The organism is Streptomyces sp. CB02058, from assembly GCF_001905505.1.
Lineage (GTDB): Bacteria > Actinomycetota > Actinomycetes > Streptomycetales > Streptomycetaceae > Streptomyces.
Window position 1 is genome coordinate 461,373 of the sequence record NZ_LIPG01000003.1, and the last position, 114,459, is coordinate 575,831.

Sequence of the window (114,459 nt, forward strand, 5' to 3'; positions counted from 1 at the left end):
CGGCCGCTGCCGCCCGTCCGGGCGGGTTCCACCAGGCGTCGCCCGGTCAGCCGCCGGTCGCCGGGGACTTCTTCGCCGACTCGGGGATCGTGCCGTCCGTCCGGATCGCCTTCCAGAGGGCCCCGGCCTGCGGCTCGGCCGCGACCACGCGGTTCGGGTCCTGCTTGTCGTAGGCGACCGGCAGCATGATCGTCTCCATCGAGGAGGGGTCGACGCCGTTCATCGAGCGGGCGAACTCCGCGAGCGAGGTGAGCGAGGCGAGCCCCTCGTCGGTCGTGAGCGACTTGGTCGCGGAGTTTGCGATCTTGTACGTGCTCGTCGGACTGCCCAGCAGGTCCTGCGACTTGATCTCCGTCAGCAGGGCCATCAGGAACTGCTGCTGGAGCCCGATGCGTCCCAGGTCGCTTCCGTCGCCGACGCCGTGGCGGGTACGGACGTAGGCGAGGGACTCGGTGCCGTCGAGCTTGTGGGTACCGGCGGTCAGGTCGAGCCCCGAGGCGGAGTCCTTGATCGGCTCGTCGACCTCGACGGTGACCCCGCCGATCGCGTCGACCAGATCCTTGAACCCGGCGAAGTTGATCTCCAGGTAGTGGTCGATCCGGACCCCGGACATCTTCTCCACGGTCTTCACGACGCAGGCCGGACCGACCTGGGAGTAGACGGAGTTGAACATGACCCGCTCGGCGGACGCCATCTTCGAACCGTCGCTCTTGACGCACTCGGGCCTGGTCACGAGGGTGTCGCGCGGGATGGAGACCGCGGTGGCCTCGGTGCGGCCCTCGGGTATGTGCACCACCAGCGCCGTGTCCGAACGCGCCCCGCTGACACCGCCGCCCCCGCCCAGCTCCTTGTTCTCCGCCCCGGCGCGCGAGTCGGAGCCGAGGACGAGCAGGTTCTGCCCGGTGGTGGGGAGCTTCTCGGGACGGTCCTCGCCGAGCGCCTTGTCGATGTCGACGCCCTTGATGTTGCCGTCGAGGTCCTGGTACATCCAGTACGCGGTGCCGCCGCCCGCGAGGAGGAGCACGAGGAGGACCCCGAGGGTGATCTTGAGGCCGCGGCGGCGCTTGCGAGGCCCCTGTCTGCGCTTCCGTCCACCGCCATGAGACGCCGAACGGCCTTCGTGCGTGTCCTGGGAGATGGCGTCGTGACTCATCCGAGTCCTCAAATCTCGAGGCCCTGGCGGGCTGTGGATTGCGTGGGACTCGGGTGGGGGGTGTGGCCGGTCCGTGTGTGCATGGCTGAGCGTGCACTATAGAACAGAGGATCGCGCGTACGGGTGTTTGGTCTCGGAAACGTAACTCGCACCACCCGGACTGCCGTTCGCCCGGCGCCATGGTCGATCACCGGTGATCAGGGTTGGCGTGCCGCGGGCGCGGCGCCCGACGGAGGGCCTCGATCGCGGCCCGACCGGCTGGATCGGGCAAATTGACGCTGAGCATATGATGTTGTCGGCCCTGTGTGGGCAGGATGAAGAACCGGTGAAGCGGAGAGGGTGTTACTGGTCATGCGGAGAAGAGGACCCGACTCCGCGAGCAGTGCTCCCGTCCTCGCGCCGTCGGCCGGGCGCCCCGAAGTCCGCGGAACGCCCCGGGGGCGTTGGGTGCTGCTCGGCAAGGACGGCAGGCTCACTCTCTACGCTCGTACGGACGGCGGTCTGTTGCGCTGGACGCAGCGGAGCCCGGGTGGGGACCGCTGGGACGGCCCGGACCTCGTCTCCGTCGCGGACCTGACCGACATCACAGTCGTCCAGGGCGCCGACTCGTACGTGCACTTCCTCGGGCGGCGCGAGCGCCGTGGTTCCGGTGGGCCGAGCGTGGACTTCGTGCACGCCGTCCAGTACCAGACCGGCCGGCCGGTCACCGAATGGCGTTCCCTCGGCAATTTCTACCGCGACCAGGAGACGGGTCTGAAGGTCGGAGCGCCGGCCGGCGCGGTCGATACCCAGGGGACGGTCTACGTCTTCGTGCGCAACGCGGGTGGGGGCCTGCAGATGCGCCGGGAGGGGAAGGGCGGCAAGTGGAGCGCGTGGCAGGACCTGAAAGGCTCCGGGCTTGCCGCCGACCTCGTGCCGTCGGTGACCGCGAGCGGCCTCGTCGAGGTCTTCGCGACCAGTGATCGCGGGGCCCAGCAGTGGCGTCAGGACGATCCGGACGGTCCCCTGCGGAACACCCGGACCCCCTTGCAGTTCTACGCCGTGGAGGGTTCCGTGGCGGCACTGGAGACGGCACCGGACCGCTTCACCTACTACTGGACCGACGCGAACACCGCGGGTGTCGTCGCCTACCGGGCGGGCGGCTGGCCCGTGCCGGTGGGCGGGTACCCCGGAGACGGTGCCATCGTGGCGCTGCGCACCCAGCTCGACGGCTACGACTGCACGGTTCTCGCGCAGCGCGGGGCGGGCGGAACCCTGCTGATCGGTGTCTGCGGCACCGAGGGGGAGCAGGGCGGTGTCTGGTGGACGGACACCACCGAGGAGTGTGTCGGCGATCCGGCGCTGGTGCTCGATGGGCACGGTCGTGTCGTCGTGGCGGTCCGAGGGCGGGACGGATCGGTGTCCGTCGCCCGCCAGGAGTCAGGTCCTGGGCTCACGCTCTCGCCTCACTGGCACCGGCTGTGACCTGAGAGCGCTCCTCGGAGCGTGGAGTACACCGTCGCTTCACCTCGATTCCATGTTTCGTTCTCGTTTAGTTGTAAAAGGTTGTACGAGTTCCCGGTGGGATTCATCACGAGCGTGCGCCGGATATGTCCACTTTTTTGGCTGGACACTGATCGGCTCTTTATGTGAAGGTTCTGTGACCTGCTCGTGAGTGAGCGGATGTGACTGTTCTGTGAGCGGTCGCAATGGGGGATGACAGGTTTCGGTCTCGGACCGTCCGTCGCCCGGGCACGAGGGGGTGCGCGGGCGCGAGACGCTGGACCGCAGTGGCGTGGGTGGTGGATGCCTCGTGGTCGGTTCCGGAAATCCGGAGGCGGGATCGCTGGTTTCGGCGTATCGGTCTGTGATGCCCGCCGGGGCTCGGAGGGGCATCGTCCGCAAGGTGCCGGCCCCGCTGCGCTCGGCCGTGAAGTCCTCGTTCACCTCCGTCGACGCCATCCGGTCGGCGACGGTCGTGTGGGCGATGGGCGGCCGCCGCAACTCGCCCCGCCACAGTGTCGCCTCCATGCACCGGGTGGTGCGTGTCAAGGGCAGGCACATGCGGGCTCTGCGTGTGGAGGGCGCCACGGCCTGGGCGGCCCGGGCGCGCAATCTGCACATCCTCATCGCCGCACTCGAGGCGGGCGGCATCGAATACTTCTGCATCCGCGGCGCCACCAACAACGTTCCGACGGTCGCGGTGCCCGTCGCCCTGCGCGAGTCGGCGGAGGAGATGCTCCAGATCGCCTTCGAGCAGACCCCGGGTTACGTGGGCGCGGCCACCGGCACGGAGTCGGGCATGCGGCCCGGCGAGGACGGCAGGTCCTGGCGCCAGCTGCGCAGACACGAGGCCCTCCGGATCGCGTGGTACGTCACCGACCCCACGGAGGAACTCGTCTTCGGCGCTGACCAGGGCTGTGACCTGGAGTTCTGGGCCGAACGCCAGGGCCGGTTGCACGCCCCGCGTCCCAACCGTGTGGTCGAGGACGTGCCGGTCGGCGCGCCGAGCCACACCGTGCCGCAGGCCCTGTTCGCCCTGGTGCCCGGCGCCTACACCACCGGCAGCGCGCGAACCGTGGCCGAGTTCACCCAACCGCTGGCGGAGGACCACCTCTTCCCCATCGACGTCGTCTACACCTGGGTCGACGACTCCGACCCCAGGTGGAGTGCCGAGCGCGACGCCGTCCGCTCGGGACGGCTGGGCACCCCGCCTCGGGCGATGCACGCCCAGGCGGCCAACGACGCGCGCTTCACCAGCCGTGACGAACTGCGCTACTCCCTGCGCTCGCTGCACCAGTACGCCCCCTGGGTCCGTACCGTCTATCTGGTCACCGCCGGGCAGGTGCCCCGCTGGCTGGACACCGATGTCCCGGGCCTCCGGGTCGTCGACCACCGCGAGATCTTCTCGGACCCCTCCGCCCTGCCCACCTTCAACTCGCACGCCATCGAGAGCCAGCTGCACCACATCGACGGCCTGTCCGAGCACTTCCTCTACCTCAACGACGATGTGTTCTTCGGGCGCCCGCTCGGTGCCGACCGCTTCTTCCACACCAACGGCCTGACCAAGTTCTTCCAGTCCAAGGCGCTCATACCGGGCGGTCCCACGGACACGGACGACCTGCCGGTGAACGCGGCGGGCAAGAACAGCCGTGCCCTGATCGAGCGGTCCTTCGGCACTCGTATCGCGCAGAAGATGAAGCACACCCCGCATCCGCTGCGGCGCAGCATCCTCGCCGACATCGAGCTGGTCTACGGCGAGGAGCACCACCGCACCCAGCACTCCCGCTTCCGGTCGCCCGAGGACGTCCCGATCGCGTCGTCCCTGCACCACTACTACGGCTTCCACACCGGCCGTACGACCCCCGGGAACATCCGCTACCAGTACATCGATCTTGCCGCCGACCAGGCCCGGCGCCGTCTGGACAGCTTGCTCGCCCACCGGAACTTCGACACGTTCTGCCTGAACGACACCGTCGAGCATCCCGACCCGGAAGCTCAGGAGCGCATGGTCAGGGACTTCCTCGACGCGTACTTCCCCGTGCCCAGCCGCTTCGAGCGCGAGGACTCGGACGAGTACCGCAACGTGAGCCGGTCGCGGAAGGCCGAGATCAGACGGTGAGTGAACCGTTCCCTGTCGCAGTACCTGTCCCCCGTAACGAAAGTGAACCGCGTGTTTGACACCTCCAGCCGCGAATCGGCTGGCGAGACCTTCATGGGCGCCGGCCCTCGCCAGGCGCCCGCGCCTGCTCAGCTGCGCAGGAGCCGTACGGAGCGGCAGGTCGTCGTGGACATGCACACGCGTGTCGCTCTCGTCCATGACCGCCTCACCCCGCTGGCCGCGCGTGAGCTGAACAACCTGGAAGTCCGTCGCGCCCTGGAGGCCGAGGGCATCGACTGGTTCGCGGTGCCGGGTCTCGACGACACCGCCTCCGCGGTCGGAGTCGACGCGCGTCAACGCCCCCAGGCCCTCGCGGCGCTGCGCGCCCGGCTGTCCGGCAGCCGCGGATACCTCGCCCGCCCCAAGTCCGGGATGGCCCCCGGCGACGGCGCGTGGGAGGGCTCGTCGGACAAGACCTGGGAGCGGGCGAACGGCCTGTCCGTCGTGCGCGCCTTCTGGTTCCGCACCACGGAGGAAGGGCACCTGACGCACGGTGCCGACACGGGCTGTGACATCGAGTTCTGGGAGCCCGCGGAGAGCGTGCCCGGCCAGGGAGCCGACCGTCTCGTCGCCCCGCGCCGCAACCGCGCGAGCGAGTACGTCGCCCTCGGCCACCAGCAGCTCGTCGTCCCCGGAGAGCAGATGACCCGGCTCGTGGGCCGGGTGCACGGGTCCGAGGTGCCGGCGCTGCGCCCGACGCGAACCCGCCCCGAACTGGACATCCCCTTCCCCGACGAGCACCCCTTCCCCATCGATGTCGTGTACACCTGGGTGGACGGCGACGACCCGGCCTGGCAGCGTCGCCGCGCCGAGAGCCGCGGTGAGGTCTTCCACGCGGAGGCGGCCAGCCTGGCCCGTTATGTCTCCCGCGACGAACTGAAGTACAGCCTTCGCTCGGTGCGGATGTTCATGCCGTGGGTGCGGAACATCTACATCGTCACCGACCAGCAGACCCCGCACTGGTGGGCTCCCGGCGACGGCAGGGCCCGGGTGGTGGACCACCGGGAGATCTTCGACGACCCCTCGCACCTGCCCACCTTCAACAGCCACGCGATCGAGTCCCGGCTGCACCACATACCCGGACTCTCCCGCCACTTCGTCTACTTCAACGACGACATGTTCATCGGGCGGACCCTCACACCCTCCGCGTTCTTCCACCCGAACGGCATCGCGAAGTTCTTCCCGTCCCCGGCCCAGGTTCCCTACGGCCCTCCGGAGCCCGACGAGGTGCCCACCTCGGTCGCGGCGAAGAACAACCGTCGCCTCATCCAGGAGCGGTTCGGCCGCACGCTCGTGCAGAAGATGAAGCACGTGCCGTACGCGCTGAACCGGGACATCCTCGCCGCCATCGAACGGGACTTCCCCGAGGAGCACCGGGCCACCTCCGCCAGCCCCGTGCGGAGCATCTCCGACCTGTCCATCGCCTCCTCGCTGCACCACTACTACAGCTACTACTCCGGGTGCAGCCTGCCCGGTGACCTCCGGTACGGCTACTTCGCGCTGGACGACCCCGAGCTGGAACACAAGCTGGAACTGCTGCTCCTGCGCCGGGACCGGGACACCTTCTGCCTCAACGACTCCGCGAGCGACCCCGCCGAGATCGAGCACCAGAGCCATCTGCTCCACCGATTCCTCGAGGCCTTCTACCCGGTGCCGAGCCCGTACGAGAAGGCGGCGGCCTGAGCATGCACATCGAGATCCTGGCCCACACCATGGCCACCGACTCCGTCGGCGCGCGGACGGCCGCCCGGCTCGCCCAGACCCTCCTCGCCAGGCACCGGGTGACCGTCGTGACGGTACGGGGTGTCGCAGCGCCGCACCCGTCCGTGCGGCTCCCGGGGAACGTCGACGTCGTGGCCCTGGCCCCGTCGGTCGGGGCCGGCGACCGTGACGACGAGAACACCTCGCAGCTCGTCATCGCCGGCGACCCCGAGTTCCGCCGCTACAACCGCGCCGACGACGCGAGACTGCAGAAGCACCTGTCCGCGAGCGGCGCCGACGTGGTGATCGCCCTCAGCTCCGCGCTCGGTGCGGTCCTGGCGCAGTGCCGTGTACCCCACGCGCGGCGTATCGCGCGCCAGCCGGCGCCTGTCGAGCGGCTCCCCGAGTCGTCGCGCGCCCGCTGGGCGGAGCTCTACCGGGAACTGGACGCGGTCGTCCCGCTCACCCAGGGCGACGCCGCCGCCCCTGAGTACCGGGCGCTGCGTTCCGCCGGTGTCGAGGTGCGTCGCATCGCCGAGCCGGTGCTGCTCGCCGAGCGCCCGGACAAGGCGACCACGGGTGTGGTGATCAACGCCGGGAGGCTGGTGTCGAGCAGGCGTGTGGACCTGGCGCTGCATGCCTTCGCCCAGACTCGTGCGGCCCAACCGGGCTGGGAACTCAGGGTGTTCGGCACCGGGCCTCTGCGCCGTGAGACGCGCGACCTGGTCACCGCGCTGGGACTCCACGATCATGTGCTGCTCTTCGACCGGGAAGCCCGCGAGGAGGACTACTACGACGCCGACATCGCTCTGGTGACCGCGGAACGCCTGGACAGCGCCCGGCCGGTGGTGGAGGCACTGGCGCAGGCCACACCCGTGGTCGCCGCGGAAGTGCCTTTCGGAGCCACCGAGGTGCTGGCCGAGGGCCAGGGCGGGCTCCTGGTACCGGTCGGTGACGTGCACGCCACGGCGCACGCGCTGGAGCGCTACATGGCGGACGAGCTGCTGCGCTCCGCACACCGGGTCCAGGCCCTGCGGACCGCGCAGTCCGCAGGCCCTGAGCAGGTCGGCGACGCGTACGAGGAACTGTTCGGGACGGTCAAGGCCGGGGTACGCGGCCGGTGGGGCCAGCGCCGGCGCACGGGCGGCGGCGCACCTGCCGAGGACCGGGCTCTCCCGACCGCCGACTGCCGGGTACTCCCGAACGGCATGTGGGACGTCACTCTGCGTGGCGTGTCCGGCACCCGCATCGTGCGCGTCAAGGAGCAGGGCAAAGGCCGCAAGGAAGTGGTCGACTTCGCCGTCGGGAGCGGTGGCGCCCAGGCGCGGATCGACACCCGTCTGCTCGCGGGGCTGGGGGAGGGCCGTGCCGATCTCTACGCGGTGGACGGCAGGGGCAAGGAGAGACGCCTGCGCTACGGGCGGTGCACGCTCGGCGGCGCGCGGGACGTCGGCCACCTGAGCGACATCGGTCACTTCCACTGGGTGCTGCCGTACGCGACCGAGGGCGGCTATCTGCGCCTGCGTGTCTGGTCCCGGCCGAACCACGCCGAACTGGTGACCGTGGACTACAGCGACACCAGCCTCTGGCTGACGGGCTGGCTGCAGGGGGAGTGGCAGCTCGGGGGCGAGCTGTCGGTACTGCTGCGTCGCCGTCAGGAGCCCGCGCGCACGCTGACGGCCGGGCGGGTGCGCTACGAGGGCGGCTGGTTCGGCGCGGAGCTGAACATGGACGAGGCCATGAGGGCCCGGCTGCTCATGCGCGAGAACTGGGATGTGCTGCTCACCGACGGCAGCGGCAGCGAGCCGGTCAGGGTGGCCCGCATCGCCGACGACCAGGTGGTGCGGCGCGACGTACAGCGCTTCCCGGAGCTGGTGAGGGAGGAGCCGGCAGGCCTGTTCGGCCCCGATGCCGGCCGTGCCGTCGTCGGACTCCGGCCCTACTTCACCGCCGACAACGAACTCTCGCTCGTGGTGACCGAGCATCACTGACATCGGCCCTCACGGACCTCGACACTCCTGAAGGACACTTGTGCGGATCTCCTTCCTGCTCCACAGCATCGACAACTTCGGCGGAGTGCCGAGGGCGACCAGCAGCCTGGCCTCCGCGCTGGCGGTCCACCACGAGGTGGAGATCGTCTCCATCTTCCGTACGGCGGACCGGCCGTCCTTCCCGCCGTCCGGTGGCGTGGCCGTGCGCTATCTGGCCGACCGGCGTGAGGGGGCGCCGCAGACCAAGGGCGGCAAGCGGTCCCGGATCATGCCCCGGGAGGACGGCTGGGCCGACAACTACTCCCCGGACGTGGACGACCTGATCCTCGGACACCTCGGCCGGTGCGAGGCCGATGTCGTGATCGCCGCCCGTCCGGCGCTCGCCGCGTATCTCATAGCCCACGGACGGCACGGCTACGGGCGCGTGGTCATCGACCACGAGGGTTCGATGGTGCCCTCCCAGGAGCTGCGCGACCGCACGCTGGAGCTGTACCGCGAGATGGACGGCGTCGTCTGCCTCACCCAGGCCGACGTGAACAACTACCAGCAGCAGCTCGGCGACCAGGCACCCCCGCTCGCCGCCATCGGGAACATCGTCCCACCACCGGCCCGGCACGCCCCCGTGCGTGGCCTGCCGCTGATCGTGGCCGCGGGGCAGCTCGTGCCGCGCAAGGCCTTCGACACGCTGATCAACTCGTTCGCCAGGGTCGCCCCCGACCACCCGCACTGGCGGCTGCGGATTTTCGGCCGGGGACCCGAGCACGCACGGCTTCAGGAGCTGGTGCACGCGCACGGGCTGAGTGACGCCGTCCGCCTCATGGGCGCACTGCCCGACCTCACCGCGGAGTGGGACAAGGCCGCGTTCGCGGTGAGCGCGGCCCGCCGCGAGTCCTTCGGCCTGACCATGGTGGAGGCCATGCACCACGGGCTGCCGGTCCTGGCGGCCGACGCGCCCTTCGGTCCGGGCGAGATCGTCGTCCCGGGCCGCAACGGCATCCTGGTACCGGTCGGTGACGAGGAGGCCATGGCCCAGGCGATGCGCTACCTGATCGAGCAGCCGGCCGAGCGGGAGAAGCTCTCCCAGGGCGCCTACGCCTCGGCTCCGCTCTACAGCGCCGAGCGCATCGCCTTCCGCTACGACGCGTTCCTGCGGGACGTGGCGGCCTCCGTACCCAGGGCCGCGGGAACCGTCGGCGTGCCCGCCGTCGTCCCGGCGGACGTCCTGGTGCGCGGTGACGGTTCCATCGAGATCCGCGCCGTGCTGCCCCCCGGCGCGGAGCCCCCCGCGCTCTGTGTCACCCTGCGGAAGTCCGAGACACCACTGGCCCGGCTGGCCCCTCTGGGGACATCGGTGGACGAGTCGACCGGCACGCACCGGACGGTGTACCTGGTGCCCGCCGAACCGCCTGTCCTCGCCGAGGGCCGTTACGACATCGATCTGGAGCTTCCGGACGGCAGCCGCCAGCCGCTCTCCGTCGAAGGCATCCACACGGGTGGTCTGCTGATCCGCCGGATCGCGGCGGAAGGCCCCGCGTACTGGCCCGTGCCCTACCGCACCGCGGACGGTCATCTGTCGGTCTTCGTGCGGCATCGCGTGGAACACGCCGAGGTGCACTCGGTACTGGTCGGGCAGGACGGCTGGCTCGTGCGCGGCAGTCTGGTCGCTCCGCCCGGCACCGACCTCTTCGGGCTGCAGTTGAGGGCCGTTCCCCGTCGGGGGAGTGCCGGGTCCACCGTGTCGGGCCAGGTTCTCGTGGGACACGACGCCGTCTTCGAGGCGCATCTGCCGTTCGCCGGGGTGGTTGCCGCCTCGTCGGGAGGCCATGACGACTGGGACCTGTGGCTGGAGCGTGAACCCGGCCAGCCGCGGATCAGGCTGGCGCGCTTCTTCGACGACATCCTGGAGCGCAAACGGATCGATGTCTATCCCACCCAGCGCTGGCACCACCCGACGCAGGGCGCGGCGCGCGGAAGGGTCTTCTTCACGCCCGGCAACGAACTGTCCTTCACCGTCAGCCCCGACAAGGACTGACACCCTCCTGCCGGTCTGCCCGTGCCGGTCCGGAGCCCGCACCCGGACCCGGCCTCGGGTCCGGTTTCCCCTGCCGTCACACCGTCATATCTCGCTGCCCGCTGTGGAGTACACGTTCATGCCTACGCATTCCCGCCGCACCCGCAAGGCCGTCATCCCGGCCGCGGGTCTCGGCACCCGATTCCTTCCCGCGACCAAGGCGACTCCCAAGGAGATGCTCCCGGTCGTGGACCGCCCCGCCATCGAATACGTCGTGGCGGAGGCCGTACGCAGCGGGCTCGACGACGTCCTCATGGTCACCGGCCGCAACAAGCGTGCCCTGGAGGACCACTTCGACCGGGCCTACGAACTGGAGCACCTGCTGGAGCTGAAGGGCGATACCGGCAAACTGCGCCAGGTCCGTGAGTCGAGCGAGCTGGCCGACGTCCACTACGTGCGCCAGGGCAACCCACTCGGCCTCGGTCATGCAGTCCTCTGCGCGGAACCGCACGTCGGCGACGCTCCGTTCGCGGTACTGCTCGGCGACGACCTCATCGACGAGCGCGACGCGCTGCTCGCCCGGATGCTGGAGGTTCAAGAGCGCCACGGCGGGAGCGTCGTGGCCCTCATGGAGGTCGAGGACGACCGTACACACCTGTACGGATGCGCGGCCGTCGCCCCCGCGGACGACGAGGCGGGTGACGTTCTGGCCGTCACCGACCTGGTGGAGAAGCCCGAACCCGGCACCGCCCCGAGCAATTTCGCCGTGATCGGCCGCTACGTCCTCGCCCCGGAGATCTTCGGCATTCTCCGCAAGACCGGGCCGGGGCGCGGCGGTGAAATCCAACTGACCGACGCTCTGCGCCAGTTGGCCCTCGATCCGACCCTCGGTGGCCCCGTGCACGCGGTGGTGTTCGGCGGCCGCCGCTACGACACCGGGGACCGCGGAGACTACTTGCGTGCCGTTGTCCGGCTGGCCTGCGAGAGGGAGGACCTCGGCCCTGAATTCCGTTCCTGGCTGGGCGAGTTCGTAAGGGAAGAGGGGATCCGCTAGCAGGACGGCCGACACCGCGAGGAGTGCGGTGAGACGTGCAACCACAGGCCCTTCACCGGCACCTGGTGACCGGATCCGGCGCACGCGAACGGGCCGTACGGGATCACTCCCGTACGGCCCGTTCGCGGTGAACGCCGCGGTTACGCCGGAACGCTCGCCACGCCCGGTGCCAGGAACGGCTTGCCGTTGACCCGCTGGGAGACGCCCTCACGGTCCAGGTACGGCGTGATGCCGCCCAGGTGGAAGGGCCAGCCCGCGCCCGTGATCAGGCAGAGGTCGATGTCCTGGGGCTCGGCGACGACGCCCTCGGAGAGCATCAGGCCGATCTCCTGCGCCACCGCGTCCAGGACGCGGTCGCGGACCTGCTCCTCCGTCAGGACGGTGTCGCCCTGCTTGAGGAGCGCGGCGACCTCGGGGTCCAGCTCCGGCTTGCCGGAGTCGTAGACGTAGAAGCCGCGCTTGCCGGCCTTCACGACCGCCGCGAGGTTCTCGGAGACCGTGAAGCGCTCCGGGAAGGCGCGGTTCAGGGTCTCGGAGACGTGCAGGCCGATGGCCGGGCCGACCAGCTCCAGCAGCACCAGCGGGGACATCGGCAGGCCGAGCGGCTCGATGGCCTTCTCCGCCGTCTCGACCGGGGTGCCCTCGTCGATGATGTTCTGGATCTCGCCCATGAAGCGGGTGAGGATGCGGTTGACGACGAACGCCGGGGCGTCCTTCACCAGGACCGCGGTCTTCTTCAGCTTGCGGGCGACGCCGAAGGCCGTGGCCAGCGAGGCGTCGTCCGTCTGCTCGCCGCGGACGATCTCCAGGAGCGGGAGGATCGCGACCGGGTTGAAGAAGTGGAAGCCGACGACCCGCTCGGGGTGCTTCAGCTTCGACGCCATCTCGGTGACCGAGAGGGACGAGGTGTTCGTGGCGAGGATCGCGTGCGCCGGGGCGACCGCCTCGACCTCCGCGAACACCTTCTGCTTGACGCCGATCTCCTCGAAGACGGCCTCGATGATGAAGTCGGCGTCGGAGAAGCCCTCCGCCTTGTCCAGCACACCGGAGACCAGGGCCTTCAGGCGGTTGGCCTTGTCCTGGTTGATACGTCCCTTGCCGAGCAGCTTCTCGATCTCGGCGTGGACGTAGCCCACACCCTTGTCGACACGCTCCTGGTCGATGTCCGTGAGGACGACCGGGACCTCCAGGCGGCGGAGGAAGAGCAGGGCGAGCTGGCTGGCCATCAGGCCCGCGCCCACCACGCCGACCTTGGTGACCGGACGGGCCAGGGCCTTGTCCGGGGCGCCGGCCGGGCGCTTGGCGCGCTTCTGGACCAGGTTGAAGGAGTAGATCCCGGAGCGCAGCTCGCCGCCCATGATCAGGTCCGCGAGAGCCTGGTCCTCGGCGTCGAAGCCGGCGCCCAGGTCACCGCTCTTGGCAGCCGCGATGATCTCCAGCGCGCGGTACGCGGCGGGGGCCGCCCCGTGCACCTTGGAGTCGGCGATCGCCTTGCCGCGTGCGACGGCCTGGTCCCAGGCGTCACCGCGGTCGACCTCGGGACGCTCGACCGCGATCTCGCCCTTGAGGACGGACGCGGTCCAGATCAGCGACTGCTCCAGGAAGTCCGCGCCCTCGAAGATCGCGTCGGCGATCCCGAGCTCGAAGACCTGCTTGCCCTTGAGCTGGCGGTTCTGGTTGAGCGAGTTCTCGATGATCACCGAGACGGCGCGGTCGGCGCCGATCAGGTTGGGGAGCAGCGCGCAACCGCCCCAGCCGGGGACCAGGCCGAGGAAGACCTCGGGCAGCGAGAACGCGGGCAGCGCGCTGGAGACGGTGCGGTAGGAGCAGTGCAGACCGATCTCCACACCGCCGCCCATGGCCGCGCCGTTGTAGTACGCGAAGGTCGGGACCGCGAGGCCGGAGAGGCGGCGGAAGACGTCGTGGCCGCCCTTGCCGATGGCCAGCGCGTCCTTGTGCTCCTTGAGGAGCTCGACGCCCTTGAGGTCCGCGCCGACGGCGAAGATGAACGGCTTGCCGGTCACACCGACGCCGGTGATCGTGCCCTCGGCCGCCTCCTTCTCGACCTGGTCGACGGCGGCGTTCAGGTTCGCCAGCGACTGCGGGCCGATGGTGGTCGGCTTGGTGTGGTCGAAGCCGTTGTCCAGCGTGATGAGCGCGAAGCGCCCCGCGCCGCCGGGCAGGTCGAGGTGGCGTACGTGCGCCTGCGTGACGACCTCACCCGGGAACAGCTCGGCCGCACCCTTCAGAAGCTCAGTGGTGGAGCTCACTTGCTGCCTCCGGCGTTCTCGAAGTGCGGGTTCTCCCAGACGACCGTCGCGCCCATGCCGAAGCCGACGCACATGGTCGTCAGGCCGTAGCGGACCTCCGGCTGCTCCTCGAACTGGCGGGCCAGCTGGGTCATCAGGCGGACGCCGGAGGAGGCGAGCGGGTGGCCGTAGGCGATCGCGCCGCCGTACTGGTTGACGCGCTGGTCGTCGTCGGCGATGCCGTAGTGCTCCAGGAAGGCGAGCACCTGCACGGCGAAGGCCTCGTTGATCTCGAAGAGACCGATGTCCTCGATGGAGAGACCGGCCTTGGCCAGGGCCTTCTCCGTCGCCGGGATCGGGCCGTAGCCCATGACCTCGGGCTCGACACCCGCGAAGGCGTAGGACACGAGGCGCATCTTGACCGGGAGGCCCAGCTCGCGGGCGGTCTCCTCGGAGGCGAGCAGCGAGGCGGTGGCGCCGTCGTTGAGACCCGCGGCGTTACCGGCCGTCACGCGGCCGTGGGCGCGGAACGGGGTCTTCAGACCGGCCAGCGACTCCAGGGTGGTGCCCGGGCGCATCGGCTCGTCGGCGGTGACCAGACCCCAGCCCGTCTCGCCCGCCTCGGCGTTGGTGCGGCGCACGGAGACCGGCACCAGGTCCTGCTGGATCTTGCCGTTGGCGTACGCCTTGGCGGCCTTCTCCTGCGAGCGGACCGCGTACTCGTCGGCGCGCTGCTTGGTGATCGAGGGGTACCTGTCGTGCAGGTTCTCCGCGGTCATGCCCATGAAGAGGGCGGACTCGTCGACCAGCTTCTCCGAGACGAGGCGCGGGTTCGGGTCCACGCTCTCGCCCATCGGGTGGCGGCCCATGTGCTCGACACCGCCGGCGATGACGACGTCGTACGCGCCGAAGGCGATGGAGCCGGCCGTCGAGGTGACGGCGGTCAGGGCGCCCGCACACATGCGGTCGATGGAGTAACCGGGCACCGACTGCGGCAGACCGGCCAGGATTCCGGCGGTACGCCCGAGGGTCAGGCCCTGGTCGCCGATCTGCGTGGTCGCGGCGATGGCGACCTCGTCGATCTTCGCGGGGTCCAGGTCCGGGTTGCGGCGCAGCAGCTCCCGGATGGCCTTCACGACGAGATCGTCGGCGCGGGTCTCGTGGTAGATGCCCTTCGGGCCCGCTTTGCCGAACGGGGTGCGGACGCCGTCGACGAAGACGACGTCCCGGATGGTACGAGGCACGGTGGCTCTCCTCCAGGGTGCGGGATGGCACTGCTGCGGGCGCACGCATCGGCGCGCCACGCCCCTCATGCTACTTGCGGGTAACCAGACTGCCCACCCCCCACCACCGGAGCGGCGAACGTCACACGGGACGGGGCCGCCGCGGGTGCCCGGGAGCGGGCGGGGAACTGGCGTGAATTCGATCCTCGCCGATGGGTGGGGGAGCGGCACGGTCCCGACACGCGTGTGCCCCTCTGCCGGACCGGCAGAGGGGCACACGCGGTGGGACGGGGAGGTCAGGCGCTCGTGTCCAGGGCACGCAGCAGCAGCGGGCCGACCTGCTCGATCTGCCAGCGCCGCGCGCCGTACCCGGCGAGCGCGGTCTCGACCGCGCCCGGGGTCAGGACCTTGGGCGGCTCCCAGCAGACCCGGCGCACGGTGTCCGGGGTGATCAGGTTCTCCTGCGGCATGTGCAGCCGCTCGGCGAGCTCCGAGACGGAGGCGCGGGCGGCGGAGAGGCGGGCGGCGGCGGCCGGGTCCTTGTCCGCCCACGAGCGGGGCGGCGGCGGGCCGGCCGGCTGCTGGCCGGGCTGCGGCAGCTCCGACTCGGGCAGCTCCTTGGCCCGGTCGACGGCCGCCTGCCACTGTTCCAGCTGACGGCGGCCCATGCGGTGGCCGAAGCCGGGCAGCGTGGTCAGGGCCTGCACGTTCACCGGCAGCGCCAGGGCCGCCTCGATGATCGCGGCGTCGCCGAGCACCTTGCCGGGCGAGATGTCACGGCGCTGCGCCACCTGGTCGCGGGCGGTCCACAGCTCCCGTACGACGGCGATCTGGCGGCGGCGGCGCACCTTGTGCATGCCGGAGGTCCGGCGCCACGGGTCCTTGCGCGGGGGCGCGGGCGGCGCCGAGGCGATCGCGGCGAACTCCTCCAGCGCCCACTCCAGCTTGCCCTGCCGGTCGAGCTCCTCCTCCAGGGCGTTGCGCAGGTCGACCAGCAGCTCGACGTCGAGCGCTGCGTAGCGCAGCCAGGGGTCGGGCAGCGGGCGGGTGGACCAGTCGACGGCGGAGTGGCCCTTCTCCAGGGCGTAACCGAGGACGTTCTCCACGATGGCGCCGAGCCCGACGCGCGGGAATCCCGCCAGCCGCCCGGCGAGCTCCGTGTCGAAGAGCGACGTCGGGGTCATGCCTATGTCGCGCAGACAGGGCAGGTCCTGGGTGGCCGCGTGCAGGATCCACTCGCTGCCGGTGAGCGCCGTGCCGAGGCCGGAGAGGTCGGGGCAGCCGACCGGGTCGATCAGAGCGCTGCCGGCGCCCTCGCGGCGCAGCTGCACGAGATAGGCGCGCTGGCCGTAGCGATAGCCGGACGCGCGCTCGGCATCGACGGCGACGGGGCCGGTGCCCGCGGCGAAGTCCGCGATCACCCGGGCCAGCGCGTCGTCGGTCGCCACCACCGGGGGGATGCCCTCGCGCGGTTCGAGCAAGGGGATCGGCGCCGGGGCGACGTCGTCCGGGGGAGCGCCCCCGGTGGTTCGCAGTGAACTGTCTTCTGCGGTCTCTTGGGCGTCGGTCACATGCCAAGGGTATCTGTGTATGCGCGTCGCCCGTCGACGGAACGTTCCGCCGACGGGCGCCCATGCGCGTAAACCGGCCGGTCGCGCATACACGCAGGTGCCGGTGGGGTAGGGGGGTCAGTGGATGATGCCCGTCCGCAGGGCGACGGCGACCATTCCGGCGCGGTCTCCGGTGCCGAGCTTGCGGGCGATGCGGGCGAGGTGGCTCTTGACGGTGAGTGCGGAGAGGCCCATCGAGACGCCGATGGCCTTGTTGGACTGGCCTTCGGCGACCAGGCGGAGCACCTCCACCTCGCGGCCGGAGAGCTCGCGGTAGCCGCCCGGGTGGCTCGGGGAGCCGGGAGGCCTGCGGTGCATACGGGCGGCGTTGGCCCCGATGGGGGCGACGCCGGGACGGGTGGGGTGGCCGATGTTGGTACGGGTGCCGGTGACGACGTAGCCCTTCACTCCGCCCGCGAGGGCGTTGCGCACCGCGCCGATGTCATCGGCGGCGGAGAGGGCGAGGCCGTTCGGCCAGCCGGCGGCTCGGGTCTCGGACAGCAGGGTCAGCCCGGAACCGTCGGGCAGGTGGACGTCGGCAACGCAGATGTCGCGCGGGTTGCCGACGCGGGGACGGGCCTCCGCGATGGACGACGCCTCGATGACGTCACGAACTCCGAGGGCCCACAGATGGCGGGTGACGGTGGAACGGACGCGCGGGTCGGCCACGACGACCATGGCCGTCGGCTTGTTCGGGCGGTAGGCGACCAGGCTTGCGGGCTGCTCGAGGAGAACGGACACCAGGCCTCCTGGGGAGTGGCGGGACGGGCCGGCTCGGGGATGAAGCCGGGGCGAACCGTGCTTGAAGGGTCATTGACCTCTTCGGCAGCAGGCGCGTCCTCCTTTAGAGGAAGATCGCGGATTAGTGAGTAACAATTCGGGCAAATAGGACGCGCGATCGATTGTACGAAAAGAGAGCCGGTCCCTGTGCGACCGGCTCTCCCGAAAGGTCACGCTGCGTCATGGGGCCTGGGGGCCGCGCCGCTGGGGCAGTGTCACCACCGCCGCGTCGGTGGTGCCCGACGGCGGCAGACCGGCCAGCTGGCAGAGCAGATCACCCCACGCGACCAGATGGGCCGCCGTGTCCGGCACCCCGCCGCGCCCCTCGCGCGGCGTCCATGAGGCCCGGATCTCGATCTGCGTCGCCGGACGGCGCGCGCCGAGCGCGCCGAAGTAGTGCGAACCGGCGCGCGTGACGGTGCCGCCGGCCTCCCCGTACGACAGGCCGCGGGCGTCCAGCGCACCCGTCAGCCAGGACCAGCACACCTCGGGCAGCAGCGGGTCCGCCGCCATCTCCGGTTCCAGCTCCGCCCGCACGAGCGTCACCAGACGGAAGGTGCCCTGCCAGGCGTCGTGCCCGGACGGGTCGTGCAGGAGCACCAGGCGCCCGTCGGCCAGATCGTCCTCGCCGTCCACCACGGCTGCTTCCAGGGCGTACGCGTGTGGGGCGAGCCGTTGCGGCGGGCGTGTGGGCTCGACCTCCAGTTCGGGGCGGAGGCGGGCGGACCGCAGCGCGTCGACCGCCGACCGGAACGCCGGCGGGACTGTTTCGCCCTCCGCACTCTCCTCGCTGTCAGTGCCATCGGAATGATCGGAATATTGTCCCTGAGCCGGAGCCATGCGGGGAAGAGTAGGCGGAACCGGAGCCCCGTGCAGGGAGGGACACCCATGCGGGGTCCGGCTCGTTGCCGCTCCGTGCGAAGATTCTGTGCGTGAGTGCCAACGACCTTCCCCAAGAGCTCAGCTCCGTCCGATCGGGGGAGGGCCCGTCCTCGGGCCTGCCAGTGACCCCCGCCACCCATGACTCGGCGTTCCTGAAGGCCTGCCGCCGCGAGCCGGTGCCGCACACCCCGGTCTGGTTCATGCGTCAGGCGGGGCGGTCCCTGCCCGAGTACCTGAAGGTCCGCGAGGGCATCGCGATGCTGGACTCCTGCATGATGCCGGAGCTGGTCACCGAGATCACGCTGCAGCCCGTGCGCCGCCACAAGGTCGACGCCGCGATCTACTTCAGCGACATCGTCGTGCCCCTCAAGGCCATCGGTATCGACCTCGACATCAAGCCCGGCGTCGGCCCGGTGATCGCCGAGCCGATCCGCACCCGCGCCGACCTGGCCCGGCTGCGCGACCTCACGCCCGAGGACGTCCCTTACGTCACCGAGGCCTTCGGGATGCTCACCAGGGAGCTCGGCTCGACCCCGCTGATCGGATTCGCCGGTGCGCCGTTCACCCTGGCGAGCTATCTCGTGGAGGGCGGCCCGTCCCGCAACCACGAGCGCACCAAGGCCATGATGTACGGCGACCCCGAGCTCTGGGCCGACCTGCTCGACCGCCTCGCCGAGATCACCGGCGCCTTCCTGAAGGTCCAGATCGAGGCCGGCGCCTCCGCGGTCCAGCTCTTCGACTCCTGGGTCGGCGCCCTGGCCCCGGCCGACTACCGCCGCTCGGTGATGCCCGCGTCGGCCAAGGTCTTCGACGCCGTCGCGCCGTACGGCGTCCCGCGCATCCACTTCGGCGTCGGCACCGGCGAGCTGCTCGGCCTGATGGGCGAGGCCGGCGCGGACGTCGTCGGTGTGGACTGGCGCATCCCGATGGACGAGGGCGCCCGCCGGGTCGGCCCCGGCAAGGCGCTCCAGGGCAACCTCGACCCGGCGGTGCTCTTCGCGCCGACCGAGGCGGTGGAGGCGAAGACCCGCGAGGTGCTCGACGCCGCCGCCGGGCTGGAGGGACACATCTTCAACCTGGGACACGGCGTCCTGCCGTCCACCGACCCGGACGCCCTGACCCGCCTCGTGCAGTACGTCCACGAGCAGACGGCCCGCGGCTAGCAGCCGGCCGCCCGCACCGCCGACCCGACGCGGCCCGCGGTCAGCACCCGGCCGCCCGCACCGCCGACACGGCCTTGCGGGCGGCCACCAGGACCGGGTCCCAGACCGGCGAGAACGGCGGGGCGTAGCCGAGGTCCAATGCCGTCATGGCCTCCACCGTCATCCCGGCGGTGAGCGCCACGGCGGCGACGTCCACACGCTTCGCCGCGCCCTCGCGGCCCACGATCTGCACGCCCAGCAGCCTGCCGGTGCGGTACTCCGCGAGCATCTTCACCGTCATCGGCTTCGCCCCCGGGTAGTAGCCGGCGCGGCCCGTCGACTCGATCGTCGCCGTGACGTAGCGCAGCCCGACCGCCCGCGCGTCCTTCTCGCGCAGCCCGGTCCTGGCGATCTCCAGGTCGCAGACCTTGCTCACCGCCGTACCGACCACGCCGGGGAACGTGCCGTAGCCCCCGCCGACGTTGGACCCGATGATCTGGCCGTGCTTGTTGGCGTGGGTGCCGAGCGCGATGTGCCGGGTGCGGCCCGCGACGAGGTCCAGGACCTCCACGCAGTCGCCGCCCGCCCAGATGTCCTCGTGCCCCACCACCCGCATCGACAGGTCCGTCAGGAGCCCGCCGTGCGGTCCCAGCGGCAGCCCTGCCGCACGGGCCAGGGCGGTCTCCGGCTCGACGCCGATGCCGAGCACCACGACGTCCGCGGGGTACGTCCCGCCGTCCGTGACGACGCCCGTGGCGCGGCCGTCCCGGCCGGTGGTGATCCGGGTGACCGCGGCGCCGTTGACGGTGGTGATGCCCAGCCCGTCCATCGCGTCGTGGACCAGCCGCCCCATGTCCGGGTCGAGCGTGGCCATGGGCTGCGCTCCGCGGTTGAGCACCGTCACCTCGAAGCCGCGCTTGAGCATCGCCTCGGCCATCTCGACGCCGATGTAGCCCGCGCCCACGACGACGGCCCGGCGCCCCGGGGCCCGGTCCAGCGACTCCAGGAGCGCCTGGCCGTCGTCCAGGGTCTGCACCCCGTGGACGCCCGGGGCGTCGATCCCGGGCAGCGCGGGACGGACCGGCCGGGCACCGGTGGCGATCACCAGCTTGTCGAAGCCCGTCCAGTACGTCGCACCGCTCTCGCGGTCCAGCGCCCGCACCCGGCGCCCGGCCACATCGATCTCCGTCACCTCGGTGCGGGTGCGCAGATCGATGGAACGGGCCCGGTGCTCCTCGGGCGTACGGGCGATCAGGTCGTCCCGCCGCTCCACGTCACCGCTCACCCAGTACGGGATGCCGCAGGCGGAGTACGACGTGAAGTGGCCGCGCTCGAAGGCGACGATGCTCAACTCGTCCGGCCCCTTGAGCCTGCGGGCCTGCGACGCGGCGGACATGCCCGCCGCGTCGCCTCCGACGACCACCAGTCGTTCCGCAGCCATACCGGGTCCCTTCGCCGCCGTGTGCAGGTCGGGGGCCCACGCTACGGCGACTACGGGGCAGGCGGGGCCTCCGGGGCCGCGGACGGCTCCCGGGGTGTCCTGCGGCGCCGGGGCAGCCTGCCGCGCAGCAGACGCCACAGGACCACGAGCACCGCCAGCGCGGCCAGGAACGGCGCCGCGGCACCGATCGCCACCGCGATCCACCGCAGCGTCGTCACGAACGCGTCCCAGCCACCCGCCAGCGCGTCCAGGAAGCCCGGGTCCTCGTCCGACCCGTCCCCGTCCTCCTCGTACGGTTCACTGAGGTCGAGGGTGATCGTCGCCAGCGAGGTGCGGTCCTTCAGCGACGCCTGCTGGGCGAGCAGGGACTCCAGGTCGGCCTGCCGGCTGCTCAGTTCGCCTTCCAGCGCCACCACGTCGGTGAGCTTCTCGGCCTTGTCCATCAGGTCCCGGACCCGGGTGACGCTCGCGCGCTGGGTGGCGATCCGGCTGTCGACGTCGACGACCTGCCCCGTGACGTCCTTGGCGTTCGACGTGCGGGAGAGCAGCTTCCCCGACCCGGCGAGGCCGCGCAGCACCTCGTCGTAGCCGGCCTGGGGCACGCGCAGGACGAGGGTGGACACCTCGTGGGTGTCGTCGAGCCGCTCGGTCGTCTCGTCCGCGACGAGCCCCCCGGCGCCCTCCGCCGCCGCCCTGGCGGCGGCGACCGCCTTCGGCACGCTCTTCACCTCGACGGTGAGCGTGGCCGTCCGGATGACATGGACCGCGACCTTCGAGCCCGGCTCGGGCTTCGCCGCATCGCCGTCGTCCCTCTTGCCCCCGGCCTGTTCACCGACCCCCTCCGAGCCGGCCGCGGCCTTGCTGTCGGACCCGGCTTTCGCCCCGTCCGAGGCGCTCTCCGAGTTCGCCCCGCACGCACCGGTGGCGAGGAGCGCCGCGAGCAGTGCGCCGGCCGCGAGCGCACGTGGGCGCCGCCGGCCGGAGCGGGCGGGTGGATGACTGTCCGTGTGGCGTTCGTATCGCATGGAGCGTCCCCCCAAGGGCCGTTGTCGATGGTGCCGTTTCGACGTGCGGGGCCCCTGCGCGGGTTGCCTGCCGGCGGTTTCGAAGTGGTCACGTTCGGGACTCGGTCCGGGTTTGAGAGAGTGGACCCATGCAGCGTCCTCTTCAGCGCGACACCACACGTACGGGCCATGCCGTCGTCATCGGCGGTGGCATCGCCGGACTCGCCGCCGCCCACCGGCTGTTGGCCTCGGGGCTCCGGGTCACGGTCCTGGAGGCGACCGAGCGGCTCGGCGGCAAGCTGATGACCGGTGAGATCGCGGGCGTCCGGGTCGACCTCGGCGCCGAGTCGATGCTCGCGCGGCGGCCCGAAGCGGTCGGGCTGGCCACCGACGTGGGGCTCGGCGACCGGCTCCAGCCGCCCGCCACCGCCACCGCGTCGGTCTGGACCCGCGACGCCCTGCGGCCCATGCCCAAGGGCCATGTGATGGGCGTGCCCGGCGACCCGGAGGCCCTCAGCGGGGTCCTCTCGGCCGAGGGGCTGGCCAGGATCGCCGAGGAGCGCGACCTCACCCCGACGACCGTCGGCGACGACGTCTCGGTCGGCAGTTACGTCGCCGACCGGCTCGGCCGTGAGGTCGTCGACCGCCTCGTGGAGCCGCTGCTCGGCGGGGTGTACGCGGGCGACGCCTACCGGATCTCGATGCGCGCCGCCGTGCCGCAGCTCTTCGAGGCCGTGAAGGAGGGCGGCCCGCTCCTCGACGGCGTACGCCGCATCCAGGAGCGGGCCGCCGCCCGGCAGCAGACCGGGCCGGTCTTCCAGGGCATCGAGGGGGGCGTCGGCACCCTGCCCGGCGCGGTCGCCGACGCCGTACGGGCCGGGGGCGGGGAGATCCTCACGGAGACCCCGGTGCTCGGCCTGACCCGGTCCGCGGAGGGCTGGGACGTGCGCACGGACACCCGGGTGATCGTCGCCGACGCCGTCGTCCTGGCCACGCCCGCCTGGTCCGCGTCCACGCTGCTCGCCGCCGAGTGCCCGGCCGCCTCCGTCGAGCTGGCCGCCGTCGAGTACGCCTCGATGGCGCTGGTCACCCTGGCCTTCCGGCGCTCGGCCGTCGAGGGGACCGAGGCGCTCGGGGGCCGCTCCGGATTCCTCGTGCCGCCGGTCGACGGGCGCACGATCAAGGCCGCCACCTTCTCCAGCAACAAGTGGCAGTGGGTCGCCGACGCCGCCCCGGACCTCTTCGTGCTGCGCACGTCCGTCGGCCGCTACGGCGAGGAGGAGCACCTGCACCGCGAGGACTCCGAGCTCGTCGCCGCGTCCCTGGGCGACCTCACCGCCGCCACCGGGCTGACGGCCGAGCCCGTGGACACCGAGGTCACGCGCTGGATCGGCGGGCTTCCCCAGTACCCCGTCGGCCATCTCGGCAGGGTCGCCCGCATCCGTGAGGAGGTCGCCAAGCTGCCGGGTCTGCGGGTCTGCGGAGCGGTGTACGACGGGGTCGGGATCCCCGGCTGCGTCGCGAGCGCCCACCGGGCGGCTGACGAGATCGTGGCCGGCCTGGCGGGGGCGGGCACGGGGGAGACCGACCACACGCCGACCCGGGTTCGGGGCACGGGGAGCGAGGCGGGACAATAGCCGTATGAGTGCGCCAGAAAAGCTTCCGAACGCAGGCAAGAAGGCCAAGGACCTCAACGAGGTCATCCGCTACACCCTGTGGTCCGTCTTCAGGCTGAAGGACGTCCTTCCCGTCGACCGCGCCGGTTACGCCGACGAGGTCCAGGAGCTGTTCGACCAGCTCGCGGCCAAGGACGTCACGGTCCGGGGCACCTACGACGTGTCCGGTCTGCGGGCCGACGCCGATCTGATGATCTGGTGGCACGCGGAGACCTCCGACGAGCTCCAGGAGGCCTACAACCTCTTCCGGCGCACCAAGCTGGGCCGCGCCCTGGAGCCGGTCTGGTCGAACATGGCGCTGCACCGGCCCGCCGAGTTCAACAAGTCGCACGTGCCGGCCTTCCTGGCCGACGAGACGCCGCGCGACTACATCAGCGTGTACCCCTTCGTGCGCAGCTACGACTGGTACCTCCTGCCGGACGAGGACCGCCGCCGCATGCTCGCGGACCACGGCAAGATGGCCCGCGGCTACCCCGACGTGCGCGCCAACACCGTCGCCTCCTTCTCGCTCGGCGACTACGAGTGGATCCTCGCGTTCGAGGCGGACGAGCTGTACCGCATCGTCGACCTGATGCGTCACCTGCGTGCGTCCGAGGCACGGCTGCACGTTCGCGAAGAGGTCCCGTTCTACACGGGGCGCAGGAAGGCCCTCGCAGACTTGGTGGCCGGACTCGCATAGCCAGCGTTTCCGGTCATCCCGACCCGGAAGATCAGTTGGCGGGCAACGGCGCGTGTGACGCCGCCCGTCGTTCCAGCGACACCGGGTCAGGTGCGGGGTGCACATCGGCCGACGGCCGGCGAACCGTCGTGGCCCGCGGGGGAGTCAGCCATTCCTCTCCGCGGACCGCCGCTTCTCGCCGTGTCCGGCGGATGTGCCCCGCGCCGCACAACTGGATAGAACGCCACAAGGGCCGCCCCCGTCGCCGGGGGCGGCCCTTGTGGCGTACGGCCCGTTCGTGTGCCGCCTGTTCATGTACCGCCGGTGTGCCCGGCCGCCGCGTGTCCCGCTCCGGCCCGGCGTGTCATCCGCCGGTACGGGCCCCGCTCAGCAGGGCGGCCCGCAGTGCCGGGTCCTCCACGGCGCCCACGCCCCGCACCGCCACTGCCGCCAGCAGGTCGCGGTCCGCGCCGCGCACCGGGGCGGGCAGGGAGTCGAGCCAGCGCTGCCCGGACGGGGAGGCCCACGGGCTGTACGGCTGGTTCTCCACCTGCGCGATGGCGAGGCAGCCCAGCGTCAGCACCAGCGGCAGCCCGAACCAGGCGGCGACCGGGCCCGCGTAACCCGTCTCCTGACCGGGCATCAGCATGGCGACGACCGCCAGGACGACCACCAGCACGGCCGAGCCCCGTACGGCGCGAACGGCCGATTCCAGGTTCGTCCGGGTGCCGTGCGGTACGGCGAGACCCGCGGCGACCAGGCGGTCGGCGAGGGAGCGTACGGCGTCGGCCGCCGCGGCGGCGGCCCGTATCGGCGCTATCCGAGACTGCCCCTCGGGGCCGATCGCACGGATCACCGTGCGCTCCACCTCGTCCCCGCCCTCCGGGTCGACGACCGTCGCCCAGCCGGTGTGCGCGAGCAGCAGCCTGCGCCGCAGATGCATGGAGACCAGGGCCAGGTCGGCGACCCGCTGCGGGCCCCCGGCCAGGAACGCCGTCTCGTACAGGTTGAGTTCGTGCGAGGCGGGCGCCCGCGCGGCATCGGAGGGCCGCACGGCGGCGCCCGCGGTGACGAGGCAGAGCCGGATGCAGGAGACGGCGGCCGCGCCCCACGCGACCAGAAGAAGCAAGACCCAGAGCATGGCCGTGTTCTATGCGAAGCCGGTGGGGAAGCGCCATGCCCTGTTCACGATATGGACGCATCTCGGTCACAGGTGGTCATCGGTGGCCGAATCCATACGCCTGCCGACCGCTGTCCTGAGCGGCCCCAGGTCTCAGGAACTGCTGCCGCAGCTGGAACCGCCGCCGCAGCTCGATCCGCTGCTGCTGCCGCAACTGGACCCACCGCTGCTGCCGCAACTCGATCCGCTGCTGCCGCAGCTCGATCCCGAGCCGCAGGAGGACCCGGAGCCGCACGAGTTGCCTCCCCCGCCGCTCGAACTCCCGCAGCTCCCGCCGCCCGGGCTCACCCCGGCGCACCACACCGGCACGAACGCGGTGGCGGTGGACCCCGCCGTGTACGGGGCGGGCGACGAGGAGCGCCCGGCGGTCCGCTGCCTGGCGGCGGCCGTCAGCTGTCCCTGGAGTACGGGGTCGGGGAGCGCGCGCAGACCCTGGACGGCCACCAGGTGGGCGGGGTCGGTCATCTGGGCGTGGTCGTCCCGGAAGTCGTCGAGGGCGTTGCGTCCCCCCTGCGTGATCCGCCGACCGGCGGCTGCTGACGCGAAGAAGCCGATGGCGGCCCCGGCGATGATCGCGGGCAGCACCTTGACGACGAACGGGACCGGGATGTCCCCGACACCCACGTGCGAGACGGACTGCACCACAGTGATGATCAGGGCGACAGGGAAGAGCACCGTGGAGGCCACCCCCTGGGTCATCGCCCACCGGCGCATGTTCCGGCTCTCGTCCGGCGCGACCAGCAGCCCGCGGGCCGCGAGCCCGTCGCCGATCTCCTGTACGGCCTGATGCCGCATCACGGCCAGACGCAGCGTGTGCAGGGCCCCGCTCGGCGCGGCGGCCAGCTCCTGGAGGACGGCGCGCTCCACCGGGTCACGGGCCTCCTCCCTGTACACGGCGACGATCCCCGGCCCCCCGACGGCCAGGCGGCCGTCCATGTGCATGGCCGTGAGCGTGCTGTCGACGACCCGGGCCGGGCCGCCGGCGAGGAAGGCGGCCTCGGCGCGGTCGTGCACCCGGTCGCCGTCGTCGGCGGGCCGGTCGGCCTTGCGGACGGCCAGGACAAGGAGCGTCGAGGAGACCGCCACGGCGAGGTTCAGCAGGACGGCGAGCGTGTTCATCGGGGTCACCTTCCCAGGAGGGCGGTACGGGCGGCGTGGACCAGGCGGGAGCCCCGGCGCGGCGGGCGCGGTGCCGCGCGCTCCTCCCACCAGCGGGTCAGCCGGCGCCTCGCGGCGTCGTCGGCCGGGCGGCCGTCGATCAGCAGGTGCTCGGCGAAGTCGAGCGCGTCGCGGCGGTAGTTGGCGGACATCGGCCGGTTCCTGGCGTACGCGAGGAACTCCCGCCGGTAGCCCGCGCCGATGATCCCGGGCAGCTCGGGCGCCACCTTGGCGACGACATCGGCACGCTTCGCGGCCAGGGCCCGGCTCTGCACACCGAGGCGGCGGCGGTCGAAGCCCTCCGGAACAGGTGTCCCCGCCACGAGCGAGGAGAGCAGCGCGGTCTGCGCCACGGCGGTCCGGTCGCGGGCCCCCGCCGTGCGGCCCGCGGGCTCCTTCGGCACTGCGGGGCGCGGCCGGCCTGCTCCCGGGGCGGAGGCCGCCGCGTCCAGCGTGGCGCGGATAGCGGTCAGTTCACCGGCCAGCTCGGCGGCGGGCGGGAAGTCGTCGTCGCGCTCCAGCAGGACCCCGGGCGGGTCGACGCGGGAGCGCAGCTCGCTGAGCACGTCCAGGACGGGACGGGTCACGGGGTGGGCGTGCGTGTCGTGCCAGACGCCGTCCTTCTCGACGCCGCCCGCCACATGGACGTACGCGATGGCCTCCACCGGCAGTTCGTCGAGCGCGGTCGCGGGGTCCTCGCCGCGGTTCACATGGTTGGTGTGCAGATTGGCGACGTCGATCAGCAGGCGTACGCCGGTGCGCTCGACCAGCTCCGCCAGGAACTGGCCCTCGGTCAGCTCCTCGTCGGGCCAGGAGATCAGCGCGGCGATGTTCTCCAGGGCCAGCGGCACGGGCAGCGAGTCCTGCGCGATCCGCACGTTCTCGCAGAGCACCTCCAGCGCGTCCCAGGTCCGGGGCACCGGCAGCAGATGACCCGCCTCCAGGGCGGGAGAGCCGACGACCGGTCCTCCGGCCCGTACGAAGGCGATGTGCTCCGTCACCAGCGGTGTGCCCAGCAGGGCGGCCCGCGCGGCGAGCCCGGCGAGGCGGCCGGGGTCGGGGCGGTCGGCGCCGCCCAGCCCCAGCGAGACGCCGTGCGGGACGACGGTCACACCGCGCTCCCGGAGGCGTTCGAGGGACGCGGGGAGATGGTCCGCGCAGATGTTCTCCGCCACCGCCTCGACCCAGTCGATCCCCGGCAGGGCCTCGACGGCGTCCGCGATCTCCGGACGCCAGCCGATCCCGATTCCCAGCTTCATGGTGTCTCCTCCCCCTCGTGCAGGGGTCATGGCCCCGCCACGCGGCGGTGAATCCGAAAGGGGGGACGTTCAGAGCTGAATTTGAGGTTCCCGACGTGCGCAAAGGCCCTCAGTCATCCGATCGTGATATCCGGGGCCGATGCGCAGGCACCTCGCCGACCTGCGGAAACGCGGTGCCGGGCGGATATGCCGACGAGCCGGACACTCCGGATTAAATCCTTGGTCTGTTGACGGAGATCAACAGCTGTCCGGATGCTGACCGACATGCCATCCAAGGACGGCCCCACGGCACGAGCCGAGCGGGGCGAGACGACCAGCACCGAACACTCCCAGCATCTCGGCCGGCGGTCCCTGCTGGCCCGCGCCGCAGGCGTGGCCGGAGCGGCGGTCCTGCCCGCGCTCGCCGTTCCGGCCGCGGAGGCGTCGGCCGCACCTGCCGCCCCGCCGGGCACGGCACCGGCCGCCGCGGCGTCGGCCTCCGCCCGGGCGAAGCGGCGATACCCCCCGAACTGGCCCGACCCCGCGCCCTACGGTGTGGCCGACGCCCGGCAGGACCTGTGGCCCCGCGAGGACAACTCCTTCGTGCTCCCGCTGGAGCTCCGCCCCCGTGACGAGGAGCGCGGAACGGTGTGGATGCGGGACACGTACGTCAACTGCTTCGTCGTGGGCGGGCGTCCGCTCTACGTGGCCACGGGCACCACCCGGGTGCCCGGGCTCGAAGCGGCCGGCCCGTGGAACGACGGCATCTTCGTCTGGACCGCCCGCTCCCTCAAAGGGCCCTGGAAGCTGGCCGACACGACCGGGATCCGGCCCGGCGCGGAGAAGGGCAAGGTCTGGTCGCCGGAGTTCACCGACGAGAACAGGCCGGGTCGCACCGTCGTCGCTCCGTGGCAGGAGTACTGGTACGACGAGCAGTTCGGCAAGCGCGGCCAGGCCTGGGCCCCGGAACTGCACCTCTTCCGGGGGAAGTGGTACATCGTCGCCTGCATGGGGGACCACTCCGCGAAGGTGGGCTCCTTCATGCTCGTGAGCGAGGGCGGGGTCGAGGGCCCGTACCGGCTCGTCGAGGGCAATCTGGAGAAGCCCTTCGGCGAGTCGTTCATCGGGGGCCCGGGCTTCATCAGGCCCGGCGCCTACCACCACATCGACGGCGGCCTCTACACGGAGGGCGACGACGCGTGGCTCGTCCTGCACAACAACCTCTACGCGAAGTTCCGTGACGACATGGAGGACATCGTCACCACGACGAACCTCCCCGTGTTCCGCCAGACCCCCTACACACCCGAGCCGTATCTCGAAGGCGCGTACGTGTTCAAGCACGTCGGGAAGTACTTCCTCCTGCACGCCGCCTGGGACCGTACGTCGGTCGACGCCGACGGAACCCCGCGCCACGCCTACGCCCCGGCGGGCACCGGCCGTGTGCAGTACCAGTACGACGCGGTCGCCGCCGTCTCGGACAGCTTCGAGGGCCCCTACTCCGAGCGCTGGACCGTCGGTGTCGGCGCGGGCCACAACAACTTCTTCGAGGACGCCGACGGCGACCTGTGGGCGACGTTCTTCCGCAACCCGAACTTCGGCCACTGGTCCAACCCCGCACGCCTCGCCGACTCCGCCGTGCCCGGCGTCGTGCGGGTGGAGTGGACGGGCCCCGAGGGGAACCGCCTGTACGTCAGGCGCCGGGACCGTGGCTGACGCGGCCTACACTCCTCGCGCTGCTCGACGAATTTTCAGAACAGAACAAGGGGAGGGGCAATGCGCCGCCTATTCTGCACATTCCTCGCATTGCTGGGGATGGTGGCCGGTCTGACCTTCGGGGGGACGACGCCTGCTTCCGCCACCGAGGTGTCCGCGGACGCCGAGGCAGTCGCGAAATCCGCCGGACAGAAGTGGGCGCTCAAGTCCGCGAGGAACGGCAAGTACGTCAGTGTCGAAATCAACGCCACGGGCAAGTACGAGTGGAAGCTGAACGCCCGAAGCGACACGGTGGGTTCCTGGGAACGCTTCACCCTGCACACCAACCACGCCGCGACGACGATCAGTCTCCGGTCGGAGGCAACCGGCTACTTCCTCACTCCGGAATTCGACGACGCGGACGAGCGGAACGGAATGCTGAGAGCCCGGGGAGGAAATCTGGATACCTGGCAGCAGTTCAAGCCGACCTATCTGTCAGGGGCTCCGGAGGGCTCGCAGATGGTTCTGCTTCAGAGCGTGGCCACTGCCTACACGGACAGATACGTGACCGCGACGGACGACGGAACGCTGCGCTCTCTTTCGGTGGTCCCGGGTGAACCGCAGAAGTTCATCCTGGAGCCGGTCGGTTCCGGTGCCGCCCTGCCGACCGCTGCGGCCGCTCCCGACACCGACGCCGTCGACGTCATGACCTGGAACGTCTGCGCCAACAACAACGACAACTGCGGGTGGACGAGCGACCGTGCCGGATACGTCGAACTCAACGACCAGATCCGCGCACGCCTGAGGAGTCCGGTCACCGGCGCCTATCCGGACGTCATCTTCTTCCAGGAGTTCTGCGAGAAGCACGCGAAGCGGGTCGAGGAGATGCTGGAGTCCGAGACGGGCCGTGGATGGGACGTCAGATTCGCCCCCATCCACCAGCGGTACAACGGACCCCTGCTGCAGAAACAGTGCGCCATGGGCCCGGCCCCCGACCACCTGGACCGCGGGGCGTACGGGGTGGCCCTGGCCGTGCCGGACGAGAACGTCTGGTACCAGCGGCACGACCTGACCTCCCCGACGGACAAGGGGTCGCACGTGGAGCAGCGCACCGCGCTCTGCGCGGCGCTGCCGTCGAGAGCCGTCATCGCGTGCACCGCGCACCTCAGCGCGGGCCTGGGCTACGAGGACGGCGACGGTAAGGCGCGCACGCAGCAGGCACTGGAACTGCGTGACCTGGCCGACACGCCGCTGTGGCAGGCGAAGGGCTATCGCACGGTCTTCGGCGGCGACTTGAACCTCGTACCACCGGTCCCTGAGGCCACTCCCGCCCAAGGCGGGCCGAGCGAGGCGCTCAAGCCTCTCTACGAGCGATACGTCGAGTGCGCCATGCCGACGGCCGACGCACCGTGGACGGGTCCCCCCACGGCCAACGCCGTCGACGGCAAGCCCACGAGGAAGATCGACTACATCTTCGCCCCCAGGTCGGCGGGACAGTTCTCCAGCTGCGGCGTCTCGGCCACCGCGGGCAAATCCGACCACTGGACGCTGTACGGCAGCGTCCGGCTCCCCGCGGCCTGACACGCCTCAGGGCAGCGGTGCCATCGTCGGGGGCACCGGGCGGGACGTGAAGGACTGGTCTCCGCTCGGTGTCACCGGCACCGGGACCTGCGGAACGCCGCCGCCCGAGGACACGGGCGGCCCCGAGGGGCTGGCGGTCGAGGTGCCGGCGGCGTCGCGCGCGAGACCGTCGAAGTCGACGAAACCGGTGCGCTCCAGCATGGTGATGTGGTCGAGCACCGTCTGATTCGCATCGGTGGCCAGCTGCCGGATCAGCGAGTTGCGCGTGGTGTGCCGGACCTGGGCCACCAGGGCGAACACCTTGCCGTGCGCGGCCCGCAGGAGGTTGGCGAACTTCTGCTGGTACTCCTCGCCACTGGCGGCGGTGAGCTCCCTGAGCCAGCCCTGCTGCTGCTCCGTCGGCTGGTTCGGGAGCTCCACCCCGAGCTTGGCGGCGACATCACGGGCCCGCCGGTCCAGGTCGGTGTGGCCGACCACCAGATGGTCGCCCGCGAGCCTCACCGCCTCGCTCGGCGCGCGCTCGATCGCCTGCTGCCCCGCCGGGAGTTCCCACAGCCCCGCGAGCCGCACCTTGACCAGGAAGTCCCGGTCGGTGGCGGAGAGCGGGCCCCACTGGGTCGCGACGCTGGACGCGTTCAGATTGGCCTCGCCCGTGCCCGAGCGGTCGGCGTACGACCACACGGGGAAGGCGAGCGCGCCCAGCGTGGCGACCAGCGCGGCGATGATGAGGGCCGTTCCGTTGATGCGTCGCAGCAAGATGTCTCCCGGGCCGGTGCGTGACAGCTCGAATCAACCGCCAACTGAGGCGTCGATCAACCTACTTGGCGGTAATGCCGATACGGCAGTACGGGGAGATACGTATTTCCGCGCAGGGATGTTCAGCCGGGGGGCCTCGGACTTCCGCCGGGTGGCCCGGCTGCCCGGCTGCCCGGCTGTTCAGCGGCGCAGCGCCGGGTGGTCCGCGACGACCGTGCACGATCCGGGGGCGACCTCGGTGAATCCGGCGTCACGCACCACCGGAAGCCCGCTCGCGGTGAGTTCGCTCCAGCGGGCGGCGTCAGGGGTGGCCACGGAGAGCGGGAAGCCCGCCTCGCGCCACGCCTTGCGCTCCGTCTCCGACAGCTCCCACCAGGCGAGCTGCGCGCCGTGTCCCGCCTGCGCCATCGTCTTGCCCGCCGACATGGTGACCTCAGGATTCAGCCAGAGCACGGGACCCGCCGTGTCGGGCGAGGCCGGGGGCTCGGGGTCGGTCAGGTCCGTGCCCGAGACCTGGAGCTTGGCCAGCTCCTTGGGCCAGCCGTCCAGCGGCACCGGCGGATAGACCCGGACCTCCGCGTGCTCGCCGGTGACCGTGATCCCGGGCAGCGTGGACGCCTTGCGCCACTCCGCGCCGCGCGCCCGCCGCACCACCTTGCGGATCCTGGCGTCCTGCCAGTCGCGCATGGCCCGGGCCCATTCGCCCTCGCCCACGCCCTCGTCCTCACCGAGCGAGCGGGGGTCCGAGAGGATCGTGAGCACCGCGCGGGCCGCCGTCACCAGGGCGTCGTTGCGCGCCGGGGGGTCCGTCTTCTCCAGGTGCACCACCAGCGGCAGCACGAACTGGGGGGCTTCGTCACGCGCCGTCGGCTCCGAACTGAACGGGCTGTCGGCGGGGGTCCCGGACGCTGCGGGGACGGACTCGGGAATGCTGTCGCTGCTCACGCACTCCAGTCTGCCAGGCCCCTCGGACAACCCGTTTCTTGGCGGAACACCAGGCTCCGGGTGAGGATGCACCGCATGAAGAGCGACCTCTTTTCCAGCGAGCACATGGCCCAGCAGGCCACCGCCCCCGGCATGACCCTGCAGAACGCCAAATCGATCAAATACGCCGTCAACGGCGAGATGTACGCGCGTCAGGGATCGATGATCGCCTTCCGGGGCAGTCTCCAGTTCGAGCGCAAGGGCCAGGGCATAGGCGGCATGCTCAAGCGGGCCGTGACCGGGGAGGGGCTCGCCCTGATGTCGGTCACCGGCCAGGGCGAGGCGTGGTTCGCGCACGAGGCGGCCAGCTGCTTCATCGTGGACATGGAACAGGGCGACGTCCTGACCATCAACGGCCGCAACGTCCTCTGTTTCGACGCGAGCCTGTCCTACGAGATCAAGACCGTGAAGGGCGCCGGAATGACCGGTGGCGGTCTCTTCAACAGCGTCTTCAGCGGGTACGGGAAGCTCGGCCTGATCTGCGACGGCCATCCCATAGTGATCCCCGTCACCGCGCAGCAGCCGGTGTACGTGGACACGGACGCGGTCGTCGGCTGGAGCGCCCAGCTCTCCACCTCCCTGCACCGCTCGCAGAGCTTCGGCTCGATGGTGCGCGGCGGCTCCGGCGAGGCGGTGCAGCTGATGCTCCAGGGCGAGGGGTTCGTGATCGTGCGCCCGAGCGAACTCAAGCAGGAGAAGGCGTCGGCCCATTGATCCTGCGGGACGTGGGCCGCCGCCACGGGCTGCGCGGACCCTGGGCGTTGCGCGGTGTCGGCCTGGAGCTGCCCGCGCACACCCTGGTCCGGGTCGAGGGCGCCAACGGCTCGGGCAAGACGACCCTGTTGCGGCTGCTCGCCGGGATCGACGCGCCCACCGAGGGCCGGATCACGGGCCGGCCGCGCACGGCGTACGTCCCCGAGCGCTTCCCGGCGGCCCTGCCGTTCACGGCTGCCGGGTACCTCGTCCACATGGGCCGGGTCCACGGCTTCACCGCCGCGGAGGCCGCGGGACGGGCCGAGGAGTGGCTCGCGCGGTTCGGGGCGGCCGGGCACGCCCGTACGCCCCTGGCGGAGCTCTCCAAGGGCACCAGCCAGAAGGTCGCCGTCGCCCAGGCACTCCTGGCCGGCCCGCAGCTGCTTGTCCTGGACGAGGCGTGGACCGGCCTGGACGCCGGGGCGCGCGAGGAGCTGGACCGGGCCGTCACCGAGCGGGTCGCCGAGGGTGCCACGGTGGTGTTCGTCGACCACGATCCGCGACGGCTGGCCGGATCGGCCGTCGCGTACCGGCTGGACGGGCTGACGCTCGCTCCGGTCGGCACGGCGCCCCACCACCCCGGCCCGAGGATCCGCATCGAGGCGACGGGCCCGGCGTCGGCCCCCCTCCCGGCCCGACTGCCCGGAGCTCCGGCGGTCGACCGGGACGCCGGCGACCCTTTCGCGGCCCGCTTCACCACGACCACCGCGCACTCGGACCGCCTGCTGCACGCCCTGCTCACGGCCGACCCGCCCTGGCACATCACGGGGGTCACGCGACTCCCGGAACCGGCCCGGGCCCGCGCCTCGGAGCAGGCGACGGCCGTTGACCTGGAGGAGGGCCCGGCCCCAGCCCCCGACGCGCGACAGCCCGCCCCAGCCACCTCTCCGGGACCGGCTGCCCCCTCGGCACCGGCTGCCTCAACCGCGCCGACCGTTTCCACGGGACCGGCTGCCCCACTCGCGCCGACCGTTTCCACGGCACCGGCCGCCCCACCCGTCCCGGCTGCGACCACCGCCCCGCCCACATCGGCCGTCACTGCGGCACCAGCCGTCACCACCGCCCCGCCCGCCGCTTCCGCGCCCCGCACCGACCGTGGGCCCCGCCCGGACAATGCGCTCCTGCCCCGGCCCGCACCCGCACCCCGTACCGCGCTGCGCGCCACCGCCGCGACCGTGCGCTACCAGGCCGCGATGCTGGCCCGGTCGCAGCGCTGGCTCGCACCCCTCCTGCTCTACGCCGCCGCTCTCGGCATCGGCGTACGGGCGGGGCAGCCCCTGCTGGACTCGCTCGGTTACGCCGCTGCCGCGCTGGTCCCCGTCGCCGCGTGGTTCACCCGGCTCTGCGTCACCCAGGAGCCGCGCGCCGCACGGGCCGTCACCGCCGCCGCCGTCGGGCCGGCCCGCGCCCACCGGGCCTCGGTGCTCACCGCCCTGAACTGCGCGCTCGCCGTGGGCGCCGCGGGCACCGGGATCGTGCTGCTGATCAGCGAACCGGTCAGCACCGACCGCACCGTCGCCGTACCGCTCCCGCCCGCCGCCCTCGCCGGGCTGCTCGCCGCCGCCTGCTGCGCCCTGGCCGGAACGGCCGTGGGGGCACTCTGCGCCCGCCCGGTCCTCCACCGGCGGGGCTGGTCGCTCATGGCGACCCTGCTCGCCGTGCTGCTCGTCCTCGTGGGCAGGGGATCGCCCGCCAGGGACGCGGTGACGGCCCTGGTCTCGGGCTCGACGAGCGGCACGGTGGCGCTGCCCCTGCTGCCGCTGCTCGTGGCCGCCGTCGTCGCCGTCGCCGTGGCCGCCCTGACGTCGCGGATCGCCGCGCTGCGCGGGTGAGTACGCTCGTACGCATGGACGACGCCTACTGCGAGACGCCCGCGCACGCACCCGCCCCGGTGGACGCGGGTCCGCCGTACGCCGAGTGCGTGCTGTGCCGGAAGCCGACCGAGCACCCGGAGTCGACGAAGGGCAGCACCCTCTGCCCGGTGTGCGAGTGGCAGGAGGCGGGGCGCACCGCGTGCTCCGGCTGACCTGCGCTCGGGCGGCGCTCAGCCGCGCATCAGCTCGGAGACCTTGACGAAGCGGAAGCCCCGCTCGCGCAGCTCCGGCACGATCGTGCGTACGGCCTCCTCGGTGACGGGCGCGGCGCTGCGGGTGCAGTGCATGACCACCAGGGAGCCGGGCCGCACCCCGTCCAGCACCTGCTCGGCCACCGCGTCCGCGTCCGTGGCGAAGGCGTCACCGCTGACCACGTCCCACTGGACGGCGGTCACCCCGGCGGGGGCCAGGGCCTTCAGCGCCGCGTCGTCGTAGCAACCGCCCGGGAAGCGGAAGTACGGCACCACATTGCGCGCCCCCGTCTTCCTGATCGCGGCGAAGGCCCGGTCCACATCGCCCCGCATGTCGTCCCGTCCGACGGCCGGCAGGCCGTAGCAGGGCGAGGAGAAGGCGTAATGGCTGAAGGAGTGGTTGGCGATCTCGAAGAGGGGGTCGGTGCCGATCGAGCGAGCCTGAGCCGGGTACTCCTGCGCCCAGCGGCCCGTCATGAAGACCGTCGACGGGATCTTCAGCTCGCGCAGCGACGCGATCAGCCCCGGGTTGTCGAAACGCTCGCCGCCCGCGGCCCGGGGGCCCTGATCCGCCGTCATGTCCGCGTCGAAGGTGAGCGCCACGACCTTCCCGGACCCGCTCCGGGAGCCCTGGAGCGCTCCCTCCGCACGGCGTTCGAAGACCGGTGTGAGACCGGCGGGTCCCGGAGCGAGCACGGGCGGCTCGCTCTCCGGGGCCCGTGACGGTGCGGAGGGCTTCGGCGCGGGCCGTGTCGGGGCCTCCGGAGAGGCCGCCGGGGGAGCGGCGGCCCGGGACCGGGTGGCCCCGGGGTCGGCGCACCCGGTGAGCGCCCCGCTCAGGACGGCTCCCCCGAGAGCAGTCAGCACGATCATCGTACGAACGGATTTGATCACCGAAGGACGCTAGCTGAAGGGCGATCGGATTGCGCCCGCGGCGCTCCGGGCCGGCGCGCGGCCGGCCCGGATCACCCGTCTGCCGTCCCGGTCAGCGCCAGGGGCCCGTCACCGCGAACGTCGTCCCCGGCGTGTAGCAGTTCACGAACATCGTCCCGCCGTCCGGCGAGAACGTGACCCCGGCGAACTCCCCCCACTCCGGATCGTCGGCCGTCCCGATGTTCTGCCGCCCGCGCGCCATCGGATAGACCTCGCCGCGCCGCGTCACCCCCAGCACGTGCTGCGCGCCGCCGCCGTCCTCGCAGACCATCAGGCCGCCCCCGGAGGCGAGACAGATGTTGTCCGGGGACTCGCCCGGCAGCTGGATGTCGGTGTCCGGACCGAAGACGATCACCAGGGTGAGCCGGCGCCGTGCCGGCTCGTAGCGCCACACCTGGCCGAAGTGGTCGGCGGCCGATCCCTCCGCGCTCCGCGCGAAGCTGGAGACGAAGTAGACGGAGGAGCCGCCCCAGTAGCAGCCCTCCAGCTTCTGGGCGTGCGTGACGCCCTTCGGCCCGAAGTCCTGGAGCCTGATCGGCGTCACGGCCGCCTGCGGGTCGGGTACGGGGACCCACTCGACCCGGTCGAAGCTCGCGCCGGTCTCCTGGATCAGGGAGAGGTCGGGGACCCCCGGCACCCGCATGGCCTCCAGGGCGCCGCCGGCCCGCAGCGATCCCGTCCCGCCGAGCGGCTTCTCGGGGAGGAAGCGGTAGAAGAGCCCGAAGGGCTTGTCGAACGCGTCCTCCGTCTCGTACACGACGCCGTTCTCCGGGTCGACGGCGATCGCCTCGTGCTGGAAGCGGCCCATCGCGGTCAGGGGGACGGCCCCGGTGCGGCGCGGATCGGCGCCGTCCACCTCGAAGATGAAGCCGTGGTCCTTCTCGTAGCCGTTGGTGCCGGCCTTGTCCTCGGTCTCCTCGCAGGTCAGCCAGGTGTTCCAAGGGGTCGGCCCGCCCGCGCAGTTGACGGCCGTACCCGCGATGGCGACGCGCTCGCCGCGGACGTTGCCCCGGGAGTCGAGTTCGAGGGCCGTGCAGCCGCCCTTGCCCATCGGGTCGTACGTGAGGCCCTCGACCGTGGGGACGCCGATCCTGCCCGTCACCCGGTTCTCATGGTTGCGCACGAGGTGGACGCGGCCGTTGCGGCCCGCGAAGGCGGCCATGCCGTCGTGATTGCTGGGGACCGTGCCCTCGCCGGAGCGGAGCGGGTCGCCCTCCCGGGAGAGGACCCGGTAGCGGAAACCTTTCGGCAGGTCGAGCAGACCGTCGGGGTCCGGGAGGAGAGGGCCGTAGCCGCTGTGTCCCCGGGCGACGGCGGTGCCGGTGAAGAGTTCGGCGAAGGCGCCGGAGAAGGCGACAGCGGCGCTGCCGGCCAGGATCTGACGTCGTGTCGCGAGACGTCGAGGTGCTGATGTCATGAGGCAACTCCCTGTTGGCGGACAGGTGAAGTGACCCGCATGTGTGTACCACGCGTCGAGGCGCGCGGGAACCATGCGGGCCACGGTGCCCCCTGTGTCCCTGGGGCGGACGAGGCCCCAGGGACAGGTGTGGGATCGGGCGACCCGACGATCAGGCCAGCGAGGCGCTGAGCGTGATCGTGGTGCCGGTGAGCGCCTGGCTCACCGGGCAGTTCGCCTTGGCGTCCTCGGCGGCCTTCACGAAGCCCGCCTCGTCCAGACCCGGGACCTCGCCCTCCACCGTGAGGTGGATGCCGGTGATGCCGGTGCCGGGCTGGAACGTGACCTCGGCCTGGGTGTTCAGCCTGGTCGGCGGGGTGCCCGCGCTGTTCAGGCCGTTGGACAGCGCCATGGAGAAGCAGCTGGAGTGCGCGGCGGCGATGAGCTCCTCCGGGCTGGTCTTGCCATTCGCCTTCTCCGCGCGGGAGGGCCAGGAGACGGGGAACTCCCCGACCTCGGAGGAGTCGAGGGTGACGACGCCCTTGCCCTCGGTCAGGTTGCCTTCCCAGACCGTGTGCGCCTGACGCGTGGTAGCCATGCTTGATCCCTTCGAACGGTGTGCGCGGTTGCACGGGACGCGCGGGCGCCGGACGGCACCCGCACGCGCTCAACCCCGAACCTACTGCGCCACCAGTCCCTTTGCGTCACGCGCCAAGGCGGTCAGCCGAGAGATGGCCCGGAAGTACTTCTTGCGGTAGCCGCCGTTCAGCATCTCGTCGCTGAACAGCCGGTCGAACGGGAGACCGGAGGCGAGCACGGGGATCTCACGGTCGTACAGCCGGTCCGCGAGCACCACCAGGCGCAGCGCCGTCGACTGGTCGGGCACCGCACGCACATCGGTGAGACAGACCGCCGTGATCCCGTCCGTCAGCGCGCCGTACCGGCTCGGGTGGACCCGGGCGAGATGGTCGAGCAGCGACGGGAAGTCGTCGAGGGAGGCACCGGCGGTCCGGTACGCGGCCCGGGTCACCTGGTCGTCGGAGTACGGCGGAGGCGCCTCGGGCAGCCCGCGGTGCCGGTAGTCCTCACCGTCGATGCGCAGCGGCCGGAAGTGCGAGGACAGCCCCTGGATCTCGCGGAGGAAGTCGGCCGCGGCGAAGCGGCCCTCGCCGAGCTTGCCCGGCAGCGTGTTCGACGTGGCGGCCAGCGCCACGCCCGCCTCGACGAGCCTGCTGAGCAGCGACGAGACCAGGACGGTGTCGCCCGGGTCGTCCAGCTCGAATTCGTCGATGCACAGCAGGCGGTGCCCGCTCAGGGTCCGCACGGTCTGCTGGAAGCCGAGCGCGCCGACCAGGTTCGTCAGCTCGACAAACGTGCCGAAGGCCTTGAGCGAGGCGTCGGCGGGGGTGGCGTGCCAGAGGGAGGCCAGGAGGTGGGTCTTGCCAACGCCGTACCCGCCGTCGAGGTAGACGCCGCGCGGTCCGGCGGGCGCGGCCGGCTGCTTCCTCCCGAACCACGAGCGCCGTCCGGAGCCCGTGGCGTGCGCCCCGCCGAGCCCGGCCGCGAACGAGCTCAGCACCTTGACCGCGTCGGTCTGACTCGGCTGGTTCGGGTCGGGGACGTACGTATCGAAGCGCACCGAGTCGAAACGCGGCGGCGGCACCATCTCCGCGACCAGACGGTCGGCGGGGACGCGCGGCTCGAGGGCGCACAGGGACTGCGGGGCCGTTTCGGCTATGGGGCTCTGCCCCGGCACGGCTGTGGAGGACGACACAACTCTCCACCTTAAGCGCCGTGCCAGACTGCTGGGCATGCGACGCCTGCTCCCTGTGACGGACCTGACAAACCAAGCCGCTGCCGCCGCCGACCGCGAGTGGACGCTCGACGAGCTGGCCGAGGCCTACGCGTATCCGGACACCGGTCGGGCCTGGCTCCGCGCCAACATGGTCTCCACCCTGGACGGGGCCGCCCAGCACGACGGCCGCTCCCAGGGCATCTCCTGCCCCGCGGACATGCGGATCTTCGGCACCCTGCGGGGGCTGGCCGACGCGGTCGTCGTCGGCGCCCAGACGGTGCGGCAGGAGGGGTACAGGCCCGCGCGCGCCCGTGACGCCTTCGCCGCCCGGCGCGCGGCTGCCGGACAGGGCCCGGCCCCGGCCATCGCGGTCGTCAGCGCGAGCCTCGACCTGGACTTCTCGCTCCCCCTGTTCGTCTCGCCCCTGGTCCCGACCTACGTGATCACCGGGGCCGCCGCGCCCTCGGACCGGGTCCACGCGGCCCGGGAGGCCGGGGCGGAGGTGCTGTTCGCCGGGGAGGGCGCGGCCGTGGAGCCGGACCGGGCCGTGGGGGAGCTGGCCGCCCGCGGTCTGGGCCGGCTGCTCACCGAGGGCGGGCCCCGGCTGCTCGGCCAGTTCGTGGCGGCCGGGGTGCTGGACGAGCTCTGCCTGACCGTGTCGCCGCTGCTCACGGCCGGGAACGCGCAGCGGATCGCGGGCGGTCCTCCGGTTGCCGTGCCGGAACGTTTCTCCCTTGTCTCGCTCCTGGAGGAGGAGGGATTCCTCTTCAGCCGGTACACGAAGGGCTGATCCGCGGCACACCAAGATCTGACACTTAGCGGAATTTGCCGTTCCGGTTAGCTTCCGATGGGCACACTTAGTCCTGCACCCCGTGCGACAACGGGGAAGGATGGTTTCAGCAACAACGGCCGTGCCCGCGGCCGACGAGATGAAGCGGAAGGGCGCCTGTCGTGTTCACAAGCGTTTTGATGATCGAGAAGCCCCTCACTCCCGAGGACGTGGAATTCGTCACCACTCTCCACGGCGAGGAGCGGATCTCGTTCGTCGTGCTGATGCAGCCCCGGAGCGACCAGGCCGACGTGCTGCTCCGCGCGATCGACGACGTGGCGATCGGCGAGCTCCGGGAGGCCGTCCGTGAGGGGGACAAGCCCGAGGGCAAGGAGGCCGCCGAGCCGGCCGAGATGGCACTGGAGTACTCGCTCCGGGAGCTGCGGGAGGCGGGCTCGGAGGCTGTCGGACAGGTGGTCGAGGACCACCCCCTGGACAAGCTGAAGACCGTCGTCGACGACTCGGGGGCGGACGAAGTCATCGTGCTGACGGCGCCGCACTACGTCGAGGAGTTCTTCCACCGGGACTGGGCGTCCCGGGCCCGGCACAAGGTCGGCGTACCGGTGCTCAAGCTCTTCGCACACAGCGAATAGGCTTGTGCCGCACGCTTGACCGCCTCACACCTCGGGAGACACACGCATGGCACCCGGTATTCCTGCCGCCCTGGAACGGCCGCACTTCATCGGCATCGGCGGCGCCGGAATGTCGGGCATCGCGAAGATCCTGGCCCAGCGCGGTGCGAAGGTGGCGGGCAGCGACGCCAAGGAGTCCGCCACCGCCGAGGCCCTGCGCGGGCTGGGGGCGACCGTCCACATCGGGCACGCCGCCGGGCACCTGGCGGACGACGCGACCTCGGTGGTCGTCTCCAGCGCCATCCGCGCCGACAACCCCGAGCTCGTCCGCGCCGCCGAGCTGGGCATTCCCGTCGTGCACCGCTCCGACGCGCTCGCCTCCCTGATGGAGGGCCTGCGGGCCATCGCGGTCGCCGGCACACACGGCAAGACCACGACCACATCGATGCTGGCCGTCGCCCTGTCCGAGCTGGGCCTCGACCCCTCGTACGCCATCGGCGGCGACCTGGAGGGCCCCGGCACCAACGCCACGCACGGCGCGGGCGACATCTTCGTCGCCGAGGCCGACGAGAGCGACCGGAGTTTCCAGAAGTACGCCCCGCAGGTCGCGATCGTGCTGAACGTCGAACTGGACCACCACGCGAACTACGCGTCGATGGACGAGATCTACGAGTCCTTCGAGACCTTCGTCGGCAAGGTCGTCCCCGGCGGCACCCTGGTCATCTCCGCCGACCAGCCCGGCGCCGTCGAGCTGACCCGGCGGGTCCGCGACCTCACCTCGCTCACCGTCGTCACGTACGGGGAGTCCGAGGGCGCCGACGTACGCGTCCACAAGGTCACCCCGCGCGGTCTGACCAGCGAGGTCACGGTCGTGCTCAACGGGAAGTACCTCACCTTCACGGTCTCCGTGCCCGGCCGCCACTACGCGCACAACGCGGTCGCCGCGCTTGCCGCCGGTGTCGCCCTCGGCATCCCCGCGCACAACCTGGCCTCCGCCATCGGCAAGTACACCGGGGTCAAGCGCCGGCTCCAGCTCAAGGGCGAGGCGGCCGGTGTCCAGGTCATCGACTCGTACGCCCACCACCCCACGGAGATGACGGCCGACCTGGAGGCCATGCGCGGCGCCGCCACCGGCTCGCGCCTCCTGGTCGTCTTCCAGCCGCACCTCTTCTCCCGTACCCAGGAGCTCGGCACGGAGATGGGCCAGGCCCTCGCCCTCGCCGACGCGTCCCTCGTCCTGGACATCTACCCGGCCCGCGAGGACCCGGTCCCCGGCGTCACCAGCGAGCTGATCATCGACGCCGCGAAGGCCGCGGGCGCCGACGTCACGGCCGTCCACGACAAGGCGCAGGTCCCCGCGGCCGTCGCGGGAATGGCGAAGCCGGGCGATCTGGTTCTCACCATGGGAGCGGGCGATGTCACCGACCTCGGCCCGCAGATCCTGGACCACCTGTCGAGCTGAGGGAGCCACCGTGTCGTACGACGTCGAGAAGCCGGACGAGCAATGGCGGGCGGAGCTGACCCCCGCCGAGTACGCGGTGCTGCGCAAGGCCGGCACCGAGCCCGCGTTCGTGGGTGAGTACACCGACACCAAGACGGCAGGCGTCTACTCCTGTCGTGCCTGCGGTGCGGAGCTGTTCCGCTCCGACACCAAATTCGAGTCGCACTGCGGCTGGCCGTCCTTCTACGACCCGAAGGACAGCGACGCCGTCGAGCTGCTCCAGGACAACAGCATGGGCATGGCCCGCACCGAGGTGCGCTGCGCCCGGTGCGGCTCGCACCTGGGCCACGTCTTCGAGGGCGAGGGCTACGCCACGCCCACCGATCAGCGGTACTGCATCAACTCGATCTCGCTGACGCTGGCACCCGACGAGAGCTGATCCCGCCGCACCGGGCGTGTCCCGGTGCCGGGTCCACGGCGACGGCCCGCCAGGAGAGCACCTCTCCTGGCGGGCCGTTTCCGCCGTACGGGCCGGCTACGCGGGCGCGCTCACGTCTTGACGAGCTCGACCGGCTCCTGCCGCTGCACCGGAATCCGGCGCTGCAGCTGCTCGCCCTCGATGTCGAGGTCGGGCAGCACCCGGTCGACCGCACCGGGCAGCCACCAGGCGGCACGCCCCACGAGGTGCATGACCGCGGGCACCAGGGCCATCCGCACGACGAACGCGTCGATGAGCACGCCGATCGCCAGGGCGAAGCCCATGGACTTGATGACGGGGTCGTGCATGAAGACGAACCCGCCGAAGACGGCGGTCATGATCACGGCCGCGGCGGTGACGACCCGAGCGTTGTGGCCGACACCGCTGATGACGGACTCACGGGCGTCGGCGCCGTGGACGAAGTCCTCCCGCATCCGGGAGACGAGGAAGACCTCGTAGTCCATCGCGAGCCCGAAGAGGATGCCGATCAGGAGGATGGGCAGGAAGCTGACCAGCGGTCCCGGCGTGTCCAGGCCCACGAGCGACGCCAGGTGGCCCTCCTGGAAGATCGCGACGGTGATGCCGAAGGTCGCCCCGATGGTCAGCAGGAAGCCCAGCGCCGCCTTCACGGGCACCAGGATCGACCGGAACACCAGCATCAGCAGCAGGATGGACAGCCCGACCACCAGCAGGAGGTAGACCGGCAGCGCGTCGGCGAGCTTCGCGGAGACGTCGATGCCGACCGCCGTGGCACCGGTCAGCGCGATGGACGCCCCCGAGATGTTCGCGACCCTGTCCCGGATCTCGTTGACGGTGTCCTCGGTCTCGGCGGCGGTGGGGCCCGTCTCGGGGATCACGGCCAGCAGGGCGGTGGTGCCCTTCTCGTTCATCTGCGGAGGGGCCACGGCCAGCACGCCGTCGGTCTCCGTGATGAGCGCGGCGGCCTCCTTGGAGGCGGCGCCGGTCGCCTGGGCGCTGTCGCCGGACACGACCGCGATCAGCCGGCCGTTGAAGCCCTCGCCGAAGCCTTCGGTGGTCAGGTCGTAGGCGTCGCGGTTGGGCGACCCGACCGCTTCGGTGCTCGCGTCGGGCAGGGACAGCCGCATGTCCTGGAGGGGCAGGGCGAGAGCGCCGAGGCCGACCACACCGAGGATGAGTACGGGGACGCGCAGCCGTGCCACGATCCGGCCCCAGCGGAAGCCGAACGCGGACTGCGCCCGCGCCTCGTCCGACGGGGTGGCGTCGGCGGGCGCCCCGTTGCGCGCACGGAGCTTGCGGGGCAGGACACGGACGCCCGCGAAGCCCAGGACGGCGGGCAGGAGGGTGAGCGAGACCAGTACCGCGAGAGCGACCGTGGCCGCGGCCGCCAGCCCCATGACCGTCAGGAACGGCACTCCGGCGACGGTGAGTCCCGCCAGCGCGATGACGACAGTGGCGCCCGCGAAGACGACCGCCGAACCCGCGGTCCCGGCCGCACGGCCCGCCGCTTCCTCGCCGTCCATGCCCTCCAGGAGGTAGTGGCGGTACCGGGAGGTGATGAACAGCGCGTAGTCGATACCGACGGCCAGGCCCAGCATCAGCGCCAGGATCGGCGCGGTGCTGGTCAGCTCCACGACGCTGCTCAGCGCGAACAGCCCGGCCATGCCGGCCGCGACGCCGACCAGGGCGTTCAGCAGGGTCATCCCCGCCGCAACCAGGGAGCCGAAGGTGAGCACCAGCACGAGCGCCGCGACGGCGACACCGATGATCTCGGTCGAACCGACCTCCGGGACGCCCCGCATGATCTCGCCGCCGTGTTCGACGCGCAGATCGGTGACGGAGTCACCGGCCTTCGTGAACGCCTCACGCTGCGCGTCGGTGATGCCGTCGACACCGGTCGTGAACTGCACCTGGACCAGGGCGTACCGGCCGTCCTGCGACACGGCCTTGGACGCGAAGGGGTCGACGGCCGCCAGGACACCGGGAACCTTCGCGGCCTCCTCGGTCACGGGGGCCACGGCGGCGGGTGTGAGCTTCCCGCCCTCGGGTGCGGCGACGACGATCGTCCCGGTCGCACCGCCGGCCTGCGGGAACTCCCGGGCCAGCGAGTCCAGGGCCTTCTGGGACTCCGTGCCCGGTATGGAGAACTTGGTGGTGGTCGGCCCGCTGAAGGCCGCGGCGGCCCCGCCGAGCAGTGCGAGCAGCAGCAGCCACAGGGCGAGGACACGCCCTCGGCGCCGGAAGGAGAGCCGGCCGAGCCGGTACAGCAGGATTGCCATGCGAAAGAGGCGTCTTTCTGTTCGAACGGGACGACTTCTGTCAGCTGGTGGGACGGCCGAGGATTCTCAGTGCTCCCCGGAGGAGTTCGGCGCGCATGGTGTCGGGGTCGACGTCGAGGTCGGAGGCGACCGTGACGGCCACGCCCCCGATCACCATCTGGGCCATGACGCGCGCACGCGGCTGATCGGACCGGCCGGCCAGCGCGTCCGCGAGCTCGTCGACCGCCTCGGGGATGACGGCGAGGACCGGATGGCCGAGCATCTCGGGCAGTTCGGCGAAGATGATCTTGATTTCCAGATGGAAGCGCATCGCCAGCGCGATGTAGCCCGCCGCAGCCGGTTCGACGGCGCGTTCGCCGTCCAGCGCCGCCAACTCCGCACGCAGGACGGAGAGTCCCTCGGCCGGCGGGGTCAGCAGCTCGGTGAGGATCGCGTCCTTGCCGGCGAAGTGGTAGAGCAGGGACGCCTTGGAGCAGTGCGCCTCCACGGCGATGTCGTGCAGGGAGGTCCCCTTGAAGCCGTGCTCGGCGAACAGGCGCAGGGCCGAATCGAGAATGTGACGGCGCATCGGGGACGGCGGGCGTGACATGGGTTCACCGTAGCTGACCGATCGGTCAGCCCTGACCGTTCGGTCAGGAACTTTCGCGTGACGCCCGCCACTGCCGCGTCGTGGCCGTCGTGTGCCCTCCGATCGCGTCCGTCACCCCGCTCCGTCGGCCGACTCCGCTGCTAGCGTGGCCGATCGACCCAGTGGGAGGGGCATCATGACGGCGGCCGTGTTCCGTATCGGCGGGGATCTGACGGTGGGACGGCTCGGGTTCGGTGCCATGCACCTGCCCACGGAGCCCGGTACGGTCCGCGAGGCATCCGTCGCGGTCGCGCGACGGGCCGTGGAACTGGGCATCACCCTGATCGACACCGCACACCTGTACGGCGCCGGGGCGAACGAGGAACTGCTGGCGGAGGCCCTGCACCCTTACCCGGACGGGCTGTTGATCACCACCAAGGTGGGAGTGGCGCGCTCGGACGAGTCGGGCGAATGGAAGCTCGACGGCCGGCCCGCCGTGCTGCGCGAGCAGGTCGAGAACGCACTGCGACGGCTGCGCGTCGAGCGGATCGAGCTGCTCCAGCTGCACCGCATCGACCCGGAGACGCCGCTCGCCGACCAGATCGGCACCCTGCGGGACCTCCGGACGGAAGGGAAGATCGGCCGCATCGGGCTCTCCGAGGTCACCGTCGGCGAACTCGGCGAGGCGAGGGGCATCGTCGGCATCGCGAGCGTGCAGAATCGCTACAACCTGCTGGATCGTGAGCACGAGCCCGTGCTCACGGCCTGCGAGGAGGCGGGGATCGCCTTTCTGCCGTGGCGCCCCGTCGCCTGGGGCGACTCCGGCGCGAGCGCCGGGGTCGCCGCCGTGGCGGCCGAGCTCGGCGCCACCCCCACCCAGGTGGCGCTCGCCTGGCTCCTGGGCCACTCACCGGTCGTCCTGCCGATCCCGGGCACGGCCCGGATCGACCACCTGGAGGAGAACCTCGCCGCGGAACGGCTCGAACTCACCCAGGCCCACCGCGACCGCCTGGACGGCCTGTCCGGCTAGGAGCCTGCCGGGCCGATCGTGCGCAGGTCCGGGTGACGTGCGAGGGGGCGGTCGCCGTGCCGGGGTACGGACAGCCGCGCCCGTCACGGCGGGCCGGGTCGCCACGGTGCGGGCGTGCCCGAGCGCGTCGGACGCGGCGTGAACGGCCGAACGCCCTTTTCGGTCCGCCGCGTTCGGGTTCCCCCGGCTGCCGGCTCCTGCCGGAACCCGGCGTGGTCCGCGAGGCTTCTCAGGGCGCCCGGCAGAACCCATGATGACGCAATGGCCATCAGCGAGGAACTGCTCTGGGACGCGGAGCACAAGGAGACGCCGATCGTTCCGCGGCTGCGGCGTACGGCGGTGACGGCCGGCTGTGTCGGCGTGTTCGTCCTGGTGCTGTGGGCGCAGTCCGACGCCACATGGGCGGTCGGCGCGGCCGCGGTCTACGTGCTGGCGGAGATCGCGTACCGGATGTGGGACCGGCGGCGCCTCGTCGAGGTACGGATCGTCGTCGACGAGGCCGATGGCCGTGCCAGGCTCCGCCTCCGGCAGGCCGGCGGACGGATCACCGAACACGACCCCCACCGAGTGGTCCGGGTGCTCATCATCCGCGACAACGTCCTCGACTCGGCGAACCTGCGCCTGCGCCTGCACGGGAAGAGGGTCCTCTACGCGCGCCCAGGCCGCCCCCCGGCGGTCACGCCATGGCGGACGGCGTGCCCGAGAGCCCACGTCCGTGAGAGAAACGCCTGGTGGGGCATGCCGGGGATCCCCGACTAGGGTCCGTCCGGACTCGGACCGGGCCGAGAGCGACGGGTTCCGAGCGCTCGTGCCGGCCGGCGGCCCGCACCGTCGCCGCGATCTTCCTAGGCCTCGTCGGACCCGGACTCCGCCTCGGCGCGCAGCAGCGGGTGCGCCACTCCCGGGAACACCCGGGCCCGCACGACCTCCTCGGCCGACCCGCCCTGGACGACGGTCTCCGCCACACCCCACGGGCGCCCCGCGAGCCGGACGGTCAGGGTGTACGTGGCCGGGCAGCCCATGCACTCGTACCGGTCCGCCCAGACCTCCACGTCCGTGACGCTGCCCGGGTAGCGCTTCACGTGCCGGTGCCGGGCGTGGCAGCGGTCACAGGTCTCGCCGGGCTCGCACGTGCCGCCGCACGGGCACGGCACGTCCAGGGTCTCCGCGGGCCGCCAGCGCTGCGTGAGCAGGGCGTCGCGGGTGGCGCCCATGTCCTTCATCGCCTTCAGATTGCGCGCGGCGACGTTGTACGACTCGCCGGTCCCGGCCATCCGGTCCCGGATCACGTCCTTGCGTCCGCGGTTCGTCGTCATGTGTTCCTCCTGGGTGTACGCAGCCCGTCAGGAGGCTCACGAAATCGTCCCTCCCTACGGTACCTGCCGGGCCGCACCCGCGATCCCGGCCACCGGGCGCGCGGTGACGGCGGACCGGGGGCACGGAGATCGCCCTCGGTGGTTCGGACGGCCGGGCGGCGGGGCAGGACGAGGTGGACAGCCGAGAGCTGCTGCACCACCTGGGTAAAAGGAGCATCCGATGGCAACGCCTCTTTCCGCCGACAAACTGCTCAAGGCCCTGCGGGACGAGGGTCTGCGTGTGGTCGAACACCGGAGCTGGCGCACACACAACCGCAACCACAAGGGCGCCTGGGGCCCCGTGCACGGAGTGATGATCCACCACACCGTGACCTCGGGCACGCAGAGCTCCGTGGACCTCTGCTACGACGGTCATTCGGCCCTGCCGGGCCCGCTGTGCCACGGGGTGATCGCGAAGGACGGCTCGGTCCACATGGTCGGCCACGGCCGCGCCAACCACGCCGGACTCGGCGACGACGACGTCCTGCGAGCGGTGATCGACGAGAAGGCGCTGCCCGCCGACAACGAGGCCAACACCGACGGCAACCGTTCCTTCTACGGCTTCGAGTGCGTCAACCTCGGCGACGGCAAGGACCCGTGGCCCGCCGCCCAGCTGGAGGCCATCGAGAAGGCGGCCGCCGCCGTCTGCCGGGCCCACGGCTGGAACCACCGCTCGGTGATCGGCCACAAGGAGTGGCAGCCGGGGAAGGTCGACCCGCGCGGCTTCACGATGGACTCGATGCGCGGCAGGGTCCGCGACCGCCTCGCCGGCAGGCCGGACGGCCCGCCGCCCCCGGCGACGTACGAGCCGTTCCCCGGCGCCGCGTTCTTCCGGGCGGGGCGGCACAGTGCCGTCATCACGGCGATGGGGAAGAGGCTGGTGGCCGAGGGCTGCGGACGGTACGAGGTCGGCCCCGGCCCCGACTGGTCCGAGGCGGACCGCGCGTCGTACGCCGCGTGGCAGCGCAAGCTCGGCTACTCGGGAAGCGGCGCGGACGGCATTCCGGGCAAGGCCAGCTGGGACAGACTCAAGGTGCCCAACGTCTGAGCCCGCCGCAGTGATCGGGCCGACAGGTGATCCGCGCAACCGCCCACGCGCCCGGGACGGACGGCAGGCCGTCGAGTCCAGGGCACGCGGATCACCGTCGGCCGGACACGGTCCGGTTCCCGCTCCGCTAACGCCACGAACCGCTTCAGGGGCGGTCGCCGGTCCGCCGTCCGCCGGTTCGGAGGTGCACGCTCCCGGTCAGCCCCGGCGCACCCGGCCCGCGATGCGCTTCCCGAGGCGTCCCAGTGAGCGGGAGGGGCGGTTCCAGGCGCGGAAGGCGTCGAGGGTGCGGCTGTTCCCCTCGCGTTCCACCGCCTGCTCCACCGCCGTCAGTGCGTCGGCGGCCAGAGCGCGTACCGCCGGGCGCAGCACCTCGTCGAGCAGGGCCGTGCGGGTCCGGGTCCAGGCCGCGCCCGCGTGCGGGTGGGCGTTCCACACCGTGAAGCAGTCCGCCACGTACGAGGGGTCGGCGATCAGCAGGGCCCGTACCTCGTCGCGGCGGGCCGCCCTGCCGTACGCGGCGATCAGGTCCTCGTCGCCGCTGTGCACGAACGCGTACAGCTCCGCGTCCGGCCGGTCCGGGGCGAGCAGCCGGTCCGCCAGGGCGCCGTAGGCCTGCTCCAGGACCAGGGGTTCCACCGGTTCGGCGCGGGCGCGCAGCTCCCGGGCGCGGTCGGCCCAGCCGGGCTCCGCCGTTCCCGCGCGCATGTCGCGGGCGAAGTCAAGCAGCATCAGGCAGGCGCGTACCCGGGCGGTGATCTCCTGCGGGAAGCCGCGCAGCAGGTCATGGGCGAGCTCGGGGGCGTCCTCGTCGCCGAGGGGGGCGGCGAGCGCGGCGTCGACCAGGTGCGCCCAGGTGCCGGCCGTCCGGTGGGCGTCGGACGTGGTCTCGGTGAGCAGCGATCTGGCCTCGCCCGCCGTCGGGGTGTCCTCGCCCCACACCAGCCCGACGGCGGTCCGCAGCACGAGCGGCTCGGCGAAGGGGGACATGCCCGCCGCGCGCAGCACCGTGTGCAGGATGCCCACCCGGTCCGCCCCGCGCGCCTTCGCGCCCGGCGCCTCGGCGCACATCCGCAGATGCGGCAGCGCCTGGGTCCCGGTGAACGGGAGGGTGACCCGGACCAGAAGCTTCTCCGCGCCCGCGGGGTCGTCGGGGGCGAGCCGGTCCAGCTCGCCCAGCAGCGCCGTACGGACGTCGAACTGCTCGTCCAGCAGGTCCAGCAGCGCGGGACACGCGCCCGCCTCCGGGTCGTCGAGCAGCGCGCGGGCCAGCCGGCGCACGACATCGGGCAGCAGTTCCCCGCAGTCGACGCCGAGCAGCCGCACGATCCGCAGCAGTTGTACGGTCCGCGCCACACCCCGGTCCACCCCGGGGCCGAGCTCGGCCAGCAGATCGTCGCCGAGCTCATCGACCAGGGCGGCGAGCGCGCGCTCCCCGGCGGGCTCGTCGAACGCCGAACGCGCGGGCGGCTCCAGGCCGACATCGCCTCCCCGTACGGCCTCCGTCACCAGCAGCGCGGCCAGCGGCGCGGTGACCGACGCGGGGCAGCGGCCGTCGAGCGCGGTCAGCAGCCGGAGCGCCGCGGCGCACTCCCCGGCCGTACGGTCGTCGGCGGGAGCGGTCAGCGCGTCGGTCAGCTGCCGGGTGCGTTTCTCGTCCAGCGCGTACGGCCGCACGGCGGCCCAGTCGGCCGCCGCGGCACGCTCGTCGGACCCGAGCGCGATGCCCGCGCCGAGCGCCGTCACGGCCAGCGGGCCCGCGGCGAACGGCTCGCCCGGCAGCTCCGCCGCCTCCCGGAACAGCTCGGGGGCCCGGCTGCGCCAGATCCGGGCGGCGGTCCCCGCCCAGGCGTCCTCCACCACCCCGGCCGGGCGCGGACCGGACGCGGCGTGCACACGGAAGCGGGGGTCGCGGGCATCCGGCGCGTCCTCCGGCAGGACCCCGATGACCTGGTGCGTCGTGTGTCCGGGCTGCCGTGTGTACGTCGTGAAGGTCAGCCGCTCGGCGTGCTCCCTGGGCAGCACCGCGGTGGCCAGCGCGACCCACCGGGCCACATCCGCGCTCTGCCGCTCCACGAGCACGACCGGCGGGGCGGACGGGTCCTCGCTCACCCGGCGCAGATCGCTGAGCACGGCGGCCAGCCACGGGCTGCGGGACACGGCGAAGTCCCCGAGCCCTTCCCTGGTGAGCCCGTGGGAGGGGCCCTGCGCGCCGGACAGCAGGGTCAGCGGGTCGGAGTGGGCGCGGTCCGGGGTCGCGGAGAGCCAGCCCGTTGCGCCCCACGCGGCGACCGGGAGGACCCGGCCCGGTACCGGCGTACCCGCGGGAAGGTGCACGCCGTGGGCGTGGAAGCCGCCCGAGGCGGTCGCCACGGCGCGGCTGAGCAGATGGCTGCCGTCGGAGAGCGCGGCGAAACCGAACGCGACCGGCAGCGCCCGGAGCCGTGCGTCGGTGAGCCGTTCGGGAGTGCCTGCCGGTGCCTCGTAGGCCAGCAGTGGTGCTGCCTCCGCGCGCACCGGCCCGGGTATCGCGGGGGTGACCGCGGTGTACCGGGCGGCGGACTCCCCGTCGCCGGCCGCGGCGGAGGTGTAGTGCAACTGCGGGAGGCTCATGCGTAGGCCCTCATCGTCCCTGCCACGTGCGTCCCCGTCCCACGCACCGGCCGCCGCTCGCCGCCCTGTCGGGGCGGCCCGGCCCAGCGGAGCGACGACCCCGGCGGGGAGCTTTCCGTAGTCGTGCGGGCGACGCTATCAAGCCCTGACGCACTGTTGGGCCGCGCGCCGCAGGAGAGGCCGTGGGCGAAGTGACGCCGTCCGTGCGAGCGGTGGAGTCGTGGGCCGGGTCCGCGATCGGCCGTCGGCCGCCGCCGCGCCGTCGACCGGCAGGGGGAGGGGAGCGTCGCCCGGGTGCGGCCGGCTGCTCCGTCGCCGTGGGGCCGGGGCGGATCACGCCAGGGTGACCCGCATGCCGCCCTCCGCCAGGACTTCGAGGATCACGCCGAACAGGTCGTAGGGCACGCCGTCCGGAGCCAGGGCCCGGGACAGGTGCTCGCGTGCGGTCGCGGCATCCCGCCAGAGCAGCGTCGCGGGCGCGGTGTAGCCGAAGGTGCCACCCAGGCAGTCGACGAGGGCGCCGAGACAGCCGCCGAAGTAGCCACCCGGCCCGTTGACCGCCTCGCCGAGCGCCAGGTAGAGGCCCGGCTCGTCGGTGACGTACCGGCCGTCGAGTTCGTAGGCGTGATGGGCGGGCCGGTCACCGGGGGTGCGGTAGGCGGTCCGCTCCCGGACGAGATCGTGCCAGACCCAGCGGTGCCGGGTACCGAGCTCCGCCCAGGCGGCCGTGGTGCCGGGAGGCCCGGCGAACCACCGCTCCCAGACGGGCCGGGCGTATTCGGGAACGGGCCTGAAGAGCGCGCCGTCGAGCTCCAGATCGATCAGATCCGACCCGTACGAAGAGGGGCGCCACGCACCGACCCTGGCCCAGAGCAGGCGTTCGGTGAGCGGCTCGCCGTGATCGTCCCTTATCTCCAGGGCAGCCTGCTCCAGGTCCAGGGCCCGCCGGGTGCCCTTCGCCAGCGCGGCCCGCAGCTGATCCCCCTCGGCCAGACCCCGCAGGACGAGCGGGGGCGCAGGCCGCTTGCGCGGCAGGACACGGGTGAACTCCCGGCAGGAGCCCAGCCATCGGTGCCCGTCGTGCACGCGGACACGGCCCCTGTGCCCCTCGGGCGGCCCTTCGTGGTCGTCGAGGCCGGTGAGCACGAGACCGTCCGTCCCGGGGGACCGCCCAGGGCTCTCCGCGTCCTCCAGCAGCCAGGGGCCGAGCGACGCGTCGTCCGGCACCAGCCAGAGGCTGTGGCCGAACCAGCCGCCCGCCTCCGCCCGTGGAACCCAGCCGAACAGCTCGTAGGTCCCGCGCCGCGGTTCTCCGAACAGCCCTTCCGCCTCGGCGCACACGCCCCAGGCATGCCCGTGCTCCGTCTCCGTCAGTGTGTACCGCGTTCGCCCGCGACGGGCCTCGTCCTCGTGCACGCCGGGAATCATGCCGGGAGCGGGCGCGAACGGCGAAGTGATTTCCCCCTGACCCGGCCTGATCCGAGCGGGAGGCCCGGCCGGGCACGGGGCGCCGTCACGCGCCTCCCGTACCCTGCCGGGCCCCGGTCCGGCCGGTCGTCAGTCCTGCGCGGCCTCCGGCGTGTTGCCGCGCCGCATCCCGAAGCCTGCCAGCAGCGCGCCCGCGACACAGAGGACCGCGGTGACGATCACGGCGGAGTGCACACCGTTCATGAAGGCGTTGCCGCTGCCCTCGATCACGGCGGCCCTCAGCTGGGCCGGCATGTCGGCCGACACGGGCGAGACACCCATGGACACGGCGTCCTTGGCCTCCGCGAGGCCCGCCGCCGCGTCCGCCGGGACTCCGGCCGAGGTCAGCTCACCGGTCAGGGTGGAGCCCACCTTGCCGCTGATCAGGGAGACCAGCACGGACGTGCCGAGCGCGCCGCCGATCTGCAGCGAGGTGGCCTGAAGGCCGCCCGCGACGCCGCCGTCCTTCCGTGGCGCGTTGCCGACGATGGCGTCGGACGACGCGGACATCACCATGCCGACGCCCAGACCGATGGCGAGGAACGGCGGCCACAGCGCGGCGTACGCGGAACCGGCGTCCCAGGTCAGCATCCAGAGGGAGGCCACGGCCTGGAGCAGCATGCCGATGGGCATGGTGAGCCGGGGGCCGAAGCGCTGGGTCAGCGCGGCGCCGAGCGGCGAGGCGACCACCGTGGCCAGGCTCAGCGGCAGGGTGCGGACGCCGGCCTCGACGGGCGAGAAGCCGCGCACGTTCTGCAGGTACAGCATCAGGAAGAAGATGACGCCGAGCAGGACGAAGAAGTTGATCGCGGTGATGATCGTGCCGATGGTCAGCGAGCGGTTGCGGAAGAGGCGCATCGGCAGCAGCGGGTGTGCGAGCCGGGACTCGTACCAGCAGAAGACGGCCAGCAGGACCAGGCCCGCCGCGATCGAGCCCAGCGTGCCGCCGGAGGTCCAGCCCCAGGTCTCGCCCTTGACGACGCCGAAGACCAGGGCGACCAGGCCGATGGCGAGCAGGACCACGCCGGGGACGTCGAAGCGGTGGTGTCCGGTGGAGTCCTTGCTCTTGGGAAGCACGAGCAGGCTGATGACGAGCGCGACGACGCCGATGGGGGCGTTGATGTAGAAGACCGACTCCCAGTTGACGTGCTCGATGAGCAGACCGCCGACGATCGGTCCGAGCGCGGTGGAGCAGGACGCCACCATGGCCCACAGACCCACGGCCATGCCGAACTTCCGGGGCGGGAAGACCGCGCGCAGCAGGCCGAGGGTGTTGGGGATCAGCAGCGCCGCGAAGAAGCCCTGGACCGCGCGGAAGGCGATGACGCCCTCGATCGCACCGGACAGGGCGATCGCCACAGAGGCCAGTGTGAAGCCGACGGTGCCCACCATGTAGACCGTGTGCCGCCCGAAGCGGTCGCCGAGTTTGCCGCCCAGGATCAGCAGCGCGGCCATGGCGATCAGATAGGCGTTGGTGACCCACTGCAGGTCGGCGGTGGTCGCGTCGAGGTCCCGGCCGATCTCGGGGTTGGCGATCGCGACGACGGAGGCGTCGAGGTTGACCATGAACAGACCGATGGCGACGGCTATCAGCGTCAGCCACGGGTTGGTGCGCCGGCTCTTCACCGGGGTGCCGGCCGGAGGGCCTGCGGGCATGGAGGACTTGTCCACGGTGGTGGAGGACATGGAAATGCCTTGTCTGTGTTCGTACTTCGGGATGCCGGGCAGTCGGCCCGGCGGACGGCGGTACGGCCGCACGTGTGCGGCGGGGCGCAGCCGCGGCTGCGGAAACCGGCACCGGCCAGGGGCCCGGGGCCTCATCGGGCCCGGGCGCCTGGCCGGAAACGGGTGGGGTCAGCCGGCGGGGGAGTGGAGACGCCGTGTCAATGACGTCAGCGCGCCCAGAGCCGCACCGAGGGCGTCGAGATCGCCGTCGGTGAGGGTGTGCAGCGCGCGTGCCAGGTGTGCTTCCTTGAGCTGCCGTGCCTCGGCGAGGCGCTCGCGCGCGGTGGGCGTCGGGTGGAGATGGGCGACCCGCTTGTCGGCCGCGTCCTGCCTGCGTTCCAGCAGACCGAGCTCGGTGAGCTGGGAGACGAGGGCGCTGACGTTGTTCGGCTTCATCAGCAGGGCTTCGGCCGACTCGCGGACGGTGATCCCCTCGCGCTCCTCGACGAGGAACAGCAGCGCGAGCTGTCCGTCGGGCAGCCGGGGGTGCGGGAAGTCCTGCGCGACCTGCCGCTCCAGGGCCCGGTGCAGCCCAGGCAGGGACGCCACGAGCGCGGAGGCTACGTGGTCGATGTCCTGGGAGGGTGCACGGGAGGCGGGCATGCGGCGAGTATAGGTACCGCTATATATCTATGTCAACATACCTAAATTTCGTGTCGGTCGCCGTCGCCGCACGGAGTGGTATGACTGCGGTGGAAAGCCCCCTCGCGGTCGAAGGCGGTCGGAAGAGCGACGATGGACAAGCCCACACACCTGATCGAGTTCGAGGCCATGCTGCTCGGCCGGCACCTCCAGCCGAGCGCCCCCGGACTGAGGCGCGACGGCAGCAGGACCCATCTGGACCGCAGCGCGTACACCCTGCTCAGCCGCATCCGGATGGACGGCCCGATGTCCATCGGGCAGCTCAGCGACGCCTTCGGCCTGGATGCCTCGACCCTCAACCGGCAGACCGCCGCGATGCTCCGCGCCGGCCTGGTGGAGCGCATCCCGGACCCCGAGGGCGGCATCGCCCGCAAGTTCCGGATCACCGAGGAGGGAGCGAGCAGCCTCGAGGAGGAACGGGCCGGGAACGTCAGCGGTCTGGAGCAGGTACTCGACGCCTGGTCGCCGGAGGAGGTCGCCGCCTTCGCCGCGTTCCTCCGGCGTTTCAACACCGACATCGAGCGCCTCGACGGACGGCCCTGGCCGCGCCCCCGGGACGTGGTGTGAAGCACAGCTGCGGCGGCGCTTAAGAAATCCTCGATGGACCTGGAGCCCGTGGTGCGGGAGATTTCTCCGTGACGGCGGAAGGCGTCGCCCGCGCACCGGTCCACGGGACGGACCACCGCGTGACGCGCCCCACCCCCGCCGTACCCCCAGTCGACCCGGGCCGCAGGCCGCGATCCGGCATGCCCGGGACCGGGGTGTCCACCAGGTACCAGGTACAGGGAGCCGCAGCCGTGAAGGCACTCGTGAAGCACAAGGCCGAGCCGGGACTGTGGCTGATGGACGTGCCCGAGCCGGAGACCGGCCCCGGGGACGTGCTGATCAAGGTCCTGCGCACCGGGATCTGCGGCACCGACCTGCACATCCGCGACTACGACGGCTGGGCGCAGCAGGCCGTGCGCACCCCGCTCGTGCTGGGCCACGAGTTCGTCGGCGAGGTCGCCGGGATCGGCGCGGACGTCGTCGACATCAAGATCGGCGACCTGGTCAGCGGTGAGGGCCACCTGGTCTGCGGGAAGTGCCGCAACTGTCTCGCCGGGCGCAGGCACCTCTGCCGCTCCACCCTCGGACTCGGGGTCGGCAGGGACGGGGCGTTCGCCGAGTACCTCGCGCTGCCCGCGTCCAACGTCTGGGTGCACCGGGACAAGGTCGACCTCGACGTGGCCGCGATCTTCGACCCCTTCGGCAACGCCGTGCACACCGCGCTGTCCTTCCCCCTGGTCGGCGAGGACGTGCTGATCACCGGCGCGGGCCCGATCGGCATCATGGCCGCCGCCGTGGCCCGCCACGCGGGCGCCCGCAACGTCGTCATCACCGACGTCAGCGAGGCCCGGCTCGAACTGGCCCGGAAGGTCGGCGTGAACCTCGCCCTGAACGTCGGCGAGCAGACCATCGCCCACGGCCAGAGCCTCCTCGGGCTGCGCGAGGGCTTCGACATCGGCCTGGAGATGTCCGGACGCCCCGAGGCCATGCGCGACATGATCGCGAACATGACGCACGGCGGCCGGATCGCGATGCTCGGACTGCCGTCCGCGGAGTTCCCGGTCGACTGGTCCCGCATCGTCACCTCGATGCTCACCATCAAGGGCATCTACGGCCGCGAGATGTACGAGACCTGGTACGCCATGTCCGTGCTCCTGGAGGGCGGACTCGATCTCGCCCCGGTCATCACCGGCCGCTACGGCTACCGCGACTTCGAAGCCGCCTTCGACGACGCCGCGAGCGGACTCGGTGGCAAGGTCCTGCTCGACTGGGCCGCCTGAGACTCCTCGTACGCACCCGTAACCACCTGGGAGACACCCGACATGTTCGACTCCGTACGCGACGACCTGCGCACCACCCTCGACGAGATCCGCGACGCCGGACTCCAGAAGCCCGAACGCGTCATCGGCACCCCGCAGTCCGCGACCGTCGCCGTCACCTCCGGGGGCCGCGCGGGCGAGGTGCTCAACTTCTGCGCGAACAACTACCTGGGCCTCGCCGACCACCCCGAGGTCGTCGCCGCCGCCCACGAGGCGCTGGAGCGCTGGGGCTACGGGCTGGCCTCCGTCCGCTTCATCTGCGGCACCCAGGAGGTCCACAAGGAGCTGGAGCAGCGGCTCTCGGCCTTCCTCGGCCAGGAGGACACGATCCTCTACTCCTCCTGCTTCGACGCGAACGGCGGAGTCTTCGAGACCCTCCTCGGCCCCGAGGACGCGGTGATCTCCGACGCCCTCAACCACGCCTCGATCATCGACGGCATCCGCCTCTCCAAGGCGAAGCGCTTCCGCTACGCCAACCGCGACATGGCCGACCTTGAGCAGCAGCTCAAGGAGGCCTCCGGGGCCAGGCGCCGCCTGATCGTCACCGACGGTGTGTTCTCCATGGACGGCTACGTCGCCCCGCTGGCCGAGATCTGCGACCTCGCCGACCGCTACGGCGCCATGGTCATGGTCGACGACTCGCACGCCGTCGGCTTCGTCGGCCCCGGCGGCCGGGGCACCCCCGAACTGCACGGCGTCATGGACCGCGTCGACATCATCACCGGCACGCTCGGCAAGGCGCTGGGCGGCGCGTCCGGCGGTTACGTCGCCGCGCGGGCCGAGATCGTCGCGCTGCTGCGCCAGCGCTCGCGCCCGTACCTCTTCTCCAACTCGCTCGCCCCGGTCATCGCCGCCGCCTCCCTCAAGGTCATCGACCTGCTGGAGTCCGCGGGCGACCTGCGCGAGCGGCTCAACGCCAACACCGCGCTCTTCCGTTCCCGGATGACCGAGGAGGGCTTCGACATCCTGCCCGGCGACCACGCCATCGCCCCCGTCATGATCGGGGACGCGGCGAAGGCAGGCCGGATGGCGGAACTCCTCCTCGAGCGCGGTGTGTACGTCATCGGGTTCTCGTACCCCGTCGTCCCGCAGGGCGCCGCGCGCATCCGCGTCCAGCTCTCCGCCGCGCACTCCACGGCGGACGTGAACCGCGCCGTGGACGCGTTCGTCGACGCGCGGACCGCGCTGGAGGTGTGAGAGCCGCCCGCGACCAGGGACAATGAGCGCATGATCGATGTACGGCGGCTGCGTGTCCTCCGTGCGGTGGCCGACCACCGCACGGTGACCGCTGCCGCCGCCGCGCTGTACCTCACGCCCTCCGCGGTCTCCCAGCAGCTCGCCGCCCTGGAGCAGGAGACCGGTCACCGGCTGGTCGAGCGCGGGGCGCGGGGCACCCGGCTGACCCCGGCCGGCGAGATCCTGCTGACCCACACCAACGAGGTCCTCGCCCAGCTGGAGCGGGCCGAGGCGGAGCTCGCGGACTACAGCGAGGGCGTCGCGGGCACGGTCACCGTCGCCGCGTTCGCCACGGGCATCGGCCTGGTCCTGGCCCCCGCGATCGCCGAGCTCACCCGCACCGCGCCCGGCATCCGGGTCCGGGTGCAGGACGCCGAGGGCGACGCGAGCGTGCCGATGGTGCTGGACCGCCTGGTCGACATGGCCGTCGCCGTCGAATACCGGGGAGCGCCCGGTGACGACGACCGGCGGCTGACCCGGCTGCCGCTGTACTCCGAGCCCTTCGACGCGGTGCTGCCCGCCGGCCACCGCCTCGCCGGCCGGGAGCAGGTCGCCGTCGCCGACCTCGCCGAGGACACCTGGATCGGCCCGTACCCCGGCAACCCCTGCCACGACGTGGTGGTCCTGGCCTGCGAGTACGCCGGATTCGAGCCCCGGCTGGAGCACTCGTCCGACGACTTCCACGCCGTGGTCGCCCTCGCGGGGGCGAGCGCCGGGGTGGCACTGGTGCCCCGCTCGGCGCTGCGCGGCACGGAGCCCGGCCGGGTCGTCGTGCGCCCGGTGGAGGGCACCGCCCCGACCCGCCGGGTCTTCGCCGCCGTACGCCGCGGCACCGAGGGGCACCCGCTGATCAGGCCCGTCCTGGACGCGCTGGCCGCCGCGGCCGGACCGGTCTGACCCCCGGCCCGGCGGGCCGGGGGTCACGCGGGCTGGAGCAGGTCCCATCGGTTGCCGTAGAGGTCCTCGAACACCGCGACCGAGCCGTACGTCTCGTGCCTCGGCTCCTCCAGGAAGCGGACCCCGGCGGCCAGCATGCGGGCGTGGTCGCCCCTGAAGTCCTCCGTGTGCAGGAAGAAGCCGACCCGGCCGCCGGTCTGCGCCCCCACGCTCGCGAGCTGCGCCTCGTCCTTGGCGCGGGCCAGCAGCAGCCCGGTGCCCGAGGTGCCACGCGGCCGTACGACCACCCAGCGGGTGCCGTCACCGCGGTCGGTGTCCTCGACCGGTTCGAAGCCGAGGGCGTCCGTGTAGAAGGAGAGGGCCTCGTCGTAGTCGCGGACGACCAGCGTGACCAGGGCGATGTGGGACATGGGATTCCTCGTCGTCGGAGGGAGCGCGTGCGTGGTGGAAGCGTATGAGTTATACGTAACACTAACGCGCTCCCGGCCGTCCGGGGACAATGCCCGCCATGGACACGAGCGACCTCACCCCGCTGACCGACCGCGCGCGCGGCCTCGCCTCGGCGGGCGGCCGGCGCGTCCTCGGCATCGCGGGACCGCCCGGCGCGGGGAAGTCCACCCTGGCCGCCCGGATCGTCGAGGCGCTCGGAGACCGCGCCGCCCTCGTCCCGATGGACGGCTTCCATCTGGCGGGGGCGGAGCTGGAACGTCTCGGGCGGGCGGACCGCAAGGGCGCCCCCGACACCTTCGACGCCGCCGGATACGCCGCGCTGCTCCGACGGCTGCGGGACGCGGGGGAGAGCTGCCCGGTGTACGCGCCCGCCTTCGACCGGGCCCTGGAGGAGCCGGTAGCCGGGTCGGTGCGCGTGGACCGGGACACGCCGCTCGTCGTGACCGAGGGCAACTACCTGCTCCTGGACGAGGGCCCCTGGGCGCAGGTGCGCGGGCTGCTGGACGAGGTGTGGTTCCTGGACGCCGACCCGGAGATCCGGGTGAGCGGGCTCGTGGAGCGCCATGTGCGCTTCGGGAAGCCCCGGCCGTACGCCGAACGCTGGGTCGCCGAATCCGACGAGCGCAACGCCCGGCTGGTCGAGCGTCACCGCGACCGTGCCGACCTCGTCGTGCGGCGCCGCTGATCCGTGCCCGGCACGTCCGTGATCCCGCTCGCGTCCACGGGGGCCTGCGGGCAGGATGCTGTGTGCCGTGTCGCCCCGCCAGGAGGACCCCATGCCCAGCACCGACCAGCCCGTGCCCTTCACCGCCGACGACTACCGGAACCGGATGACCAGGGCCGCCGAGTCGGCGGACGCCGCGGGCCTGGCAGGCGTCCTCGTGGCGCCGGGCCCCGACATGGTCCACCTCACCGGCTACAGGCCGACGGCGGACACCGAGCGCCTGACCCTGCTCGTCCTGCGCGCGGGCCACGACCCGGTGCTCGTCGTCCCCGCCCTGGAGGCGGCCGACGCCGAGCGCGCGGTGGGCGCCCCCGCCCTCACCCTGCGGGACTGGACCGACGCGGCCAACCCGTACACCCTGACCGCCGGACTCCTCGACGCCAAGGGCCGGTTCGGGATCAGCGACAACGCGTGGGCGCTGCACCTGCTGGCGCTGCACGCGCTGCTGCCCGACACCTCCTACGCCTCGCTCACCGAGGCCCTGCCGATGCTGCGCGCGGTCAAGGACGCGGCCGAGCTGGAGCGGCTCGCCGCGGCGGGGGCCGCCGCCGACGCGACGTACGAGCAGATCCTGAAGGTCCGCTTCGCGGGCCGCAGGGAGAGCGACGTGGCCGCCGACCTGGCCGCCCTGCTCGCCCGGCACGGCCACTCCCAGGTCGACTTCACCGTCGTGGGCTCCGGGCCGAACGGCGCCAACCCGCACCACGAGGCGGGCGACCGCACCATCGAGCGGGGCGACATGGTGGTGCTCGACTTCGGCGGGCTGAAGCACGGCTACGGCTCCGACACCTCCCGTACGGTCCACGTCGGCGAACCCACCGCCGAGGAGCAGCGGGTCCACGACGTCGTACGGGAGGCGCAGGAGGCGGGCTGCCGCGCCGTGCGGCCGGGGGCCGCCTGCCAGGACGTCGACCGGGCCGCCCGCGCCGTCATCACCGAATTCGGTTACGGCGAACGGTTCATCCACCGCACCGGCCACGGCATCGGCGTCACCACCCATGAACCGCCCTACATGATCGAGGGCGAGGAGCAGCAGCTCGTGCCCGGGATGTGCTTCTCCGTGGAACCGGGCATCTACCTCCCCGGCCGTTTCGGCGTCCGTATCGAGGACATCGTCACCGTCACGGAGGACGGGGGCAGGCGGCTGAACACCACCGCGCGCGAGCTGGCGATCGTCGAGTAGCCGTCCGGGCGCGCGGACGCGGCGGGGTCAGGACGCGGGCAGGGCGGTCAGCTTCCTGTCGTGCAGGGCGAAGACGCGCTTGCCCTCCGCGGCCACGTACCACGCGTCCAGCGCGCCCGACTTGTCGTTGTAGGTCCAGCGGCGGGTCCCTGTCCTCGCGTCGAAGGCGTGCACGCCCCCGTGCTCGTCGAGGTCGGTGGCGCCGAACAGCGTGCCGCCGGACCGCGCGAACTGCCAGGCGGCCGCCGCCTGCTCATCGGCGGGGACCGGCCTGTGCCAGATCTTCCTGCCCGTCGCCGGGTCCACCGCCCACTGCGCGTGGCTGCTGTCCGACACGTACAGCACACCCTCCAGCACCGCGGGCGGCTGGAAGTTCGTGAACTCCTCCGTGCGCAGCGTCCACCTCTCGGCACCGTCTGCCAGTGCGAACGCCCGCAGATCGCGGCCCTGCGAGACGATGACGAGGTCCTCGTGCACGGCGAACCTGTCGTAGTTCGTCTTTCCGAGCTTCTGGGTCCACACCTGCTTGCCGCTCACGGTGTCACGGACCGTCAGATTCTTCCGGAAGTCGGTGTAGACGAGCGTCTTCCCGCGCACGCTCGCGCTGATGCCGTTCTCCTCCGTCCCGGTGTCCCGCTGCTCCCGCCACAGGACCTTGCCGCTCGTGCTGTCGATCGCGGCGATCACGTTGGTCTTCGTGCGGACGCCGTTCTCGATGATCGTCGCGACCATGTACACCGCCGTGTCGTCCACGGCGACGGGCCTGGGGTGGGCGAACCCGTTGCCCAGCCGGCTGCGCCAGACCTCCTGGCCGGTGGCCGGATCGAGAGCGACGATGTTGCCGTCGTACTGGCCGCTCGCCAGATACAGCCGGCCCTTGCCGACGAGCAGAGGAGCGCCCGGCACCGTGACGCCCTCCCGCGACCAGCGCTTCTTCCCGGTGGCCGCGTCCCAGCCCACCAGCGGATCGCCGATGGCTATGACGACGCCGTCCACCACCACGAGCGAGTCGTCGCCCCCGTAGGTCTGCGCGGTGGTGGTGACCTGCCACAGCGGCGCGGGCGCCTGCCCGTCGGCCGGTGCGGACGAACCAGCGCCGGCGGCGGGCTTGCTGTCCTCGCTCCGCGTGGCGCCGCCCTCCGGGTCGTCGCAGCCCACGGCTCCGGCACCCAGGAGTGCCAGCCCGGCACCGCTCGCCGCGGCCCTCAGCAGGCGCCGTCGCGACGTACCGCCCGGCATCACGTTCCGTGCTGGATTCATCAAAGCCCCCATGGCTGCGTTCGTCAGGATCTCGTGGCCCGCGGCGGGCTCCGAGCAGGGTGCAGCCTAGGACGGATCAAGGACGGGTCGCTCCTTTGCACGTTGCACTGGTACACGTCTGTGAAGTGAACGGCACAAGGGCGGTACAGCGACGGCAAGCAGGGCTCAGTCGTCGGCGAGCACCACGCAGGACTCCGGCGGAAGGTGCAGCAGCCCGTCGGCGCCCGGCGCCCGTGCGGGCTCCCAGGCGGCCAGGACCCGCCCCCCGCCCTTGCGGTGCCGGCCGGCGCCCAGCGGGATGGCCGCGGGCTTCCCGGACAGGTTGACCGCGACACGCAGGTCGCCCCTGCGGTAGGCGATCCAGCCGGCGTCCTGGTCGTACGCCGTCTTGACGGAAGCGAGGTCCGGATCGGAGAGGTCCGGCAGGCTGCGGCGCAGGGTGATCAGCTCGCGGTACCAGGACCGCAGCCGGGCGTGCGGCTCGCGCTCGGGCTCGCTCCAGTCGAGGCAGGAGCGGGCCCGGGTCGCCGGGTCCTGCGGATCGGGGATGTCCTCCTCCGCCCAGCCGTGCTCCCCGAACTCCCGCCGCCTGCCCTCGCGTACGGCACGGGCGAGCCCGGGGTCGGTGTGGTCGGTGAAGAACTGCCACGGGGTGCGGGCGCCCCACTCCTCGCCCATGAACAGCATCGGGGTGAAGGGCCCGGTGAGCACGAGCGCCGCGGCGCACGCCTGGAGCCCGGGACTCAGCGAGGCGGCCAGCCGGTCCCCGAGGGCGCGGTTGCCGATCTGGTCGTGCGTCTGGGCGTAGCCGACGAAGCGGTGGGCGGGTGCCCGGGTGACGTCCACGGGGCGCCCGTGCGTCCGGCCCCGGAAGCTGGAGTACGTGCCGTTGTGGAAGAACGCGCTGGTCACGGTCTTGGCGAGGGCGGCGAGCGGAGCGGTCGCGAAGTCGGCGTAATAGCCCTGGGACTCGCCGGTGAGCGCGGTGTGCAGGGCGTGGTGGAAGTCGTCGTTCCACTGGGCGTGCAGACCGATGCCCCCCTCCGTGCGGGGCGTGGTCGTACGCGGATCGCAGAGGTCGGACTCCGCGATCAGCCCGAGCGGTCTGCCGAGCTCCGAGGCGAGCGCGTCGACGGCGGTGGAGAGCTCCTCCAGGAACGTCAGCGCCCGGCCGTCGGCCAGCGCGTGCACGGCGTCCAGGCGCAGGCCGTCCAGGCGGTAGTCCCGCAGCCAGGCCAGCGCACTGCCCAGCAGATACGCCCGCACCTCGTCCGAACCGGGTGCGTCGAGGTTGACGGCCGAGCCCCAGGGGGTGTGGTGGGTGTCCGTGAAGTACGGGCCGAAGGCGGGCAGATAGTTGCCCGAGGGGCCCAGGTGGTTGTGGACCACGTCCAGGACGACCGCCAGGCCCAGCCCGTGCGCCGTGTCGACAAAGCGCTTCAGTCCGTCCGGGCCTCCGTACGGCTCGTGCACCGCCCAGAGAGACACCCCTTCGTACCCCCATCCGTGGGTTCCCGGGAACGGGCAGACGGGCATCAGCTCCACATGGGTGATGCCGAGGTCCACGAGGCCGCCGAGCCGCTCGGCCGCGGCGTCGAAGGTCCCCGCGTCCGTGAACGTGCCGATGTGAAGCTCGTAGAGGACCGCGCCCGGCAGCCCGAGCCCCGCCCAGGAGGCGGTGTCCCAGGTGTACGCCGGATGGTCGACGACCGCGCTCGTGCCGTCCGGCCCGTCCGGCTGCCGGCGGGAGCGCGGATCGGGCAGGACGGGTCCGCCGTCGAGCGAGAAGCCGTAGCGGTCGCCGTCCGCCGCCTCCGCCTCCGCCGTCCACCAGCCCGCCCGCGAAGGGTCGCGGTCCATCGGTCTGTGCCCGCCCCCCGTGCACAGCGCGACAGAACCGGCGGCCGGGGCCCACACCTCGAACTGCATTCACCACTCCTCGTCCATGGCCCGGAAGCCTCACCCGGAGGCCCCCATGATCGGCGGAAGTCGCACACACGGCCCCGGGACACTGGAGCGAGTCCGTAACTGGCGATTAGGGTCTGGTCCTGATCATTGCCCTGCTGGGTTCTGCTCATACGTAGTGCACCCGGGCAGTACCACCGAGGTTCCTTCCACGGCTGCTGGAGGCCGAGATGACCGTGCCGACGTTCCCACCCGGTTTCCTGTGGGGAGCCTCCGCCTCCGCCTTCCAGACGGAAGGGGCCTTCGACGCCGACGGCAAAGGGCTCTCCGGCTGGGACGCCTTCGCCGCACAGCCCGGCCGGATCAAGGACGGCACCGACACCACCCGGGGCACCGGCTTCCACGAGCACTACCGCGAGGACGTCGCCCTGCTCGCCGGACTCGGAGCCGACGCCTTCCGCTTCTCCATCAGCTGGCCCCGCGTCGTCCCCGGCGGCAGCGGTTCGCTCAACCCGGCGGGGCTGGACTTCTACGACCGCCTCGTCGACGAGCTCTGCGCCCACGGCATCACCCCCGCCCCGACGCTCTACCACTGGGACACCCCGCTCCCGCTCGACGAGGCGGGCGGCTGGCTCAACCGGGACACCGCCTACCGCTTCGCGGAGTACGCCGGCATCGTCGCCGAACGCCTCGCCGACCGGGTGCCCATGTGGATCACCATCAACGAACCGGCCGAGGTGACGATGCTCGGCTACGCCCTCGGCGAGCACGCCCCCGGCCGCACTCTCCTCTTCGACGCCCTGCCCGCCGCCCACCACCAGCTGCTCGCCCACGGACTGGCCGTACGGGCGCTGCGCGCGGCGGGCGCGGGGAACATAGGCATCGCGCTCTCCCACAGCCCCGTCTGGACGGCGGGGGACTCCGACGAGGACCGCGCCGGCGCCGAGCTCTACGACACCCTGACCAACTGGCTCTTCGCCGACCCGGTCCTCACCGGCCGCTACCCCGACGAGGGCTTCGCCGCCCTGATGCCGGGCCCGGTCGAGGACGACCTCAAGACCATCTCCACGCCCCTCGACTGGTACGGCGTCAACTACTACAACCCGACGCTCGTCGGGGCGCCCAGGCCCGAAGCCCTCGACTCCTTCTCCGGCTACGCGATGCCCGCCGGACTCCCCTTCGGCATACGGGAGATCGAGGGGTACGACACCACCGACTTCGGCTGGCCCGTCGTGCCCGAAGGGCTCGGCGAGACGCTCGGCCAGCTCCGGGACCGCTTCGGCGACCGGCTGCCGCCCGTCTACATCACGGAGAACGGCTGCGCGGTCGACGAGCCCGTCGCCGACGGCCGGCGCATCGCCTTCCTCGAAGGGCATCTGGAGGCGCTGCGCAAGGCCATCGACGCGGGCGTCGACGTACGCGGCTACTTCACCTGGTCACTGACCGACAACGTCGAATGGACCGAGGGCGCGAGCAAGCGCTTCGGCCTCGTCCACATCGACTACGAGACGCTGCGCCGCACCCCCAAGGAGTCCTACGGCTGGTACCGCGACGTCATCAGGGCGCAGCGCGTCACACCAGGTGAACGCGCTCCTGGATGATGCGGTGGCCCGCCCGGGCGAACGCGGCGGCCATCGGCACGTTGCCCCGGTCCGTCGAGCCCGCGACGGACGTGGCGCCCTCGGCGGCCAGGAAACGGGTGCACTCCACCAGCAGGTCGTAGCCGTAACCGTGGCCGCGCGCCTCGGGGACGACCCCGATGAAGCCGATGCACGGGCCGCCCGGGTTGCGCGCGGGTATGTGGATGCCCGCGAGCGCACCGTCCGGGGTGTGGGCGAGCTGCCACCAGGAGCGCGGCGAGGGGCACCAGTTGAAGAAGTCCAGCTCCTCCTGGGCGGCCTGCTCCAGACCGCCCGGACCCTCGATGGTGCGCAGGGCGTGGGCGTCCAGCGTGACGGAGTGGACCCGGCGCAGCACGTCCAGGATCACCGCGTCGTCGGGCTCCTCGCGGAACTCCAGCCTGCCGGGCGGCTCGGGCAGTCCGTCCGCGGGAGTCCACTCGTAGCGGTAACGCTCGACCAGGGGCTTCATCCCGGCCGCCTCGGCCGCCGCGATCCGCGCCGAGGCGGCGGTCCGAACCTCAGGGGTCTCCCGCCAGCGCGCCGGCACGATCAGTTCGTACTCCACGGACCAGGGGGCGCGGCGCAGCAGCTCGGCCGCGGTGTCCTCCTCGCCCTCGGCGAAGTCGAAGTAGTTGAGCAGGACGGGCTCGGTGTCCTCCGGCCCGCCCCACCAGGCGGCCCTGGCGACGACGACGCCGTCGCGCAGGGCGACCCAGGTCCAGTCGGGGCGGTACTCACCGCCGTCGTCCACGGTGGCCCAGCGGTGGCCGAACGCGGCACGGCCGACGAGGAAGGGGCCCGGCAGGGCGTGGAAGAGGTGGGCGTCGCCCGGGGTGAGCGAATGGATGACCGTGGCGGTCATGGGTGTCCTCCAGGACTCGGTGACAGGGCGCGCGCTCCCGGTCGGACCGAGTCCGACACCACCCCGGGGACGGGGCGGGAGCGCGGGAACGACGGGGTACGCACGTGTTCTCGCCTCCTTCCGCGCCGGGGCCGGTTCTCTCCGGGAGAGTACGGACCCCGGAACCGGAGGTCCGGCGGTTCTACGACTTGTCCCACACCATGTCGAAGGCCCGCTCGAAGTTCACGTAACCGAGGCGCGCGAACGCCCCGGCCATCGGGACGTTGCCGAGGTCCGTCGCGGCCCGGATGTGGTCCATGCCCTCGGCGGCGAGCACCCGGGTGCCCTCGGCGAGGATGTCGTCGATGTAGCCGTTGCCGCGGTGCGCGGGCAGCACCCCGATGTACGCGATCATCGGGTGGTAGTTGTTGCGGGCCGGGATGACGAAGCCGACCGGTTCGCCGTCGGGGAGCTCCGCGACGCGCCACCACTCCTGAGGCGTCCTCAGGTGCGCGAACTCCTCGTCGTAGTGCTTCTCCGCCGCCGCGCGCGTGTCGAGCCCCGACGCGAGGTCGGCCCGGCCGTGCGCGTCCAGGGTGCCCTCCATCACCGGGGTCATCAGCGCCACGAGGTCCTCGCGGTCCCTGACCTTCCGGAACACCAGCCGGCCGTTGTCCTCGGGCACCGGAGTGCCCGCCTTCCACTCCAGGCGGAGCCGCTCGACGAGCATCCGGGCGCCGCTCGCCTCCATGACCCGTATCCGGGCCTCGACGGCGTCACGCACGGCCGGGTCCTCGCGCCAGTCCGGCGGGACGAACCGGCCGTACTCGGGGCGTGCGGCCCCGGACGGGAGGACCGCGGCCGTCGCCGTCTCCAGCAGGCGCAGACCGGCCTCACCGCGCTCCGGCTCCGGGAGGGTGTCGTCCAGATCGAAGAAGTCCAGGAACTGGGGGCCGGTGCCGGGCTGCCCCGTCCACCAGGACAGGCGGCCCACGACCCGGTCGCCGCGCAGCGCCACCCACATCCACTCGGGGATGCGCCGGCCGGTGTCAAGGTCGTCGGCGAGCTCATGGTCAAGGACATAGGAAAGACCGCAGAAGAGACCGAGCTCGTCCGCTCCGGTGAGCGGACGGACGGTCAGTTCCGATGGTGCAGGGGTCACAGAGTCTCCTCGTTCGTGTGCCGCGGCCGGTGGGCGGCGGCGTGCGACCATAGCAACCGTCCGACGGTCGGCGTACGGCATTTATCCGTTGCCGCGCAGGTCAGGACGGCAGGAATCGGGCATCGTCTGGACACCTCGGGCATCTCGGCCCGACAATCGGTTCTGTGACGTCCCCCTTCGAGCACCACACGTATCCCGCGCGGCTCTCGGACGCCGAGCGCGACCGTGTTCTCGGTGTGCTCAGAGACGGCGCGGCGCAGGGGAAGCTCTCCCACGACACCTTTCTGCGACGCATGGAACTCGCCCTCACCGCACGCCGGTCCGACGAGCTGAAGGCCCTCACCAGCGATCTGGACGCCGGCGGACGCTGGTCACGCGGGCTGTTCCGCGCGGTCGGCGGGGTCTCCGCCTTTCCGGCCCGGGTGCGCAGGGCCTGGCAGTCCGAGCGGCTGCCCCGGCTCCTGCTGCCGCTGCCCGGCCCGCACGCGCTGCGCATCGGCCGCGACCCCGGCAACGGCCTCCGGCTCAGCCACGAGACGGTTTCGCGGATGCACGCCGAACTGACCGCCTACGGCAGCCGGTGGATCCTCAGCGACCTCGGCTCGACGAACGGCACCTGCGTCAACGGCCAGCGGGTCGTCGGCTCGGTCGTGGTGCGCGAGGGCGACCAGGTGAGCTTCGGCCGGATGACCTTCCGGCTGACCGCGTCCCTGCCCGTCCCGCCGGCCTGACCGCCGCGCCCGCCTCCCGCCGGAACGCGTGCGGGGCCCGGTCCGCCGCGGACCGGGCCCCGCACGCGTCAGGTCAGCCGGTCAGGGTGAACGCCTGGGCGGCGGAGCCGTTGCACGGCTGCTGCGAGAGCTTGGCCCCGTCGGCCCGGGAGGAGCCGTCCACGGTCAGGCACTTGCCGCTGTGACGGGCGGTGAAGCGGTACTGCCCGCCGGTGCCGAGGGCCTGCGGCTTCCACTGCTGGTTGGTCCCGCCCACGTACGTCCACAGGTGGACCCGGGTGCCGTCCGCGGTGGCCCCGGTACCGCCGTCGACGTCCCAGACCTTGGAGTTGTGCCGGTTGACGACCTGGTAGTGGCCGTCGCCCGTGGGCCGGAACTGCCAGCTCTGGTTGGCGCCGGTGCCGCAGGCCCACTGCTGGAGCGCGGTGCCGTCGGAGGTGCCCCAGTCGGCCGCGTCCAGGCAGGCGCCGCTGTTGCCGTTCTTCACCCGGTACCAGGCGGCCGGGTCGATCGAGCCGGCGGGCGGCTCGGTGGTGGAACCGGTGCCGTCCCAGACGAACGTGGCGACCGCGCCGGCGGGCAGGGTGTAGGCGAGGGACCTGCCGTTGTCGGTCAGTGAGAAGCTCCGCGATCCGGACGCGGTGTTGACGACATAGGCGGCGCGGCTGCCGTCGGGGTTCTCGAAGGCGACGTTCTGCACACCGCCGGCGCCCTGGCTGGTGGAGCCGATGCGGGTGGCCCCGCGCTCGACGAACTTGGAGAGGTGGCCGAGGACGTAGTACTCGGCGTTGCGGGTGACGTTGCCGCCGGTGATGTCGACGACACCGTTGCAGCGGGTGCCGCAACCGCCCTGGTGCGGACCGCCGTTCCCGTCGAGGGCGAGGTTCCAGTTGACGACGGTCTCACCACCGTGGCGCATGTTCTGCACGACCAGGTTCTCGGCGTGCCACCGCAGCGTGTCGGCGAAGGTGGCGGACGGGTCGGCGCTCTCGGTGCCCGAGCACTCGGTGAAGAAGACGCGCTTGCCCGCGTCGACGACCTGCTGCTGGGCCGAGGGGGCTCCGCCGTAGCAGTGGAAGGCCGCGCCGATCACCCGGTCGATGCCCCGGGTGCCGGCGAAGACCTCGACCGGATAGTTCGGGTGGTCCCAGTTGTGGTCGTAGGCCAGCAGGTTGGTGGGGAGGCCGGCGGCGGTCAGCGTGCGGTCGAGGACCTTGAGGAACTCCGCCTGCTGCCCCGACGTCATGGTCATCGAGGGGTAGCTCGCCGCGAACTCCGGCTCGTTCTGGGCGGTGAGGTCGGTCAGCGTGATGCCCTCCTGCCCGTACGCCCGGATCGCCTTGACCAGGTAGTCGGCGTAGTCCTGGTGGTTCTCCGTCTTCAGGCTGCCGCCGACGAGCGAGTTGTTGGTCTTCATCCACGCGGGCGCCGACCAGGGCGAGCCCATGAAGCGGATGGAGGGGCTGACGCCGAGGGCCTGCTTCAGCACCGGGATGATCTCGCTCCTGTCCCGGTCGACGGAGAACGCTCCACGGGTGTCCTCGTAGCTGTGGAAGCCGCCGGCCGCGTTGAAATCGGAGTCGCCCAGCGGCTGGCGCAGATAGGTGAGGCCGATGCCGTCCCCGGCGGTGGAGAACAGCGATCTCATCAGGGCGTCGCGCCGGTCCTGCGAAAGGCCCTGGACGAGGTGGGCGGAGGCCCCGGTCACCGAGGCTCCGGCACCGGTGAACTTCTGGCTCCGGGCGGCGCCGTCGATGCGTATGTCGACGGCCTGGGGCGTGGCGGTGAAAGGGAGGCTGCCGTCGGCGGCCAGCTTCCTGCCGCCGTCCGGGGTGGTGATCCAGACCTGGGCCGTGGGGTCGGCGGCTCGGGCGGCGCCCGTGCCGGAGAGGCCGAAGCCTGCGACGGCCAGGGCCAGGGCGGCGCCCGCGGCTCCGGTCAGCCGTCTGCGGGCGGGACTGGGAGATGACATGGTGCGGCTCCTTCGGTTCGTACCAGTGCGGGTGGTGCGGCCGGCTCCGAGCTCGCCGTGTTCGGTCAACTGGCGCGAGGAGTGGGGGAGTTCGGTTGACGCCGACATGAAAACACACCCACTGAGTGGTTAGTAAGTGATGTGGGTCACCTTCATGGAACGGTGTGGAGGGATCGGCTGCCGTGCGGGTGAGCGGGACCAGGGCCTCTCGTTCGGCAAACGAAAGGCCCTAGGCTGCGTGGGTGAGCAACCCTTCAGCGGGCACACCCGCCCACAAAACCCGGCCCCGCACCCCGCGCAGCGCGGAGGCCAAGCAACGACAGCAGCGCATCCTGCACATCGCCATGGACACCTTCGGAGCCCGCGGCTACAACAACGCCTCGCTCGCCGAGATCGCGGAGCAGGCGGGCCTGACCCAGGCGGGCGTCCTGCACTACTTCCGCTCCAAGGCGCTCCTGCTCACCAGTGTCCTGGAGCTGCGCGACCAGACGGACATCGAACAGCTCGGATCCGACCGGCCCCGCGGACTCGCCTTTCTGAGCCACCTGGTGGACACCGCGCTCCGCAACGCCGAACGGGAAGGCATCGTCCGGCTGTACGCCGTGCTGTCGGCCGAGTCCGTCACCGAGAGCCACCCCGCCCAGACCTACTTCCGTGACCGGTACAGCGGACTGCGCGCCTTCGTGGCCGACGCCCTGCGCGAGGCCTGCGACCTGCCCGCCGACCGCACGGAGCAGGCCGAGACCGCGGCCAACGCCGTCATCGCGGTCATGGACGGCCTGCAGGTGCAGTGGCTGCTGGACCCCGAGGCCGTGGACATGGCGGCCTCCACCGACCTCGTGGTCAACGCGCTGCTGGCCACGCTCGCACCGGACCGCTTCGGGCCCGCCGGGAGCTGAACCGCCGTGCGGGGCTCACCCGCGCCCCGTCACCGCCCCGCGCCGGCCCGCACGAGCAGTGCCACCGGCCGGTCGGCGAACAGGGACGCCAGGCCCACCCGGGGCCCCGTGAACTCCCTTCCCGGCGCGAGGAGATCGGTCCACGGGCCCTCGTCGGGAAGAGCCAGCTCGGTGTCGCGCCAGCCGCCCTCCTCGTCGAGCCGCAGCGACAGCCGGGTCACCGCCGTGACCACCTCGCCGGACCGGCAGAACGCCAGGCAGTGCGAGGCCGCCGGACCGCGGGCCACCAGCGGGGCGTACGTCCCCGACTCACCGAAGAGCTCCGGGCGCTCACGGCGCAGGTGCAGCGCGGCCGTGGTCAGCGCGGCCTTCTCGTCGTCACCGGCGGCGGGCCTGGTGAACGGCCGCCGGTTGTCCGGGTCGACGAGCGCGATGTACTCCCGCTCCGTGCCCTGGTACAGATCGGGCACGCCCGGCATCGTCAGGTGCACCAGCGCGGCCCCCAGCACGTTGGCCCGTACGAAGGGGGCGAGCGTGTCCGCGAACCGGGTCATCGTCTCCCTGGCCTCGCCCGCGTCGCTGCCGGGACCCGCCGCCACGAAGTCGGTCACCGCCCGCTCGTACACCGGGTCCGGCTCGGTCCAGCTGGTGAACAGGCCCGCCTCGCGCACGGACTTCAGCAGCGCCGGCGCCAGCCTGCCCGCCATCTCACCCGCGGGCAGGCTCGCGCAGCCGAACGCCGACTGCCAGGCCTGCCAGGCCAGCTGGGGATCGGGCGCGGGCACGGTGCCGGCCCTGGCCAGCCGTGCCACCAGGGCGGACCACTGCTCGGGGCACTCGGACAGGACCGCGATCCTGGCCCGTACGTCCCCGCTTCGCTTGGTGTCGTGCGTGGTCAGCACCGTCCCCGTGGCCGGCCAGTCCCGGGCGATGCGGGCGCAGAAGGCGTGGAACTCCTCAGGGCTCACCGCGGGCTGTCCGGGGTCGCCCCCGACCTCCGTCGCCGAGATCAGCGGGACATAGCGGTAGAACGCCGTGTCCTCCACCGACTTGGCGTGCAGCGCGGACGCCGTCTGCGCGAACCGCGCGCAGAACGCCGCGTGCTCCGGCCCGTCCCCGAGCCGGCCCAGCGCCAGATCCCGCACCACGTCGACGGCCCGCGCCTCCTCGGCGACCGGGAAGACGGCCTTGGCGTCGCGCACCGCCTCGGCCGGGAGCGCCGACTCGGCGATCTCCGTGAGCGGACCGCCCGCCGTGACGTACGGCCGGTAGACCGGCACCCGGACGAGCAGCTCGCGCACCGCCGTGTGCAGCGCCCACGGCGCGTGGTCGTGCAGCGCGAGGTCACCGGCGCACGCCTCGACGGCGAGACGCGTCAGCCACTCCGTCTCCGCGGCCAGCTCATGGGTGACCACCCGGTACGCCGCGCGCCGGACGGTCGCGGTCCAGTAGCCCCCGCGGTCACCGGGCGGCCCCGCGAAGTCCCGGTAGCGGCCGAGCAGGTCCGCCGCGCCCATCGGGTCCGTGAACAGCCCGTCGATCCGGTGCAGCGCGTCGTAACCGGTCGTGCCCGCGACCGCCCAGCCCGCCGGAAGGGCCTCGGCGCCGGTGAGGATCTTCTCGACCACCGTCCACCGCCCGCCGGTGGCCTCGCCGAGCCGCCCGAGATAGGCGGCGGGGTCCGCCAGTCCGTCCGGGTGGTCGATGCGCAGCCCGTCGAGGACCCCGTCGCCGACCAGTTCGAGGATCTTCGCGTGGGTGGCGGTGAAGACCTCCGGGTGCTCCACCCGGACACCGATCAGATCGGAGATGGTGAAGAAGCGGCGGTAGTTCAGCTCGGTCCTGGCCAGACGCCACCAGGCCAGACGGTAGTGCTGCGCGGCCAGCAGCTCGGGCAGCGGAAGGCCCGCCGTGCCCTCGCGCACCGGGAACTCCAGATCGCCGTGGCGGAGCACGGGCGTGCCGTCGTCCCTGGCCGCCACCTCGAAGCCGCCGCTCTCCTCGCCGACGCGCCCGCCGAGCACGGGCAGCAGCACCTTCCCGCCGCCGGCCGCCCAGTCGATGTCGAACCAACGGGCGTACGGGGACTCCGGGCCCTCGCGCAGGACCTCCCACAGCGGCAGGTTGTGCCGGGGAGCGGCGGCCATGTGGTTCGGCACGATGTCCAGGATCAGCCCGAGGCCGTGCGCCCGCGCCGTGGCGGCCAGCTCCCGCAGCCCCTCCTCGCCGCCGAACTCGGCCCGCACCCGGGTGTGGTCGACGACGTCGTAACCATGGCCCGAGCCGGGCACGGCCTCCAGGACGGGCGACAGATGCAGATGGGAGACGCCGAGCTCGGCGAGATACGGCACGGCGTCCGCGGCGGCGGCGAACGGGAAGCCCGGCTGCAGCTGCAGCCGGTACGTGGCGGTGGGCGTCATGGACTCGTACGTACCCAGCCGGGCGGCTCTCTCCCACCTTCCGCGCCGCCCGGCGCCCCCGGAGGGCCTCCGCCCCGCACCGGTCACCCTTATGGCCTACGCCGGGCGCTTCAGCACCGTGAGACTGCGCCCCACCAGCGTCACCCGTTCGCCCGCCGACACCTTCGGGCCCGCGCCCGGCGGCACCCCGTCCGGGATCGCCGTGTCCACGACGACCTGCCACTGCTTGCCGTGGTTCATCGGGACGGCGAATTCCAGCGTCTCGGCGCCCGCGTTGAACATGAGCAGGAACGAGTCGTCGGCGATCCGCTCACCGCGCGGCCCCGGCTCGGAGATGGCGTGGCCGTTCAGGAAGACCGTCATGGCCTTGGCGTGCGCGGCCTGCCAGTCCCGCTGCGTCATCTCCTCGCCCCTGGGCGTGAACCACGCGATGTCGGACAGCTCGTCGTGCGTCCCCTCCACCGGGCGACCGTGGAAGAAGCGCCTGCGCCGGAAGACCGGGTGGTCGCGGCGGAGCCAGACCATGGCCCGGGTGAACTCCAGCAGGCTCGTGTCCGTGCCGCCGCCGTCCGCGTCGCCGTCCTCGCCGCGCGTGGCGGCGGCCGGGTCGGGCCAGTGCACCCAGGAGAGCTCGTTGTCCTGGCAGTAGCCGTTGTTGTTGCCCCGCTGGGTCCGCGCGAACTCGTCGCCGTGGCTCAGCATCGGCACGCCCTGGGAGAGCATCAGCGTGGCGATGAAGTTGCGCATCTGACGGCTGCGCAGCTCCAGGACCTCCTTGTCCTCGGTCTCGCCCTCCACCCCGCAGTTCCACGAGCGGTTGTGGCTCTCACCGTCCCGGTTGCCCTCGCCGTTGGCGTCGTTGCGCTTGTCGTTGTACGAGACGAGGTCGTGGAGCGTGAAGCCGTCGTGGCAGGTGGTGAAGTTGATCGAGGCCAGCGGGCGCCTGCCGTCGTCCTGGTAGAGGTCGGAGGAGCCCGTGAGCCGGCCGGCGAACTCCGCGAGCGTCCGGGGCTCACCCCGCCACAGGTCCCGCACCGTGTCCCGGTACTTGCCGTTCCACTCGGTCCACAGCGGCGGGAAGTTCCCCACCTGGTAGCCGCCCTCGCCCACGTCCCAGGGCTCCGCGATCAGCTTCACCTGGCTGACCACCGGGTCCTGCTGCACCAGGTCGAAGAACGAGGAGAGCCGGTCCACCTCGTGGAACTGGCGCGCCAGCGTGGCCGCGAGGTCGAAGCGGAAGCCGTCCACGTGCATCTCGGTCACCCAGTACCGCAGGGAGTCCATGATCAGCTGGAGGACGTGCGGGGACCGCATCAGCAGGGAGTTCCCCGTGCCGGTGGTGTCCATGTAGTACTTCTGGTCGTCGGCCAGGCGGTAGTACGAGGCGTTGTCCAGGCCCCGGAACGAGAGCGTCGGACCCAGGTGGTTGCCCTCCGCCGTGTGGTTGTAGACCACGTCGAGGATCACCTCGATCCCCGCCTGGTGGAGCGCCTTGACCGCCTGCTTGAACTCCAGCACCTGCTCACCGCGGTCGCCCCAGGAGGCGTAGGCGTTGTGCGGGGCGAAGAAGCCGATGGTGTTGTAACCCCAGTAGTTGGCCAGACCGGCGTCGGCCAGCCGGTGGTCCTGGACGAACTGGTGCACCGGCATCAGCTCGATCGCGGTGACGCCCAGCTCCGTCAGATGGGCGATGATCTCCGGATGCGCCAGGCCCGCGTAGGTGCCGCGCAGCTCCTCGGGCAGGCCCGGGTGAAGCATCGTCAGACCCTTCACATGGGCCTCGTAGATCACCGTGCGGTGGTAGTCCGTACGCGGCCGGCGGTCGTCGCCCCAGTCGAAGTACGGGTTCACCACGACCGAGCTCATCATGTGCGGCGCCGAGTCGAGGTCGTTGCGCTCGTCCGGCTTGCCGAACGGATAGCCGTACACCGCCTCGCCCCACTGGATCTGCCCCGAGATCGCGCGCGCGTACGGATCGAGGAGCAGCTTCGCCGAATTGCAGCGCTGTCCGCGCTGCGGCTCGTACGGACCGTGCACCCGGAAGCCGTAGCGCTGCCCCGGCATCACCCCGGGCAGATAGGCGTGCCGCACGAAGGCGTCGGTCTCACGGAGTTCCACCGCCGTTTCTGAACCGTCGTCGTGCAGCAGGCACAACTCGATTCGGTCGGCGGCCTCCGAGAAGACCGCGAAGTTGGTTCCTGCGCCGTCATAGGTGGCGCCGAGGGGATACGCGTGTCCCGGCCAGACCTGCATAGATAGGACTCTTCCACTTCTGATCCGGGTGCTGGGGGTTTTCGCCCCGATACTCCCCGAAAGACGGTCCTGTACCTAGTACGTCGCCCGGTGCGGCCGGGTCCCGTCGGGTGATCCCGCGGGTCCGGTCAACCTGGGACACGTCGGTGTCGCCCGGACAGGGGGCCCGGGCCGCCGGGCGGCTCCTCCGTCCGGTATGCGGCATGCGAGGGGGTGCGCAATCACTATGAACCATCTCACTCCACCCGATCTCACCGCAAGGAACGGGCCTTCACCATAGGGGAGTTGAGAAAGGAGCTCGCGCATCCGGCTGCACGCCTCCCGCTCCCGGAGTACCCTTCCTTGATCGTTGGTGGGGGAGTGGAAGGCGGTACGCGGGTGAGCTCGGGAGGGTTCGAGCTGCCCCCAGGTGACGCAGGTCACGAGGGGGAGCCGACCGATGCCCCGCCGGGGGCGGTCTCCCTCGCGCAGCCCATGGAGATCGGCGCCGAGCTGGACTGGGGAGCCGACGCCTGGAACGAGGTCCGCACCCGGGCCCAGCGCGCCGGGCGCGCGTACATCTGGCTGAATCTGGTGGAACAGAGGCTGCGCGCCGTGGTCTCCGCCGTCATCCGGCCGATCTACGAGCCCGTGCACGGCGAGGACTGGGTGGTCGCCGCCGCGGGACCCGCCGGGCAGGAGTGGGTGCAGCGCGCCGTCGCGGTCCGGGAGGTCTCGCGCCGCAAGGGCTATCTGCTCGACCCGGCCGACGACAACGTCCTCAGCTTCCTGACCCTGCCCCAGCTGCGCGAGCTGATGGTCCAGCACTGGCCGTGCTTCGAGCCGTACTTCGACGACCGCCGCGAGGTGGAGCTCGCGCTCGACGAGCTGGAGGTGGCGCGCAACGTCGTCTCCCGCAACCGCGCGCTCAACGAGGCGGTCCTCGCGCAGGCCGAGCGGGCGTCCGCCCGGCTCCTGGAGATCCTCGGCAGCGGCGCCGCGGTCCCGTCCGCCGACCGGCTGCCCGTGGACGCCGTCGAGGAGCTGGTCGGCGACCGCTACGCCGACGTCGTCTCCGTCCACCCCGACCGGGTGCGGCTCCAGCGGCAGCTCCCCGCCGAGGACCTGTTCGGCGGGGCGCGCCGGCTGGACGCGATCGGCATAGGGCTCAACCTCCTCACACAGAACTTCTCCGGGCGCCGGCTGGTGCGCCTCGCCGAGTCGGGCTGCCGGGTGCGGCTGCTGTTCATCAACCCGGCGAGCAGCGCGGTCAAGCGCAGGGAGCGCGAACTGGGCCTCAAGAAGGGCGAACTGAGCCGGTCCGTGGAGATGAACATCCTCCACATGCGCCGGGTGCGCTCCAAGCTCCGCGACCCGGGCGCCTTCCAGATCCACGTCTTCGACGAGACACCGCGCTTCACGGCCTATCTGGTGGACGGCGACGGGCCCGACGCCGTGGGGGTCGTCCAGCCCTACCTGCGGCGCGCACGCGGCATGGAGGCGCCCGTGCTGGTGCTGCGGGGCGGCGGGCGCTCGGTGGTCAGGGCGGGACAGGACAGCGAGCACGGACTCTTCGAGACGTACCGCGAGGAGTTCGAGTCGGTGTGGACGGACTCCAGGCCCGTCTCCTGACACCCCTTCCCGGGGTTGTCAGTGGTGCGTGCGAAGGTGGTCATCACTTGGGGGAAAGCACCACAGGAGGAGGTACGGGATGAGCTGGCACCAGGAGCGCCTGGTCGGCTTCGACCTGGAGACGACCGGCACGGAACCGCTGGAGGCCCGGATCGTCACCGCCGCGGTCGTCGCGGTGGACAGCAGGCACGGCGAGCCGGTCCGCAGCAGCACCTGGCTCGCGGATCCCGGCATCCGGATCCCCGCACAGGCCTCCGCGATCCACGGCATCAGCAGTGAGCGGGCCGCGGCGGAGGGCCGCCCGGCGCGCGAGGTGGCCGACGAGGTCGCCGGCACCCTCGTGGAGTACTGGCGCGAGGGCGTGCCCGTCGTGGCGTACAACGCGGCGTTCGATCTGACCCTGCTCTCGGCGGAGCTGCGCCGCCACGGACTGCCGTCGCTGAGCGACCGGCTGGACGGCAGGGGGGTCGGCCCCGTCATCGACCCGTACACCATCGACCGGGCCGTCGACCGCTACCGCAAGGGCAAGCGCACCCTGGAGGCGGTGTGCGTGGAGTACGGCGTGGTGCACGGCGGGGCCCATGACGCGGCGGCCGACGCGCTGGCCGCGGTGCGCGTGGCGTACGCGATAGCCGACCGCCACGGCTCGGTCGCCGCCCTGGAGACCACCGACCTGCACGAGCGTCAGATCGAGTGGTATGCCGACTGGGCCGCCGACTTCCAGAAGTTCCTGCGCCGCAAGGGCACGGCGGACGCCGTGATCGACGGCCGCTGGCCGTTGCGCGAGCCGGCCCCGGTCAGCGCCTCCTGACCCGCGGTGCTCCGGCACACCGGGGCGGATGTGCCCGTGCCCGGTGACGGTGCGACGCTCAGAAGGGGTACCAGCGCACCTCGGGGTCGTCCTCGCGCAGTGACGCCACCCTGCGGCGGAACTCCGCCAGGGCCTTGGGGTTCCCCGGCGCGTGCTGGGAGACCCAGGCGCAGCTGGCCGTCTCGCGGGCGCCCCGCAGCACCGTACAGCCCTCCCAGGCGCGGACGTCCCAGCCGTACGCGTCGGTGAAGGCGTCGTAGGACTCGACGGGCAGTCCGTACCGGTCACGGGAGAGGGCGAGGACGACCAGGTCGTGCTCGCGCAGATCGGCGGAGAAGGTCTCCAGGTCCACCAGGACCGGTCCGTCCGGGCCGACGTGGACATTGCGGGGGAGTGCGTCGCCGTGGATCGGCCCCGGCGGCAGATGCGGGGACAGTTCCGCCGCGGCCTTCGCGAAGCCGTCGCGGCGGCCGCGCAGATAGTCGGCGTCGGCGGGATCGATGGCGTCGCCCGCGAGGCGCAGCCAGCGCTCGACACCGCCGAGCAACTCGCGGCGCGGCAGCGTGAAGCCGACGGGGGCGGGCAGCGCGTGGATCTGGGTGAGCAGCGGGGCCAGATCGCGCGGCTCGGTCGGGCGCACGGCATCGGGCAGCCGGTGCCACAGGGTCACTGGGTGGCCCTCCACCAGCCGGGCCTCGGCCTCCGCGGCCCGTACGGCGGGCACGCCCGACGCGGCGAGCCACCGGGCGACGGCCACCTCGCGCTCGGCCCGCTCCCGCAGCTCCGGGTGGTGCGTGGCGTCCCGGCCGACCTTGGCCACCAGGTCGCCGACAGCGAACACCGCGTTCTCGCCCAGCGCGAGGAGCTCCGAGCCGCCGGGCAGCCCGGCGGCGGTCAGTACCTCGCGCGCACGCTTGTCGTCCATGGCCCGATTTTCTCATCCCCGCAGGCCACCTCGACCGCGGGCACCGCTTCGGCGGGTGGGCGGCAGCCGCCGGCTTCCCGGTCCCGCCCACGGCCGGTGCCCGAAAGGCGGAGCGGCCACCCGGGCCCGCGAGGGGACCGGCCTGCCGACGGACCTGCCGCCCCTGGAGCCCGCCGGCCGCACCGGCCGGGTCAGCGGGTGACGAACGGCTCGGTCAGGTGGGGCGTCGCGAGACGGAGGGTGCCGGCGGCCGGATCGTCGAGCACCCGTTCCCTGGACGACCTCGCCTGCTCGGCGTCCATCTCGTGGGCGTAGGCGAGTGCGGGGTGGAGCAACTGGATCGCGTGCACGAGCAGGTCACCGGTGACGGCGACCGTTTCGTCTCCGGCGGTGACGAGCAGGCTCTGGTGGCCGGGCGTGTGACCGGGCGTGGGGAGGATGCGCTCGCCGCCGCGCAGCGTTGTCTCGCCCTCGAGCGTCCGTAGCCGGCCGGTCGTGCGGAGCGGGCCGATCACCGAGGACAGCAGCTGCGGGTTGATCTCCTCGATCGCGTCGAGTTCGGCCTGCTGCAGCAGGTACGCGGCGTTCGGGAAGAACGGCCGGGCCTGCTCGCCGCCGACGACGGCCCAGCCCACATGGTCGGTGTGGAGGTGCGTGAGCACCACGGTGTCCACATCGGACGGGTCGATACCGGCGGCGGCCAGTGAGTCCGGGAGCGCCCCGGGCACGGGCGCCCAGGAGGCCGCCGGGCTGTCCGCCGGGCCGATCCCCGCATCGACCAGTGTCACTCCGCGGTCGCTGCGGACGGCGAAGGCGCGGAACCGGAGCATCCAGCGCCCGTCGGCGTCGAGCGCGCCGGGATCGAGCCGGTCCGCTGCCGCCCACTGCTCGGCGGTGGCGTCGGGGAACGCCTCCGCCCTGGGGGAGAAGAAGGGGCCGGCGCCGTCGGCGAGCGCGATGACGGTGTAGGGGCCGACCTGGATGGAAGGGGGCATCCCACAGATGGTGCCACCGGCCGGCGGCTCATGACCAGGCGCCCGCCCCGGCCCCCGCGCCTGCCCGTGTCCGGCCCGTACGGACCGCGGGTCACCTCCGCCGTCCGCCGTCGTCCGCGCGAACCGCCAGGGGGGCAGGCCACCTTGACGTAAGGGCGGGCCGTCAGCACGATGACGGGGGCCGCCAGTGCGGCCATACGGGTATGAAACCGATCCAATGAGGTAAAGGGGTCGAATTCATGACACTGGCGACCGCAACGGCGCGGTCCGGGCGTAAGCCCCCGTCCCCCCGGGGCGGACGGGGTGAGCACCGCCGGCGCGACGGCGCCACCTGGTTCCTGGTGCTGCCCGCGCTGATCCCGATCCTGATCCTGAGCGTCGGCCCCCTGCTGTACGGCATCGCGCTGGCCTTCACCGACGCGCAGTCGGGCCGCACCCGCTCCACGCAGTGGATCGGCACCCTCAACTTCCAGGACCTGCTGCACGACACCCTGTTCTGGGAATCCTTCCGGATCGGCCTGCTCTGGGCGGTCGGCGTCACGGTCCCGCAGTTCGTGCTCGCGCTCGGCCTCGCCCTGCTGCTCAACGCGAACCTGCGGATGCGCTGGCTGGCCAGGGCGCTGGCGATCATCCCCTGGGCCATGCCCGAGGTCGTCGTCGGCATCATGTGGCGGCTGGTCTACAACCCCGACGCGGGCATCCTCAACGAGACCATCCGCGACCTGGGGCTCGGTGACGGCAGGGACTGGCTCACCGGACTCGCCACCGCCCTGCCCGCCGTGATCGTCGTCGGGATCTGGGCCGGCATGCCGCAGACCACGGTGGCCCTGCTCGCCGGGCTGCAGAACACCCCGCACGAACTCCACGAGGCCGCGGCCCTCGACGGGGCGGGTGCCTGGCGCCGTTTCCGAACGGTCACCTGGCCCGCCATGAGGCCCGTGGCCCTCGCGATCAGCGCCCTCAACTTCATCTGGAACTTCAACTCCTTCGCCCTGGTCTACGTCCTGACCAGCGGCGGTCCCGGGGGCCGCACCCGGCTGCCCATGCTCTTCGCCTACGAAGAGGCCTTCCGCTACGGACAGTTCGGATACGCCGCCGCGATGGGCTGTGTGATGGTCGCCGTGATCTCGGTGCTGCTCGCCCTCTTCCTCGTCGGCCGGCTCAGGGGAGGCGAGGACGTATGAGCCTCCGTACGGGCAGAACCGCGCGCGCCGGACAGTACGCCGCGCTCCTGTGCTACCTCGTCTTCCTGGCGTTCCCCTTCCTCTGGCTGATCTCCACCGCCTTCAAGCCGGCCACCGAGCTGGGCTCGCTGCACCCGACCTGGATCCCCGGGAACCCGACGCTGGACAACTTCCGGCAGGCCTTCGACGAACAGCCCCTGCTCAGGGCCGCCGCCAACTCGCTGACCGCCGCGCTCTGCGCCGCACTGATCGCCGTCGTCATCGCGACCCCCATGGCGTATGTGATGGCACGCCACCGGAGCAGGCTCTCCACGGCCGCCACCGGCTGGGTCGTGATCAGCCAGGCGTTCCCCTTCGTCCTGGTGATCATTCCGCTCTTCCTGGTCCTCAAGTACCTGCACCTGATCAACTCGCTGTGGGGGCTGATCCTGGTCTACGTCGTCTGGTCGCTGCCCTTCGCGCTCTGGATGCTGGCCGGTTACGTACGGGCCGTGCCGCCCGAGCTGGAGGAGGCCGCGGCCGTCGACGGAGCGGGCCGGGCCCGGATACTCGTCTCGGTCGTCGCGCCGCTGCTGGCCCCCGGGATCGTCGCCACGGCGCTCTTCGCGTTCATCACCGCATGGAACGAGTTCTTCTTCGCTCTCGTCCTGCTCAAGACACCGGAGAAGCAGACCTTGCCGGTCGTACTGACCCACTTCCTCGGCGCGGAGGGCGTGGCTGACCTCGGGCCGCTCGCCGCCGCCGCGTTCCTCGCCACCCTTCCCTCGCTCGTCCTCTTCGCGGTCGTCCAGAAGCGGATCACGGGCGGTCTGACGGCCGGGGCGGTGAAGAGCTGATGCGACGACGCCTCCACACGGTCACCGCGGCGGTCGCCGCCGCGCTCGCCCTCCTGCTGGGCGGCTGCTCGGGAGACGGCGGGCGGTCCACGGACGCCGACGGCACGATCCGGCTCAGCTTCCAGTCGCTGGCCTGGCAGAAGGAGTCGGTCGACGCCAACGAAGAACTCGTCCGCGAGTGGAACGCCGCCCACCCCGGCATCCAGGTGGACTACGTCCAGGGCAGCTGGGACAACGTCCACGACCAGTTGCTCACCGCCTTCGAGGGCGGCGAGGCGCCCGACATCATCCACGACGCCTCCGACGACCTCGCGGACTTCGCCTACGGCGGCTACCTCGCCGATCTGCGGACCCTGCTGCCGGAACGGCTGAAGAAGGACATCCCGCAGCAGTCCTGGTCCACCACCACCTTCGGCGACGGCGTGTACGGAGTGCCGTTCCTCCAGGAGCCGAAGGTCCTCATCGCCAACACGGAAATCCTCAGGTCCTCGGGCGTCCGGATCCCGACACCGGGGAAGCCGTGGAGCTGGGCGGAGTTCCGGCAGGTCACCGATGAGCTGACGAGCAAGGAGAAGGGGACGTACGGCGTCGCCTGGCCGCTCAAGGAGCCGGTCTCCGTGACCCTCAATCTGGGGCTATCGGCGGGCGGTCAGCTCTTCCACCGCGGCGCCGACGGCAAGGTGACCATCCGCTTCGGCGAGGGCGACCGGATCATGCCCGGCACGGTCAGGGATCAGGTCAACTCCGACGGGAGCGCGGCCCGTACGGCGCTCGGCATGGGGGGCTCGGACTCGCTCCCGGGTTTCTTCGGAGGCAAGTACGCCATGGTCCCCCTGGGGTTCTCCTACCGCCAGCAGGTTGTCGAGCAGGCCCCGAAGGGCTTCGACTGGACGGTCCTGCCCGCCCCGGCGGGCAGTGACGGCCTGGCCCAGGGCGTCAGTCCGCAGACCCTCTCGGTCGCCGAGGACAGCCCGCACAAGAAGGAGGCTGCGCAGTTCATCGACTTCCTGCTCCGCCCGGAGAACATGGTCCGCCTGGCTAAGGGCGACTGGATGCTGCCGACCGGGACCGAGGCCCTGGCCGATCCCGCACTCCACACCGCTGAGAACGGCTGGGCCACGGGCGCGGCACTGGCCAGGGACCTGCGCCCCGCGCCCGCGCAGTCGGTGCGCGGCTACCCCGAATGGAAGGACAAGGTCGCCACACCCGCGCTCCAGGAGTACTACAGCGGGGCCATCGACACGGAGGAGCTGAAGAAACGCCTGGTCGAGGACGGCAACCGGGTGCTGGCCCGCTACCAGCGCTGAACCGGCCGAAGCAGCGGGGCCGAAAACAACTGGACGAGACGTATCGTCTCGTTTACCGTAGTGGTCATGCCGACGACCCCGCGCGCCCACATCGCCATGTTCTCCATCGCCGCCCATGGACACGTGAACCCGAGCCTCGAAGTGATCCGGGAGCTCGTCGCCCGTGGGCACCGCGTCAGTTACGCGATCCCCGCGTCCTTCGCCGAGAAGGTCGCCGCCACAGGAGCGGAGCCGGTGATCTACACCTCCGTGCTGCCCACCGAACCGGAGGACTGGGGCACCGAACTCATCGACAACATCGAGCCGTTCCTGGAGGACGCGATCCAGGCCCTCCCGCAGCTCGCCGACGCCTTCGAGGGCGACGAACCCGACCTCGTCCTGCACGACATCACGGCCTACCCGGCCAGGGCCCTCGCCCACCGCTGGGGAGTCCCCGCCGTCCAGCTCTGGCCCAACCTGGTCCCCTGGGAGGGGTATGCGGAGGAGGTGGGGGAGCCCGCGAACGCCGAGCTGAAGCAGACCGATCGGGGCCGGGCGTACTTCGCGCGCTTCGACGCCTGGCTCGCGGAGAACGGCCTCGGCGACCTCTCCTGCGACGACTTCGTCGCCCGGCCGCGCCGGGGCCTGGTGCTGATCCCGGAGGCGCTCCAGCCCAACGCCGACCGGGTGGACCGCACCAGGTTCACCTTCGTCGGCGCCTGCCAGGGCGAGCGCGCCGACCAGGGGGAGTGGGAGCGCCCGGCCGGCGCCGGGAAGGTGCTGCTGGTCTCGCTCGGCTCCTCGTTCACCAACGAGCCGGCGTTCTATCGCGCGTGCGTCGAGGCCTTCCGTGACCTGCCCAAGTGGCATGTGGTGCTGCAGATCGGCGCACAGGTGGACCCGGCGGCACTCGGGGACGTACCGCCGCACGTCGAGGTGCGCTCCTGGGTGCCGCAACTGTCCGTGCTGAAGCAGGCGGACGCCTTCATCACCCACGCGGGCGCAGGCGGCAGCCAGGAGGGCCTGGCCACCGGCACTCCGATGGTCGCGGTCCCGCAGGCCGTCGACCAGTTCGGCAACGCGGACATGCTCCAGGAGCTCGGCGTCGCCCGCCACCTCCCGATGGAGAAGGCCGACGCGAACGCACTGCGCGCCGCGGTCCTGGACCTGGTGGACGACCCGGAGGTCGCCGCGAGGCTGGCCCGCATCCAGGAGCGAATGGCGAAGGAGGGCGGCACACGACGTGCGGCCGACCTGATCGAGGCGGAACTGACGGGGTGACGGGAGGTGAGGCCCCTGGGGCGAGGGGGCCGACGACCGCGGACGGCGAAGCCCTTCTGCGCGATGCCCGGCACCGACCGGCGCCCTTCGAGCGTCCTGGACCCCAGCGGACCGCGTTTACAGATCTCCCTCGCGCCCGGCGACGGAAGGCGGTGCGACCTCGATGATCACGGCCGTACCGACGACCGGCCTGCCCTCGTGCATGGTGATCACGTCGCCGGGCCTGACATGGCGCCACTGTTCGGGGCTGAGCGGTGCCAGACGGACCGTCGCGCTTTCTCCCGGTGCCAGTCCGGGCGCACCCTCCACCCACAGTCGCGCGACATTCACCGCCTGCCCGCCATCGGGCGCCCGGTTGCCGATGTCCCAGAGCGGCCGCAGCTGCCCTTGCCCGGCGAAGGCGGTCCGGCGTCCGCCCTCCTCCGTGCTGAGCAGGTTCAGCCTGGCCCGGAGGGTGCCGTGCTGGGTCTCCCAGGCCCGCCACTCGCACCAGTCGGCGCTCCGCTCCAGCATCATCTGGCGGGCCGCGTCCTCGAGATGCGACCAGAACCGCGGGGCGACCGGCTGCTCGTCCGCGATCTCCATCAGGAGGTCGAGCACGAGCTCCCACTCCTGCGCCCGTTGACACGCGCGCACGTCGTCGACCGTCATGCCGCTGCCGGCCCCGGCACCCTCGGGGAGCAGAGCGGTCGCTCGCCGAAGGAGAGTGAAGGCATCGTCCATGAGGAGCATTCTCCGCCTCCGCCCCGCCCCGTGTCCGCCTCCGCCCGGGCCGCGACCGGGCCCGGCTCCTCACCGGGCCGCCGGACCAACTCCGCCGCGTGGCCGGGCTGTAGGTTGATCGCTTGCGTCGCTCCGGTGGGTGCGTGGGCCGCTCGACGGCGGTGCGGAAAAAGATTTCGAAGAAATTCGTCGTCGGATGTCGAGGACCCGCCTCCCGCTCCGACTGAGGGGTGACAGCGCGCCGACGGGGCGCGCGGGATGGGGAGGACACCCGAGATGAAGTACGTAGCGATGATCTACGGCAACCAGGCCAAGTGGGACTCCTTCCCGGCCGAGGCGTGGCCGGAGGCGATCGCCAAGCAGGAGGCGTTCAACAAGAAGTACCGCGAGAGCGGTGAACTGCTGGGCGCCTACGGCCTGGCGGACGCGGCCAACGCCCAGCTCGTGCGCCGCGAGGACGGCGTGCCGGCGGTCACCGACGGCCCGTACCTGGAGACCAAGGAGTACATCGCCAGCTTCTACATGCTGGACTGCGACACCCTGGAGCGGGCACAGGCCATTGCCGCGGACATGCCGTTCGCCGACGTGGATCCGGTCGAACTGTGGCCCGTCCTGCACGAGTCCGCGGCGGACGTGTGACCGCCGGGCGCCACGTCGCCGAGGACCTGCTGCGCGAGCTCGCGCCGCAGGTCCTCGGCACGCTCGTACGCCGCTACGGCGTCTTCGACGCATGCGAGGACGCCGTCCAGGAAGCGCTTCTGGCCGCCGCACTGCAGTGGCCCGGAACCGGTGTCCCGGACAACCCCCGCGGCTGGCTCGTCACCGTCGCCTCCCGCAAGCTGGTCGACCAGATCCGCAGCGACAGCGCCCGCCGACGCCGCGAGGACACCCTCACCCTGGCCACTCCACAGGCCGCACTGCTCAGCCACGCCGCCGACGACGTACCCGACGCCGACCGGGACGACTCGCTGGCCCTGCTGTTCCTCTGCTGCCACCGCGCACTGTCACCGGCCAGCCGGATCGCACTGACCCTGCGCGCGGTCGGCGGCCTGACCACCGCGCAGATCGCCGCGGCCTTCCTGGTGCCCGAGACGACCATGGCCCAGCGCATCAGCCGCGCCAAGCAGACCCTCAACTCCTCAGGCGCCCCCCTGTCCGTGCCCGAGGGGACGGACCTCACCGAGCGGCTGGCCGAGGTGCGGCACGTGCTCTACCTCGTGTTCAACGAGGGATACAGCACGACCGGCGGTACCGAGGGCACCGGCCCGACCGCGCCGGAACTGTCCGACGAAGCGATCCGGCTCACGCGGATGCTGCACCGTTCGAAGCCCGACGACACCGAGACCGCCGGCCTCCTCGCGCTGATGCTGCTCACCGACGCGCGCCGCCCCGCCCGCACCGGCCCGTCCGGGGAACTGGTACCGCTGACGGATCAGGACCGGGGCCGGTGGGACCGCCGAGCCATCGCGGAAGGGGTCGACCTGATCAGCCGGACCCTGCCGCTCGGCCGGGTCGGCCCCTACCAACTGCAAGCCGCCATCGCGGCCGTGCACGACGAGGCCGAGGACACCGGCGCCACCGACTGGCCCCAGATCCTCGCCCTGTACGAGATCCTGGAACAGTTCGGGCCGAACCCGATGGTCACCCTCAACCGTGCGGTGGCCGTCGCCATGGTCCACGGCCCGGCCGCCGGACTCGCCCTGATCACCGAGCTGGAGACCGACAGCCGCACGGCCCGCCACCACCGCCTGCTCGCCACCCGCGCCCACCTCCTCGAACTCCTCGGCGAACACGAGGCCGCGGCGGCCTCCTACCGCGAAGCCGCCCGCCGCACCACCAGCACCCCCGAACGCCGCCATCTCACCGCCCGCGCCCACCGCCTGGAGGTCCGTGCGTGACGCGCCGAGGGCGCCGGATCGCGGGCGTCCAGGAGCTGCCCGGCCTACCCCCGTTCCCGCGCCGGCGGTCCCACCGTCAGTGAGGTGAAGCGCGGCCAGGCGCCGGCCGGGTCCCCGTTGCGGACGCTCAGGGCGAAGCCTCCGGTCGCGTCGCCCCCGGTCGCCCTGGTGCCGAGCCGTTCGATCCGCGTACCGCCGTCGACGACGACCACGGTCCGGTCGCCGTCCACGGTGACCCGCACCCGGTGCTCCGCCGCAGCGGTGATCCTTCTGCGGGTGATCTCGCGCCACCGCCCGTCCCGGCGCTCCAGCAGGCGGACATGGCTCAGGCTGACCGCGACCGCGAGCGGGTCGCGGCTGCCGTCGCGCACGACCAGGCCGACGTTGTTCTCCGACTCGCGCAGCCGGTCCGCCCGGGCGTCCACGGTGTAGGCGGACCAGTCGGCCGTGCTCGTCGGCCGGTAGGAGGCCGCGGCGTACGCGGTGCTCCGGGGGTACGGGCCCGTGCCGGTGAGTGCTCCCAGGCCGGTGGCGTTCGTACGGTCGCTGCGCCGCCACAGCAGTGGTTCCGCCAGCGGTGCCGGGCACGCGTCGGGGGAGACGGCCGTCCAGCGCTCGACGCGGGTCAGCAGGTCCCGGACATCCGTCCGGCGCGTGACCTCCACCCGCTGCACCTCGCGGGCCGCCGCCGCCCGGCGCCCCGCCGGGAGCGGGCGGTCCGAGCTGTTCGTCAGGGCGGCGGCGAACCGCGCGTCGAGCGCCGCCCGCAGTGTCCGGTTCGTGGGCCGCACCGAGCCGTTCCGGCCGTTCGCCTCGGAGAAGGGGTAGGCGAAGAGCCTCGGGGCGGGCAGACCGTGGCGGGTGATGTCGCCGATCGAGCGGTCCAGATCGGCCTCGACACGCCGCCGGTACTCCGCCTCCGTCTCCCGGCGCTTCTCACCCGACAGCCACAGCCGGCTGGTGAGGGCCGAGGCCCGGTTGCCGGACGCGTCCACGGGCGACCGCTGGTGCAGGTCGTGGGTGTGGTTCTCGAAGTCCCAGCGCCCCGAGCGGGCCATCCGGCCGATCTCCTCCCAGGAGAGGTAGTACGGGCGGTGGCTGCCGACCGCGCGCGTGATGAGGAAGGCCGCCGCCCGCATCCGGTACTTGGCCAGAATGCGGTCGGCGTGCACCCACAGCCCGTGCGTACCGTCGTCGAAGGTGAGGAACACCGAGCGCGGACCGGGCGCCGGCCCGCCCCGGAGGTACGCGACGAACTCCGCGCTGCTCAGGGTGCGGTAGCCCGCCGCCGCGAGGGCGCCGAGCTGGGCGGCGAACGCCTCGGGGGTCACGGTGTAGCGGCTGTGGCTGTCGCGGCCGATGTCGTGGTACGCCAGTACGACGGGCGCGGCGCCCCGGGTACGCGATCCGGCCGGGGCCCCACCCGCGGGCGCGTCCTTCGCCTGTCGTGGTGGCGGCTCCTGGGCGGTCACCGCCCTGCGGAACTCGTTGTAGCGCCACGCGCCGTAGAAGGGCGCGCAGACCATGGTCAGGGCCAGCAGCCAGAGCAGCACACGGGCCGGTGCGGAGCGGGTCACGGAAGGGTCCCCCGGGAAAGCACGAGAAGGTACACGGCTGCGACGGCGGCCGCGCTGAGCAGCGCGGCCAACGCCTTGAGGACCGGACGGGGAGCGCCTCTCATGCCGCACCCCTGGACCAGACACCACGCCGGACGGTGAGCAGGGAGTACGGCAGCAGCCAGGCCAGCAGCACCGAGGAGAACACGCTCATCAGCGGCCGGTAGCGCCAGCGTGTGTCCCCGGGGTGGTCGATCTTGTACGCCAGACCCCAGACACAGCCCTTGAGGAGCACGCCGCAGAAATAGAGGAACGTCAGGAAGAGCGCTCCGTGCAGCGGGGCCCAGACCAGGTGCCGGAAGGCCATCACCGGCGCGGCGAGCACCCACAGCGCGTGCCCGTAGTAGAGCGCGGCGGGCCCGGGGCCCCGGCGCCACATGAACGAGCCCGTGAAGAAGAGGTTGCGGATGAAGCTCTTCTTCCAGCGGATCTGCTGGCGCAGGAGCGGGCGGAGCCGGGCCGGGACATCCGTCCACACCTTCGCGGAACGCACGTACCCCACGCGCCAGCGGCGCTCGGCGAAGTCCTGCTCGACGAAGGGCGATCCGGCGTAGCGGCGCTTGAGCGCCGCGCCCTTCCACGCCTGACCGAGGACGTATCCGGTCAGCTGGCGGTCCGTGGCGAAGCGGAACGGGGCGCCCATGAACCGGTCGTCTGCCCAGGCCGGAAGATAGTTGTAGATGGCGTCCCTGCGGAACACGGCCAGCGGTCCCGAGACGCAGGAGACCGAACCGAAGGAAGCCTCGGCCGCCTTGGCGACCCGGAACTGGCCCTCGTACCAGACGTCCTGGATGCGGGCCAGCAGGCTCGACTCCGTGTTCAGCGCCCGGCAGTGGCCGCTCACGGCGCCCAGCTCGGGGTGGTCCACCAGCGCGCGGACACAACGCCGCAGGGCGTCCGGGGCGAGGACGCAGTCGGAGTCGGTGAAGGCGATGATCTCGGTGTCCGCGAGCTCGCAGGCCCGGACCAGCGCGTGCTTCTTGCCGACATTGGCGTCCAGGTGGATGACGGTGATCCCGAGTTCGTCCCGCAGCCGGCGCAGCACCTCACCGGTGCCGTCCTGGGAGTGGTCGTCCACGACGATGATCCGTACCCCCGGGCAGTCGGACGCCGCCATGGAGCGTACGCACGCCTCGATGCCGTCGACCTCGTCCTTGACGGCGAGCAGGAAGGAGATGCCGGGGCTCGCGGACAGCGGGGGGAAGAACTCCTTCGAGCCCGGGCGCACCCGCAGTTCACCCTCGGCGGGGTCCTCGTACCTGCTGTACGCGATGTAGAGCGTGGCGATCGTGCCGGCGAGCACGATCAGCCCGTAGCAGACCGGAAGATCCATGTGGGGCGGCAACCGCGTGGCCTGGTGCGCCAGAACGATGAGGAGCGGCATCAGACAGAGCAGGACGAGCAGGCGCCGTACTCCGTGTCTGAGGGCCGGGTCCGCGGGTGTGGCACGGCGCGTGGGGGCGGGCACCTTCCGGGAGCCGCTGTCGCGGCCGTCGGCGGGGCCGGTGGCCGGTTCCGTGCGGACCGGGGGGCGGTGGAGCGCGTTCACCCGTGTTCTCCTTCCGGACGGAGGATCTCCGGACGGGAGCCGGCCCGAGGGGAACGGCCCGGCAGGGAGACCTCGGGAAGGGAGACCTCAGGAACGGACATCTCCGGAAGCGGAGCCTCCGCGAAGGGCGTGTCCGGGCCGGACGCATCCGGAGGGTTCCCCTGCGGACGCTCGTCCGCGCATCTGCGGCGCCCTCCGGCGTCCCTGGCCGTGAAGCCGTAGAAGGCCATTTCGGTGTTGTCCCCCCGCAGTCCGACCCCGCCGGGCCCGGCCAGCCTGCCCGGGGTCCTGTCCTCCGTGTCCAGCACGGTCCGTCCGTCCAGGGCGAGCGTGATCCGCACCCGGTCGTCCCCGCATCCGCCCACCGTGGCGTCGATCCGGTGCCAACGGCCGTACTCGGCGGCGTGATCGCTCGTGGCGAGGGTGGTGTAGACGCCCTCCTCGTCCACGGGGCGGCCCGGCGCCGGGTGCTTGCGCTTGAGCACGGCCTTGCCGTCACGCCGGCGGAAACTGAGCGCGTACAGCTCCTGCGGGCCGTTGTAGCGGAGCCAGAGGTGTCCGCCGTCCCAGTCGCGCGCGGGAGTGCGCCCGGTGGTGCCCGGGGGCTTGAGGAACACCCAGCACCGTACGGACGTGTCGTCGAAGTCCCGGCGCCGTGTGACGAGCCGGAAGACGGACGAGCCCGTGTACCGGCCGGAATCGGGACCGGGTGTGCCGCCGTCGGGTACTCCGGTCCACCCGAAGCCCCACTGCGCGAACAGGGAACCGCTGGTGACGACCCAGTCGTCCGAGAGGCGGGCGTCGTCCGACTCCGGGCTGCGGTAGGCGTATTCGTTGGTCACCAGGCCGCCCGCGGGGAAGTGCGCGCGGAAAGGGCCCCCGGGACCGGTGGCGGGCTCCGGCCGGGGCGCCGGGGAGGGCGCGGGGCCGGATGCCTTGCCGTCACCCGGGCGGCCGGACACGTCGGGACCGGGTGCCTCCGCGTCCGCCCCGTCCAGGACGAGGGCGGCGGCGAGCCCCGCCGCCGGTGTGGCCACGGCCGCGGTGAGCACGGCGCGCCGGGTCGGGGAGCGGCCCGGTTCCGGGGGACTGCTCATGGTCATACGGCGGCCCCCGCGGTCGCGAGGGCCCGGCGATGGGTGACGTCGAGGACCTCGGTGCCGTCCGCCAGCCAGCCCAGATCCGCTCCGGGGTGCAGGGTGTGGACGACGACGAGGTCCCAGCCCAGCGTTTCGGGGGCGTCGACGCTGTGGCGTACGGACCCGTGACGGTCCAGGCGCGGCACCAGGTCGTCGGAGTACTCGACGGTGGCGCCCCAGGCTGTGAGCCGGTCCATGATCTCCAGCGCGGGGCTCTCGCGCAGATCCGCCACGCCCGGCTTGTAGGCGATGCCCAGGATCAGGACCCGCGCACCGACGACGCCGGGTCCACGTGCCGTGAGCGCTTCCCGGGCCTTCTCGGCGACCCGGGCGGGGCGTTCGGCGATCGCCGTCATCGCGACGTCCACCAGGGGGGACGTGACCTTCCGCGCCCGCAGCTGCCAGAGCAGATAGTGCGGGTCGCAGGGGATGCAGTGCCCCCCGACGCCCGGGCCCGGATAGAAGGGCATGAAGCCGTACGGCTTGGTGGCGGCGGCCTCGATGACCTGCCGCGGTTCGAGGTCGAATTCCAGGCAGTTCTCGGACAGTTCGTTGGCCAGCGCGATGTTGACCGCCCGGAAGGTGTTCTCCCACAGCTTGCTCATCTCCGCCGCCTCCGGGCTGTCCACGCGGTGGACGGAGGGTGCGGTTCCGGCCAGCAGGGCACAGGCGCGCTCGGCGCACCGGGGCGTGACACCTCCGATGACGCGGGGCGTCCGGTCGGGGGAGTGGGAGGGGTTCCCGGGGTCGATCCGCTCGGGTGCGAAGGCGACGAAGACATCCGTACCGGGAGTCATCCCCCGTTCCGCGAGGGGCTCGACGAGAAGCTCGCGGGTGGTGCCCACATAGCTGGTCGAGGTGAGGACCAGGAGCTGTCCCGGCACCGCGTGGGCCACCGCGGCGGAGCAAGCGGCCTTCAGCGCGCGCAGATCGGGCACGAGGCCCCCGTCGACCGGGGTCGGTACGCAGATGATCACCGCGTCCGCCTCCAGGGCCGCGGCGGGGTCGGACGTCAGCCGGAAGTCCGGGTCGGCGAGGGCCGTTGTCAGCCTGCCGAGCTGAGCGGGCAGCAGATCCACCCGCGCGGAACGGATGTCGTCCAGCCGGGACTCGCTGGTGTCCACGCCGATCACCGCGTGGCCGGCCGTGAACAGGGAGAGCGCGGTGGGCAGTCCGACGTAACCGAGGCCGATGACCGCGACGCCGGCCCGGCGCCCGTGCTGGATCTGCGCCGGCAGGCAAGCCGCCGTGGTCTCCGGAGGCGGGACGACGACGCGCGTGCCGTCCGGCGCATCGTCATACCGGCTTGTCGTACAAGCGGTCCGCCATGAGTCCGCGTGTGAGGTGTGGGGGGTGTTGCTGGCGATATGCACATGCGAAACATGCCATTCCGCTTGGTCGTTCCGTCGCGACGGGCGGGCTCACCTGTGCCTTGCCGAGCCGAGTTCACCCGTCCGGAACCCCTGTTCGTCCTAATGCGCGTCGAGCATCGGGGCGGCCTGCGGCGGCGTGGGCGAAATGCGGCGGTTCGCTGTGTCGAAAGTTTGCCGACTGCGTGACGGCTACATGAAGGTCTTGATCTGGGCGCGTCAATCGAGCAGGGTTTCGAGGCAGCCCCCGGAGAATTTCCGGCCGGGGGCCAATCCCCCCACAAAGAATGACGAGGAGACCCCTCTTCATGGCAATTCACAAGCGCGCACGTTCGGTCAAGCTCACCGCCGCGATAACCGCCGTGGCGGCAGCGGCCGGTGTCACCCTGCTCGCGACCCCGTACGCCGGAGCGGCTCCCGCCCCCGCGACGGGCGTCGTCTACGGCGCGGACGCGGCCACGGCCGTCTCCGGCAGCTACATCGTCATGCTGGACGAGAAGGCCGACAAGGCCGACCTGGCCGAGGAGTACGGCGGCACGCTCCAGCGTAACTACGACTCGGCCATCAACGGCTTCTCGGCCAGCGGGCTTTCGGAGACCGAGGCGAAGCGCCTCGCCGCGGACCCGGCCGTCTCCAAGGTCGTCCAGAACAAGAAGTTCCACATCGACGCCACCCAGGACAACCCGCCGTCCTGGGGCCTGGACCGGATCGACCAGGCCGGGACCGAGGGCGACAGCGCGTACACCTACCCGGACGCCGCCGGCGGGGACGTCACGGCGTACGTCATCGACACCGGGGTCCGTGTCACCCACAAGGACTTCGAGGGCCGGGCCACTTCGGGCTTCGACGCCGTGGACAACGACGACGACGCCGACGACGGCAACGGGCACGGCACCCACGTGGCGGGCACGATCGCGGGAGCGGCCCACGGCGTGGCCAAGAAGGCCAAGATCGTGGCCGTCCGCGTCCTCGACGACGCCGGCTCGGGCACCACCGAGCAGGTCGTCGCCGGGATCGACTGGGTCACCGCGAACCACGAGGGCCCGTCCGTCGCCAACATGAGCCTCGGCGGGGGTGCCGACCCGGCCCTCGACGCCGCGGTGCAGAAGGCCATCGCCTCCGGCGTCACCTTCGCGGTCGCCGCGGGCAACGAGTCGAGCGACGCCGGCGAGGGCTCCCCCTCCCGCGTCCCCGAGGCCATCACGGTCGCCTCGTCGACGGTGGACGACGAGCAGTCGTCGTTCTCCAACTTCGGTTCGGTCGTGGACATCTACGCTCCGGGCTCGGACATCACGTCGGCCTGGAACGACAGCGACGACGCCACGAACACCATCTCCGGTACGTCCATGGCGACCCCCCACGTCGTCGGTGCCGCCGCGGTCTACCTCGGCGGACACCCGGACGCCACCCCCGAGGAGGTCGCTGCGGCGCTCACCGGTGGAGCCACCCCGGACGCCATCACCAACGCGACCGAGGGCACGGCGAACAAGCTCCTGAAGATCGTCGAGTAAGCAGTAAGCAGTAAGCAGTAAGCAGTAAGCAGTAGGCAGGGCACACGGCCGTGTCCGCGACGTCCGGCTCGCCCGCCGGGCGCACGGCGGACCTCGCGGACACGGCTCGGCACGAAGGCCGCCGCGCTCTCCCCCACGGGGCGCGGCGGCCGCCGTGCGCGAGCGGGCGGGACACGGGCGAGCGGAGTGCGAGGCTCTAGGGTGGGGACATGAGCACGATGTACGCGGCGCTGCTGCGGGGGATCAATGTCAGCGGCCACCGGCGCGTTCCGATGGCGGAGCTCCGCACGGTGATGGGGGAGCTGGGACACGGGGACGTCGCCACCCATCTCCAGAGCGGGAACGCCGTGTTCAGCAGCGGGTCGGGTGACGAGGACTCCCTGGCCGCCGAGCTGGAACAGGCGATCGACGCGCACTTCGGCTTCCCGGTCGACTGCCTCGTCCGCTCCGGCGCCTATCTCGCCGCCGTGGCCGAGGCGTGTCCCTTCCCGGCCGCGGAGCTGGAGGGCAAGCAGCTGCACGTCACGTACTTCGACAAGCCCGTCGACGACGCCCGGTTCGCGGCGCTCGACGCCGGTGCGTTCCGTCCCGAGGAGTTCCGGCTCGGGGATCGCGCCCTCTATCTGTACGCCCCCGACGGGCTCGGCCGCTCCAAGCTGGCCGTGGCGCTCGGACGGCCCGCCTTCACCCGCGGCCTGGTCGCGACCAGCCGCAACTGGAACACCGTGGTCAAACTTGTGGAGATGACGCGTGACTGAGCCTTCGCCCGCCGTGGCAGCAGCGATCGAGGGCGAGCTCCGCCTCCTCGATCCCGTGGTACGGGGCTCCGCGGACGTGCTGGCCGCACTGCTGCACCCCGAATTCCGGGAGATCGGCACCAGTGGGCGGCTGTGGGAGCGTACGACGATCATCGCCGCCCTCACCGGGCCCGACGCACCGCACCCCGGGCCGCTCACCGCGTCACGGATGCGCGGCGATCAGCTCGCGCCGGACCTGGTGCACCTCACCTTCGACACGGAGTCCAGAGGGCTGCGCTCCCACCGCAGTTCGCTGTGGCGGCTGAGCGGGGGCGGCTGGCGGCTCTACTTCCATCAGGCCACGCCCTTCATCGACGACCCCTTCGCCGAGGTCTGAGCACCGGGGCCTGATCGCCGGGTCCCCGGGCGCCGAGCGGGAGCGCCGCGCGCGCCCCGCCTTCCGGGGCATCACCCCCCCCCAGCACACGCCGGGGCGGCACCGCAAGAGTGCCGCCCCGGCCCTATGTGCCCCTGATCCGCACCCGGCGCCCGGCCGGTTATCGCCGGAACGGCGGATTCCGGCCACCCGGGGCGCCCGGGCAAAACGCCGGTAACCGTCCGAACGGTCGGTGCCTTCGGGTGCCCGTTCCGGGATGCGGGCATCGCCCGGCCGGCGGCCACTCGGACGCCTCGGGCGTGTGTGAACGCGATGCGCGTAGACAACAGCAGTCGCCCGGCCGTGCTTCACGCCTTTGCTGCAATTAGCTGCGGGCGTCCGTTCGGTGAGCGGACGCCGGTGTTCGGAGGTCACCCGCACGCATAGCGGAGCGGGAGGTCCGCTGTGCGTCGCGGGTCCGGAAGGCGACCTTGCCACCGGGCCAAGCGGAGTCAAGGATTCGAGCCGTGCGGTTGGCAGGTCCACGACCAGAACCCGCGGTCGAGGACAACCTCACACCCCTCGGTCCGCCCACCCCGCGTACCGGACACCCCCCATCGACGGAGGATCCTGTGACCTTCAAGCGCTTCGCCCCCCTCGGCTCGATCTCCAGACGCGCTCGCCTCCTCGCGGCGACCTCGGGTCTGGTCACCGCCGTCGCGCTTGCGGCCCCCACCGCGGTCGCCCAGGCCGCACCCGACACCACGGTCACCAAGGCCGAGCTCGCCGAGGCCAGTTCGGCCGTGCGCGGCGCCGACATCGCCGGCACCGCCTGGTACACCGAGGCGAGCACGGGCAAGGTCGTCGTGACCGTCGACAGCACGGTCACCGCCGCCGAGATCGCCACGATCAAGAAGTCGGTCACCGATTCCGGTGCCAAGGCCGACATCAACCGCACCGAGGGCACCTTCAACAAGCTCATCGCGGGCGGTCAGGCCATCTACGCCGGCGGCGGCCGCTGTTCCCTCGGCTTCAACGTCCGCAGCGGCAGCACGTACTACGCGCTGACCGCCGGGCACTGCACCGAGATAGGCAGCACCTGGTACACCAACTCCGGCCAGACCACGACCCTCGGTACGCGCGCCGGAACCAGCTTCCCCACCAACGACTACGGGCTGATCCGGCACTCCAACTCCGCCGCCGCGGACGGCCGGGTCTACCTCTACAACGGCAGCTACCAGGACATCACCTCCGCCGCCAACCCCAGCGTCGGCCAGTCCGTCAAGCGCAGCGGCTCCACCACGGGCGTCCACAGCGGCACCGTCACCGGTCTCAACGCGACCGTGAACTACGGCGGCGGTGACATCGTCTACGGCATGATCCAGACCAACGTCTGCGCCGAGCCCGGCGACAGCGGCGGCTCGCTGTTCTCCGGCACCACGGCCCTCGGCCTCACCTCGGGTGGCAGCGGCAACTGCACCTCGGGCGGCACCACCTTCTTCCAGCCCGTCGTCGAGGCCCTCAACGCCTACGGTGTGAGCGTCTTCTAGCAGAACCCGCACCCCCGCACCTGTCGACGGGCCGCGCTCCCCGAGCGCGGCCCGTTGCCGTTCCACCGGAGCCCCGGCCCGGCCCCTGTCGTGTTTCTTCAAGACCGGCCCTCTTCACGATCGCAGGGTGGACCCATGAAGAACGCGTACGCACACATGGCCGAATGCGCCACCGAGTCCGCCCGGATCGCCCGGGGCATCGCTGCCACGCTCCCCGCCTCGGCCCCGACCCCCTGCCAGGGCTGGGACCTGCGGGAACTCATCAACCACTGGGTGCTCTACAGCGCCCACGGCCTGGAGTGCCGTGCCCTGCGCACCCCCATCCCCGACGAGCTGACGACCCGTGACTTCACGGCCGACGCCGACTGGCCCGAGCAGTACGCCGCTCAGCTCGACCAGGCGGTCGCCGCCTGGTCCGATCCGGCGGTCTGGGAGGGTGGCATCGACACCGGACACGGCTCCACCCCGGCCCCGGACATCGCCGCGATGCTCCTCATGGAGACCGTGCTGCATGGTTGGGACGTGGCCCGCGCCACCGGACAGGAGTTCCGGATCTCCGAACCGGCGGCCGGCCACCTGCTGAGGACGGTCGAGGGCACGGCCGCGCTCTACCGGCAGTACGAGGGCTTCGCCGGTGAAGTCACCCTGCCCGAGGGAGCGTCCGACTTCGAGCGCGCCCTGGCCCTCAGCGGACGCGACCCGCACGGGACCCTGGCGGCCTGACGGCTCAGGAGGCGCCGGTGGCCCACCGGCACGGGGGCCGAATGGCCCAGACACACGGGCCACCGCCTTCCTAGGCTTCACCCATGAGCACCCACGTGAACAAGGCATCGGGCAGCGCGGTCGTCGACTTCTACTTCGACCCCGCCTGCCCGTTCGCCTGGATCGCCTCCCGCTGGATGCTGGAGGTGGAGCGCCTGCGGGACATCGAGCTCCGCTTCCACGTCATGAGCCTCCATCTGCACAACACCGGCAACGAACTCCCCGACCGGTACCGCGATCTGGTCGACAGATCGATCGGACCGGTCCGGGTCGCCGCCGCCGTGGCGGCGAGCCACGGTCCGGGCGTCCTCAGGGACCTCTACACCGCCCTGGGCACCCGCATCCACCGGGAGAAGAACGAGGACTTCGACGCCGTCGTCGCCGAGTCCCTCGCCGAACTGGGCCTGCCCGCAGCCCTGGCCGAGGCCGCCCGCATGGACACGTACGACGAGGCCGTGCGCCGCAGCCACGACCGGGGGAAGGACCCCGCCGCCGGTTCCTACGTGGGAACACCCACGATCCATGTCGACGGCACCGTCTGGTTCGGACCGGTGCTCAACTCCGTACCGCGCGGTGAGGAGGCGGGACGGATCTTCGACAGCTTCCGGGTCCTGGCCGGCCACCCGGACTTCTTCGAGATGAAGCGCGAGCGCACCGGGAGCCTCGACCTGGGTCAGGGCCCCTTGTCCGGATCACGCGGGCCCGGCAGACCCTAAGCGCTCATCGCCCCGTTCACCGGGACGCGCGCCTCGTCGTAGCGCGTCAGCAGCAGCCGGGCCAGCTCGGGGGACGGGCCGAGCACGCCGGCCAGCACATCGGCCCCGGACTCCTCGGCGCCCGCGGCGATACGGTCGGGAAGCCTGCCGGGTGCGATGACGTACGGGGCGACCGCGACCCGCCGTACGCCTTCGGCGCGCAGGGCGCGCACCGCGTCGGCCGTGCGGGTGAGAGATGCGGAGGCGAACGCAGGCCGCACGGCGCACCAACCGGTGTGCCGCAGCTCCCGCGCGATTTCAGCGATCACTGCGATCGCCTCCGGGTCGGTGGAGCCCGCCGCGGCCAGGACCAGCCCGGTCGAGCTCTTGTCTCCGGGGGTGACCCCGGCCTCGTACAGGCGCCGTTCCAGGGCGGCGTTCAGCAGCGGCGACGGGCCGAGCACGTCGGCCTGGTGGATCCGCAGCCGGGGGAGCCGGGCGCGGGCCTCGCGCAGCACCGAGGGAATGTCCGACTTCGCGTGGAAGGCCCGGGTCAGCAGCAGGGGCAGCGCCACGACCTCGTCCGCCCCCTCCGCGGCCAGGCGCTCCAGCACCCTGGGCACGGACGGGGCGTTGAACTCCAGGAAGCCCGTCTCCACACGCAGCCCGGGCCGCAGCGACCGCACCCGCGCGGTGAGCGCGTGGACGGTCGCCGCGTGCCGCGGGTCGCGGCTGCCGTGGGCGATGACGAGGAGAACCGGAGAGGGCATCAGGACTCAGCTCTTGACCAGGAGACCACGGCCGCGCAGCACGCGCCGCTCCAGCGGGCTGAAGATCAGCAGGTCGATGGCGATGCCGACGAACAGGATGAGGAGGATGGCCAGGAAGATCCCCGGCATGTCGAAGTTGTTCCGGCCGTTCTCCAGCAACTGGCCGAGCCCCAGCCCCAGGTCCGGCGAGGACGCGATGATCTCGGCGGCCATGAGCGAGCGCCAGGAGAACGCCCAGCCCTGCTTGAGGCCCGCCAGGTAACCGGGCAGCGCGGCCGGCAGGACGATGTGGATCGTCCCGCGCAGCCCCGTCGCACCGATCGTGCGGCCCGCGCGCAGGAACAGCGGCGGCACCTGGTCGACACCGGAGACCAGGCCGTTGGCGACGGACGGGACGGCGCCGAGCAGGATCACCGCGTACATCGTCTTGTCGTCGAGGCCCAGCCAGATGATGGCCGGCGCCACCCACGCCACGGAGGGCAGCGACTGGAGCCCGGACAGGATCGGGCCGATCGCGGCCCGCACCACCCTGACCCGCGCGACCAGCAGACCCAGCGGGGTGCCGATCGCCACGGCCATCACGAAGCCGAGCAGACCCCGCGACACACTGGTCCAGATGACCTCCAGCAGGGTGCCCTGCACCCACATGTCGGTCAGACTGTCCCAGACCGCCGTGGGCGGCGGAAGCTTGTAGTCGTCGGTGACCTTCGCCCAGACCAGCAGCTGCCAGACCAGGACCACCAGGACGACCGCGACGACCGGCGGCAGGACCTTGTTGAGCAGGATCTCGCGGGTCGGCGTCCTGCGGACCTGTACGGCGTCGAGCGCGTCCAGGCCCGCTTCGAGACCGGCCAGGTCGTCGGGCTTCGTATCAGTGCTGGCCATGTCGGCGGATCTCCCCACGCAGTTCTTCGGTGATCTCGACGGACAGCTCCGCCACGGCGGTGTCCTCGATACGGCGAGGCTGCTCGATGTCGACCGTCCACTCGCGGGCGATCCTGCCCGGGCGCGAGGACAGCAGGATCACGCGCTGGGCGAGCCGCACCGCCTCACGCACGTTGTGGGTGACGAAGAGGACGGAGGCGTTCGTCTCGCGCCAGATCCGCGTCAGCTCGTCGTGCAGCACATCGCGGGTGATGGCGTCGAGCGCGGCGAACGGCTCGTCCATCAGCAGCAGCTGGCTGTCCTGGGCGAGCGCACGGGCCATCGCGACCCGCTGGCGCATCCCGCCCGAGAGTTCGTGCACCCGCTTCCCGTACGCCCCGCCGAGGCGTACGAGTTCGAGCAGCCGCTCCGCCTCGGGGCGACGGGCGGACTTGGGGACCCCGCGCAGCCGCAGGGCGAGTTCGATGTTCTTGCCCGCGGTCAGCCACGGGAAGAGGGCGTGCTCCTGGAACATCAGGGCCGGCCGCCCGCCGGGGGTCTCGATGGACCCCGCGGTCGGGCGGTCGAGACCGGCCACGAGATTGAGCAGCGTGGACTTACCGCACCCGGAAGCTCCCAGGAGGGTGACGAACTCGCCCGGAGCGACATCGAGCGTGATGTCGTCCAGGACGAGCTGCTGCCCCGTGGGTCCGGCGAAGGACTTGGAGACGTTCGTGATGCGGGCGGCATGCTCGACCGCTGCACGGTCCTCGGCCTTGGTGAGGGTGGTGGTCGCCATGGTCGTCACCTCCTGGGAATCTTCAGGGATCCTGGTGCGGGCGGATGGGCTACTCGGCGCCGAGACCGGCGTCGGCGACCTCGGGCTGGCCCTCGGCCTTGAGGATCTTGTTCAGCGGCTTCAGGTCGTAGATGCCCTTGAGGTCGGGCTTCTCCAGCAGACCCGCGGAGACCGCGTGGTCGGCCTGCGCCTGGAGCGTGGCGGCCAGCGGGTCGTCCGTGATCTGGATGGACTCCCAGGCCGGGTCGAGGACATCGGCGGGCAGCGCCTTGCCGCTGAGCTCCTTGAGCGCCGCGTTGGCCGAGGCCTTCGCCTCGTCAGGGTTGGCGTTGATCCACTTGTTGGTGTTCACCGTGCCGCGCAGCACCGCGTCCACGACGTCCGGGTGCTCGGAGAGGAACTTCTGCGACACGATGATGTTCGTGATGACGAACTTGTCGTCCGGCCACAGCGTCGACTCGTCGAGCAGGACCTTGCCGCCCTCGGCGACCAGCTTGGAGGCGGTCGGCTCGGGGACCCAGGCACCGTCCAGGGAACCGGCCTTGAAGGCGTCCGGGGTCACCTTGTTGTCCGAACGGACCACGGAGACGTCGCCCTTGCCGCTCTGGGCGTCGACCTTCCAGCCCTTCTCGGCGATCCAGTTGAGGAACGCCACGTCCTGGGTGTTGCCGAGCTGAGGGGTGGCGATCTTCTTGCCCTTGAGGTCGTCCAGGGTCTTGATCTTCTTCGGGTTCACGACGAGCTTCACGCCGCCGGACGCCGAGCCACCGATGATCCGCAGGCTCTGGCCCTTGGACTTGGCGAAACCGTTGATCGAGGGGGAGGGACCGATGAAGCCGATGTCGATCGCACCCGCGTTGAGCGCCTCGATCTCGGAGGGCCCGGCGTTGAACGTCGAGGGCTTGACCGTGGTGCCGCCCAGCTCCTTGGCGATGAGGCCCTCCTGGATGCCGACCAGGGCGGTGGCGTGCGTGAGGTTCGGGAAGTAACCGATCTTCACGGTGTCCGTCGAGAGCTTCTTCCCGTCGGCGGAGACGTTCGACTTGGAGGAGTCGTCGTCCTTCGCCTCGGAGCCGTAGCCGCAGGCGGTGAGCGCCACGGCGAGCAGCGGCAGGGCGGCGGCAGCGGAGAGGCTGCGGCGGAGGGTGGTACGGGTGGCAGGCACGGGAGGCTTTCCTCTCGTTGGCCCGGTGCTCACGTCCCCCTGGGGTCAGGTGGCGCGGCCGGGCGGTCGGCAGGTCTTCGTCTGAACTGGCGGTGCGGGTCGTACGAGCGGGCGCGCAGGCAGTGCGCGTACGTCATCACGCACATCGCCCGACCCCGCCCTGGCCGCTGCCGAGGGCGCCGCTGCCGACCCGGCCGCCCTCCTTCGCGAAGGTCGAGAAGAAGTCGTTGATCATCAGAAGTCCCACTCCGCGTCCTCGGCGGAGGTGTCCGCCTCCGCCTCCCCGCCGCCGGCCGCGGCGAACGAGGCGCCCGCCATGCCGGCCGACAGCGTCGTGCCGTCGGCGGGGTCGATCAGCAGGAAGGAGCCGGTGCGCCGCGAGTCCGCGTAGGCGTCGAGCGCGAGCGGTTCGGCGGTACGGACGACGACCCGGCCGATGTCGTTGGCCACGAGCTGCCCGGGAGCCGGGTGCTGCGACAGGTCGTCCAGGGTCAGCCGCGACGGGATGTCCTTGACGATCGCCTTGACCGTGCGGGTGGTGTGCTTGAGCAGCACCCGCTGACCCACCGTGAGCGGCTGGTCCGCGACGTGGCAGACGGTCGCCTCGACGTCCTGCGTGGTGGCCGGCGTGTCCGAGGTCGGCGCGATCAGGTCACCGCGCGAGACGTCGATGTCGTCGGCCAGACGGATCGTCACCGACTGCGGCGCCCAGGCGATGTCGACGCTCTCGCCGAGCGCGTCGATCCCCTCGATCGTCGTGGTGCGTCCGGAGGGCAGCACGGAGACCGTCTCGCCGACCCGGAACACCCCGGCGGCGATCTGACCGGCGTACCCCCGGTAGTCGGGGTGCTCGGCGGTCTGCGGACGGATCACGTACTGCACCGGGAAGCGCGCGTGGCAGGCGGTGAGGTCGTGGCTGACCGGCACCGTCTCCAGGTGCTCCAGGACCGTCGGGCCGCCGTACCAGTCCATGTGGGCGGAGGGTTCCACGACGTTGTCGCCGGCGAGCGCGGAGATCGGGATCGCGGTGATCTCCGGGACGCCGAGCGAGGCGGCGTACGCGGTGAACTCCTCGGCGATCGCGGCGAAGACCGGCTCCGCGTAGTCCACGAGGTCCATCTTGTTCACCGCGAGGACGACGTGGGGGACGCGCAGCAGGGCGGCGACCGCGGCGTGGCGGCGGGTCTGCTCGACCACGCCGTTGCGGGCGTCGACCAGCACGACGGCGAGCTCGGCGGTGGAGGCGCCGGTGACCATGTTGCGGGTGTACTGCACATGGCCGGGGGTGTCGGCGAGGATGAAACGGCGCCGGGGCGTGGCGAAGTAGCGGTACGCCACGTCGATGGTGATGCCCTGCTCGCGCTCGGCGCGCAGCCCGTCGGTGAGCAGCGCCAGGTCCGGTGCCTCCTGGCCCCGGTTGGTGGAGGCCAGCGCCACGGCCTCCAGCTGGTCGGTGAGAACCGACTTGGAGTCGTGCAGCAGGCGTCCGACGAGGGTCGACTTGCCGTCGTCGACGGAGCCGGCCGTGGCGAAGCGCAGGAGCGTGGTGGCCGAGAGCTGCTCTGCCAGCTGGATGGGTGTGGTCATTTTTAGAAGTACCCCTCGCGCTTACGGTCTTCCATCGCGGCCTCGGACATCTTGTCGTCGGCGCGGGTCGCGCCCCGCTCGGTGAGACGGGAGGCGGCGATCTCGGTGATCACGGCGTCCAGGGTGGTGGCGTCGGAGTCGACGGCGCCGGTGCAGGACATGTCGCCGACGGTGCGGTAGCGGACCTGCCGGGTCTCGGTCCTCTCGTGCTCCTTGGGACCGCCCCACTCGCCGGCCGTGAGCCACATGCCATTGCGGCTGAAGACCTCGCGCTCGTGGGCGAAGTAGATCTCCGGGAGCTCGATGCCCTCGCGCTCGATGTACTGCCAGACGTCGAGTTCGGTCCAGTTGGAGATGGGGAAGACACGCACGTGCTCACCGGGGGCATGACGGCCGTTGTACAGCTGCCACAGCTCGGGGCGCTGGCGGCGGGGGTCCCACTGGGAGAACTCGTCGCGGAGGGAGAAGACGCGTTCCTTGGCGCGGGCCTTCTCCTCGTCGCGGCGTCCGCCGCCGAAGACGGCGTCGAAGCGGTGCTGCTGGATGGCCTCGGTGAGCGGGACGGTCTGGAGCGGGTTGCGGGTGCCGTCGGGTCGCTCACGGAGCTTGCCGGCGTCGATGTAGTCCTGGACGGAGGCGACGTGGAGGCGCAGGCCGTGCTTCTCGACGGTGCGGTCGCGGTAGTCGAGGACCTCGGGGAAGTTGTGCCCGGTGTCGACGTGCAGGAGCGTGAAGGGTATGGGCGCGGGAGCGAAGGCCTTCAGCGCGAGGTGCAGCATCAGGATCGAGTCCTTGCCGCCGGAGAAGAGGATCACCGGCCGCTCGAACTCGCCCGCGACCTCACGGAAGATGTGCACCGCCTCCGACTCCAGCGAGTCCAGGTGGCTCAGCGCGTACGGGTTGACGGTGCCTTCCGGCACGGTGGCGACAGTGCTCACGCCAGGCCCCTCTCGGTGAGCAGCGCGTGAAGCGCCGCTGCGGACTCCTGCACGGTCTGCTGGTGCGACTCGATCCGCAGATCGGGCGACTCCGGCGCCTCGTAGGGGTCGTCGACCCCGGTGAGACCGGTGAGTTCGCCCGCCGCCTGCTTGGCGTACAGCCCCTTCACATCGCGCTCGGAGCACACCTCGACCGGAGTCGCGACATGCACCTCCAGATACGCGGTGCCCTCCTGCTGATGACGCTTGCGCACCGCGTCACGGCTGTCGGCGTACGGCGCGATGACCGGAACGAGGGCCTTCACACCGTTGGCGGCCAGCAGTTCGGCGACGAAGCCGATCCGCTGGACGTTGGTGTGCCGGTCCTCGCGGGAGAAGCCGAGGCCCGCGGAGAGGAACTCCCGGATCTCGTCACCGTCCAGAACCTCGACCCGGTGCCCGTCCCCGCGCAGCCGGCCCGCCAGTTCGTACGCGATGGTGGTCTTGCCGGCGCTCGGCAGACCGGTGAGCCAGACGGTGGCTCCCGTCTCCGTCACGCTCATCGATATCTCCTGATCAGTCGTCATCAGCCGTGCAGCCCGCATTCGGTCTTGCCGCGTCCGGCCCAGCGGCCGGCCCGTGCGTCCTCGCCCTCCAGCACCCGCCGGGTGCAGGGCGCGCAGCCGACGGAGGCATAACCGTCCATCAGCAGCGGGTTGGTCAGTACGCCGTTCTCGGCGACGTACGCGTCCACGTCGTCCTGGGTCCACCGGGCGATCGGCGAGATCTTCACCTTGCGGCGCTTCTCGTCCCAGCCCACGACCGGGGTGCCCGCCCGGGTGGGGGACTCGTCGCGGCGCAGCCCGGTCGCCCAGGCGGCGTACGCGGTCAGGCCCTCCTCCAGCGGCTTGACCTTGCGCAGCGCGCAGCAGAGGTCGGGGTCGCGGTCGTGCAGCTTCGGACCGTACTCCGCGTCCTGCTCGGCGACCGTCTGACGCGGGGTCAGCGTGATGAGCCTGACGTCCATCACGGCGTCCACCGCGTCCCGGGTGCCGATGGTCTCCTCGAAGTGGTAGCCGGTGTCGAGGAAGACGACGTCCACACCGGGGAAGACCTGGGAGGCCAGGTGCGCGACGACCGCGTCCTCCATGGAGGAGGTGACGCAGAAGCGCCGGCCGAAGGTGTCGGCCGCCCACTTCAGGATGTCGCTCGCGGAGGCGTCCTCCAGCTCACGCCCGGCCCGCTCGGCCAGCTCCCTCAGTTCCTCGTCGGTGAGTTCGTCCGCGTGCAGGGTGTCCGTCATGTCGTGTCCCCTTCGACGTCGTCGCGCTGGAGCCCCTGGGCCAGCAGGCCCAGGAACTTCAGCTGGAACGCGCGGTTGCAGGAAGCACATTCCCAGGCGCCGTGTCCGGCCTCGTGCGGGCGCAGGTCCTCGTCGCCGCAGTACGGGCAGTAGAACGGCGCGGCTCGTTCGCTCATGACAGCGACTCCGCACTGGCGCGGGCCGCCCAGGTCGCGAAGCGCTCGCCGTCCTCACGCTCCTCCTGGAACTTGCCGAGCACCCGCTCGACGTAGTCCGGGAGTTCGGCCGAGGTGACCTTCAGACCGCGGACCTTGCGGCCGAAACCGGCCTCCAGGCCGAGCGCGCCACCGAGGTGCACCTGGTAGCCCTCGACCTGGTTGCCGTCGCCGTCCAGCATCAGCTGGCCCTTGAGGCCGATGTCCGCGGTCTGGATGCGGGCGCAGGCGTTGGGGCAGCCGTTGATGTTGATGGAGAGCGGCTCCTCGAAGTCCGGCATCCGGCGCTCCAGTTCGTCGATCAGCGAGGCGCCGCGCGCCTTCGTCTCGACGATGGCCAGCTTGCAGAACTCGATGCCGGTGCAGGCCATCGTGCCGCGCCGGAAGGGAGAGGCCTTGACCTGGAAGTCCAGCGCCTCGAGGCCGGCGGTCAGCGACTCGATCCGGTCCTGCTCCACGTCGAGGATGAGCATCTTCTGTTCGACGGTGGTGCGGACCCGGCCGGAGCCGTGCGCCTCGGCCAGATCGGCGATCTTGGCCAGGGTGGAGCCGTCCACGCGGCCCACGCGCGGGGCGAAGCCGACGTAGAAACGGCCGTCGTTCTGCGGGTGCACACCGATGTGGTCGCGCCAGCGGGAGGAGGGCTGCGCGGGCGGCGGGCCGTCCAGCATCGGGCGCTTGAGGTACTCGTCCTGAAGGACCTGGCGGAACTTCTCCGGACCCCAGTCCGCCATCAGGAACTTCAGGCGGGCGCGGGTGCGGAGCCGGCGGTAGCCGTAGTCGCGGAAGATCCCGATGACTCCGGCCCAGACGTCGGGGACCTCGTCCAGCGGCACCCAGGCGCCCAGACGCTCGGCGAAGCGCGGGTTGGTGGAGAGCCCGCCGCCGACCCAGAGGTCGAAGCCGGGGCCGTGCTCGGGGTGGTCGACGCCCACGAACGCGATGTCGTTGATCTCGTGCACCACGTCCTGGACCGGCGAGCCCGAGATCGCGGTCTTGAACTTGCGGGGCAGGTTGGAGAATTCCTTGCTGCCGATGTAGCGCTCGTGGATCTCCTCGACGGCGGGGGTGCCGTCGATGATCTCGTCCGCGGCGATGCCCGCCACCGGGGAACCGATGATCACTCGGGGGCAGTCGCCGCATGCCTCGGTCGTCGACAGCCCGACCGCTTCGAGCTTCTCCCAGATCGCCGGGACGTCCTCGATGCGGATCCAGTGCAGCTGGACGTTCTGCCGGTCGGTGATGTCGGCGGTGCCGCGCGCGTACTCCTCGGAGATCTCGCCGATGACACGCAGCTGAGCGGTGGTCAGCTTCCCGCCGTCGATGCGCACGCGCAGCATGAAGTAGCGGTCGTCCAGCTCCTCCGGCTCCAGCACGGCGGTCTTGCCGCCGTCGATCCCGGGACGGCGCTGGGTGTAGAGGCCCCACCAGCGCATGCGTCCGCGCAGGTCGTTGGGGTCGATCGAGTCGAAACCGCGCTTGGAGTAGATCGTCTCAATGCGCGTCCGCACGTTGAGACTGTCGTCGTCCTTCTTGAACTGCTCGTTCCCGTTGAGCGGTGTGAAGTGACCCATGGCCCACTGACCTTCACCACGGTGACGTCCGGCCTTGCGGCGGGGCGTGGCGGTAGCAGGCTTCTCGGGGATGGCGGCCATGGCTATACGTCCTTCGGGACTGCAGGAGGGCGGCTCTGAACTGCACACTCGCGTGAGGCGCGGCGGTGCGCAGGGGTGGAGCGGACTTCAGGGAATCGCGGTGCTGGAGACTCTCAGCGGACCGGACAGATGGCGCTGGACATGCGGCCGAGGTCGACGTGCCGCCGACTCACCAAGGCAATTCCAGTTCCAGACATGACGGAAGCGTGTCACGCCGATCTCGGAGCAGTCCACCACGATCCATCATGTGGACGGGATGGTCTCGAAATACGAGACGATGTGGTGTCTGTCACGCGGATCTGTCGACAAAGTGACAAGATCGGCCCGAGGTCGGCCCGGACCGGGCGCCCACCGGACGCTTTCCACGCGCCTGGCGGACGCTTTCCCGAGCACCTGCCGGGCGGCTTTCCGGAGCGCCCGCCGAACGCTCTCACGCGTACGCACCGAGCGCCTTCCCGCGTGCTTCCCCGAGCGTTTTCCGGAGCGCACGCACGACGGTGGGTGCTCGGCGTGCGCCCCGGGCCCCCGGTCAGGCGTGCGCGCCCGGCCAGGGGCCGGGGTTCGGGACGTCGGGCTCCTGCTCGGTCTTCGTGTCGAAGAGCCGGAAGCCCCGCCGCAGATAGTTGCCCATCGCGTGCGGCCCGTCGTTGGAGCACGTGTGCAGCCACACCCGCTTGGTGGGGGTGCGCTCCGGGTGCCGCTCGGCCAGGTCCCACGCGCGCGCCACGCCCTCGGAGAGCAGGTGCCCCCCTATCCGGCGACCCCGGAAGGCGGGGATCAGACCGAAGTAGACGATCTCGACCGCCCCGTCCTCCTGGGGGTCGAGCTCGATGAACCCGGCCGGGGTCCCGTTCTCGTACGCCACCCACGTCTCCACCCCGGGCCGCTCCAGGAGCTCAGCCCACTGCGCGTACGTGAGGTCCAGCCGGTCGGTCCACCGGACGTCCCCGCCCACCGCCGTGTACAGGAAGCGGCTGAACTCGGGCAGCGCCGTCTCCGAGCGCACGACGGTCACCGAGCCGTCGGGGGCGGCGGCGGGCTTCAGATCGGCGGGAGAGGTCTGCTCCAGGTGCCAGACGGTCACGTCGGCGAGGGGGGCGGCGGAGTGCGTGGCGTTGCTCATGGCGGTCAGAAAACCACGGCTCGGGCCCTTCGCCCAAAAAGCCCCGGGAAGACGGAGGCGTCAGGCCACCCCGGCCGCCGCACGTGCCCTGAGCACCACCGGAGCATTCGAGCGGGGCAGCAGATCGGCCGGCACGTCCGGATGGACGACCTCCACCTCGACACCCTCGCCGAAGCGGTACGGGCGGTGTGCGAGCACCTCCGCGAGATGCCGCCGGATACGGGATATCTCGGCCCGCACCGTCACCGTCCTGGTCGCGTCGCCGAAGATGTCCTCGGCCAGCTCCGCCGCCGTGCGCCCGTCCCTGTGCAGGGCCAGTGCGTACAGCAGCTCCGCGTGCCGGGGGGAGAGCCGGTGCGTCCAGGTGCCCACGGGCCCCGCCACATGGACCGCGAGCCCCCGCTCCCGGCTCAGGTCGAGCACCACCCGGCGGGGCGGGCCCTCGCCCGCGCCCTCCGTGACCTGGATCAGCCACCCGCCCGGCAGCGGCTCCACCCGGCACATCCCGAGCGACGCCAGCCACACCGTGCCCGCCCGCAGCGACTTCGGCAGCGGCAGCCGGTCCATGGGCGGCATGCCGCTGACGGCGGCGGGCCAGCCGTGCGTGTCCACCACCAGGGCGCGGCCGGGCATCCGGCACAGGATCGGGGCGGCCACCGAGCGCAGCCGGTCTATGGAGACCAGATGCCGGTTGCGCAGCTCGCTCTCCGCCAGCGCCGTCACCGAGCCGACCAGGGCCAGCGTCGCCGGATGGAAGGTGGAGGCGGGCCCGCTGATGTCGACGATGCCCATCAGCCGGCCGTCCCGGGGATCGCGCAACGGGGCAGCCGCACAGGTCCAGCCGTGCAGGGCGCGGATGAAGTGCTCGGCGGAGTGGACCTGGACGGGGGTGCGGACGGCGAGCGCCGTTCCGATGGCGTTGGTGCCCGTCGCCGACTCGGCCCAGTTCGCGCCCTCCTCCAGACAGATGTTCCTGGCCCGGCGCAGCACGGCCGAGTGTCCCTGCCGCCACAGCACCCTGCCCTCCGGGTCCGTGACCACCATGATCTGCTGCGCGGCGTCCGCGATCGAGGCGAGCCCCTGCCGCAGCAGCGGCATGACCTCGCCGAGCGCGGTGCTGCTGCGCCGGTGCTCGATCTCGTCGGCCTCCAGCAGCCTGGTCTCCGGCGACTGCTCCGGATCTATACCGCTGCGCAGCACCCGGTCCCAGGACGCGTCGATCTCGGCGCGGGGCACGGCCGCCGTGCGCAGGCCTTCCAGCCGGGCCTCCCGGGCGCGGTGGACCATGCCCTCGGTCACCACGGGGTACCGCACTCTCTCCTGCCGCGATGGCGTGAAACGGCGTGTTTCCATGACGGGTCCCCCCAACAAAGCCCGGGTCCGGCCCGGAACTGAAAACCGGACCCAGGGAGCCATCCTGCCGTGGACAGCGTCCCGTCACCCCACAGTCCACGCAATGGTTGCAACCCTTTGCAACTCTGGCGAGAGGTCGCAGACCGTACAAGAGTGGTGGAACACCGTGCGGAGAGTCCTCGACCCGCCGTGCGGTGCTGCACAGGCGTGGAGGGTGGTGCCGTGTCGGCGCAGCACCACCCTCCGTCGTTTGTTCCGGGGGTCCGTCGGCGCTCCCGGGCAGGCGCCCGCTAGCTCTCCTGGGCCCGTGCCCGCTCCACGACCGTGGCCAGATCCAGACTGTGGGGCAGCGTCCCGAAGGCCGAGCCCCAGTCCCCGCCCAGCCGGGACGCGCAGAACGCGTCGGCGACCTCGGGCGGCGCCCAGCGCAGCAGCAGCGAACCCTGGAGCACCAGCGCCATACGCTCCACCAGCCGCCTGGCCCGCGCCTCGACGGCGTCCAGGTCCGCGAGCTCGGTCAGCAGGTCCTTGATCGCCGCGTCGAGCCGGTGATCGGCGCCACGTGCCTTCCCGACCTCCGTGAGGAAGGCGTTCAGTGCCCCCGGCTCACGCTGCAAGGCCCGCAGCACATCGAGCGCCTGGACGTTGCCCGAGCCCTCCCAGATCGAGTTGAGCGGCGCCTCGCGCAGCAGCCGCGGCATCCCGGACTCCTCGACGTAACCGTTGCCGCCCAGACACTCCAGAGCCTCACCGACCACCGCGGTGCACCGCTTCGTCACCCAGTACTTGGCGGCCGGCACGGCGATCCGCAGGAAAGCCCGCTCCTCCTCCGTGTCCGCGTCGTAGGCGGCGGCCAGCCGCAGCGCGAGCGTCGTCGCCGCCTCCGACTCAAGGGCGAGATCGGCCAGTACGTTGCGCATCAGCGGCTTCTCGATCAGCAGCCCGCCGAACGCGCTGCGGTACGCGCTGTGATGGATCGCCTGCGCCACCGCCTGCCGCATCAGCGCCGCCGAACCCACCACGCAGTCCAGCCGGGTCGCCGCCACCATCTCGATGATGGTGCGCACCCCGCGCCCCTCCTCACCGACCCGGCGCGCCCACGTCCCGTCGAACTCGACCTCGCTGGAGGCGTTCGACCGGTTGCCCAGTTTGTCCTTGAGACGCTGGATCGCGAACACGTTGCGGGCGCCGTCCGGCAGGACCCGCGGCACCAGGAAGCAGCTCAGCCCGCCCGGGGCCTGGGCCAGCACCAGGAAGCCGTCCGACATGGGCGCCGAGCAGAACCACTTGTGGCCGGTGAGCAGATACTCCCCGTCGCCGGCCAGCGGTTCGGCCCGGGTGGTGTTGGAGCGGACATCGGTGCCGCCCTGCTTCTCCGTCATGCCCATCCCGAAGAGCACACCGGCCTTCTGCGAGGCGGGCCGCAGCCCCTCCTCGTACACGTGCGAGGTCAGCAGCGGCTCCCACTCGGCGGCCAGCACCGGGTCGGTGCGCAGCGCCGGGACCGCCGCGTGTGTCATCGACAACGGGCACCCGTGGCCCGCCTCGGCCTGCGTCCAGACCAGGAACCCGGCCGCGCGCCGGACATGACCGCCCTGCCTGCCCCAGGCGTCCGTCAGCCCCGCCGTCACCGCGTGCCCCAGCAGCCGGTGCCAGGCCGGATGGAAGTCCACCTCGTCGAGGCGGTGCCCGTAACGGTCGTGCGTACGCAGCTTCGGAGGGTTCTCGTTGGCCTGCGCACCCCACTCCTGGGCCTGGGCCGAGCCGGCGGAGAGACCCAGCGCGCCGAGTTCCTCCCGGGCCTCGTCGAGGATTCCGGGCTCCAGATGCCGCTCGACGGCCTCCGTCAGAGCACGATCGGCCGCGAAGACGTCATAGCCGACCAGCGGCGGAACCTGGTTGGTCACTGTGTGGGTGGTAGCTGCCATGCCGATACGGTAAGGAGGTGCAGGCAGCAAACGAAACACCCGAGCGGCCACCGGGTCGGCTCCACCGGGCTCGAGTCCTCTATCGCAACGTGTCGAAGCGCCAGATGGCGTGGCATCTGCTCAAGGACACGGTCAACTCGTGCATCGAGTACCGCATCCTCGGCCTCGCCGCCGAGGCGGCCTTCTTCACCCTGCTGTCCCTGCCGCCCCTGCTGCTCGGTCTGATCGGGCTGCTCGGATACGTCGACGACTGGACGGCCACCACCACCGTCGCCTCCATCGAGCGCAACATCCTCGGCGCGGTGCAGACGGTGCTGTCCGAGCGCGGGGTCAACGACATCGCGAAACCGCTCATAGCCGACGTGACCACGGGCGCGCGCCCCGACGTCATCTCCATCGGCTTCGCGATCGCGCTCTGGTCCGGCTCCCGCGCGGTGAACGTCTTCATCGACACCATCACCGTGATGTACGGCCTCGACGGCCACCGGGGCATCGTCAAGACCCGGCTGCTCGCCTTCCTGCTCTACGTGGTCGCGCTGCTCCTGGGCGCCGTGGTGCTGCCGCTGCTGGTCGTCGGCCCCGACCGGGTGGTGGAGTTCGTCCCCTTCGGCACCGAGGTACTGGCCGTCCTCTACTGGCCGTTGGTCATCGTCCTGTCCATCGCCTTCCTGACCACGCTCTACCACGTGTCCGTCCCCGTCCGTTCACCGTGGATAGAGGACGTGCCCGGGGC

97 protein-coding genes and 1 pseudogene (1 of these 98 cut by a window edge) are annotated in these 114,459 nt (G+C 71.8%); 45 read left to right on the forward strand and 53 right to left on the reverse strand.

Annotated features, from left to right (window positions below; genetic code table 11):
- Positions 1-46 precede the first annotated feature (46 nt).
- On the reverse strand, positions 47-1,153 hold the full coding sequence (locus AMK10_RS15630) for an LCP family protein (protein WP_073748382.1): 1,107 nt from the start codon (positions 1,151-1,153) through the stop codon (positions 47-49).
- Positions 1,154-1,504: 351 nt separating this feature from the next.
- Between AMK10_RS15630 and AMK10_RS15635 the strand changes: the two genes are divergently transcribed.
- From AMK10_RS15635 to galU, 6 genes are all read left to right on the forward strand, one after another.
- On the forward strand, positions 1,505-2,617 hold the full coding sequence (locus AMK10_RS15635) for a hypothetical protein (RefSeq protein WP_073748383.1): 1,113 nt from the start codon (positions 1,505-1,507) through the stop codon (positions 2,615-2,617).
- Between the two features lie 385 nt (positions 2,618-3,002).
- On the forward strand, positions 3,003-4,754 hold the full coding sequence (locus tag AMK10_RS15640) for a stealth family protein (protein WP_073748384.1): 1,752 nt from the start codon (positions 3,003-3,005) through the stop codon (positions 4,752-4,754).
- Positions 4,755-4,805: 51 nt separating this feature from the next.
- On the forward strand, positions 4,806-6,476 hold the full coding sequence (locus AMK10_RS15645) for a stealth family protein (protein WP_143194957.1): 1,671 nt from the start codon (positions 4,806-4,808) through the stop codon (positions 6,474-6,476).
- 2 nt (positions 6,477-6,478) lie between these two features.
- The gene (locus AMK10_RS15650) at positions 6,479-8,485 is read left to right on the forward strand and encodes a glycosyltransferase (protein ID WP_073748386.1); all 2,007 of its coding nucleotides are present in this window, start codon (positions 6,479-6,481) and stop codon (positions 8,483-8,485) included.
- A 40-nt stretch (positions 8,486-8,525) separates the two neighbouring features.
- Positions 8,526-10,517, forward strand: coding sequence for a glycosyltransferase (locus AMK10_RS15655; protein WP_073748387.1), 1,992 nt, complete (start codon positions 8,526-8,528; stop codon positions 10,515-10,517).
- A gap of 118 nt (positions 10,518-10,635) precedes the next feature.
- Complete coding sequence (galU, locus tag AMK10_RS15660; protein ID WP_073748388.1) at positions 10,636-11,550, forward strand: UTP--glucose-1-phosphate uridylyltransferase GalU; 915 nt, start codon at positions 10,636-10,638, stop codon at positions 11,548-11,550.
- Positions 11,551-11,690: 140 nt separating this feature from the next.
- Here the strand turns inward: galU and AMK10_RS15665 are convergent, their stop codons facing one another.
- The 5 genes from AMK10_RS15665 to AMK10_RS15685 form a co-directional block, all read right to left on the reverse strand.
- Positions 11,691-13,820, reverse strand: coding sequence for a 3-hydroxyacyl-CoA dehydrogenase NAD-binding domain-containing protein (locus AMK10_RS15665; RefSeq protein WP_073748389.1), 2,130 nt, complete (start codon positions 13,818-13,820; stop codon positions 11,691-11,693).
- Positions 13,817-15,043 carry a thiolase family protein gene (locus AMK10_RS15670; RefSeq protein ID WP_073748390.1) on the reverse strand — a complete coding sequence of 409 codons (1,227 nt, stop codon included), beginning with the start codon at positions 15,041-15,043 and terminating at the stop codon, positions 13,817-13,819. Before AMK10_RS15670 ends, AMK10_RS15665 begins: the two co-directional genes overlap by 4 nt.
- Positions 15,044-15,318: 275 nt before the next feature.
- Positions 15,319-16,593, reverse strand: a complete 1,275-nt coding sequence (locus tag AMK10_RS15675) for an HRDC domain-containing protein (RefSeq protein WP_073748391.1) — start codon at positions 16,591-16,593, stop codon at positions 15,319-15,321.
- A gap of 117 nt (positions 16,594-16,710) precedes the next feature.
- Positions 16,711-17,373, reverse strand: a complete 663-nt coding sequence (locus tag AMK10_RS15680; protein ID WP_033300087.1) for a helix-turn-helix transcriptional regulator — start codon at positions 17,371-17,373, stop codon at positions 16,711-16,713.
- A 219-nt stretch (positions 17,374-17,592) separates the two neighbouring features.
- Positions 17,593-18,252, reverse strand: coding sequence for a DUF3000 domain-containing protein (locus AMK10_RS15685; RefSeq protein ID WP_073748392.1), 660 nt, complete (start codon positions 18,250-18,252; stop codon positions 17,593-17,595).
- Between the two features lie 92 nt (positions 18,253-18,344).
- Here AMK10_RS15685 and hemE point away from each other — a divergent pair, with 92 nt between their 5' ends.
- Positions 18,345-19,457 (forward strand): uroporphyrinogen decarboxylase, encoded by a 1,113-nt coding sequence (hemE, locus tag AMK10_RS15690; protein WP_073749289.1) that lies wholly within the window; start codon positions 18,345-18,347, stop codon positions 19,455-19,457.
- 40 nt (positions 19,458-19,497) lie between these two features.
- Here hemE and AMK10_RS15695 read toward each other — a convergent pair whose 3' ends face one another.
- A complete protein-coding gene (locus tag AMK10_RS15695) occupies positions 19,498-20,877 on the reverse strand; it encodes an FAD-dependent oxidoreductase (RefSeq protein WP_073748393.1) in 1,380 nt (459 codons plus the stop codon).
- A gap of 50 nt (positions 20,878-20,927) precedes the next feature.
- Positions 20,928-21,902 (reverse strand): DUF4349 domain-containing protein, encoded by a 975-nt coding sequence (locus AMK10_RS15700; RefSeq protein ID WP_073748394.1) that lies wholly within the window; start codon positions 21,900-21,902, stop codon positions 20,928-20,930.
- A gap of 128 nt (positions 21,903-22,030) precedes the next feature.
- On the opposite strand from AMK10_RS15700, the gene hemG reads away from it, so the two are divergent.
- Together hemG and hemQ are read left to right on the forward strand one after the other, a co-directional pair.
- A complete protein-coding gene (gene hemG, locus AMK10_RS15705; RefSeq protein ID WP_073748395.1) occupies positions 22,031-23,518 on the forward strand; it encodes a protoporphyrinogen oxidase in 1,488 nt (495 codons plus the stop codon).
- 4 nt (positions 23,519-23,522) lie between these two features.
- The gene (gene hemQ, locus AMK10_RS15710) at positions 23,523-24,236 is read left to right on the forward strand and encodes a hydrogen peroxide-dependent heme synthase (protein WP_073748396.1); all 714 of its coding nucleotides are present in this window, start codon (positions 23,523-23,525) and stop codon (positions 24,234-24,236) included.
- 343 nt (positions 24,237-24,579) lie between these two features.
- On the opposite strand, the gene AMK10_RS15715 is transcribed toward hemQ, so the two are convergent.
- The 3 genes from AMK10_RS15715 to AMK10_RS15725 all read right to left on the reverse strand — a co-directional run bounded on the left by AMK10_RS15715 (position 24,580) and on the right by AMK10_RS15725 (position 27,812).
- Positions 24,580-25,356: a TIGR04222 domain-containing membrane protein gene (locus AMK10_RS15715; RefSeq protein ID WP_073748397.1), complete on the reverse strand. Its 777-nt coding sequence runs from the start codon at positions 25,354-25,356 to the stop codon at positions 24,580-24,582.
- A 132-nt stretch (positions 25,357-25,488) separates the two neighbouring features.
- Entirely contained in the window at positions 25,489-26,514 is a 1,026-nt protein-coding gene (locus AMK10_RS15720) for a TIGR04222 domain-containing membrane protein (RefSeq protein WP_073748398.1), read from the reverse strand.
- Positions 26,515-26,519: 5 nt separating this feature from the next.
- Complete coding sequence (locus AMK10_RS15725; RefSeq protein WP_073748399.1) at positions 26,520-27,812, reverse strand: DUF692 domain-containing protein; 1,293 nt, start codon at positions 27,810-27,812, stop codon at positions 26,520-26,522.
- A 264-nt stretch (positions 27,813-28,076) separates the two neighbouring features.
- Between AMK10_RS15725 and AMK10_RS15730 the strand changes: the two genes are divergently transcribed.
- Positions 28,077-29,504 carry a family 43 glycosylhydrolase gene (locus tag AMK10_RS15730; protein WP_073749290.1) on the forward strand — a complete coding sequence of 476 codons (1,428 nt, stop codon included), beginning with the start codon at positions 28,077-28,079 and terminating at the stop codon, positions 29,502-29,504.
- Positions 29,505-29,603: 99 nt separating this feature from the next.
- Positions 29,604-31,064 (forward strand): endonuclease/exonuclease/phosphatase family protein, encoded by a 1,461-nt coding sequence (locus AMK10_RS15735; RefSeq protein ID WP_073748400.1) that lies wholly within the window; start codon positions 29,604-29,606, stop codon positions 31,062-31,064.
- 6 nt (positions 31,065-31,070) lie between these two features.
- Here AMK10_RS15735 and AMK10_RS15740 read toward each other — a convergent pair whose 3' ends face one another.
- On the reverse strand, positions 31,071-31,817 hold the full coding sequence (locus AMK10_RS15740) for a DUF4142 domain-containing protein (protein WP_198959741.1): 747 nt from the start codon (positions 31,815-31,817) through the stop codon (positions 31,071-31,073).
- Positions 31,818-32,000: 183 nt separating this feature from the next.
- On the reverse strand, positions 32,001-32,765 hold the full coding sequence (locus tag AMK10_RS15745; RefSeq protein WP_073748402.1) for a peptidyl-tRNA hydrolase: 765 nt from the start codon (positions 32,763-32,765) through the stop codon (positions 32,001-32,003).
- A gap of 75 nt (positions 32,766-32,840) precedes the next feature.
- Between AMK10_RS15745 and AMK10_RS15750 the strand changes: the two genes are divergently transcribed.
- The 3 genes from AMK10_RS15750 to AMK10_RS15760 are packed head-to-tail and all read left to right on the forward strand — an operon-like array spanning position 32,841 to position 35,583.
- Positions 32,841-33,518 carry an AIM24 family protein gene (locus AMK10_RS15750; RefSeq protein ID WP_073748403.1) on the forward strand — a complete coding sequence of 226 codons (678 nt, stop codon included), beginning with the start codon at positions 32,841-32,843 and terminating at the stop codon, positions 33,516-33,518.
- Positions 33,519-33,529: 11 nt separating this feature from the next.
- Positions 33,530-35,389 (forward strand): ATP-binding cassette domain-containing protein, encoded by a 1,860-nt coding sequence (locus AMK10_RS38610; protein WP_338014643.1) that lies wholly within the window; start codon positions 33,530-33,532, stop codon positions 35,387-35,389.
- 14 nt (positions 35,390-35,403) lie between these two features.
- Entirely contained in the window at positions 35,404-35,583 is a 180-nt protein-coding gene (locus AMK10_RS15760; RefSeq protein ID WP_073748404.1) for a hypothetical protein, read from the forward strand.
- A gap of 18 nt (positions 35,584-35,601) precedes the next feature.
- On the opposite strand, the gene AMK10_RS15765 is transcribed toward AMK10_RS15760, so the two are convergent.
- The 4 genes from AMK10_RS15765 to zapE all read right to left on the reverse strand — a co-directional run bounded on the left by AMK10_RS15765 (position 35,602) and on the right by zapE (position 39,725).
- Entirely contained in the window at positions 35,602-36,495 is an 894-nt protein-coding gene (locus tag AMK10_RS15765) for a polysaccharide deacetylase family protein (protein WP_073748405.1), read from the reverse strand.
- A 112-nt stretch (positions 36,496-36,607) separates the two neighbouring features.
- Entirely contained in the window at positions 36,608-37,972 is a 1,365-nt protein-coding gene (locus AMK10_RS15770; protein ID WP_073748406.1) for an alkaline phosphatase PhoX, read from the reverse strand.
- Positions 37,973-38,123: 151 nt separating this feature from the next.
- The gene (locus AMK10_RS15775; protein ID WP_073748407.1) at positions 38,124-38,549 is read right to left on the reverse strand and encodes an OsmC family protein; all 426 of its coding nucleotides are present in this window, start codon (positions 38,547-38,549) and stop codon (positions 38,124-38,126) included.
- An 81-nt stretch (positions 38,550-38,630) separates the two neighbouring features.
- Positions 38,631-39,725 carry a cell division protein ZapE gene (gene zapE, locus AMK10_RS15780; RefSeq protein ID WP_073748408.1) on the reverse strand — a complete coding sequence of 365 codons (1,095 nt, stop codon included), beginning with the start codon at positions 39,723-39,725 and terminating at the stop codon, positions 38,631-38,633.
- A gap of 37 nt (positions 39,726-39,762) precedes the next feature.
- Between zapE and AMK10_RS15785 the strand changes: the two genes are divergently transcribed.
- The 4 genes from AMK10_RS15785 to msrB all read left to right on the forward strand — a co-directional run bounded on the left by AMK10_RS15785 (position 39,763) and on the right by msrB (position 43,027).
- The gene (locus tag AMK10_RS15785) at positions 39,763-40,536 is read left to right on the forward strand and encodes a pyrimidine reductase family protein (protein WP_073748409.1); all 774 of its coding nucleotides are present in this window, start codon (positions 39,763-39,765) and stop codon (positions 40,534-40,536) included.
- A 179-nt stretch (positions 40,537-40,715) separates the two neighbouring features.
- Positions 40,716-41,168 (forward strand): indole-3-glycerol phosphate synthase, encoded by a 453-nt coding sequence (locus tag AMK10_RS15790; RefSeq protein WP_198959711.1) that lies wholly within the window; start codon positions 40,716-40,718, stop codon positions 41,166-41,168.
- Positions 41,169-41,214: 46 nt separating this feature from the next.
- The gene (murC, locus tag AMK10_RS15795) at positions 41,215-42,609 is read left to right on the forward strand and encodes a UDP-N-acetylmuramate--L-alanine ligase (protein WP_073748411.1); all 1,395 of its coding nucleotides are present in this window, start codon (positions 41,215-41,217) and stop codon (positions 42,607-42,609) included.
- 10 nt (positions 42,610-42,619) lie between these two features.
- Positions 42,620-43,027: a peptide-methionine (R)-S-oxide reductase MsrB gene (msrB, locus tag AMK10_RS15800; protein ID WP_073748412.1), complete on the forward strand. Its 408-nt coding sequence runs from the start codon at positions 42,620-42,622 to the stop codon at positions 43,025-43,027.
- Between the two features lie 110 nt (positions 43,028-43,137).
- Here the strand turns inward: msrB and AMK10_RS15805 are convergent, their stop codons facing one another.
- Together AMK10_RS15805 and AMK10_RS15810 are read right to left on the reverse strand one after the other, a co-directional pair.
- On the reverse strand, positions 43,138-45,324 hold the full coding sequence (locus AMK10_RS15805) for an MMPL family transporter (RefSeq protein ID WP_073748413.1): 2,187 nt from the start codon (positions 45,322-45,324) through the stop codon (positions 43,138-43,140).
- Positions 45,325-45,364: 40 nt separating this feature from the next.
- A complete protein-coding gene (locus AMK10_RS15810) occupies positions 45,365-45,913 on the reverse strand; it encodes a TetR/AcrR family transcriptional regulator (RefSeq protein ID WP_073748414.1) in 549 nt (182 codons plus the stop codon).
- Between the two features lie 175 nt (positions 45,914-46,088).
- Here AMK10_RS15810 and AMK10_RS15815 point away from each other — a divergent pair, with 175 nt between their 5' ends.
- Together AMK10_RS15815 and AMK10_RS15820 are read left to right on the forward strand one after the other, a co-directional pair.
- Positions 46,089-46,922, forward strand: coding sequence for an aldo/keto reductase (locus tag AMK10_RS15815; RefSeq protein ID WP_073748415.1), 834 nt, complete (start codon positions 46,089-46,091; stop codon positions 46,920-46,922).
- A gap of 261 nt (positions 46,923-47,183) precedes the next feature.
- The gene (locus AMK10_RS15820; RefSeq protein WP_073748416.1) at positions 47,184-47,681 is read left to right on the forward strand and encodes a hypothetical protein; all 498 of its coding nucleotides are present in this window, start codon (positions 47,184-47,186) and stop codon (positions 47,679-47,681) included.
- A gap of 86 nt (positions 47,682-47,767) precedes the next feature.
- On the opposite strand, the gene AMK10_RS15825 is transcribed toward AMK10_RS15820, so the two are convergent.
- Entirely contained in the window at positions 47,768-48,238 is a 471-nt protein-coding gene (locus AMK10_RS15825; protein ID WP_073748417.1) for a hypothetical protein, read from the reverse strand.
- 220 nt (positions 48,239-48,458) lie between these two features.
- Between AMK10_RS15825 and AMK10_RS15830 the strand changes: the two genes are divergently transcribed.
- Complete coding sequence (locus tag AMK10_RS15830) at positions 48,459-49,325, forward strand: peptidoglycan-binding protein (RefSeq protein WP_073748418.1); 867 nt, start codon at positions 48,459-48,461, stop codon at positions 49,323-49,325.
- 198 nt (positions 49,326-49,523) lie between these two features.
- Here AMK10_RS15830 and AMK10_RS15835 read toward each other — a convergent pair whose 3' ends face one another.
- From AMK10_RS15835 to AMK10_RS15850, 4 genes are all read right to left on the reverse strand, one after another.
- The gene (locus AMK10_RS15835; protein ID WP_073748419.1) at positions 49,524-51,938 is read right to left on the reverse strand and encodes a GTPase-associated protein 1-related protein; all 2,415 of its coding nucleotides are present in this window, start codon (positions 51,936-51,938) and stop codon (positions 49,524-49,526) included.
- Between the two features lie 333 nt (positions 51,939-52,271).
- Positions 52,272-53,366: a barstar family protein gene (locus tag AMK10_RS15840; protein ID WP_073748420.1), complete on the reverse strand. Its 1,095-nt coding sequence runs from the start codon at positions 53,364-53,366 to the stop codon at positions 52,272-52,274.
- A 129-nt stretch (positions 53,367-53,495) separates the two neighbouring features.
- Positions 53,496-55,091 carry an MFS transporter gene (locus tag AMK10_RS15845; RefSeq protein ID WP_073748421.1) on the reverse strand — a complete coding sequence of 532 codons (1,596 nt, stop codon included), beginning with the start codon at positions 55,089-55,091 and terminating at the stop codon, positions 53,496-53,498.
- 168 nt (positions 55,092-55,259) lie between these two features.
- Positions 55,260-55,733 carry a MarR family winged helix-turn-helix transcriptional regulator gene (locus tag AMK10_RS15850; protein ID WP_073748422.1) on the reverse strand — a complete coding sequence of 158 codons (474 nt, stop codon included), beginning with the start codon at positions 55,731-55,733 and terminating at the stop codon, positions 55,260-55,262.
- 132 nt (positions 55,734-55,865) lie between these two features.
- Between AMK10_RS15850 and AMK10_RS15855 the strand changes: the two genes are divergently transcribed.
- From AMK10_RS15855 to AMK10_RS15870, 4 genes are all read left to right on the forward strand, one after another.
- Positions 55,866-56,339, forward strand: coding sequence for a MarR family winged helix-turn-helix transcriptional regulator (locus AMK10_RS15855; RefSeq protein ID WP_073748423.1), 474 nt, complete (start codon positions 55,866-55,868; stop codon positions 56,337-56,339).
- Positions 56,340-56,569: 230 nt separating this feature from the next.
- Positions 56,570-57,598, forward strand: a complete 1,029-nt coding sequence (tdh, locus tag AMK10_RS15860) for an L-threonine 3-dehydrogenase (RefSeq protein WP_073748424.1) — start codon at positions 56,570-56,572, stop codon at positions 57,596-57,598.
- Positions 57,599-57,640: 42 nt separating this feature from the next.
- Positions 57,641-58,834, forward strand: coding sequence for a glycine C-acetyltransferase (locus AMK10_RS15865; protein ID WP_073748425.1), 1,194 nt, complete (start codon positions 57,641-57,643; stop codon positions 58,832-58,834).
- 30 nt (positions 58,835-58,864) lie between these two features.
- Complete coding sequence (locus AMK10_RS15870; RefSeq protein ID WP_073748426.1) at positions 58,865-59,770, forward strand: LysR family transcriptional regulator; 906 nt, start codon at positions 58,865-58,867, stop codon at positions 59,768-59,770.
- A gap of 23 nt (positions 59,771-59,793) precedes the next feature.
- On the opposite strand, the gene AMK10_RS15875 is transcribed toward AMK10_RS15870, so the two are convergent.
- Complete coding sequence (locus tag AMK10_RS15875; RefSeq protein WP_073748427.1) at positions 59,794-60,180, reverse strand: VOC family protein; 387 nt, start codon at positions 60,178-60,180, stop codon at positions 59,794-59,796.
- A 98-nt stretch (positions 60,181-60,278) separates the two neighbouring features.
- On the opposite strand from AMK10_RS15875, the gene AMK10_RS15880 reads away from it, so the two are divergent.
- Together AMK10_RS15880 and AMK10_RS15885 are read left to right on the forward strand one after the other, a co-directional pair.
- A complete protein-coding gene (locus tag AMK10_RS15880; protein ID WP_073748428.1) occupies positions 60,279-60,905 on the forward strand; it encodes a nucleoside/nucleotide kinase family protein in 627 nt (208 codons plus the stop codon).
- A gap of 91 nt (positions 60,906-60,996) precedes the next feature.
- On the forward strand, positions 60,997-62,127 hold the full coding sequence (locus AMK10_RS15885) for an aminopeptidase P family protein (RefSeq protein WP_073748429.1): 1,131 nt from the start codon (positions 60,997-60,999) through the stop codon (positions 62,125-62,127).
- 27 nt (positions 62,128-62,154) lie between these two features.
- Here AMK10_RS15885 and AMK10_RS15890 read toward each other — a convergent pair whose 3' ends face one another.
- Together AMK10_RS15890 and treZ are read right to left on the reverse strand one after the other, a co-directional pair.
- Complete coding sequence (locus AMK10_RS15890; RefSeq protein ID WP_079180719.1) at positions 62,155-63,387, reverse strand: PQQ-binding-like beta-propeller repeat protein; 1,233 nt, start codon at positions 63,385-63,387, stop codon at positions 62,155-62,157.
- A gap of 165 nt (positions 63,388-63,552) precedes the next feature.
- Complete coding sequence (gene treZ, locus AMK10_RS15895) at positions 63,553-65,316, reverse strand: malto-oligosyltrehalose trehalohydrolase (protein WP_073748431.1); 1,764 nt, start codon at positions 65,314-65,316, stop codon at positions 63,553-63,555.
- A 206-nt stretch (positions 65,317-65,522) separates the two neighbouring features.
- Here treZ and AMK10_RS15900 point away from each other — a divergent pair, with 206 nt between their 5' ends.
- Entirely contained in the window at positions 65,523-66,893 is a 1,371-nt protein-coding gene (locus tag AMK10_RS15900) for a GH1 family beta-glucosidase (protein ID WP_073748432.1), read from the forward strand.
- Here AMK10_RS15900 and AMK10_RS15905 read toward each other — a convergent pair.
- Positions 66,865-67,776, reverse strand: a complete 912-nt coding sequence (locus AMK10_RS15905; protein WP_073748433.1) for a GNAT family N-acetyltransferase — start codon at positions 67,774-67,776, stop codon at positions 66,865-66,867. The two genes, AMK10_RS15900 and AMK10_RS15905, sit on opposite strands and share 29 nt — an antisense overlap.
- Before the next feature lie 181 nt (positions 67,777-67,957).
- Complete coding sequence (locus AMK10_RS15910; RefSeq protein ID WP_073748434.1) at positions 67,958-68,917, reverse strand: GNAT family N-acetyltransferase; 960 nt, start codon at positions 68,915-68,917, stop codon at positions 67,958-67,960.
- Positions 68,918-69,081: 164 nt separating this feature from the next.
- Between AMK10_RS15910 and AMK10_RS15915 the strand changes: the two genes are divergently transcribed.
- Positions 69,082-69,648: a DUF1707 and FHA domain-containing protein gene (locus tag AMK10_RS15915; RefSeq protein ID WP_073748435.1), complete on the forward strand. Its 567-nt coding sequence runs from the start codon at positions 69,082-69,084 to the stop codon at positions 69,646-69,648.
- 73 nt (positions 69,649-69,721) lie between these two features.
- Here the strand turns inward: AMK10_RS15915 and AMK10_RS15920 are convergent, their stop codons facing one another.
- Entirely contained in the window at positions 69,722-71,620 is a 1,899-nt protein-coding gene (locus AMK10_RS15920; protein ID WP_073748436.1) for an RICIN domain-containing protein, read from the reverse strand.
- Positions 71,621-71,949: 329 nt separating this feature from the next.
- Here AMK10_RS15920 and AMK10_RS15925 point away from each other — a divergent pair, with 329 nt between their 5' ends.
- Positions 71,950-72,519: a TetR/AcrR family transcriptional regulator gene (locus tag AMK10_RS15925; RefSeq protein WP_382565348.1), complete on the forward strand. Its 570-nt coding sequence runs from the start codon at positions 71,950-71,952 to the stop codon at positions 72,517-72,519.
- A 29-nt stretch (positions 72,520-72,548) separates the two neighbouring features.
- Here AMK10_RS15925 and treY read toward each other — a convergent pair whose 3' ends face one another.
- Both treY and glgX read right to left on the reverse strand, forming a co-directional pair.
- Positions 72,549-74,939: a malto-oligosyltrehalose synthase gene (gene treY / locus AMK10_RS15930; RefSeq protein ID WP_073748438.1), complete on the reverse strand. Its 2,391-nt coding sequence runs from the start codon at positions 74,937-74,939 to the stop codon at positions 72,549-72,551.
- Between the two features lie 96 nt (positions 74,940-75,035).
- A complete protein-coding gene (gene glgX, locus AMK10_RS15935) occupies positions 75,036-77,192 on the reverse strand; it encodes a glycogen debranching protein GlgX (RefSeq protein ID WP_073748439.1) in 2,157 nt (718 codons plus the stop codon).
- Between the two features lie 378 nt (positions 77,193-77,570).
- Between glgX and AMK10_RS15940 the strand changes: the two genes are divergently transcribed.
- Complete coding sequence (locus AMK10_RS15940; protein WP_073748440.1) at positions 77,571-78,803, forward strand: SAV2148 family HEPN domain-containing protein; 1,233 nt, start codon at positions 77,571-77,573, stop codon at positions 78,801-78,803.
- Between the two features lie 79 nt (positions 78,804-78,882).
- Entirely contained in the window at positions 78,883-79,614 is a 732-nt protein-coding gene (locus tag AMK10_RS15945) for a 3'-5' exonuclease (protein WP_073748441.1), read from the forward strand.
- Between the two features lie 58 nt (positions 79,615-79,672).
- Here the strand turns inward: AMK10_RS15945 and AMK10_RS15950 are convergent, their stop codons facing one another.
- Positions 79,673-80,539: a phosphotransferase enzyme family protein gene (locus tag AMK10_RS15950; protein ID WP_073748442.1), complete on the reverse strand. Its 867-nt coding sequence runs from the start codon at positions 80,537-80,539 to the stop codon at positions 79,673-79,675.
- Between the two features lie 191 nt (positions 80,540-80,730).
- On the reverse strand, positions 80,731-81,534 hold the full coding sequence (locus AMK10_RS15955) for an MBL fold metallo-hydrolase (RefSeq protein WP_073748443.1): 804 nt from the start codon (positions 81,532-81,534) through the stop codon (positions 80,731-80,733).
- A gap of 239 nt (positions 81,535-81,773) precedes the next feature.
- On the opposite strand from AMK10_RS15955, the gene AMK10_RS15960 reads away from it, so the two are divergent.
- The 4 genes and pseudogenes from AMK10_RS15960 (at position 81,774) to mgt (ending at position 86,121) form a co-directional block, all read left to right on the forward strand.
- Positions 81,774-82,718, forward strand: coding sequence for a carbohydrate ABC transporter permease (locus tag AMK10_RS15960; protein ID WP_073748444.1), 945 nt, complete (start codon positions 81,774-81,776; stop codon positions 82,716-82,718).
- Positions 82,715-83,554, forward strand: a complete 840-nt coding sequence (locus tag AMK10_RS15965) for a carbohydrate ABC transporter permease (RefSeq protein WP_073748445.1) — start codon at positions 82,715-82,717, stop codon at positions 83,552-83,554. The genes AMK10_RS15960 and AMK10_RS15965 overlap by 4 nt, the downstream gene beginning before the upstream one ends.
- Positions 83,554-84,861: an ABC transporter substrate-binding protein gene (locus AMK10_RS15970; protein WP_073748446.1), complete on the forward strand. Its 1,308-nt coding sequence runs from the start codon at positions 83,554-83,556 to the stop codon at positions 84,859-84,861. Before AMK10_RS15965 ends, AMK10_RS15970 begins: the two co-directional genes overlap by 1 nt.
- Positions 84,858-86,121: pseudogene (gene mgt / locus AMK10_RS15975) on the forward strand (macrolide-inactivating glycosyltransferase). Before AMK10_RS15970 ends, mgt begins: the two are co-directional and overlap by 4 nt.
- A gap of 117 nt (positions 86,122-86,238) precedes the next feature.
- Here the strand turns inward: mgt and AMK10_RS15980 are convergent.
- Positions 86,239-86,844 (reverse strand): hypothetical protein, encoded by a 606-nt coding sequence (locus AMK10_RS15980; protein WP_241839555.1) that lies wholly within the window; start codon positions 86,842-86,844, stop codon positions 86,239-86,241.
- 276 nt (positions 86,845-87,120) lie between these two features.
- On the opposite strand from AMK10_RS15980, the gene AMK10_RS15985 reads away from it, so the two are divergent.
- Both AMK10_RS15985 and AMK10_RS15990 read left to right on the forward strand, forming a co-directional pair.
- Positions 87,121-87,483, forward strand: coding sequence for a YciI family protein (locus AMK10_RS15985; protein WP_073748448.1), 363 nt, complete (start codon positions 87,121-87,123; stop codon positions 87,481-87,483).
- Positions 87,480-88,742, forward strand: a complete 1,263-nt coding sequence (locus tag AMK10_RS15990; RefSeq protein WP_073748449.1) for an RNA polymerase sigma factor — start codon at positions 87,480-87,482, stop codon at positions 88,740-88,742. Before AMK10_RS15985 ends, AMK10_RS15990 begins: the two co-directional genes overlap by 4 nt.
- Before the next feature lie 44 nt (positions 88,743-88,786).
- Here the strand turns inward: AMK10_RS15990 and AMK10_RS15995 are convergent, their stop codons facing one another.
- From AMK10_RS15995 to AMK10_RS16010, 4 genes are all read right to left on the reverse strand, one after another.
- Positions 88,787-90,319 carry a polysaccharide deacetylase family protein gene (locus AMK10_RS15995; RefSeq protein WP_073748450.1) on the reverse strand — a complete coding sequence of 511 codons (1,533 nt, stop codon included), beginning with the start codon at positions 90,317-90,319 and terminating at the stop codon, positions 88,787-88,789.
- Between the two features lie 100 nt (positions 90,320-90,419).
- Positions 90,420-91,907 (reverse strand): glycosyltransferase family 2 protein, encoded by a 1,488-nt coding sequence (locus AMK10_RS16000; protein ID WP_073748451.1) that lies wholly within the window; start codon positions 91,905-91,907, stop codon positions 90,420-90,422.
- A complete protein-coding gene (locus AMK10_RS16005) occupies positions 91,904-93,004 on the reverse strand; it encodes a hypothetical protein (protein ID WP_241839556.1) in 1,101 nt (366 codons plus the stop codon). The genes AMK10_RS16000 and AMK10_RS16005 overlap by 4 nt, the downstream gene beginning before the upstream one ends.
- Positions 93,005-93,006: 2 nt before the next feature.
- A complete protein-coding gene (locus tag AMK10_RS16010) occupies positions 93,007-94,419 on the reverse strand; it encodes a nucleotide sugar dehydrogenase (RefSeq protein WP_382565329.1) in 1,413 nt (470 codons plus the stop codon).
- A gap of 305 nt (positions 94,420-94,724) precedes the next feature.
- On the opposite strand from AMK10_RS16010, the gene AMK10_RS16015 reads away from it, so the two are divergent.
- From AMK10_RS16015 to AMK10_RS16040, 6 genes are all read left to right on the forward strand, one after another.
- Positions 94,725-95,927, forward strand: coding sequence for a S8 family peptidase (locus AMK10_RS16015; RefSeq protein WP_073748453.1), 1,203 nt, complete (start codon positions 94,725-94,727; stop codon positions 95,925-95,927).
- Positions 95,928-96,136: 209 nt separating this feature from the next.
- Positions 96,137-96,685, forward strand: coding sequence for a DUF1697 domain-containing protein (locus tag AMK10_RS16020; protein ID WP_073748454.1), 549 nt, complete (start codon positions 96,137-96,139; stop codon positions 96,683-96,685).
- Positions 96,678-97,061, forward strand: coding sequence for a nuclear transport factor 2 family protein (locus tag AMK10_RS16025; RefSeq protein WP_073748455.1), 384 nt, complete (start codon positions 96,678-96,680; stop codon positions 97,059-97,061). The genes AMK10_RS16020 and AMK10_RS16025 overlap by 8 nt, the downstream gene beginning before the upstream one ends.
- A gap of 611 nt (positions 97,062-97,672) precedes the next feature.
- Positions 97,673-98,590 carry a S1 family peptidase gene (locus tag AMK10_RS16030; RefSeq protein ID WP_073748456.1) on the forward strand — a complete coding sequence of 306 codons (918 nt, stop codon included), beginning with the start codon at positions 97,673-97,675 and terminating at the stop codon, positions 98,588-98,590.
- 135 nt (positions 98,591-98,725) lie between these two features.
- Positions 98,726-99,313, forward strand: coding sequence for a TIGR03086 family metal-binding protein (locus AMK10_RS16035; protein WP_073748457.1), 588 nt, complete (start codon positions 98,726-98,728; stop codon positions 99,311-99,313).
- 83 nt (positions 99,314-99,396) lie between these two features.
- Positions 99,397-100,068 carry a mycothiol-dependent nitroreductase Rv2466c family protein gene (locus tag AMK10_RS16040; protein ID WP_073748458.1) on the forward strand — a complete coding sequence of 224 codons (672 nt, stop codon included), beginning with the start codon at positions 99,397-99,399 and terminating at the stop codon, positions 100,066-100,068.
- Here the strand turns inward: AMK10_RS16040 and AMK10_RS16045 are convergent.
- The 14 genes from AMK10_RS16045 to AMK10_RS16105 form a co-directional block, all read right to left on the reverse strand.
- Positions 100,065-100,817: a sirohydrochlorin chelatase gene (locus tag AMK10_RS16045; protein WP_073748459.1), complete on the reverse strand. Its 753-nt coding sequence runs from the start codon at positions 100,815-100,817 to the stop codon at positions 100,065-100,067. The genes AMK10_RS16040 and AMK10_RS16045 overlap by 4 nt on opposite strands.
- A 6-nt stretch (positions 100,818-100,823) precedes the next feature.
- Positions 100,824-101,702 (reverse strand): ABC transporter permease, encoded by an 879-nt coding sequence (locus AMK10_RS16050; protein ID WP_073748460.1) that lies wholly within the window; start codon positions 101,700-101,702, stop codon positions 100,824-100,826.
- Positions 101,689-102,480 (reverse strand): ABC transporter ATP-binding protein, encoded by a 792-nt coding sequence (locus AMK10_RS16055; RefSeq protein WP_073748461.1) that lies wholly within the window; start codon positions 102,478-102,480, stop codon positions 101,689-101,691. The genes AMK10_RS16050 and AMK10_RS16055 overlap by 14 nt, the downstream gene beginning before the upstream one ends.
- Before the next feature lie 49 nt (positions 102,481-102,529).
- Entirely contained in the window at positions 102,530-103,645 is a 1,116-nt protein-coding gene (locus tag AMK10_RS16060) for an aliphatic sulfonate ABC transporter substrate-binding protein (protein ID WP_073748462.1), read from the reverse strand.
- Between the two features lie 234 nt (positions 103,646-103,879).
- Positions 103,880-105,232, reverse strand: a complete 1,353-nt coding sequence (locus tag AMK10_RS16065; protein ID WP_073748463.1) for a sulfate adenylyltransferase subunit 1 — start codon at positions 105,230-105,232, stop codon at positions 103,880-103,882.
- A 2-nt stretch (positions 105,233-105,234) separates the two neighbouring features.
- Positions 105,235-106,170, reverse strand: a complete 936-nt coding sequence (cysD, locus tag AMK10_RS16070; RefSeq protein ID WP_073748464.1) for a sulfate adenylyltransferase subunit CysD — start codon at positions 106,168-106,170, stop codon at positions 105,235-105,237.
- Positions 106,167-106,736, reverse strand: a complete 570-nt coding sequence (gene cysC, locus AMK10_RS16075; protein ID WP_073748465.1) for an adenylyl-sulfate kinase — start codon at positions 106,734-106,736, stop codon at positions 106,167-106,169. The genes cysD and cysC overlap by 4 nt, the downstream gene beginning before the upstream one ends.
- Positions 106,736-107,452 carry a phosphoadenylyl-sulfate reductase gene (locus AMK10_RS16080; protein WP_073748466.1) on the reverse strand — a complete coding sequence of 239 codons (717 nt, stop codon included), beginning with the start codon at positions 107,450-107,452 and terminating at the stop codon, positions 106,736-106,738. Before AMK10_RS16080 ends, cysC begins: the two co-directional genes overlap by 1 nt.
- Positions 107,449-107,628: a hypothetical protein gene (locus AMK10_RS16085; RefSeq protein ID WP_073748467.1), complete on the reverse strand. Its 180-nt coding sequence runs from the start codon at positions 107,626-107,628 to the stop codon at positions 107,449-107,451. The genes AMK10_RS16080 and AMK10_RS16085 overlap by 4 nt, the downstream gene beginning before the upstream one ends.
- Positions 107,625-109,322, reverse strand: a complete 1,698-nt coding sequence (locus AMK10_RS16090) for a nitrite/sulfite reductase (protein WP_073748468.1) — start codon at positions 109,320-109,322, stop codon at positions 107,625-107,627. The genes AMK10_RS16085 and AMK10_RS16090 overlap by 4 nt, the downstream gene beginning before the upstream one ends.
- 113 nt (positions 109,323-109,435) lie before the next feature.
- Positions 109,436-109,519, reverse strand: coding sequence for a putative leader peptide (locus AMK10_RS38685; RefSeq protein ID WP_349817346.1), 84 nt, complete (start codon positions 109,517-109,519; stop codon positions 109,436-109,438).
- Between the two features lie 332 nt (positions 109,520-109,851).
- Positions 109,852-110,445, reverse strand: a complete 594-nt coding sequence (locus AMK10_RS16095; protein ID WP_073748469.1) for a GNAT family N-acetyltransferase — start codon at positions 110,443-110,445, stop codon at positions 109,852-109,854.
- A 60-nt stretch (positions 110,446-110,505) separates the two neighbouring features.
- Positions 110,506-111,732, reverse strand: coding sequence for a helix-turn-helix domain-containing protein (locus tag AMK10_RS16100; protein WP_241839603.1), 1,227 nt, complete (start codon positions 111,730-111,732; stop codon positions 110,506-110,508).
- A gap of 356 nt (positions 111,733-112,088) precedes the next feature.
- Positions 112,089-113,726 (reverse strand): acyl-CoA dehydrogenase family protein, encoded by a 1,638-nt coding sequence (locus AMK10_RS16105; protein ID WP_073748471.1) that lies wholly within the window; start codon positions 113,724-113,726, stop codon positions 112,089-112,091.
- Positions 113,727-113,743: 17 nt separating this feature from the next.
- On the opposite strand from AMK10_RS16105, the gene AMK10_RS16110 reads away from it, so the two are divergent.
- Positions 113,744-114,459: the 5' portion of a YihY/virulence factor BrkB family protein gene (locus AMK10_RS16110; protein ID WP_073748472.1), read on the forward strand. 409 nt of this gene lie beyond the right edge of the window; only the first 716 of its 1,125 coding nucleotides appear in the window; its start codon is at positions 113,744-113,746; its stop codon lies off the right edge, out of view.

Excerpts from the sequence above, each read along its gene's own strand:
- AMK10_RS15630 (WP_073748382.1), bottom strand. The coding sequence starts at position 1,153 with ATGAGTCACGACGCCATCTCCCAGGACACGCACGAAGGCCGTTCGGCG.
- AMK10_RS15635 (WP_073748383.1), top strand. The coding sequence starts at position 1,505 with ATGCGGAGAAGAGGACCCGACTCCGCGAGCAGTGCTCCCGTCCTCGCG.
- AMK10_RS15640 (WP_073748384.1), top strand. The coding sequence starts at position 3,003 with ATGCCCGCCGGGGCTCGGAGGGGCATCGTCCGCAAGGTGCCGGCCCCG.
- AMK10_RS15650 (WP_073748386.1), top strand. The coding sequence starts at position 6,479 with ATGCACATCGAGATCCTGGCCCACACCATGGCCACCGACTCCGTCGGC.
- galU (WP_073748388.1), top strand. The coding sequence starts at position 10,636 with ATGCCTACGCATTCCCGCCGCACCCGCAAGGCCGTCATCCCGGCCGCG.
- AMK10_RS15685 (WP_073748392.1), bottom strand. The coding sequence starts at position 18,252 with ATGGCTCCGGCTCAGGGACAATATTCCGATCATTCCGATGGCACTGAC.
- AMK10_RS15695 (WP_073748393.1), bottom strand. The coding sequence starts at position 20,877 with ATGGCTGCGGAACGACTGGTGGTCGTCGGAGGCGACGCGGCGGGCATG.
- AMK10_RS15700 (WP_073748394.1), bottom strand. The coding sequence starts at position 21,902 with ATGCGATACGAACGCCACACGGACAGTCATCCACCCGCCCGCTCCGGC.
- hemG (WP_073748395.1), top strand. The coding sequence starts at position 22,031 with ATGCAGCGTCCTCTTCAGCGCGACACCACACGTACGGGCCATGCCGTC.
- hemQ (WP_073748396.1), top strand. The coding sequence starts at position 23,523 with ATGAGTGCGCCAGAAAAGCTTCCGAACGCAGGCAAGAAGGCCAAGGAC.
- AMK10_RS15715 (WP_073748397.1), bottom strand. The coding sequence starts at position 25,356 with ATGCTCTGGGTCTTGCTTCTTCTGGTCGCGTGGGGCGCGGCCGCCGTC.
- AMK10_RS15720 (WP_073748398.1), bottom strand. The coding sequence starts at position 26,514 with ATGAACACGCTCGCCGTCCTGCTGAACCTCGCCGTGGCGGTCTCCTCG.
- AMK10_RS15725 (WP_073748399.1), bottom strand. The coding sequence starts at position 27,812 with ATGAAGCTGGGAATCGGGATCGGCTGGCGTCCGGAGATCGCGGACGCC.
- AMK10_RS15730 (WP_073749290.1), top strand. The coding sequence starts at position 28,077 with ATGCCATCCAAGGACGGCCCCACGGCACGAGCCGAGCGGGGCGAGACG.
- AMK10_RS15735 (WP_073748400.1), top strand. The coding sequence starts at position 29,604 with ATGGTGGCCGGTCTGACCTTCGGGGGGACGACGCCTGCTTCCGCCACC.
- AMK10_RS15750 (WP_073748403.1), top strand. The coding sequence starts at position 32,841 with ATGAAGAGCGACCTCTTTTCCAGCGAGCACATGGCCCAGCAGGCCACC.
- AMK10_RS15760 (WP_073748404.1), top strand. The coding sequence starts at position 35,404 with ATGGACGACGCCTACTGCGAGACGCCCGCGCACGCACCCGCCCCGGTG.
- AMK10_RS15765 (WP_073748405.1), bottom strand. The coding sequence starts at position 36,495 with ATGATCGTGCTGACTGCTCTCGGGGGAGCCGTCCTGAGCGGGGCGCTC.
- AMK10_RS15770 (WP_073748406.1), bottom strand. The coding sequence starts at position 37,972 with ATGACATCAGCACCTCGACGTCTCGCGACACGACGTCAGATCCTGGCC.
- AMK10_RS15775 (WP_073748407.1), bottom strand. The coding sequence starts at position 38,549 with ATGGCTACCACGCGTCAGGCGCACACGGTCTGGGAAGGCAACCTGACC.
- AMK10_RS15785 (WP_073748409.1), top strand. The coding sequence starts at position 39,763 with ATGCGACGCCTGCTCCCTGTGACGGACCTGACAAACCAAGCCGCTGCC.
- AMK10_RS15790 (WP_198959711.1), top strand. The coding sequence starts at position 40,716 with ATGATCGAGAAGCCCCTCACTCCCGAGGACGTGGAATTCGTCACCACT.
- murC (WP_073748411.1), top strand. The coding sequence starts at position 41,215 with ATGGCACCCGGTATTCCTGCCGCCCTGGAACGGCCGCACTTCATCGGC.
- AMK10_RS15805 (WP_073748413.1), bottom strand. The coding sequence starts at position 45,324 with ATGGCAATCCTGCTGTACCGGCTCGGCCGGCTCTCCTTCCGGCGCCGA.
- AMK10_RS15810 (WP_073748414.1), bottom strand. The coding sequence starts at position 45,913 with ATGTCACGCCCGCCGTCCCCGATGCGCCGTCACATTCTCGATTCGGCC.
- AMK10_RS15815 (WP_073748415.1), top strand. The coding sequence starts at position 46,089 with ATGACGGCGGCCGTGTTCCGTATCGGCGGGGATCTGACGGTGGGACGG.
- AMK10_RS15820 (WP_073748416.1), top strand. The coding sequence starts at position 47,184 with ATGGCCATCAGCGAGGAACTGCTCTGGGACGCGGAGCACAAGGAGACG.
- AMK10_RS15825 (WP_073748417.1), bottom strand. The coding sequence starts at position 48,238 with ATGACGACGAACCGCGGACGCAAGGACGTGATCCGGGACCGGATGGCC.
- AMK10_RS15830 (WP_073748418.1), top strand. The coding sequence starts at position 48,459 with ATGGCAACGCCTCTTTCCGCCGACAAACTGCTCAAGGCCCTGCGGGAC.
- AMK10_RS15835 (WP_073748419.1), bottom strand. The coding sequence starts at position 51,938 with ATGAGCCTCCCGCAGTTGCACTACACCTCCGCCGCGGCCGGCGACGGG.
- AMK10_RS15840 (WP_073748420.1), bottom strand. The coding sequence starts at position 53,366 with ATGATTCCCGGCGTGCACGAGGACGAGGCCCGTCGCGGGCGAACGCGG.
- AMK10_RS15845 (WP_073748421.1), bottom strand. The coding sequence starts at position 55,091 with ATGTCCTCCACCACCGTGGACAAGTCCTCCATGCCCGCAGGCCCTCCG.
- AMK10_RS15850 (WP_073748422.1), bottom strand. The coding sequence starts at position 55,733 with ATGCCCGCCTCCCGTGCACCCTCCCAGGACATCGACCACGTAGCCTCC.
- AMK10_RS15855 (WP_073748423.1), top strand. The coding sequence starts at position 55,866 with ATGGACAAGCCCACACACCTGATCGAGTTCGAGGCCATGCTGCTCGGC.
- AMK10_RS15865 (WP_073748425.1), top strand. The coding sequence starts at position 57,641 with ATGTTCGACTCCGTACGCGACGACCTGCGCACCACCCTCGACGAGATC.
- AMK10_RS15870 (WP_073748426.1), top strand. The coding sequence starts at position 58,865 with ATGATCGATGTACGGCGGCTGCGTGTCCTCCGTGCGGTGGCCGACCAC.
- AMK10_RS15875 (WP_073748427.1), bottom strand. The coding sequence starts at position 60,180 with ATGTCCCACATCGCCCTGGTCACGCTGGTCGTCCGCGACTACGACGAG.
- AMK10_RS15880 (WP_073748428.1), top strand. The coding sequence starts at position 60,279 with ATGGACACGAGCGACCTCACCCCGCTGACCGACCGCGCGCGCGGCCTC.
- AMK10_RS15885 (WP_073748429.1), top strand. The coding sequence starts at position 60,997 with ATGCCCAGCACCGACCAGCCCGTGCCCTTCACCGCCGACGACTACCGG.
- AMK10_RS15890 (WP_079180719.1), bottom strand. The coding sequence starts at position 63,387 with ATGAATCCAGCACGGAACGTGATGCCGGGCGGTACGTCGCGACGGCGC.
- treZ (WP_073748431.1), bottom strand. The coding sequence starts at position 65,316 with ATGCAGTTCGAGGTGTGGGCCCCGGCCGCCGGTTCTGTCGCGCTGTGC.
- AMK10_RS15900 (WP_073748432.1), top strand. The coding sequence starts at position 65,523 with ATGACCGTGCCGACGTTCCCACCCGGTTTCCTGTGGGGAGCCTCCGCC.
- AMK10_RS15905 (WP_073748433.1), bottom strand. The coding sequence starts at position 67,776 with ATGACCGCCACGGTCATCCATTCGCTCACCCCGGGCGACGCCCACCTC.
- AMK10_RS15920 (WP_073748436.1), bottom strand. The coding sequence starts at position 71,620 with ATGTCATCTCCCAGTCCCGCCCGCAGACGGCTGACCGGAGCCGCGGGC.
- treY (WP_073748438.1), bottom strand. The coding sequence starts at position 74,939 with ATGACGCCCACCGCCACGTACCGGCTGCAGCTGCAGCCGGGCTTCCCG.
- glgX (WP_073748439.1), bottom strand. The coding sequence starts at position 77,192 with ATGCAGGTCTGGCCGGGACACGCGTATCCCCTCGGCGCCACCTATGAC.
- AMK10_RS15945 (WP_073748441.1), top strand. The coding sequence starts at position 78,883 with ATGAGCTGGCACCAGGAGCGCCTGGTCGGCTTCGACCTGGAGACGACC.
- AMK10_RS15950 (WP_073748442.1), bottom strand. The coding sequence starts at position 80,539 with ATGGACGACAAGCGTGCGCGCGAGGTACTGACCGCCGCCGGGCTGCCC.
- AMK10_RS15955 (WP_073748443.1), bottom strand. The coding sequence starts at position 81,534 with ATGCCCCCTTCCATCCAGGTCGGCCCCTACACCGTCATCGCGCTCGCC.
- AMK10_RS15960 (WP_073748444.1), top strand. The coding sequence starts at position 81,774 with ATGACACTGGCGACCGCAACGGCGCGGTCCGGGCGTAAGCCCCCGTCC.
- AMK10_RS15965 (WP_073748445.1), top strand. The coding sequence starts at position 82,715 with ATGAGCCTCCGTACGGGCAGAACCGCGCGCGCCGGACAGTACGCCGCG.
- AMK10_RS15970 (WP_073748446.1), top strand. The coding sequence starts at position 83,554 with ATGCGACGACGCCTCCACACGGTCACCGCGGCGGTCGCCGCCGCGCTC.
- AMK10_RS15980 (WP_241839555.1), bottom strand. The coding sequence starts at position 86,844 with ATGGACGATGCCTTCACTCTCCTTCGGCGAGCGACCGCTCTGCTCCCC.
- AMK10_RS15985 (WP_073748448.1), top strand. The coding sequence starts at position 87,121 with ATGAAGTACGTAGCGATGATCTACGGCAACCAGGCCAAGTGGGACTCC.
- AMK10_RS16005 (WP_241839556.1), bottom strand. The coding sequence starts at position 93,004 with ATGAGCAGTCCCCCGGAACCGGGCCGCTCCCCGACCCGGCGCGCCGTG.
- AMK10_RS16015 (WP_073748453.1), top strand. The coding sequence starts at position 94,725 with ATGGCAATTCACAAGCGCGCACGTTCGGTCAAGCTCACCGCCGCGATA.
- AMK10_RS16020 (WP_073748454.1), top strand. The coding sequence starts at position 96,137 with ATGAGCACGATGTACGCGGCGCTGCTGCGGGGGATCAATGTCAGCGGC.
- AMK10_RS16035 (WP_073748457.1), top strand. The coding sequence starts at position 98,726 with ATGAAGAACGCGTACGCACACATGGCCGAATGCGCCACCGAGTCCGCC.
- AMK10_RS16040 (WP_073748458.1), top strand. The coding sequence starts at position 99,397 with ATGAGCACCCACGTGAACAAGGCATCGGGCAGCGCGGTCGTCGACTTC.
- AMK10_RS16045 (WP_073748459.1), bottom strand. The coding sequence starts at position 100,817 with ATGCCCTCTCCGGTTCTCCTCGTCATCGCCCACGGCAGCCGCGACCCG.
- AMK10_RS16050 (WP_073748460.1), bottom strand. The coding sequence starts at position 101,702 with ATGGCCAGCACTGATACGAAGCCCGACGACCTGGCCGGTCTCGAAGCG.
- AMK10_RS16055 (WP_073748461.1), bottom strand. The coding sequence starts at position 102,480 with ATGGCGACCACCACCCTCACCAAGGCCGAGGACCGTGCAGCGGTCGAG.
- AMK10_RS16065 (WP_073748463.1), bottom strand. The coding sequence starts at position 105,232 with ATGACCACACCCATCCAGCTGGCAGAGCAGCTCTCGGCCACCACGCTC.
- cysC (WP_073748465.1), bottom strand. The coding sequence starts at position 106,736 with ATGACGACTGATCAGGAGATATCGATGAGCGTGACGGAGACGGGAGCC.
- AMK10_RS16080 (WP_073748466.1), bottom strand. The coding sequence starts at position 107,452 with ATGACGGACACCCTGCACGCGGACGAACTCACCGACGAGGAACTGAGG.
- AMK10_RS16085 (WP_073748467.1), bottom strand. The coding sequence starts at position 107,628 with ATGAGCGAACGAGCCGCGCCGTTCTACTGCCCGTACTGCGGCGACGAG.
- AMK10_RS16090 (WP_073748468.1), bottom strand. The coding sequence starts at position 109,322 with ATGGCCGCCATCCCCGAGAAGCCTGCTACCGCCACGCCCCGCCGCAAG.
- AMK10_RS38685 (WP_349817346.1), bottom strand. The coding sequence starts at position 109,519 with ATGTCTGGAACTGGAATTGCCTTGGTGAGTCGGCGGCACGTCGACCTC.
- AMK10_RS16095 (WP_073748469.1), bottom strand. The coding sequence starts at position 110,445 with ATGAGCAACGCCACGCACTCCGCCGCCCCCCTCGCCGACGTGACCGTC.
- AMK10_RS16100 (WP_241839603.1), bottom strand. The coding sequence starts at position 111,732 with ATGGTCCACCGCGCCCGGGAGGCCCGGCTGGAAGGCCTGCGCACGGCG.
- AMK10_RS16105 (WP_073748471.1), bottom strand. The coding sequence starts at position 113,726 with ATGGCAGCTACCACCCACACAGTGACCAACCAGGTTCCGCCGCTGGTC.